At 69.1% G+C, this 115,343-nt stretch carries 93 protein-coding genes, 6 pseudogenes and 3 CRISPR repeat arrays (1 of these 102 running past the window's edge); of the genes and pseudogenes, 45 read left to right on the top strand and 54 right to left on the bottom strand.

Annotation, left to right across the window (positions count from 1 at the left end):
• Nucleotides 1-271, top strand: partial view of a caspase family protein gene (locus tag OG937_00495; GenBank protein WUD70311.1) — the end only. It extends 584 nt beyond the left edge of the window; 271 of the gene's 855 nt are visible here — the last part of the coding sequence; the start codon falls outside the window, past its left edge; the stop codon is at nucleotides 269-271.
• A 287-nt stretch (nucleotides 272-558) separates the two neighbouring features.
• Here the strand turns inward: OG937_00495 and OG937_00490 are convergent, their stop codons facing one another.
• Nucleotides 559-1,260: a peptidoglycan DD-metalloendopeptidase family protein gene (locus tag OG937_00490; protein WUD70310.1), complete on the bottom strand. Its 702-nt coding sequence runs from the start codon at nucleotides 1,258-1,260 to the stop codon at nucleotides 559-561.
• 116 nt (nucleotides 1,261-1,376) lie between these two features.
• Between OG937_00490 and OG937_00485 the strand changes: the two are divergent.
• The 3 genes and pseudogenes from OG937_00485 to OG937_00475 all read left to right on the top strand — a co-directional run bounded on the left by OG937_00485 (nucleotide 1,377) and on the right by OG937_00475 (nucleotide 4,179).
• Nucleotides 1,377-2,034 (top strand): annotated as a pseudogene (locus OG937_00485) (transposase).
• A 655-nt stretch (nucleotides 2,035-2,689) separates the two neighbouring features.
• Entirely contained in the window at nucleotides 2,690-3,268 is a 579-nt protein-coding gene (locus OG937_00480) for a hypothetical protein (GenBank protein WUD70309.1), read from the top strand.
• Nucleotides 3,269-3,963: 695 nt separating this feature from the next.
• Nucleotides 3,964-4,179, top strand: a complete 216-nt coding sequence (locus tag OG937_00475) for a hypothetical protein (protein ID WUD70308.1) — start codon at nucleotides 3,964-3,966, stop codon at nucleotides 4,177-4,179.
• Between the two features lie 15 nt (nucleotides 4,180-4,194).
• Here OG937_00475 and OG937_00470 read toward each other — a convergent pair whose 3' ends face one another.
• The gene (locus OG937_00470; protein WUD70307.1) at nucleotides 4,195-5,586 is read right to left on the bottom strand and encodes a hypothetical protein; all 1,392 of its coding nucleotides are present in this window, start codon (nucleotides 5,584-5,586) and stop codon (nucleotides 4,195-4,197) included.
• A gap of 540 nt (nucleotides 5,587-6,126) precedes the next feature.
• Nucleotides 6,127-6,477 (bottom strand): hypothetical protein, encoded by a 351-nt coding sequence (locus tag OG937_00465; GenBank protein ID WUD70306.1) that lies wholly within the window; start codon nucleotides 6,475-6,477, stop codon nucleotides 6,127-6,129.
• Nucleotides 6,478-7,151: 674 nt separating this feature from the next.
• Here OG937_00465 and OG937_00460 point away from each other — a divergent pair.
• Entirely contained in the window at nucleotides 7,152-8,465 is a 1,314-nt protein-coding gene (locus OG937_00460; protein WUD70305.1) for a hypothetical protein, read from the top strand.
• Here the strand turns inward: OG937_00460 and OG937_00455 are convergent.
• The 14 genes from OG937_00455 to OG937_00390 form a co-directional block, all read right to left on the bottom strand.
• The gene (locus OG937_00455) at nucleotides 8,449-10,269 is read right to left on the bottom strand and encodes an asparagine synthase-related protein (protein ID WUD70304.1); all 1,821 of its coding nucleotides are present in this window, start codon (nucleotides 10,267-10,269) and stop codon (nucleotides 8,449-8,451) included. The two genes, OG937_00460 and OG937_00455, sit on opposite strands and share 17 nt — an antisense overlap.
• A 1-nt stretch (nucleotide 10,270) precedes the next feature.
• Nucleotides 10,271-10,894 carry a lasso peptide biosynthesis B2 protein gene (locus OG937_00450; GenBank protein WUD70303.1) on the bottom strand — a complete coding sequence of 208 codons (624 nt, stop codon included), beginning with the start codon at nucleotides 10,892-10,894 and terminating at the stop codon, nucleotides 10,271-10,273.
• 454 nt (nucleotides 10,895-11,348) lie between these two features.
• Entirely contained in the window at nucleotides 11,349-14,813 is a 3,465-nt protein-coding gene (locus OG937_00445; protein ID WUD70302.1) for a LysM peptidoglycan-binding domain-containing protein, read from the bottom strand.
• A gap of 32 nt (nucleotides 14,814-14,845) precedes the next feature.
• The gene (locus OG937_00440; protein ID WUD70301.1) at nucleotides 14,846-15,298 is read right to left on the bottom strand and encodes a hypothetical protein; all 453 of its coding nucleotides are present in this window, start codon (nucleotides 15,296-15,298) and stop codon (nucleotides 14,846-14,848) included.
• Nucleotides 15,299-15,733, bottom strand: coding sequence for a pilus assembly protein (locus OG937_00435; protein ID WUD78587.1), 435 nt, complete (start codon nucleotides 15,731-15,733; stop codon nucleotides 15,299-15,301). It lies immediately after the preceding gene.
• Between the two features lie 26 nt (nucleotides 15,734-15,759).
• A complete protein-coding gene (locus OG937_00430; GenBank protein WUD70300.1) occupies nucleotides 15,760-16,104 on the bottom strand; it encodes a pilus assembly protein in 345 nt (114 codons plus the stop codon).
• A gap of 98 nt (nucleotides 16,105-16,202) precedes the next feature.
• Nucleotides 16,203-16,412: a hypothetical protein gene (locus OG937_00425; GenBank protein WUD70299.1), complete on the bottom strand. Its 210-nt coding sequence runs from the start codon at nucleotides 16,410-16,412 to the stop codon at nucleotides 16,203-16,205.
• Between the two features lie 49 nt (nucleotides 16,413-16,461).
• The gene (locus OG937_00420) at nucleotides 16,462-17,343 is read right to left on the bottom strand and encodes a type II secretion system F family protein (GenBank protein ID WUD70298.1); all 882 of its coding nucleotides are present in this window, start codon (nucleotides 17,341-17,343) and stop codon (nucleotides 16,462-16,464) included.
• On the bottom strand, nucleotides 17,340-18,269 hold the full coding sequence (locus tag OG937_00415) for a type II secretion system F family protein (protein WUD70297.1): 930 nt from the start codon (nucleotides 18,267-18,269) through the stop codon (nucleotides 17,340-17,342). The genes OG937_00420 and OG937_00415 overlap by 4 nt, the downstream gene beginning before the upstream one ends.
• Entirely contained in the window at nucleotides 18,269-19,666 is a 1,398-nt protein-coding gene (locus OG937_00410; GenBank protein WUD70296.1) for a CpaF/VirB11 family protein, read from the bottom strand. The genes OG937_00415 and OG937_00410 overlap by 1 nt, the downstream gene beginning before the upstream one ends.
• 127 nt (nucleotides 19,667-19,793) lie before the next feature.
• On the bottom strand, nucleotides 19,794-20,609 hold the full coding sequence (locus OG937_00405; GenBank protein ID WUD70295.1) for a hypothetical protein: 816 nt from the start codon (nucleotides 20,607-20,609) through the stop codon (nucleotides 19,794-19,796).
• On the bottom strand, nucleotides 20,609-21,310 hold the full coding sequence (locus OG937_00400; protein ID WUD70294.1) for an SAF domain-containing protein: 702 nt from the start codon (nucleotides 21,308-21,310) through the stop codon (nucleotides 20,609-20,611). The genes OG937_00405 and OG937_00400 overlap by 1 nt, the downstream gene beginning before the upstream one ends.
• A gap of 25 nt (nucleotides 21,311-21,335) precedes the next feature.
• Nucleotides 21,336-22,043 (bottom strand): ATP/GTP-binding protein, encoded by a 708-nt coding sequence (locus OG937_00395; GenBank protein WUD70293.1) that lies wholly within the window; start codon nucleotides 22,041-22,043, stop codon nucleotides 21,336-21,338.
• Nucleotides 22,044-22,249: 206 nt separating this feature from the next.
• The gene (locus OG937_00390; protein WUD70292.1) at nucleotides 22,250-22,666 is read right to left on the bottom strand and encodes a hypothetical protein; all 417 of its coding nucleotides are present in this window, start codon (nucleotides 22,664-22,666) and stop codon (nucleotides 22,250-22,252) included.
• Between the two features lie 647 nt (nucleotides 22,667-23,313).
• Between OG937_00390 and OG937_00385 the strand changes: the two genes are divergently transcribed.
• Both OG937_00385 and OG937_00380 read left to right on the top strand, forming a co-directional pair.
• The gene (locus OG937_00385) at nucleotides 23,314-24,645 is read left to right on the top strand and encodes a DUF2637 domain-containing protein (GenBank protein WUD70291.1); all 1,332 of its coding nucleotides are present in this window, start codon (nucleotides 23,314-23,316) and stop codon (nucleotides 24,643-24,645) included.
• Between the two features lie 620 nt (nucleotides 24,646-25,265).
• Nucleotides 25,266-27,083 (top strand): serine hydrolase, encoded by a 1,818-nt coding sequence (locus OG937_00380; protein ID WUD70290.1) that lies wholly within the window; start codon nucleotides 25,266-25,268, stop codon nucleotides 27,081-27,083.
• A 1,251-nt stretch (nucleotides 27,084-28,334) separates the two neighbouring features.
• On the opposite strand, the gene OG937_00375 is transcribed toward OG937_00380, so the two are convergent.
• The 11 genes from OG937_00375 to OG937_00325 form a co-directional block, all read right to left on the bottom strand.
• Nucleotides 28,335-29,420, bottom strand: coding sequence for a hypothetical protein (locus tag OG937_00375; protein ID WUD70289.1), 1,086 nt, complete (start codon nucleotides 29,418-29,420; stop codon nucleotides 28,335-28,337).
• A 39-nt stretch (nucleotides 29,421-29,459) separates the two neighbouring features.
• On the bottom strand, nucleotides 29,460-30,425 hold the full coding sequence (locus OG937_00370) for a replication-relaxation family protein (GenBank protein WUD70288.1): 966 nt from the start codon (nucleotides 30,423-30,425) through the stop codon (nucleotides 29,460-29,462).
• Nucleotides 30,422-33,088: an ATP/GTP-binding protein gene (locus tag OG937_00365; GenBank protein ID WUD70287.1), complete on the bottom strand. Its 2,667-nt coding sequence runs from the start codon at nucleotides 33,086-33,088 to the stop codon at nucleotides 30,422-30,424. The genes OG937_00370 and OG937_00365 overlap by 4 nt, the downstream gene beginning before the upstream one ends.
• Complete coding sequence (locus tag OG937_00360) at nucleotides 33,070-33,726, bottom strand: hypothetical protein (GenBank protein WUD70286.1); 657 nt, start codon at nucleotides 33,724-33,726, stop codon at nucleotides 33,070-33,072. The genes OG937_00365 and OG937_00360 overlap by 19 nt, the downstream gene beginning before the upstream one ends.
• On the bottom strand, nucleotides 33,723-34,697 hold the full coding sequence (locus OG937_00355) for an NlpC/P60 family protein (GenBank protein ID WUD70285.1): 975 nt from the start codon (nucleotides 34,695-34,697) through the stop codon (nucleotides 33,723-33,725). Before OG937_00355 ends, OG937_00360 begins: the two co-directional genes overlap by 4 nt.
• Before the next feature lie 149 nt (nucleotides 34,698-34,846).
• On the bottom strand, nucleotides 34,847-37,285 hold the full coding sequence (locus OG937_00350; GenBank protein ID WUD70284.1) for a hypothetical protein: 2,439 nt from the start codon (nucleotides 37,283-37,285) through the stop codon (nucleotides 34,847-34,849).
• A complete protein-coding gene (locus tag OG937_00345) occupies nucleotides 37,285-37,632 on the bottom strand; it encodes a hypothetical protein (protein WUD70283.1) in 348 nt (115 codons plus the stop codon). Before OG937_00345 ends, OG937_00350 begins: the two co-directional genes overlap by 1 nt.
• Nucleotides 37,629-40,250: an ATP-binding protein gene (locus OG937_00340; GenBank protein WUD70282.1), complete on the bottom strand. Its 2,622-nt coding sequence runs from the start codon at nucleotides 40,248-40,250 to the stop codon at nucleotides 37,629-37,631. Before OG937_00340 ends, OG937_00345 begins: the two co-directional genes overlap by 4 nt.
• A complete protein-coding gene (locus OG937_00335) occupies nucleotides 40,247-40,774 on the bottom strand; it encodes a hypothetical protein (GenBank protein ID WUD70281.1) in 528 nt (175 codons plus the stop codon). The genes OG937_00340 and OG937_00335 overlap by 4 nt, the downstream gene beginning before the upstream one ends.
• The gene (locus OG937_00330; GenBank protein WUD70280.1) at nucleotides 40,771-41,115 is read right to left on the bottom strand and encodes a hypothetical protein; all 345 of its coding nucleotides are present in this window, start codon (nucleotides 41,113-41,115) and stop codon (nucleotides 40,771-40,773) included. Before OG937_00330 ends, OG937_00335 begins: the two co-directional genes overlap by 4 nt.
• Complete coding sequence (locus tag OG937_00325) at nucleotides 41,112-42,056, bottom strand: conjugal transfer protein (protein ID WUD70279.1); 945 nt, start codon at nucleotides 42,054-42,056, stop codon at nucleotides 41,112-41,114. The genes OG937_00330 and OG937_00325 overlap by 4 nt, the downstream gene beginning before the upstream one ends.
• Before the next feature lie 1,339 nt (nucleotides 42,057-43,395).
• Between OG937_00325 and OG937_00320 the strand changes: the two genes are divergently transcribed.
• Both OG937_00320 and OG937_00315 read left to right on the top strand, forming a co-directional pair.
• A complete protein-coding gene (locus OG937_00320; protein WUD70278.1) occupies nucleotides 43,396-43,665 on the top strand; it encodes a prevent-host-death protein in 270 nt (89 codons plus the stop codon).
• Nucleotides 43,655-43,783, top strand: a pseudogene (locus OG937_00315) (VapC toxin family PIN domain ribonuclease). Before OG937_00320 ends, OG937_00315 begins: the two are co-directional and overlap by 11 nt.
• A 415-nt stretch (nucleotides 43,784-44,198) precedes the next feature.
• Here OG937_00315 and dnaK read toward each other — a convergent pair.
• The 5 genes and pseudogenes from dnaK to OG937_00290 all read right to left on the bottom strand — a co-directional run bounded on the left by dnaK (nucleotide 44,199) and on the right by OG937_00290 (nucleotide 49,011).
• Nucleotides 44,199-45,650, bottom strand: a pseudogene (gene dnaK / locus OG937_00310) (molecular chaperone DnaK).
• A 330-nt stretch (nucleotides 45,651-45,980) separates the two neighbouring features.
• Nucleotides 45,981-46,601, bottom strand: a pseudogene (locus tag OG937_00305) (caspase family protein).
• Nucleotides 46,588-46,980, bottom strand: a complete 393-nt coding sequence (locus OG937_00300) for a hypothetical protein (protein ID WUD70277.1) — start codon at nucleotides 46,978-46,980, stop codon at nucleotides 46,588-46,590. Before OG937_00300 ends, OG937_00305 begins: the two are co-directional and overlap by 14 nt.
• Nucleotides 46,981-47,408: 428 nt before the next feature.
• On the bottom strand, nucleotides 47,409-48,371 hold the full coding sequence (locus tag OG937_00295) for a hypothetical protein (protein ID WUD70276.1): 963 nt from the start codon (nucleotides 48,369-48,371) through the stop codon (nucleotides 47,409-47,411).
• 58 nt (nucleotides 48,372-48,429) lie between these two features.
• Nucleotides 48,430-49,011, bottom strand: coding sequence for a hypothetical protein (locus OG937_00290; protein WUD70275.1), 582 nt, complete (start codon nucleotides 49,009-49,011; stop codon nucleotides 48,430-48,432).
• Nucleotides 49,012-49,957: 946 nt separating this feature from the next.
• On the opposite strand from OG937_00290, the gene OG937_00285 reads away from it, so the two are divergent.
• From OG937_00285 to rbsK, 5 genes are all read left to right on the top strand, one after another.
• Nucleotides 49,958-50,998, top strand: coding sequence for an ABC transporter substrate-binding protein (locus OG937_00285; GenBank protein ID WUD70274.1), 1,041 nt, complete (start codon nucleotides 49,958-49,960; stop codon nucleotides 50,996-50,998).
• A gap of 49 nt (nucleotides 50,999-51,047) precedes the next feature.
• Entirely contained in the window at nucleotides 51,048-51,626 is a 579-nt protein-coding gene (locus OG937_00280) for a hypothetical protein (GenBank protein WUD70273.1), read from the top strand.
• Nucleotides 51,623-52,435 (top strand): ABC transporter ATP-binding protein, encoded by an 813-nt coding sequence (locus OG937_00275; protein ID WUD70272.1) that lies wholly within the window; start codon nucleotides 51,623-51,625, stop codon nucleotides 52,433-52,435. The genes OG937_00280 and OG937_00275 overlap by 4 nt, the downstream gene beginning before the upstream one ends.
• Nucleotides 52,432-54,030: an ABC transporter permease subunit gene (locus OG937_00270; protein WUD70271.1), complete on the top strand. Its 1,599-nt coding sequence runs from the start codon at nucleotides 52,432-52,434 to the stop codon at nucleotides 54,028-54,030. The genes OG937_00275 and OG937_00270 overlap by 4 nt, the downstream gene beginning before the upstream one ends.
• Nucleotides 54,031-54,266: 236 nt before the next feature.
• Nucleotides 54,267-55,223 carry a ribokinase gene (gene rbsK / locus OG937_00265; protein WUD70270.1) on the top strand — a complete coding sequence of 319 codons (957 nt, stop codon included), beginning with the start codon at nucleotides 54,267-54,269 and terminating at the stop codon, nucleotides 55,221-55,223.
• 18 nt (nucleotides 55,224-55,241) lie between these two features.
• Here the strand turns inward: rbsK and OG937_00260 are convergent, their stop codons facing one another.
• On the bottom strand, nucleotides 55,242-55,556 hold the full coding sequence (locus OG937_00260) for a helix-turn-helix transcriptional regulator (GenBank protein ID WUD70269.1): 315 nt from the start codon (nucleotides 55,554-55,556) through the stop codon (nucleotides 55,242-55,244).
• 282 nt (nucleotides 55,557-55,838) lie between these two features.
• Between OG937_00260 and OG937_00255 the strand changes: the two genes are divergently transcribed.
• On the top strand, nucleotides 55,839-56,906 hold the full coding sequence (locus OG937_00255; GenBank protein WUD70268.1) for a restriction endonuclease: 1,068 nt from the start codon (nucleotides 55,839-55,841) through the stop codon (nucleotides 56,904-56,906).
• 252 nt (nucleotides 56,907-57,158) lie between these two features.
• Here OG937_00255 and OG937_00250 read toward each other — a convergent pair whose 3' ends face one another.
• On the bottom strand, nucleotides 57,159-62,183 hold the full coding sequence (locus tag OG937_00250) for a caspase family protein (GenBank protein ID WUD70267.1): 5,025 nt from the start codon (nucleotides 62,181-62,183) through the stop codon (nucleotides 57,159-57,161).
• Nucleotides 62,180-62,536, bottom strand: a complete 357-nt coding sequence (locus OG937_00245; GenBank protein ID WUD70266.1) for a hypothetical protein — start codon at nucleotides 62,534-62,536, stop codon at nucleotides 62,180-62,182. Before OG937_00245 ends, OG937_00250 begins: the two co-directional genes overlap by 4 nt.
• Before the next feature lie 414 nt (nucleotides 62,537-62,950).
• Here OG937_00245 and OG937_00240 point away from each other — a divergent pair.
• Nucleotides 62,951-63,138: pseudogene (locus OG937_00240) on the top strand (MFS transporter).
• Nucleotides 63,139-63,300: 162 nt separating this feature from the next.
• Here the strand turns inward: OG937_00240 and OG937_00235 are convergent.
• A complete protein-coding gene (locus OG937_00235; protein ID WUD70265.1) occupies nucleotides 63,301-64,377 on the bottom strand; it encodes a response regulator in 1,077 nt (358 codons plus the stop codon).
• A complete protein-coding gene (locus tag OG937_00230) occupies nucleotides 64,370-64,615 on the bottom strand; it encodes a hypothetical protein (protein WUD78586.1) in 246 nt (81 codons plus the stop codon). Before OG937_00230 ends, OG937_00235 begins: the two co-directional genes overlap by 8 nt.
• Nucleotides 64,616-65,310: 695 nt before the next feature.
• Here OG937_00230 and OG937_00225 point away from each other — a divergent pair.
• From OG937_00225 to OG937_00215, 3 genes and pseudogenes are all read left to right on the top strand, one after another.
• Nucleotides 65,311-65,463, top strand: coding sequence for a thioesterase family protein (locus OG937_00225; protein WUD70264.1), 153 nt, complete (start codon nucleotides 65,311-65,313; stop codon nucleotides 65,461-65,463).
• 211 nt (nucleotides 65,464-65,674) lie between these two features.
• Complete coding sequence (locus OG937_00220) at nucleotides 65,675-65,962, top strand: hypothetical protein (GenBank protein ID WUD70263.1); 288 nt, start codon at nucleotides 65,675-65,677, stop codon at nucleotides 65,960-65,962.
• A 129-nt stretch (nucleotides 65,963-66,091) separates the two neighbouring features.
• Nucleotides 66,092-66,217 (top strand): annotated as a pseudogene (locus OG937_00215) (transposase).
• A gap of 73 nt (nucleotides 66,218-66,290) precedes the next feature.
• Here the strand turns inward: OG937_00215 and OG937_00210 are convergent.
• A complete protein-coding gene (locus tag OG937_00210; protein WUD70262.1) occupies nucleotides 66,291-67,418 on the bottom strand; it encodes a transposase in 1,128 nt (375 codons plus the stop codon).
• A 218-nt stretch (nucleotides 67,419-67,636) separates the two neighbouring features.
• Here OG937_00210 and OG937_00205 point away from each other — a divergent pair, with 218 nt between their 5' ends.
• Nucleotides 67,637-68,278, top strand: coding sequence for an IS5 family transposase (locus OG937_00205; GenBank protein WUD70261.1), 642 nt, complete (start codon nucleotides 67,637-67,639; stop codon nucleotides 68,276-68,278).
• Here OG937_00205 and OG937_00200 read toward each other — a convergent pair.
• A complete protein-coding gene (locus OG937_00200; GenBank protein ID WUD70260.1) occupies nucleotides 68,244-68,726 on the bottom strand; it encodes a hypothetical protein in 483 nt (160 codons plus the stop codon). The genes OG937_00205 and OG937_00200 overlap by 35 nt on opposite strands.
• A gap of 357 nt (nucleotides 68,727-69,083) precedes the next feature.
• Here OG937_00200 and OG937_00195 point away from each other — a divergent pair, with 357 nt between their 5' ends.
• From OG937_00195 to OG937_00185, 3 genes are read left to right on the top strand one after another with little or no spacing between them, the layout of a single operon-like run.
• Entirely contained in the window at nucleotides 69,084-69,986 is a 903-nt protein-coding gene (locus OG937_00195; GenBank protein ID WUD70259.1) for a D-3-phosphoglycerate dehydrogenase, read from the top strand.
• 27 nt (nucleotides 69,987-70,013) lie between these two features.
• Nucleotides 70,014-71,069, top strand: a complete 1,056-nt coding sequence (locus tag OG937_00190; protein ID WUD70258.1) for an aminotransferase class I/II-fold pyridoxal phosphate-dependent enzyme — start codon at nucleotides 70,014-70,016, stop codon at nucleotides 71,067-71,069.
• A 39-nt stretch (nucleotides 71,070-71,108) separates the two neighbouring features.
• On the top strand, nucleotides 71,109-73,313 hold the full coding sequence (locus OG937_00185) for a tetratricopeptide repeat protein (protein WUD70257.1): 2,205 nt from the start codon (nucleotides 71,109-71,111) through the stop codon (nucleotides 73,311-73,313).
• Here the strand turns inward: OG937_00185 and OG937_00180 are convergent.
• The gene (locus OG937_00180) at nucleotides 73,310-74,437 is read right to left on the bottom strand and encodes a glutamate--cysteine ligase (protein WUD70256.1); all 1,128 of its coding nucleotides are present in this window, start codon (nucleotides 74,435-74,437) and stop codon (nucleotides 73,310-73,312) included. The two genes, OG937_00185 and OG937_00180, sit on opposite strands and share 4 nt — an antisense overlap.
• A gap of 35 nt (nucleotides 74,438-74,472) precedes the next feature.
• Between OG937_00180 and OG937_00175 the strand changes: the two genes are divergently transcribed.
• A complete protein-coding gene (locus OG937_00175) occupies nucleotides 74,473-75,282 on the top strand; it encodes a phytanoyl-CoA dioxygenase family protein (GenBank protein WUD70255.1) in 810 nt (269 codons plus the stop codon).
• Nucleotides 75,283-75,440: 158 nt separating this feature from the next.
• Here OG937_00175 and OG937_00170 read toward each other — a convergent pair whose 3' ends face one another.
• Entirely contained in the window at nucleotides 75,441-75,728 is a 288-nt protein-coding gene (locus tag OG937_00170; protein ID WUD70254.1) for a transposase, read from the bottom strand.
• A 317-nt stretch (nucleotides 75,729-76,045) separates the two neighbouring features.
• Nucleotides 76,046-77,775: direct repeats of the CRISPR family, unit length 28 nt; unit sequence AACCACCCCCCGCGTAGGCGGGGACGAC.
• A 144-nt stretch (nucleotides 77,776-77,919) separates the two neighbouring features.
• On the opposite strand from OG937_00170, the gene OG937_00165 reads away from it, so the two are divergent.
• The 10 genes from OG937_00165 (at nucleotide 77,920) to OG937_00120 (ending at nucleotide 90,163) form a co-directional block, all read left to right on the top strand.
• Complete coding sequence (locus OG937_00165; protein WUD70253.1) at nucleotides 77,920-78,420, top strand: CRISPR-associated endonuclease Cas3''; 501 nt, start codon at nucleotides 77,920-77,922, stop codon at nucleotides 78,418-78,420.
• 68 nt (nucleotides 78,421-78,488) lie between these two features.
• Nucleotides 78,489-80,798, top strand: coding sequence for a CRISPR-associated helicase Cas3' (cas3, locus tag OG937_00160; GenBank protein ID WUD70252.1), 2,310 nt, complete (start codon nucleotides 78,489-78,491; stop codon nucleotides 80,796-80,798).
• A gap of 304 nt (nucleotides 80,799-81,102) precedes the next feature.
• A complete protein-coding gene (casA, locus tag OG937_00155; protein ID WUD70251.1) occupies nucleotides 81,103-82,791 on the top strand; it encodes a type I-E CRISPR-associated protein Cse1/CasA in 1,689 nt (562 codons plus the stop codon).
• Nucleotides 82,788-83,930, top strand: coding sequence for a type I-E CRISPR-associated protein Cse2/CasB (gene casB, locus OG937_00150; GenBank protein WUD70250.1), 1,143 nt, complete (start codon nucleotides 82,788-82,790; stop codon nucleotides 83,928-83,930). Before casA ends, casB begins: the two co-directional genes overlap by 4 nt.
• Before the next feature lie 247 nt (nucleotides 83,931-84,177).
• Nucleotides 84,178-85,353 carry a type I-E CRISPR-associated protein Cas7/Cse4/CasC gene (gene cas7e / locus OG937_00145; GenBank protein WUD70249.1) on the top strand — a complete coding sequence of 392 codons (1,176 nt, stop codon included), beginning with the start codon at nucleotides 84,178-84,180 and terminating at the stop codon, nucleotides 85,351-85,353.
• Nucleotides 85,353-86,150 (top strand): type I-E CRISPR-associated protein Cas5/CasD, encoded by a 798-nt coding sequence (gene cas5e, locus OG937_00140; protein WUD70248.1) that lies wholly within the window; start codon nucleotides 85,353-85,355, stop codon nucleotides 86,148-86,150. The genes cas7e and cas5e overlap by 1 nt, the downstream gene beginning before the upstream one ends.
• Nucleotides 86,151-86,154: 4 nt before the next feature.
• Nucleotides 86,155-86,952, top strand: coding sequence for a type I-E CRISPR-associated protein Cas6/Cse3/CasE (gene cas6e / locus OG937_00135; GenBank protein WUD70247.1), 798 nt, complete (start codon nucleotides 86,155-86,157; stop codon nucleotides 86,950-86,952).
• Complete coding sequence (gene cas1e / locus OG937_00130; protein WUD70246.1) at nucleotides 86,945-88,003, top strand: type I-E CRISPR-associated endonuclease Cas1e; 1,059 nt, start codon at nucleotides 86,945-86,947, stop codon at nucleotides 88,001-88,003. The genes cas6e and cas1e overlap by 8 nt, the downstream gene beginning before the upstream one ends.
• Nucleotides 88,000-88,314: a type I-E CRISPR-associated endoribonuclease Cas2e gene (gene cas2e, locus OG937_00125; GenBank protein WUD70245.1), complete on the top strand. Its 315-nt coding sequence runs from the start codon at nucleotides 88,000-88,002 to the stop codon at nucleotides 88,312-88,314. Before cas1e ends, cas2e begins: the two co-directional genes overlap by 4 nt.
• A 44-nt stretch (nucleotides 88,315-88,358) precedes the next feature.
• Nucleotides 88,359-89,667: direct repeats of the CRISPR family, unit length 28 nt; unit sequence GTCGTCCCCGCCTACGCGGGGGTGGTTC.
• Between the two features lie 241 nt (nucleotides 89,668-89,908).
• Entirely contained in the window at nucleotides 89,909-90,163 is a 255-nt protein-coding gene (locus OG937_00120; GenBank protein WUD70244.1) for a hypothetical protein, read from the top strand.
• Between the two features lie 22 nt (nucleotides 90,164-90,185).
• On the opposite strand, the gene OG937_00115 is transcribed toward OG937_00120, so the two are convergent.
• Nucleotides 90,186-91,319: an IS630 family transposase gene (locus OG937_00115; GenBank protein WUD70243.1), complete on the bottom strand. Its 1,134-nt coding sequence runs from the start codon at nucleotides 91,317-91,319 to the stop codon at nucleotides 90,186-90,188.
• A gap of 91 nt (nucleotides 91,320-91,410) precedes the next feature.
• A CRISPR array of direct repeats spans nucleotides 91,411-92,363; the repeat unit is 28 nt; unit sequence GTCGTCCCCGCCTACGCGGGGGTGGTTC.
• Nucleotides 92,364-92,900: 537 nt separating this feature from the next.
• Between OG937_00115 and OG937_00110 the strand changes: the two genes are divergently transcribed.
• A complete protein-coding gene (locus tag OG937_00110) occupies nucleotides 92,901-94,379 on the top strand; it encodes a restriction endonuclease (protein WUD70242.1) in 1,479 nt (492 codons plus the stop codon).
• Between the two features lie 493 nt (nucleotides 94,380-94,872).
• Here the strand turns inward: OG937_00110 and OG937_00105 are convergent, their stop codons facing one another.
• Together OG937_00105 and OG937_00100 are read right to left on the bottom strand one after the other, a co-directional pair.
• Nucleotides 94,873-95,424, bottom strand: a complete 552-nt coding sequence (locus tag OG937_00105; GenBank protein ID WUD70241.1) for an N-acetyltransferase — start codon at nucleotides 95,422-95,424, stop codon at nucleotides 94,873-94,875.
• Nucleotides 95,425-95,438: 14 nt separating this feature from the next.
• The gene (locus OG937_00100) at nucleotides 95,439-96,698 is read right to left on the bottom strand and encodes a hypothetical protein (GenBank protein WUD70240.1); all 1,260 of its coding nucleotides are present in this window, start codon (nucleotides 96,696-96,698) and stop codon (nucleotides 95,439-95,441) included.
• A 240-nt stretch (nucleotides 96,699-96,938) separates the two neighbouring features.
• Here OG937_00100 and OG937_00095 point away from each other — a divergent pair, with 240 nt between their 5' ends.
• The 7 genes from OG937_00095 to OG937_00065 all read left to right on the top strand — a co-directional run bounded on the left by OG937_00095 (nucleotide 96,939) and on the right by OG937_00065 (nucleotide 101,948).
• Nucleotides 96,939-97,373: a hypothetical protein gene (locus OG937_00095; GenBank protein WUD70239.1), complete on the top strand. Its 435-nt coding sequence runs from the start codon at nucleotides 96,939-96,941 to the stop codon at nucleotides 97,371-97,373.
• Nucleotides 97,367-97,858 (top strand): hypothetical protein, encoded by a 492-nt coding sequence (locus tag OG937_00090; protein ID WUD70238.1) that lies wholly within the window; start codon nucleotides 97,367-97,369, stop codon nucleotides 97,856-97,858. Before OG937_00095 ends, OG937_00090 begins: the two co-directional genes overlap by 7 nt.
• 188 nt (nucleotides 97,859-98,046) lie before the next feature.
• Nucleotides 98,047-99,066, top strand: coding sequence for a thymidylate synthase (locus OG937_00085; GenBank protein WUD70237.1), 1,020 nt, complete (start codon nucleotides 98,047-98,049; stop codon nucleotides 99,064-99,066).
• A gap of 5 nt (nucleotides 99,067-99,071) precedes the next feature.
• Nucleotides 99,072-99,620: a nucleoside-diphosphate kinase gene (locus OG937_00080; GenBank protein ID WUD78585.1), complete on the top strand. Its 549-nt coding sequence runs from the start codon at nucleotides 99,072-99,074 to the stop codon at nucleotides 99,618-99,620.
• A 356-nt stretch (nucleotides 99,621-99,976) separates the two neighbouring features.
• The gene (locus tag OG937_00075) at nucleotides 99,977-100,825 is read left to right on the top strand and encodes a radical SAM protein (protein WUD70236.1); all 849 of its coding nucleotides are present in this window, start codon (nucleotides 99,977-99,979) and stop codon (nucleotides 100,823-100,825) included.
• A complete protein-coding gene (locus OG937_00070; protein WUD70235.1) occupies nucleotides 100,822-101,421 on the top strand; it encodes a 3'-5' exonuclease in 600 nt (199 codons plus the stop codon). Before OG937_00075 ends, OG937_00070 begins: the two co-directional genes overlap by 4 nt.
• On the top strand, nucleotides 101,418-101,948 hold the full coding sequence (locus OG937_00065; GenBank protein ID WUD70234.1) for a hypothetical protein: 531 nt from the start codon (nucleotides 101,418-101,420) through the stop codon (nucleotides 101,946-101,948). The genes OG937_00070 and OG937_00065 overlap by 4 nt, the downstream gene beginning before the upstream one ends.
• A gap of 1,420 nt (nucleotides 101,949-103,368) precedes the next feature.
• Here the strand turns inward: OG937_00065 and OG937_00060 are convergent.
• The 3 genes from OG937_00060 to OG937_00050 all read right to left on the bottom strand — a co-directional run bounded on the left by OG937_00060 (nucleotide 103,369) and on the right by OG937_00050 (nucleotide 105,693).
• On the bottom strand, nucleotides 103,369-104,082 hold the full coding sequence (locus tag OG937_00060) for a hypothetical protein (GenBank protein WUD70233.1): 714 nt from the start codon (nucleotides 104,080-104,082) through the stop codon (nucleotides 103,369-103,371).
• A gap of 103 nt (nucleotides 104,083-104,185) precedes the next feature.
• Nucleotides 104,186-104,527, bottom strand: coding sequence for a hypothetical protein (locus OG937_00055; GenBank protein WUD70232.1), 342 nt, complete (start codon nucleotides 104,525-104,527; stop codon nucleotides 104,186-104,188).
• Nucleotides 104,528-104,547: 20 nt separating this feature from the next.
• Nucleotides 104,548-105,693 carry a hypothetical protein gene (locus OG937_00050; GenBank protein ID WUD70231.1) on the bottom strand — a complete coding sequence of 382 codons (1,146 nt, stop codon included), beginning with the start codon at nucleotides 105,691-105,693 and terminating at the stop codon, nucleotides 104,548-104,550.
• Between the two features lie 230 nt (nucleotides 105,694-105,923).
• On the opposite strand from OG937_00050, the gene OG937_00045 reads away from it, so the two are divergent.
• Together OG937_00045 and OG937_00040 are read left to right on the top strand one after the other, a co-directional pair.
• Nucleotides 105,924-106,046, top strand: coding sequence for a hypothetical protein (locus tag OG937_00045; protein ID WUD70230.1), 123 nt, complete (start codon nucleotides 105,924-105,926; stop codon nucleotides 106,044-106,046).
• Between the two features lie 385 nt (nucleotides 106,047-106,431).
• Nucleotides 106,432-106,884 (top strand): hypothetical protein, encoded by a 453-nt coding sequence (locus tag OG937_00040; protein ID WUD70229.1) that lies wholly within the window; start codon nucleotides 106,432-106,434, stop codon nucleotides 106,882-106,884.
• 692 nt (nucleotides 106,885-107,576) lie between these two features.
• On the opposite strand, the gene OG937_00035 is transcribed toward OG937_00040, so the two are convergent.
• From OG937_00035 to OG937_00025, 3 genes are all read right to left on the bottom strand, one after another.
• Nucleotides 107,577-108,272 carry a hypothetical protein gene (locus OG937_00035; protein WUD70228.1) on the bottom strand — a complete coding sequence of 232 codons (696 nt, stop codon included), beginning with the start codon at nucleotides 108,270-108,272 and terminating at the stop codon, nucleotides 107,577-107,579.
• 124 nt (nucleotides 108,273-108,396) lie between these two features.
• Nucleotides 108,397-108,849, bottom strand: a complete 453-nt coding sequence (locus OG937_00030) for a hypothetical protein (protein ID WUD70227.1) — start codon at nucleotides 108,847-108,849, stop codon at nucleotides 108,397-108,399.
• A gap of 134 nt (nucleotides 108,850-108,983) precedes the next feature.
• Nucleotides 108,984-109,376, bottom strand: a complete 393-nt coding sequence (locus tag OG937_00025; GenBank protein WUD70226.1) for a ParB/RepB/Spo0J family partition protein — start codon at nucleotides 109,374-109,376, stop codon at nucleotides 108,984-108,986.
• A 1,214-nt stretch (nucleotides 109,377-110,590) separates the two neighbouring features.
• Here OG937_00025 and OG937_00020 point away from each other — a divergent pair.
• The gene (locus tag OG937_00020) at nucleotides 110,591-111,607 is read left to right on the top strand and encodes a pentapeptide repeat-containing protein (GenBank protein ID WUD70225.1); all 1,017 of its coding nucleotides are present in this window, start codon (nucleotides 110,591-110,593) and stop codon (nucleotides 111,605-111,607) included.
• A 464-nt stretch (nucleotides 111,608-112,071) separates the two neighbouring features.
• Here the strand turns inward: OG937_00020 and OG937_00015 are convergent, their stop codons facing one another.
• The 3 genes from OG937_00015 to OG937_00005 all read right to left on the bottom strand — a co-directional run bounded on the left by OG937_00015 (nucleotide 112,072) and on the right by OG937_00005 (nucleotide 114,507).
• Complete coding sequence (locus tag OG937_00015) at nucleotides 112,072-113,235, bottom strand: DUF932 domain-containing protein (GenBank protein WUD70224.1); 1,164 nt, start codon at nucleotides 113,233-113,235, stop codon at nucleotides 112,072-112,074.
• 140 nt (nucleotides 113,236-113,375) lie between these two features.
• Nucleotides 113,376-113,900: a hypothetical protein gene (locus OG937_00010; protein ID WUD70223.1), complete on the bottom strand. Its 525-nt coding sequence runs from the start codon at nucleotides 113,898-113,900 to the stop codon at nucleotides 113,376-113,378.
• Between the two features lie 67 nt (nucleotides 113,901-113,967).
• Nucleotides 113,968-114,507, bottom strand: coding sequence for a hypothetical protein (locus OG937_00005; protein ID WUD70222.1), 540 nt, complete (start codon nucleotides 114,505-114,507; stop codon nucleotides 113,968-113,970).
• Nucleotides 114,508-115,343 lie beyond the last annotated feature (836 nt).

Raw genomic sequence — 115,343 nt, 5'->3', positions numbered from 1 at the left:
TGAGCTGGACGCACGGGACAGCCGGGAACTCGGCGCGAGCGCTGTGCTGATCTCGGCGTGCCAGGACAACCAGCTGGCCGCCGACGGGCTGCGTAACGGCCTGTTCACCGGCACCCTTCTTCAGGTGTGGAACGGCGGCAAGTTCCCGGGCGGTTACAAGGCATTCCACCGCGAGATCCTCAAGCGGATGCCGGCCACCCAGAGCCCGAACCTCTTCGTGACCGGTCGGCCCAGCAACCGATTCCTTCGACAGCGGCCGTTCACGATCTGAGGAGAGAAAGCCACACAGGCCGCGGTCACCGCGGCTGCCTTCCGGCCCCGGACGGGCGTCAGCGATGCCGGGCTCGAGCAGGAGGCGTTCGACGGTGCAGCGGGCCACCGCGTGACCCCGCCGGTTCAGCACCCGCCACACCCTGCCAGGCACCGCGGACACGACGTCGCGCATTCCACGTCAGTACCCCGGAGAATACCGGCCACCGGCAGCCCTGCCTCTGCGGCGTCGCTCGTCGGGGCCCTGCCGGCAGCTGCTGTCGGCCAGCCGCGCGCGGACGGATTGCGCTACCACTGCGGCTTGCGCACGTGGCCGTACCCGGCGTTGCGAGGCCGGTCTTCGAAGTGAAGGTGCGGGCCGGTTACGTTGCCGGTGGTGCCGACGTAGCCGATCACGTCGCCGGCCTTGACCCGGCCCGCTTTTCCATTGCGTTCCATGTGGCAGCACCAGTAGTCGCGGCCGTTGTCGGCCCGGAGTCTGGCCACCTTGCCATATGCACCTCCGTTGAAGAACTCCACGGTGCCGGGCCGGACCGCGACAAGCTTGGCTCCGGTTGGCGCGGCATAGTCGTCTCCCGTGTGGTAGCCGGCTGCGTAGCGCGCGTTCCTGACTCCGAAGGGGTGGGTCACCTTGTGCCCGGGACACGGTGAAGGCATCCTGCCGCCGGGGGCGGCGCCGAGATCGACGACCTTGAAAAGGCCGGATTCGTCGGCCAGCAGTCTGCAGGTCTCCGGTCCGGGGATGCCGTCCGCGTCGGCTCCGCTCCAGCCATGCGACCGCTGGAACTTCGTCGTTGCCGCTTTGGTCGCGGGGCCGAATATGCCGGGTCCGGACGAGTAGTCCAAGCCCACCACCTTCTTGAGCCCTTGCTGGAAGAGCAGCACATCGGGCCGGCTGTTCTCCTTCGTGCCCGCCACGCCGACTTCTCCGGTCGCGGCTCTGGCGGCACCGTTCACCTTGAGGTACGAGATGCGCGGGGACTCGGCCATCGTGGCCCTCCTCCGGCTCGCTCCAGCGCATACGGCCCAGGGCGCTGTCGGCGTGCCTGATGGGCTTGCTGGGAAGGCGTCCATCTCCACGCTACTCCGGGCACTGCACAACCTCCGAGTGCGGCCGCCGCCTGAATCCATCGTTCAACAGCGTCAAACGCTACGCACGCACCCGCGAACCCCCGGCCCTGCGTCGGGCACCGCGCTCCCGGCCCACCCTGGCGACCCCTACCGCGACCCCTACACGAACGCCGGACAGCCGACCCCGCCGTCCTCGTGCTCCAGCGCTTCGGCGAGATCAAAGAGCTGGGCTCCACCGGCAGCCGCACGCTCCTCGACCGCTGCATCACCCAGGGTCGTGCCGAGAGCGACCGACCTGTCACCACGCCCCGCCGGCTCACCCGCCTTGTCCTGACCCGTCCCGACAACCTGCGGGACAAGGACTCCGCGCTCGTGCGAGACCTCGCCGCCTGTCGTGAGATGACCGAACTCACCTAACTCGTCGCAGGGTTCGCCGCACCCCTCACCCTCAGCACCGGCAACGACGCCAGGCTCAACCAATGGGCTACAGCCGTCGGCGCCTGCGCCCTACCCCACCTGCACGCCTTCGTGAACGGCCTCGAACTTTTGACCGGTCCGCGGTCAATGCGGGCCTCACCCTGCCCCTCGCAACGGCGCACCGAGGGCGTCAACACGCGAACCAAGAGGATCACGCGGCAGAGACACGGCCGGGCCCGGTTCGCCCTACTCCGCCACCGCATCCCCCTCCAGTGATCAACGCGCTGCGCCACCACCGACTACGCGACAGAGCCGAATGCGGGACGGAGCCGTTCGGTGGACAGGGCCAGCTGGACGCGCGCGCGGACGACCGGCTCACGGTAGTCCCGCCAGGTGAAGCCCTTCGGCAGATGTGCCGGCTGATGTGGTCACCGATGCGAGCGCAAGGGGTTCCCCGGCCACCACACGCGGCTGCGAACTGGGGACAATGGCGCTGCACGAGGTGCACACGGGCGGCGGTGGAAACCGCCTGCCCATCCACGCAGCGCACCAAGCCGCGAGCACCGGTGAGCCGCAGTCCGGCCCGGTCCCGGCTGAGAGTCTCGCGGCCGCAGCGTGCTTCAGCGCCTCGCCGCCGTCGGCTGCCCCGGGGTCCTGCGGGAGTGAAGGGCTGGATGAGAGCCGGCTTGGCGGTCGACGCCGACGCCGTGGCCGCCGACTTCGCCCAGTTCAAAGGGGATGCTGAGCCGGTTCGACGGCCCGGGCAGCGGGCGAGCGCATCGACAGGCGCCGTGACAGACTGAAAACGACAGGGGCCGTTCGGGTGGAAGTTCGTGACCGGACGCACCGGCGGCCCCCAATTCCCCTTCAGCACACTCGTCTTGGCAGGGTGCGCCGCCGCGCGTCCCTGGCCACAGAGAGGAAGTCTGAGATGACGATGACCACCGACATCAAGCAGGCGCTGCTGCCTCCGCGCGTTCAGACAACGATGGCACTTGGGGACGACCACGCCATCCAGATCCTCGCGTTCCCCGACGGTACGATGGCGATCGTGGAGGGCGGTCGCGCGATCGACCAGCTTCCCGCCACTCCGGGCGAGGTTCAGGGACCGCCCGAGGCCGGAAAGCAGGCCAGTGGTGAGTGGGCCGGCTACGGCGAGCCCGCGGCGCGCGCCACGGACGAGCAGATCTGGTTCCGGAACACGTTCTGCAACGGCGCCCAGTCGTGCGTACAGGGTTGGGACTGGGCGACCTGCGGGACGAATCGGGCCGTGGGTTTCGGGACGGGGATCGCGATGGTCGGCCGCGAGGGGTCGCACAACGCCACTCTCTTCGTCGACGTGTGGCAGTGCAGCGGCCAGGAGTGCTTCTGGGTCCAGAACTGGCAGGGCAAGGTCGTTCCGGGACACTGGCTCTCGGTGAACACCAACGCGCCCGACCGCAAGTGGCTGCGGTGGCGGCTCGAAGGCGCCGGAGGCGACACTCAGGTCAGTCTGGCCGCCAAGTACTGACCGAACGACCCGGCGACGGCGCCCCAAGCCATGCCACTTGACCAACTGCGTACTGGCTCGAAGCCTCGGCGCCCAATGGATCGTCGGCCGTGACGCCGGTCCCCTCGGAAGGAGCCTGATTCGACCCGGCCGCAACGGACAGTGCCCGCCCCGGCGAGCGCGCCTGCCACGGCGTGTTGCAGAGCTTCCGGCTGCGCCCTCAGGGCGCGGGTCATCTCGGTGAGCCCGGCCTCGCCGTCCCACCTGCGCCCGCGCTGCGTCGGTATCGACCGGCATGGGGACCGGTCCCGGCGCGGAGACCGCGACAGTGGCCGTGAGGGGCGGACGCGGGGATGCCGGTGATGGAGACGCCGGTCGGGGCGCCCGTGTGTGACCCGGGTTGACCGCGGGCCGTGAACGAGACCGAGACCTTGTCGTGCAGACCGTCTCTGACCGGCTCGCGCTCGCCGCGGTGACCACGCAGGGCGCCGAAGCGCTCGAGCGCGCCGGTTTCAGCGCGGACCTGCGGCGCGATGACACGGCGGCCATTGCCGATCCGGGACGACCAGCCGGCCTCGGCAGCCGAATCGCTCGCGGACGCCCCTCACAAAGCCTCTTAAGGCAGCCGCCGGGCCCGCCGCGACCCATCGACAAACGCTGTTCCTGGAAATGAACGAATCCAGGCATCCTGCCGTCAATGAAATAAAGTGCACTATATGGGTGCAAACAGTAATGAAGGCCCGGAGGGTACCGGTGAAGGCGGACAGAGCGATGACGCCGAGCGCCGAGCGACCGAGAAATTCATCAGCGACCTGCTGGCGCGGGGCGAGGCGGTGTTCGAGGGGGAGGAGCCGACGCCCAGGACGACGCACGTCATCAAGCGCGGGGACGACGGACGGCTTACCGTCCGCCGTCTGCGCTTTGTCCGTTGAGTTCTGCTGAACTGCTCAGTCGAAGCACCGCCGGACCAAGACCAGACCCTCGCCGGTCGTGCTCCGTGTGATCTCGTGCGTCTTGAGCCGGGAGGGGTTGTCGTCGACGAACGCCGCCTCGGAGCGGTGCTCGGCGGGTACGTCGACGCGGCCGCGGCGGAAGAGGTCCTCCAAGTACGACGTGGCGACCCGCTCGGGGTCGGCGGGCCGCACCGAGCCGCCGGCGGGGTCGGAGCCTGCGATGCCGAACCGCCGTTCCTCTGCCGGGGCGAAGAGGGTGATCGGCTGAGTGACGCCGTACGTCGCCCCGTGGACCGTGACGGCCGTGAGCCCCTGGTCGTCACCACCGCCCGGCGTCGCCTCGGCGATGCCGGCGCCCCGGCGTGCCACCTCCGGCTCGGTGATGGACGCTGCGGCCTCCAGGGACAGGATGCCGTGACGGATGAACGCCGAGCGCAGGGACTGACCGTACTGGCCGCCGTACCGGCGCTGGTCCGCGGCGATCATGTGACCGGCGACCTGTGCGTAGTAGGCGGACACCACGGGCGCGGCCACAGCGGCATCCACCAGCAGCTGCCCCGCGATCTCGGCCGCCGCGGCCAGACCCGCCTGATCCTGAAGGTCCTGCTGCCGGAAGATCCCGGCGACGACCTTGAGGAACGCGCCGCTGAACACCCGGGAGAACGAGTGCGGCTCGCTGGAGAGCGTGTTCGCAGGGCCGTTCGGTGGCAGTTGCACCGGGTCGCGGTAGAAGAAGCTGTTCGACAGGTTGCGCAGGCAGTCCGGGTCGACCGCGTTCGGGTGGTTCTGGCGGATCGCCCAGCCCAGTTGCTCGGCCATCCGCGAAACCCGCGAGGACAGTTCGAGGTCGCCCTGTGTCTCGGCCAGCACCACGGTCCGCAGTGATTCCAGCCGGAGCGAGGTCAGCAGCGCGCTGATGTCACCGAACGCTTCGTGCAAGGCGGCCGCCTCTGCGCTCGCCGCGTTGAACAGTTGAGGGCGCAGAGCGTCGAGGACCGCATGCCCCGCCTCGTGCTCGACGACCTCGGAGCTCTCGCACGCAGCGACCGTGACACCCGCCACCGTTCGGCGGAAGAACCACAGGCCTTCACGGTTGTAGAAGGCGTTGAGGTCGTCCCCTGCGTTGAGGTGCGCTGTGAGAGTGCGGCCGACCGTCGGATACCACTGCGCTGCGGTGGGAACCAGCGGACCCCAGGTCTGGCTGGTCCTGCTGAGCGCATCGGCCGCCACCCAGTACCGGAAGGCCTCGGTACCCGGCCCGGCACCGTCCGGCTGCGGCATGCCTTCCGCGATCGCCGTCGGGAAGGGCAGTATGTCGAGCTGCGGAACGGGATGCGGTACGGGCATGTTGACCTGCGGGGGAAAACCGGGGTCATCCTCGTACACCAGAACCGTCGGAATCGTAGCTTGCTGTTGCTGCACCGTCATCGCGCCTTCCTGAAGGGAAGAGATTGCGGATGGTGGACTCCACCACAAGGACAAAAGTCCTCACGTCCGGTACCAGGTCTTGGCAGCCCGGTGTCACTGGGAACACAGCAGCCGTAGTCGCCTGCGGCCGGCGGTGACGGCAGATGAGCGGGCGGTCGATCCTGACCCGTGGCCGGTGCGCACGTGCCACCAGACCCGGCGACACCATGGCGGCCGGACGGAAAGCGGCCGCCGCAGCCGGTCAGGAGGACTGCAAGCAGCGTGCCGCGCTCGTGGGCGCTCACGTGGTGCTTCGAGCCCGCCTGGCCCCGGCCGGCCAGCTGTGAGGTCCGACTGACATCGAGGCAGCTGTGTTCCGCCGACCTGCAACCCCGCAGGGCTCCAGACCCTGCACAAGGAGCATCTCACCGTCAAAGAAACGCGTGACTGGCGCCAACACCATGGGATCAGGCAAAGGAGAGCCGATCACCGCGTCCGCGTGGAGATCCTCGACCGACTTCATGTGGGTTTCCTGGGCGTTTCCTGCTCGCATTTGTGCAGAGCGCTTGCCGCGGTATTTGAAACCGCTTTTATGCCGAAGTATGCCGTCGTTATGGCGGTTATAGCGGTAAACGCGCTCGTGAGCAGTGCGACTACTTGATTACTGTCTGCTGAGGCTCTGTCAATGCCCACGGCCGCCGCACCGGCGATCGCGCCGTCACTCGCCACAACCGCCAGGAGTCCAGCCATACTTCGGACTCGCTCGGTCAGGCCCCCATTGCTATCTGCGTGGCGACCAACCACTACAAAGACAACTGCTGCAAGAGCGAGCAGCAGGGCCAGTGCAGCAAGCAGGATCGCGACCCACATAGCTGTCTCCCTTGCGTCGTAGCGCTAGGCACACGCGACTGGGGTAGGGGTGCAGCCGTCCATTGCATCATCTCCCACATAGCTGCCCTCTGCACGTGGTGAACCGCACCGGGAGCGATGGAGTGGTCTGTCCTGGGCTGGTGGAGTCGGAGGGGTGGAGAATTGACCCTTCAACAACTCTCCGCCCCAACCGGCAACGCAGGCACTCTGCCCTCGGCATGCTCAGCTGGAGTGCGAGCTACGTGCAGCACGGGCAGCGTGAAATCAGCTGTCCCGACTCCACGCAACGCGGGGCAGGGCCTCGATGAGAACCGGGGCGGTTCACTGGGCCGTCCGGAGGTATCCCGGATGGTGAGCTGGATGATCAGCACCGACGATGGTGCTCGAGCCCCTGGCAGAGCGCCAGGTCTCCTGGATCCGCTTCGGGGTTTTGATGATTCGCGACGCCATCGCGAGGTTCATGCCGCCGGAAGCCGGCAGGGGGCTCGTCGGGGCGCTTCACCCGTGCAGTGCCCCCAGTGATGCTTCAAGGAGACGCACCCCATGGTTTGTGCTGGCCTGCGCCCATGCCGACTGGCCGAACTCTTTCCGGCCGGCGTGGGTGGTCCGCCCGGTCGCGGTCACCGTCGGCGCTGCCGGCACATCACGTACGGCCTGCTGCGGCAGGTGATCGCGTGAAGACTTCCCCCGGCTCCGGCGGCGGCTCGCGCTTGCAGCGGCTGTGGAGACCGGCGGAGAACGGGCGGTCGCCGGCAACGGTGATTTTGATCTTGCTGGTCCTCCTCGTGACAGCTGTGCTGCTGGGCCGGTTCGGTATCGAGAACGTCGGCGGAGCTCTGACCTACACGGGTCGGATCAGCGGTGCCCTCCTCATCGTGCTGTCGGTCACCACATTGCTGGGCGCTCTCGCGGTCGTGGACCACTGGTTCCGGAACAGCTTCCCGCCCGCCGGATTGGTCGCGCTGATCGCCACGGTCGCGGCATGCGCGGGCAACATCTTCCTTTTGGTCACGACAGCCAGGGATGGCGATTCCACGCCCTACCTGGTGCTGTGGTGCCTGCTCGTAGTGGGTTCGGCATGGGCTGCCTTGGCGGTGTACCGGACGTTGGTCGTCATCCCCGCTCCGAAGCGGGTGGCCGTGGCAGTGGTCGTCACCACGGCAGTGGCGGTTGCCAATTTCGGCTACGAGAACCTCTACAAGCCGACCCAGCGCGAGGGAAGGCCCCGTGTCGACGTTGTTGTGGGCAAGCCTGCGGTGACCAAGGACCGCAAGGCATTCGCCATACCCGTCGACATCACTCTCGAGAACCGCAGCAATGTGGGTTTCTACGTGTTCGGCGCCGAGTTCCACGCCATGGGCGAAGTAGTGCCCCTGAGCCCCAAGGACCGGCTCACCCAGCAGTGGCGTGCTGATGCCCAGCAGTGGGGCGAATATGAGCAGCGCCCACTGTCCCGCCGGGAGATCCACCAGCCTGGCGACTTGGTGGCGGCGCAGCCATTGGTGCGCGGCGGCAGCTGGATCGAGCCGGGTGACACGGTGGTCACCCAAACGGTCGTGCAACTGCCCATGAACACGCAGTACGACCAGTTGGCCTTCTACGCCAGTGTGAGCTTGGCGAGTAAGGACCGGCTTCGATTGGAGAGCTTTGGCCAGAACGGATTTTCCTGGAAAGGCGTCAAGTTGCCCCAGTGGATGGTGGACCAGAATAAGTGGAGCTCGAACCCCGTTGACTCCGTTGTCTCTCGCGGCAGGGTGCACGAGGGCAACGCGATTGCCGAGCATACGAGGGACCCCCGCTACGTCACCGTCTACTGGCAGTTCGGCAAGCATGGCGCAGGCCTGAAAGTAGCCGTCACGCGAGACGGCGAAGAAGACCGCGAGCTTCCAGACGAGGAAAATCGCGACTTGAGGAACTGGTACGGTCTCGCCGACGTCCTCACAGGCCCGATCGAACGGACGCTGTGGGACATCAAAGGCCGGCGATGACCGGCATGTCCGCGCCACCGTGCGCGCTGAGGCGCTGGTTCAACCGCTCCAGCCACACCACGAGGGCAAGAGAGCTGTTCATACGATCCCAGGAGTATGCGTCTCCTACGCCGAGCTGTGCCTCCCGCACTGCCCGGCACAGCGTCTCGACGTCGAACATCTCCGCAATGAGCGGATGACGCGCAGAGCGGCACAGGTCGATGAGCTGGTCGCCGTGTGCCCGCAGGCCGCGGGCGTAGAGCTCGTTGAAGGCGACCTTGACCGTCCGGCCGCGGATGAGGGGCGGCAGCAGATCTGCCATGGCCTCGCGCAGAACCGCCTTCGGACGGCCGGGATGGAACGTCGCCTCGGCGGGCAGGCGGCGCATCGCGGCGATGACGTGCCTGTCGAGGAAAGGGTGCGAGAGGAAGAATCCGTCCCGTGGTGCGCGGCGCCAGGACAGCGGGTCGGGAGCGGCGATGTAGGTGGCCGCGTCGTAGAAGGATTGTTCCGGCTTGCGTCCGAACATGAAGCGGCTCTCCGAGACGCTTGCCCCACGGTAGCCGTGGGCCCGCGCGAATCCGGCTCTGATCCATCGCGGGCGGGAGAAGTTGCCCAGGCCGCCGAGCACGGTTCCACGGCGGCGGACGAGCGCTGTGATCCGTTCGGCTGCCAGCGGCACAGCCGGCTGCACGACGTAGGTACAGACGACGTCCCGCACGCCCCGCTCGCTGCCCTCGGCCCAGGCACGTGCCTGCTTCGTCATCTGCCAAAGCTGTCCTGAGCGGGCCAACTGGTGCAGGTGCAGCGGGTTGGCGTCCGCAATAGGCTCGGCCCCGCAGCCCGTCATGAGGGTGTCACAGGCCAGTTCCGAGGCCGCGGCATGAAGCCTGCTCCAAAACGGGGCACGGAAGGCGTGCGCATGCGGCTCGTCCGGGTCTCCCGCGTGATGCTCGAAGTCGTCGAAGTCGGCGACGTCGTCGACATCGACGACGACCGGTCGGGCTGCGGGTGCGAGACGGCCGATCTCCTTCATCGCCTCGTCGAGATACGGCTGTTCCCCGGCCAGCTCTCCCCAGCCGAATCGCCCGGCGAGCAGGACCAGGTCTCCCGGGTCCTGTGCCGCGGCCAGCAGACGGGCCGCGAGCAACGCGATGCTGGTGGAGTCGGTGCCGCCGGAGACGTGGCACGCCGTCACCTGGCCCATACGGCGCCCGACCGCGCCCTCCAGCGCGAGGCGCAGCTCCTTCGCGGCGCCGCTGAGGCGCAGGGCGTCTGCTGCCGGTGCCGGTGGGTCGTGCGCCTGAGCGTCGCGTCGCAGCGACCGACCGCGTATCTGCCCGGTGAGCGAGAGTTCCACCACCTCGCCGCCCAGGACCCGCTGTACCCCGGCGAAGGGAGTGAGTTGCGAGCGCGGCTGCGCCAGGTTGCCGGTCAGATAGCGGCAGAAGTAGCGAGGTTCCAGATCTGCTCCACCACCCAGGCGGCGCGCCGAGGTACTCACCGCACTCACACGGCCACCAGACTCCCTGAAAAACAGGGGAATGCGTGCCTGTTCGTCCCGCATCAGCAGGATGCGGTCGCGGCACACCAGGACAGCCGCAAAGTCACCGGTCGGCAGAGGCGGTGCGGTTCCCGGCCGTCCGAAGGCGTCGAGGAGGCCGCGCGCACCGGCCACGCGGTCACGGACGGAGCCGACCCAGCCGGCGACCACCGCGGTCCCGGCCGGTGAGGAAGCCGTCGTCACCAGGCCTTGCCGCGCCATGGCCCCGGCCGCCGAGAGCTTCGGTGCGCCCCCGGCCCACTCCAGGTGGAGGGCTTCCACGTCAGTGCCCTGCGCTATTGATCGACAGGACCGGCGTGAACGCGTGCCCGCGTGGATCGGCGTCAGGGATGCACAGGCCGGCCGAAGACGTCCAGGCGTGCATGGCGAACGGGTGCTCACGCACTCCGACGTGAAGCACAGCCTGCAGACCGCGCCGCCGCAGCAGGATGTAAGCCGTCACGGCCTGGGCCTTGCAGTCGTCGTTGACGAACCAGCCTGTGCGGCCGTGGCGTTGCACTGCTCGTTTCAGGCGTGCGATGTCCTGCGGTGAGGCGGGGTCTGCACGGGCGTAATCCGGAGCGGCCAAGGACAAGAGCCGAAGGACGTGCCCGAACCCCATGGTCCGGATCAGCAGGTGTACCCCGCGCAGCCAGAGCCCGATCTGGGCGTTGGAATGTTCCTTTGGGCAGGCTGTCGCGCACCTGGCGCGGATGAGACCTGTGACGAGTTCGGCGCGTTCTTCGCGGTTTTCGCCGGCGAACTTCTGGATGTCCGCCTCCGCCATCGCAAGAAAACGCGTCCGTCTCCAGTCCGCAATCAGCGCTCCGCCGGCCATCCTTGTGACACGGCAATGCGGTGACAGGACCTGCGTCATGGCTGTCAGAGCATCGGTATCCTCCGCCACCGCATATCCTCCAAGATCAGCCCGCCGCAGCGTGCTACGGCGGGCCCGGTTCGACTTGCGGATGGTGTCAGCCCTGGTACCCGTGCCCGTCGTAGTGGCTACCGCTGAACCCCCGGATCAGGCGGCCGTTGCCGAGAAACACAATCCCGCGCGGCCTGCGACGCCGCAGCAGCCGGTGAAACATCGCCTACCTCCAAGATCAGAGAGCGTCGTTCACGCAGTTCCAGGCTACTTTGCCTTAAATATCCCGCAACTGGACTGTTGGTGTGGTCCGCATCGGTGGTCTTGATGGTCCGCTGTGGTGGCCGGGAAGCTGCCAGAGCTCCGGAAACCTCGAGCTGATGTCGTTGATGACGGCATGAGCCGCCTGTGGTCCCAGACCGTATGCGTGTCTGGGTTGGGTGTGGTCTGCCTCGGTCTGTCCCGTGCTCGGCCGGCACCTCGTCTTTCGTCGTCATGTCTTGCGGGGGGCGGCCGGGGTGGGTTGTTTGGTGGGGAGTACGAGGTCGATGGTTTGTTGGGTGAGGGGTTGTAGCGAGATGTCGTAGGTGTGGGCGATGTGCTGGGCACGCGCGACGGCTTTGCGGATCCCGGTGGTGTTGCCGGCTGCCCACTCGATCATCATCCAGTCGCGGTAGAGGACTTCGGCGGTTTCGTCGATGTCCAAGCCGCGTAGTACCGCGTGGCGGGCGGCGTCCAGGTCGGGGTTTTCCTGGTCGGTGTGCCAGGTGGCCAGTGTGTGGGCGACGTCGATGATGCGGGAGAGCATGTCCTGCTGTACGGAGTGGGCCCAGGGGTAGTTCTGGCCATCGAATGGTTTGCCGCGTACGAGGCTGAGCGCGGTTTCCAGGTCCGGGATGCCGGTGGCGGGGGCGGAGGCCAGCCCCTGGGTGGCCAGGTGTTGGAACAGGGCCCAGTCCGAGCGCACGCCGGGGTGGAAGGTGTAGCCGTTGCTGGGCCGGGGCAGGTAGGGCTGTCCGTCCGGGGCGGTGCCGAAGCGGCTGCGGAGTTCCGACAGCCGTGACTGCAGCGTGCGGGTCGACCAAGGAGAGGCCGGGTCCATCGCGGCGCACAGGGTATCGGCGGTCCGCCCGGGCCGGAGGTAGATCAGCGCGGCCAGTTCGGCGACTTTGGGGCCGTGGCCGGAGCTGGTGACTCCCGAGACCTGCAGTGCCCCCAGCACGTTGATCTCCGGCGCGCCCGGGTCGTCCCCGACGACGTTGCTGTCGCTGGGTGTCGGCTTGTGCGGGGCCTGCGGGACACCGTGACCGCCGGGTTCGGTGGAGGGGGCGCTTGCGGGCAGGAAGGCATGTCCGGTCGTGCCGGCCTGCTCGGGTTCGGGGCTCGTCCGGTTGCTGTTGCCGGCGGTGGAATCGATCAGCTGGTTGTGGGCCGGGGCTGCGGTGGCAAGGAGTGCAGGGAAGGGATCACCGGGGTCGGTGTCCTCCTCGTCGGTGCGCAGAAGCATCGTGTGCGGCTTGGGCCGCGGGGTGGCGGCGGCGATGTTGTGGTCTTCGGCGAGTTGCCAGGCGCCGGTGGCTGCTTGTGCGGGGCGGTCGGCGATTTCCAGCGCGTGGAGGTAGCTGCGGTACTGATCGTCGGTGAGGCGTTGCAGCTGTACCGGGCCGGAACCGAGGTGGGCAAGCGTGATCGGGGTGTCTGGAGCCACTGGGAGGTGCTCGGCGTCCGGGAAGGCCTGTCGGGTGGCGTCGTCGGCTGGCAGGACCGCCGCGACCGGTAGGTCCCGGGCTGCGGACAGGGCGTCGGCGAGCTGCCGGGCGTGGTCGGCGTCGATGTCGCCGGCGCAGATCAGGATCCACGGCAGTGGCGTGGGAGCATTTTTGAGGTCGCCGCCGTGCTGATGTGCCTCCACCAGCAGGGCGCCCAGGTCGGCTGCGACGGACGGCAGATGCGGCATGGCCCGGATGCGGCCCTTCGGCAGCAGTGTCGCCAGCCGCGCCCCGAGTCCGACGGTGATGATCTCGGTGTGGTCGGTCCAGTTGCTGGTGCCGGCCTCGAGGGCCAGGGCACGGGTGACCGCGAGGACGTCGTCGGCGTCACCGTCCAGGAGAAGGGTGCGGGTGTGCAGGAGGTCGGCCAGCAGGAGGGCGCCGTCCTCGGTGGCGCCGAGGGTGACCAGGCCCGGGTAGGGGGCGGGTACGTGGCGGGCGGTATCGGAGGTCAGCAGCGGGGATGCGGGGTTGAGGACCCACGTGCCCGGTGTGTCGCCGCCGGCGAAGGGAGGAAGCGGCTGGGCCTGCGGGTCATCAGGGATCAGCTGCACGCTCCGGTCGGTAATCTGAACTCCCCGGATGGGGGGCAGTTCCTGGCCGGCGGTGTCGGCGTGCTGGGCCAAGGTGCGCAGCACGGTGTCGAGCAGGGCGACCCCGGCGGGCTCGGCCGTGGCATGGAGAACCTGCTCCAGCCGAGTGGGTTCGGCGTCGATGGCGATGGTCTGTCCGGCGCGGCGACGGCGTTGCTGCAGGATCCGTTTCACTCCCAGGGCCCCGGTCAGCGAGGCCGCCAGCAGCGCGCCGATCCCTGCGGTCAGCGCCACATGCTGCGCGATGCCGTCCGAGCCCTGGTCAGTGCCTGTGGCCACTGGAGGTGTTGTGGAGGCCGAAGCGGATGTCTGGGGGCCATGGGTGGACTGGCCGGCCGGGGCAGTGGGGAGGGGTGCCGAGGGAATCGCCGAGGCGGGCTCCAGCCGGGCCGGGCGGCCGGTGCCGCTCGCGGTCGGGTCTGGGACGCGGCCGGTGTCCTTCCCGCTGCCGGTCGATGGCGCGGCATCGGACGGGGCGGCCTTCGACGGGACGGCGGTTGCATCCGGCGTGGTGGGCGAGGCCGCCCGGTGGTGCTGCTGGCCGTGGTGACGGCCAGAGCCGCTACCGGTCCCATCCCTGCTGCCGTCACTGTCCCCTTCATTGTCGTGGTTGGGGTGGGCGGCGTGCGTGGCCGGGAGCTCGAGGTGCTGCCCGGGGTAGATCAGGTCCGGATTGGTGAAGCGGCGGCCGCCGGGCTGGGCTTCGCCCTCGTTGAGACGGAAGATCTGCGGGTACCGGTCGGCGCTGCCGAGTTCGTCTCGCGCGATCTGGGAGAGGCTGTCACCGGGCTGGACGGTGTAGTCGCCGGTGTGTTCAGCGTCGATGGCCTCGGCAGCGTGGCCGCCGTCGGTGTGCAGGCCGGTGGCGGTGCTGCCGGCCGCGGTGGTGCCGGTGGCGTCGCCGGGGAGGCGCAGGGTCCAGCCGGGCCGGATCGGGGCGTCGGCGTGGAAGGTGCTGCCGTCGGCCATGATGCGGCCGGCGTTGAGGGCGGCGATTTCCTCCCACCGGTTGCCGTCACCGAGCCGTGCCTCGGCGATCGACCACAGGCTCTCGGCGGGCCGGGTGTGGCGCACCGTATAGGCGACCGTCGTGTCCGACTCGTGCCCCACAGATACAGCGGTCGTGGTCGGCTGCTCGGGGGCGCTGGTGCCGGGGTGGGGGGTGGCGGTGGCTGTGGCGGCCTGCGCTGTGGGGGCGGAGGCGGCCAGGGCCGTGCCGGTGGGCAGCGCCAGCACGATGGCGCCAACCAGAGTCGCGGCGGCCTTCTGCCCGACCAGCAACCGCAGCCTGGGTGCGGCGCGGCCGCGTGACTGCGCGGGTATCTCCAGCAGCACCGAGACTGCGAACAGTGCCCATCCGATCCAGCCGGCCACGGCCAGCGCCAGCAGGAAGACCTGCCCGGAGTCCTGCGTGGACAACAAGTGACCGAGGGCAGCGATGCCGCCGGGCGCAACGATGGCGGTGCCCCACCACAGCAGCATCGGCAGTCCGGCCAGCAGCGCGACCAGCACGACGAAGCTCACGCCGGCACGCACCACGGTGAACACCGGGCCGGTACGGGGAGCGCGGGCCGAGCCGGTGGGGGGCTGGGGCATTTGTGGGGCCCTTCTCGTGCGGGGGCGTGCCGCTACTCGGGCTGGGTCACGCCGTGCAGCAACGTTGCAGTCCCGTGGCCACTCACGCGCAGCGCGCCGATGCCGAAGACGGTCAGGAACTTCGTGTCGTACGTGCCGGTGACGACGACGGCCACCCGGGTGCCGTCACCGGAGAGGGTCACCTGACCGCTTGCGCCGGCCCGGTGCAGGTAGGACTGAGCGGCCGCCTCGGCAGCCTGCGGGTCGACGCGGATCGCGGCGCCGGTGATGGCCGCAGCCGGGTCGATGGCCTGCCCGGCGGCACGGGCGGCTTCCAGCGCGAGGGCGTCGGCACGTTCGGTGGCGCGGAGCTTGCCCCCACCGTCCAGGACCAGGCCGATGATGCCGAGCAGCACCACGGTGCAGACCGCCACGAACACCGCGATGCCCCCGCGGTCGCCGCCCTTGGGCCGCAGGCGCCGGCGCAGCCTTGCGGGAAGCGTCATCTAGTGCTCCCTCGCTCGGTAGGCGTCCACGACCGAGGTGAAGCTGCTGGTCAGCGTTTTGGCTCCGGGAGCGCCCGGCAGCAGGAGGTCGGAGAGGCCGACGGTGCAGGTGACCGTGACGGTGACGTAGCCGACCTGCCCGACCGGGACGGTCAGGCCGCTGGCATCCACGGACACGCTCGTGGACGTACACGTGATGCCCTGGTCGTTCAGGGATTGCTCGGCCGCCTTGGAGGCGGCGGACTTCGCCGCTTGGTAGGTGCGTTCGATGGAGGCGGCCCGGGCGGCATCCTCGGCGGCGGCGTCGATTTTGCTGCCGGAGGTGACCAGCCGCCCGGCGGCAACGGCCATGCACACGAAGGCGACCAGCAGCGGGGTGACGATCGCGGCCTGGATTGCCTCGCTGCCCCGGTCGCCACATAACCGGGCCGCCATCGCGGCCCGCAGTTGGCGTCGGGGCCTCACGGAGCGGTCCAGCGCTCTTTGGTGCCGGATGCGGACTGTGAAATGTGCAGCCCTGAGATGCCCGGCAGGAGCGAGGGGGCGGTGCCGGTCACCGTGACCCGCACGGTGACGGCGGTGCTCCCGGCAGTGCTGACCTGCGGGTCGCGTAAGGAGTCGCCGGCGATCCGGTCCAGGGTCTGCCGTGCCTGTGCCGCACCGTCGCCACTGGTTCCCTGGTAGACGCGGCTCGCTGACACTCCCTCGCGGGCGGCGGTGAGCGCGATGTTGCGGGCGTAGTACCACATGGAGGCCTGTACGACCGTGATCGTGAGCAGGATGACGAACGGGAAGACGATCGCCATCTGAAGGGAGGTTTCTCCCCGGTCGCCGCGGGTTCGGGCGCGTATCGCGGCCGCCGACCGTAAGCGGATCAATGCGTCTGTGTTTTTCACGCTCTGCCTCAGATGCCCGACAGTTGGCCGTTGTACTTGGAGATCACCACGGCGATGGTGCCGGCGATGATCAGGGCACCGGTGACGGCGGCGACCCAGATGATGACGGTGGTGATGGAGATATCGCCGGCGTCCGAGCCTCGCTCGATGCCCTTGGCGTGCTGTTTCCTGGCCCACAGGTAGGCGGCGGTCAGCGGACGGGCGAGCCGGGAGATCATGCATGCTCCTTGTCAGCGGGGTGCAGGGGTGCAGGGGGTGCGGCGGGTTTCAGGTCGTCAGGATGCGGATGACCGCGGGGAACGCGATGAGCAGCATGACCAGCACCGCCAGCAGCGCGCCGGGGGCGGTCATCTTCTCGGAGTCGGCGTTGGCCTCGGCGGCCTGGCGGGCGAGCAGTTCGGTGCGCAGGTTCTTCGCCCGGGAGCGGAGTGTGGCGTACACGGAAGCGCCGTCGTCGGTGGACTGCCGCATGATCGCGGCCAGGTCGTCCAGGACCGGCAGATCCAGCTCGGCGGTCAGCCGCCCCAGACTTTCCCAGTGCGGCACCTTGTCCAGGCGGGAGCTGGCCAGGGCCTGCTCAATACGGGTGAACGCCCAGCCCGATCCGACCTGGGCGGCCTGCTCCATGGCCTGCTCGGCGGAGACGTTCCCGGCCCGCCGCAGCGCCACCAGATCCAGATAGGCGGCCATGGCATGGGCGAACTCTTCCCTGGCCCGCCTGGCCTGATCCCGCAGCGCCAGATCGGGGGCGACCCACAAGAGGGCCGCGCACACCGGGCCGACGACGGCGGGCAGGAAAGCCGGCACGCCCAGCAGCAGGAACGGGATCGCCGCCAGCGGGGGCAGCAGGAGACCCGCTCCGGCCAGAGCAACCTTGGCCAGCAGGAACCGGCCGGGTGAGGTGCCGACCAGGGCAAGATTGCGGCTCGGGATCCGTACGGCGGCCAGCGAGCCAAGGTTTTCGACCAGCCACGCCCCCCAGCGTTCGTCCCGGTCCACACTGACTGATGCTGGTGCCGGGGGAGCAGGGTGATTCAGGCGCTGCAGCGCCGGTCCCAGGGCCGGCGCTGGACTGGCCAGCTCCTTGAGGAGCAGGGCCACCCCGGCGCCGACCGCTGATCCGGCGAGGATCGCACCGACGGGAATCACACGTCCTCCCCGGAGGTGGCCGGCCGGTCGGTCGGTGCCGCCGGCACCGACACGCGGCTGCGCGGATCGGCGATCAGGAACCTCGGGACCGGCTGGTGGTCGGCCAGCTGCCGCATCCACGCCAGCACACCGATGAAGGCAGCCGCCAGCAGCGCCAGGACCAGCTGCCCGAGCACGGTGCCGTACGGGGCGGTGTAGCCGGGCACCAGCATTCCGGCTCCTACCACGCCCAAGGTGATGAAGGTCATCCACCGCACCGTCGTGCGGGGCTTGGCCCGGTCCGCCTCGATCTGACGGCGTTTGGCGACCTCCTCATGGACGGAGTCCGCGAGATCCTCCAGTGCCTGGGCAAGACCTGGCCCCCGGTCGGACGCGGACAGGATCAGGGCAGCCACGACCTTGTCGGCGGTCACGTCGTCCAGCGCGTCACCGAACGCCCGCAACGCATCGACCGGCCGCCAGCCGACCGCGAGGCGGTCGACCAGGTCGGCGACCTCGCCGGCGATCGCTTCCGGAACGCCCCTGCGGGACAGCTTCAACGCCTCGTCCAGGCCGCGCCCCAAGCGCAGCACATTGGACAACCGCATCGTCCAGTCCCCGAGCGCCTCCAGCTTCCCGATTCGGCGGGCCGCGCCCTGGGTGGGGGCCAGCAGCCAGGGCACACCGACGACCGCCAGCATCACCAGCGCGCCGGCCACGAACACGCCGGTGACCAGCCACACCAGCGCCCCGGCGATGCCACCTGCGACCAGACGGTTGCGGCGCCGCAACCTCGCGTCCTGGTCGGCCTGACCGGTGCGGGCCCGCAGCCGGGCCACCACGCCAGGGCCCTTCGGCGCGCTCGTGCCGGCCACGCCCGCCACGACCCCGACCATCCCGGTGGCCACCGCGAGCCCGGCCACGACCCACAGCAGCATCCCGCTCATCACGGTGCACCCCCCACCAGCAGAGGCAGCCCGCCGCGCCACGTGCCACGCGGGGCGCTCAGCAGATCGGAGTCGAAGCCGGTCCGCCGCAGTTCGTTGATGCACCGCGGGTGCATGTGCGGCACCGCCCGCGGCTCGTCCCACTGCGGCGCCGGGCCGAAGATCTGGTTGGTGTCCGGCCGGCCGGCCTCGCCGATGCCCGTCACCTCCAGCACATGGGTGACGAACCGGTGGCGGCGGCCGCCGATCGGCCGCTCGTCGATGGAGCCGTCGACGTAGACGATGAAGTCCAGACCGTGGGCCGCCTGCCGGTAGGCCAGCTCCGGCGTCATATTGCCCTGAGCCTGCAGATACAGCTCAGCGATCCGGTCGAAGACCACGCTCGGGTGGGAGGCGTGGATGGTGCACAGGTTGCCGCCCTGACCATTGGTCATGGCCTGCATCATCGCCACGATCTCCGGCCCGCGGACCTCGCCGACCACCACCCGCGCCAAGCTCATCCGCAGCGCCCGGTACATCAGATCCATCAAGGTGATCTCGCCGGCGCTGTGCCCGTCGACACGCTCACCGTTGGACTCCCGCGCCTCCAGCGGCACCACCTGCCGGTGGTAGCCGTTGGTGTGCGCCCACAGTTCGTACTCGGTCTCCAGCGTGGCGAACCGCTCGTCGGGGTCGGTCTGCTTCAGCAGGGCGCGCAGCAGCGTCGTCTTGCCCGCCGCCTGCCCACCCGCCACCATCACGTTCTTGCGGGCCTTCACACACGCGGCCAAGAACGCCGCCAGCGTGGTGTCGATCATCCCGAGCCGCACCAGATCAGCGAGGTCGGCGTGGCGCTGTCCGTGCCGGCGGATGGTCACATAGGTGCCCGGCGTGACGTCGGTGATGGCCTGCAGCCGGGAACCGTCAGGCAACCGCAGCGCCAGGAACGGGTTCGCGGTCGACAAGGTCCGCTCGCTCTGCCCGGACTGGCGGGCCAGGTCCCGAAGCAGCTCCCGCAGCTCCTCATCGCTGTCCGCCACCGGTGCCACAGCCAAGCGCCGTCCATCGGTGAAGTCCAGCGCAACGTCGCGGTAGCCGTTGATGAGGATGTTCTCCACCTGCGGGTTGTCCAGATGCTGCTGCAGCCGCCCTGCCCGGAACTGCAAGTCGAACACCGCCTGCGCGACCGCGGCGTCCTCCACCGCGGCAGTGGCCACCCCACGTTCGATCGCCACCGCGTCCGCCCAGACCGCGACCTGCTCGTTGATCAAAGCGCGGCCCTGCTGCTCCTGCGCCCCAAGGCTCATCCCCGGCTGGGTCCGCAGCAGCGCGGTCAACCGCTCCCCGACCTCTTTCTTGATCAGCCGGACGGCCTGGTAGTCCACCACCACACCCGGCACCTGCGGCGCACCCACCATGCCCGGTGAGTGGGCTTGTGCGGGTGGCATCGGATCGGCGTAACCGTGCGGCCCCTGCTGCCATCGCCCCGTGGCGGCAGGAATCCGCTCACCAAGCGGGGCAACAGAGGGATTCTGATGGAGCGGGCTAGCGCGCACCGGCCACCGCCTTCCCACTCCCAGCCCCGGGCGGTCCCAGACGGGCCCGCCGGGTCGCCACCAGCTGCCGCAGCCGGGTCGTCGCCGACCGCACGCCCCGCATCAGCTCACACGCCTCGAACTTCCTCGGCTGCGGAGCCCCGTCCGACAGCACCGCCGCCTCGCCAGGCCGCCACGGCAGCGTCGCCACCACCTCCACCTGCAGCTGCCGCTGCACCTCCTCCTTCACAAACGGCCCGCAGTCGATCAGCACCAGGCCGATCTCCACCGCGCTGCCCAACTGCTCACGCAGCGCCAACAGCCGCACCTGCGCGCCCTGCAGACCGCGCAGCGTGTTGCGGGCCACCAGCAGCACCACGTCCGCCCGTTGCGCCAGCACCTGCGACGACCCGAACGCGCCACGCCGCCCCAGGTCAACCAGCACATCGTGCCGGTGAGCCTCGATCCCAGCGAACATCGCCGCCAGCTGCTCCCACACCGGGCCCATGGACGAGGCATGCGCCGGGTCGTACAACCCCGGCAGCACCAGCCGGTCTCTGCTGCCGGCGTCGGTGACATCCACCAACTGCCGCCAAAACGCCTCGCCCAGCTGGCCCTGCCGTCCGGCCAAGGCGAGATTGCGCAGGCCATGCGTAGCGCCGAGCGTGCCCTGGAACGCGCCGGGCAGGATCGCCCCGCCATCGGGATCACACTCCGCCAGCACCACCCGGTGCCCCGCCTCCAGCGGCCAAGCCAATAGCAACGCCATCGCGGTGGTGGTCACCCCGGGTGCACCAAGCCCCCCGGCCAGAGCAATGACAGCCATCAGCTGCCATCCCGGGCCGCAACGATCACAGCGACATCGCCGGTGGCGACACGGGAGGCCAGAGCGGGCCCGTCGGCGGCTGGGACAGCTACATCGACCACCACGACCCCGGTGGCGGTCGCCGGTCTGCCGACCGCGACCACGGTGGCGGCCAGCGTCTTGGGCGTACTGTCATCAACGGAGGCGCTACCGGGGCCGGACACCGCATCCGGATCCGGCGTGCTCACGATCAGAACCCTCTGCCCCGGCACGAGTGGTGTGGCAGGCAACTGCGACGGCTTCACACCGACCCCGACCAACTGCTCGCCCGGTCCCAGCAAAGACCTGGTGGTCACCTGAGACGGCGCAAGCAAAGACCCGGCCTTCAAGCCGATCGCCGCCCGCCGGCCGACCAGAGAGTCGGCCTTCGAAGCCTTCACAGACTGCACCGCCGGATCCAGCGCGAGCGATGCGGTACCCAGGTCATCCCTGGTGATCTGCGAACCGACAGGCACGTCCCTGGTAACGACGACCACGGCGGTGCGCTGCCCCGAAGAGGCATACAACACCGCACCGGACAGACCCCCGCCGGCGATCAACGCAACAGACAAGGCGATCAGGCCAGGGCGACGCCGACGCTGCCTGACCATCCGGGGCGCCGCCACCGGCTGCGTGGCCGGTCCGTACTGCGCCGGCACCGGGGGAGTGGTGGTGTTACTCACGCGCTGGGTCCTCCTGGAGCGCAGTTCACTGGCCGCCGACGACCTGCAGTTCGCCGATGCGGATCTGAACCTGCGAGGTGCGGGTGGTGGTCAAGTCGCCCTGCTGGCCGCCGCCGACCCAATGCACCTGCCACGTCGAGGTGGCTGTGACGGTGTACTTGCCATGCGGCTGCCAGGCCGACGTGGAACCGTAGACGTAGCCGCAGTCGGGGGACTTCCGCAGCCCATACGAGGCCTTGTACGGCGTACCACCCGCCGAGCAGACGACGGTCCCGCCGTCACCCAGCCGCCACACGATCTTGCTCACGTGTGCGGTTGCGGTGACGGTGATCGCCCCTGCGGTGGCGCTGGCCGATGACGGGCCCGCAGTGGCCTGGCCCTTGGTGTTCCACAACCACACCGGCACGCCGATCGTGCCGCCTTTGCTGTCCGGGGCCGGCGCGATCCCGATATCCGGCCCCTCGATCGGCAGCTTCCTCACTGCCTCCTGAGCCAGCCGAGCCGGGTCGACGCCGCCGCCCATCCCCGGTGGAGGGTTCTGCAGCCACTGGATCGGCGGTCCCTCATCGGGGCAGTAGGCCTCGTAGACGGCGCCATCACCTGGTTTGTGGCTCTCCCATGCAGGGTCGCCGGCGGGTGGCTGTGGGTCGGCCAACTGGTAGTAGCAGTTCGGACTCCACCAGCCAAGATCCTTGAGGTGGCAGGGCACCTCAACGTTCTGCAGCGTGTCCATGCACTTTCGCTCGCCGCCACCGGAGCCGCTGCCATCGCCCCCGCTCCCGCTACCAGGCTTTCCGTCATCGTCAACGACCTTGATGACGCACGGTCCGTTGACCCACGGCGGAGGGCACACGACTTCCTCATGGTCGGCCCAAGCCGGAGGGCTTCCAGTGAGGGCAAACAGCACGCTCAGGAGGCCAGGCACTACAGAGTGACGTCTCAGCATGCCCGATCTCGTTCCGCGTTACCGTCGATGACGAGCCATCGATCGCCAACTGTTCGCAGCGCCGCCGTCGAGATGTAGCGCCTCCTCTGATTCGGTGCGGACACGCTCCTTCTGGTCTTCTTGTCGACCGGGGTCCAGTTCGCGTTGTCGAAGCACACGGTGAGCGTGGCACGATGCGGCGTTATCCCCAGATCCACCGATGAGCTCTTGACCTGAAACTTAGGCCTGCCGGTGTAGACGATGCCGTTCTGCCGGTTGAACAGGATCGTTCCCTTGGTGCCCGAAAGCGCCTTGTCCCAGGCATACTTCTCGATCCTGCTGCCCTCCAAGGTGCCCGTGGCGAAGGCCTTGGCCTGTGCATCGATCATCCCCTGGTAGGCAGCGGTGACTTGTCGTCTGGCCTCGGTCATCGCCGGGTCATCCGGTGGGGAGGGTTCGCTGACTTGAGCCGACTCTGGCGGCGTGGAGCGGTTCGCCGAAGGGGACTGACAACCGGCTAGCAACACCGCCGCAGCACAAACAGTGACGCATGTGGAGATTCTTAGCCGTCGCTGAGTTCTGCTCGATTCGTGCCGACGGTGGTGCGTCACCTTGCCTCCCCGTGGTCCGTTGCGCGTGGACGTGAGATCCGACCCTGAGCCCGGGTCCGGTCGTTTGCGCTCTGCGATGATCTGAACTCGTTCCGTAGTGGGCACGTTACGCAAGGGGTTGGAGGGATCTCATCTGTTTCAGTCCAACTCGCCAGTAACTTGGCTTGATTTGCGTCCCCTGCGGCGCATACGCCATGGCTTACTGGTGTGGCTACGTCGGGAGCGCCGACCGTCTGTCACGGTGATCGCGGTCCTGTCGCGTTGGCCGAAGCTGTGGGATCCGCTGTGTCCGACTGGGGTGCAGGCGCAAGGAGCGCCCTCGTAGCCACTGATTGCGGTGATGGCCGGTGGCCAGCGCCGGCCAAGCGTCCCATGCAAGCCAGTTCTTCAGTGCAGGGGTGAAGTCATGGTTGGGTGCGTGAGAGCGCGGGTTGATCACATTGTGTGACAGGAGAGGGTCGTAGGTTGTGGCGGGGGCAGAGCAGGTGGCCGGACGCTGGGGAGGCACCGGGCGGATCCTGATCGGTGTGGTCGTCACGGGCGCCGTGGTCATCGCCGCGATCGGCTTCGCGGGCTCGTACGCGGCCGTGCGCGAGCTGGCGCTGAGCAAGGGCTTCGGCTGGTTCGCCAACGTGTTCCCGATCGGCATCGACGCCGGGATCGTGGTCCTGCTCGCGCTCGACCTGCTGCTGACCTGGCTGCGCATCCCGTTCCCCCTGCTGCGCCAGACGGCGTGGCTGCTGACGGCGGCGACGATCGCCTTCAACGGCGCGGCGGCCTGGCCCGACCCGCTCGGCGTCGGGATGCACGGCATCATCCCGATCCTCTTCGTCGTCTCGGTGGAGGCGGCCCGGCACGCGATCGGCCGGGTCGCCGACATCACCGCCGACAAGCACATGGAGTCGGTCCGGCTCGCGCGCTGGCTGCTGGCGCCGTTCGCGACCTTCCGCCTCTGGCGGCGCATGAAGCTGTGGGAGCTGCGCAGCTACGACGAGGTCATCCGGGTCGAGCAGGAACGTCTCGTCTACCGGGCCCGGCTGCGCGCCCGCTACGGCCGCGCCTGGCGCCGCAAGGCCCCGGTCGAGGCCCTGATGCCGCTGAAGCTCGCCCGGTACGGAGTGCCGATGAACCCTCCCGGCCTGGCCGGGTCGGCTGTCGTGGGCAGCGACCTCGTCACGTCCACTGCGGCGGTCACGGCAGATGTGCCGATGCCGGTGTTACCGGCCGCATCCGGGCCGGAGAGCCGGGCGGTCGTTGGTGACCTGCAGGGCTCCACCATCGCGGGCAGCGGTCTTGGCGCCGTGCCGGCGCACAGGGCAGCAGCCACCGAGGCCGTGGTCTGTCGCGTCACCGTTGCGGTAACCGAGGTGACGCAGGCATCCGGCGCAGAGCCGGCCCCCGAAGCGCCCGCCGGCGCGCAAGCAGCCGATCGGGAGGGGGCCACCCGGCAGCTGACGATGGTCGACCGCTACTACCGGGCTTGGGACGAATGCCTGCGCTCCGAAGGCGTCGAACCCAGTGACAAGGAACTGTCGGCCTACCTTGCCGCCCACGGTATGACCGGACGAGGCGGTGGCCCGGTCAGCCCCTCTACTTTGCGCCGCTACCTGCCGGAGTTCCGCATCTACGCCGTCTGGTGTGACCACCTGGAGCGCCGGGGTGTTGCCCCGGATGAGTACCTTTTGGCCCAGTTGCTGACCGACCGCGGCATCGTCGCCCAATACGGTGCCATCTACACGCCAGGCAAGCTGATGCCATTCGTGGAGAACTTCCCGCGCCGCCGTGCCGCATTGGCCTGAGGCCAGCTTCTGCCGCGCGCAGCCGGGCTGCGCGCCGTCGTCATCGCCCTCCTGGGCAATCTGTTCTGACCCTCCCCGCACGATGACCGCGGTGATGGTGGTGGTCGGGGCGGGCGTCTCCGGGAGGACGCGCGGATGCTGATGGCGCACACCGGACAGGTTGAGGGTGCGGCGGGCGGCGGACGCGGTCTGTGCCTCCGGCTGCGCCGCGGAAGCGGCGGGGGCGGGGTCGGCGGCGGTCGGCTCCTCGACGGCGGCCGGGTCCTCGCCGCGGGCCGGGAGCGTCCACCCGGTGACCGACGCCTGATCCTGGAGCATGCGTGTACGGCGGTAGCGCGCGCATTCCCAGGCTCCCCATGCCAGCATGGGGTGGAGGGGCGGGTTGTAAAACCCGTTACCCCGGGTGGCCTGGGGCGCTGGGAGAGACGGTCGACGAATCAGGACAGCAACCCGTCGATTGAGACTGCCCGCCGAACCGGTTCTGAGTGTCGCTCGAGAGGCCCGCGCGGAAGGCAGGAGGGGGCTACTTCCTTATCCAGCCCGGGGCGAGACGGGTGGATGCCCGCGATCCTCTGGATGGCGTCACACCCCAGGGGGGCCTAGGCAAGCGGAGTCGACCAATGATTGTTACCGACTGGCAGGCACGCCACGGCCTCACGGCGGCAGACCATCAGACCGAGTTCAACCGGCTCACTGCGCACGGTTACCGGCTGATCAAGATCTCAGGCTACGAGCTGGGTGGAAAGCCTCGGTTCGCGAGTGTGTGGGCCATGCAGGGCGGAAGTTCCTGGCAGACACGTCACGGTATCTCCGACACCGAGTACCAGGCCACGGTGGCGTCGTTGGGCGGCAATGGTTTCCGACCAGTCGACCTGTCGGTGTTCCGCTCAGGCGGCAGAGTCCTGTTCAGCGCCATCTGGGAGCAAGAACAGGGCCTGGAATGGGTCGCCCGGCACGGCCTGACCGGGGCCGAGTACCAGTCCTTGTTCGATGACCTGTCCCGCCGGGGCTTCCGCCTGCGCTGTCTGTCTCCCTACGAGGACGCGGGCGGAGCGCGGTTTGCCTGTATCTGGGACCGCTACGCTGGGCCGGCCTGGTCGGCGAGACATGGTCTGTCCGACGCGGAGTACCAGCACGAATTCGACAGCCAACATGATCGGGGCTTCCGACTCGTCCGTGCCGTGGGCTACGCGATCGGCGGCGGCATCCGCTACGCGGGCATCTGGGAGCAGTCGCCCGGGCATCCGGGGAAAGCGGCGCACGGTGTGGCGCACAGTGATTACCAGAGCCAGTTCGACGCCAACACCCGAGCCGGCCTCCGGCTGGTCGATGTCAGCGGATTCCGGGACGGCGGCTCAGCGCGCTACACCACGATCTGGGAGACCACGCCCGAGGCCGACGTCAGCCGCGACGCCGCGACAGGCCTCATCGTGCCCTTCATGCAGAAGTGGGCAGTTCCGGGTTTCTCCTTCGCTGTGGCCAGCAACGGCTCGATCAGATCCGCGCGTGCCTTCGGCTACGCGAACCGCATCACCCGGGAGATCGCCACACCGGACCACCGCTTCCGCATCGCGAGCGTCACCAAGCCGATCACTTCCACGGCCGTGCATATGTTGATCGAACAAGGCCGGCTCACTGCCACGGACCTGGTATTCGGACCGGGCGCCCTACTCGGCACCACCTACGGGACGCAGCCCTACAGCGCACGTGTGCGCGCCGTGACACTGCAACACCTGCTGGAGCACACGGCGGGTGGCTGGGTCAACGACAACAACGACCCCATGTTCCAGCAGATGGCTCTGAGTCAGGACGCTTTGATCACCTGGACTCTCGACAACCTGCCGCTCGTCAACAACCCGGGTACGACGTACGGCTACTCGAACTTCGGCTACTGCCTGCTCGGGCGGATCATCGAACGTGTCACCGGGATGTCGTACGGCGAGTTCCTGCGTCGCACCGTGCTGGGCCCCAGTGGTGCCGGGCAGGCGTTCCTGGCCGGCGCCACGGCCCGGGACCGAGCTGCTGCGGAGGCCATGTATGTCGGCCTTGACCGCGCCGCGCCCTACGAAATTCGTGTCGACCGCATGGACGCCCACGGCGGCTGGACCGCGACACCAGCTGACGTGCTGCGGTTCTGCTTCGTAGTCGACGGTTTGCCGTCGCCCCCCGACCTGCTGCAGCCGTCGACACGCATTGCGATGACGACCGCGTCCGCGGCCCGCCCGGTCTCGGCGACGACCCCGGGCTATGCCCGGGGCTGGGCGGTCAACAACGTCGGCACCATCTGGCACGACGGTACGCTGCCCGGCACACAGTCCATTCTCGTGCGCCCATCCGACGGCCGCGCCTGGAGTGCCGTTTGCAATGCCGGACGCCCGGGCACTGCCCTCGACGATGAATTCGACACCCTCATGTGGAAGGTGCAGCAGACGGTCTGACGGTCTGGGAGAGCAGCACACAGCAGCGAGCCGTGTCTCGGTCCCCGAGCAGCCCGGGCAGGGTGAGCAAGACGAGCGCGGTCAGCGCCGCCGCCACCGGCCAGGCGCCGGTGACCGTGCCGACGTCACCCCGACCGCTCGTCACCGCCCTGGTCCGAAACCTGGTGGAGCACGGTCACTGGCCGCCGAGTACCGGCCCATCTCCGTACAGGGCCGCGAGGTCGATCAGGAGAGCCCCAGCAACCCGCCTTGCTCCGCCGCTTGGGCTTGTAAGAAGAACGGGTCTGTTTCCCATGTGGTGGTGACGGAGCGTCATCACTGATGTGCCTGGTCCGGGCTGCGAGGAGAGCAGTCACAGACGTGCCGCCGAGCGGGCGGAGCGCGGTGTCGACGGTCGCGTCACCCGTGCTGGTCTGGAAGGGTTACTGCCAGTCGCCGCAGCTACTTACCGTTACCACCACATGTGAGACAGGGCCGTTCCATGGACAGACCCTGAGCACACGCAGGGCGGGCCTGAACGGGGACGACCTTGAGCGGCCTTCCGCGGACTTCTCCCCTTCGTTTCGGATGGCCGCGGGTAGCTACCGCGAGCAGTGTGCCCAGTTCGTAAGACCTTGATATCAGGGCGTCAGGCATCCGTAGTCGATCACCCCGTCGAGGACCGTGTGGATAGCCCGTCTCGAGCGGCGTGCAGTACACCGGCTCTGGCGCTTGTTTCGTCGGCTGGCGGCGTGTGGTCTGCCATGCGCAGAGCACTCGCTTCACGGCGGCGCATACGGGGGAGCTGCTCCGTCAGATCGTTGTCGAGCGCCCGAGCACTGCCGTCTGGCCGATTCGGGCCGGTGATGACGGCGGTCCCGTATATCCCATGCGGGAGCTCGGCTCTGGACCAGAGGCCGGCGAGCGCCCAGGCGGCAGCGTTGAGGAGCCGGTCGGGTCCGAAGGCGCCAGCATGGTGTGCGTGGATGAGCGCCCGGCGGTGGTAGACCGCGCCATCGACAGCGCCGCTGAGGATGGAGCGCAGGGTTCGGCGTTGTCTGACGTAGTGCTCGGGCAGGTCGAATGTCTCGACTGCGCCGGTTGGTTCGAGTCGTACCGCGGTGACCATGCGTTCCCTCTTTTCGGTGTCCTTGTGAACAGTGGAAGCTGCCGGCCGCGCCCCTCGGCGTGGTTCGGAGACGGAGCCGCCCTGTGCGCCGCTCAGGTCCTGGCGGCACAGGAGCCCTGGGAGCTGGGCCTTTTGGCGCAGGGTCATGGCGTCGTGCCGGTGCGGCAGGGGCATTTGCGGGCGCGCCCGTCTTCTTCGGTGAGCCAGCCGTAGTCGCAGGCTCCGCAGTAACTGGCCGGCCCGGCGGCCGGTGGTGGTGTGGCTGCGGGTGGTGACCAGTGTTCGAGGTGCCGTTCGAGGTCGAGCCAGGTGGGTTCCCGTGCCATGTCAACCGCCGCCTGAGTCAGGACCTCCTCCGCCGTGCCGGCGGCTGCCAGCGCGGCGGCGGTCCGGGCGAGGCGTTTGTGCCCGAGTACCGGAACCGGGTGCCCTCGGCGGTGCCGGGCCTCCGCCCACGCCTCGGCGACCCGGGCGCCGGCAGCCGGCGGGTTCACCAGAACCTGCCCTGCCGTTACGGCTCCGTCCCGGCCACCTGCGTCCCTCCGGGGCTGGACTGGCGATCGCGACAGGTCGGGTACAGCGGGGAGCAAGCGTTGTTCCGGGCGCCTGCTGGTCTCTGTCTCCGGAACCGATACGGCCGGGCCGTGATCCGGGGGAGAGGAGAGAGAGAAGTCCTTTCCGTCTTGTACGTGAAGTCTTGGTTCTTTAGCCGACGGGTCACCGACGATCGGGTCACCGACCGCCGGAAACCCGTCACTCGGTCCCACCTGCGATTCAGCGGCATCTTGGCTGGTCACCACCGAGTGACGGGATCCCGTTACTCGGTTCCGCCGTGGCGTGGCCGGCTCACCTTCCCCCGGACCTCCTGCAGCGCGCGTCGGGAAAGAGCGGGGGTCGAGCCACACCGGCTCCACCCGAACGGCTCGCGCATCGCGGACTTCGGCGAGCATGCCCTTGACGTCTTGCGTGGTGAAGGGGAGGTCGGTCACGGAGAACTGGGTGCGCCAGGTCCCGTTGGTGGCGTCCTGGATTTTCAGTTTCACGATGTAGCCGCAGGCCACCAGATTCCGCATGGCTTTGGTCAGCGCTTCCCTGCCGGGCCTGCGCTTGCGCGCCAGCGACGCGACGGTGAAGTCCGCGCCGTCCGGGCAGCGCAGCGCCATCGCGAGCAGCCCGACGTCCAGCACGCTCAGGCGCGCATCGTCGACGGCCCGGTTGTCCAGGGCCACGAATCGTGGTGGCCGGCTGCGCAGTTTCCTCATCGGCGCCTACAGGTCCATCCACGAGCGGCGCTCGTCCGTGCCGGACAGGGGTGTCCATACCGGGCCCGAGGCTCCGTGCTGCTCGAGGTCCTCAAGGACTGCCGCGCCCAGCTGTACCTGTCCGGCCAGTTGGGTGACCAGCGGGTGCCCGGCGGTCATGGCGCGCAGGTCGCCGATGCGGCGTTGCAGAGCCTGCAGGCCGGCGCCAGTGAGGATGAACAGCACCCGGGGGAACTTCGGGTAGAAGCGTTGCCAGGCCAGCATGGCGTTCTGGGCCGCGACGGTGCCTCGACGCCCTGGCGACTGCGGGAGATAGTCGTGGAATCGGGCGTAGGAGATGAGCTTTCGCGACAGGCGCTCGCTGCTCATGGTGGTGCGGTCGACCTCGACGAACGCCCGGTACTGCAGCCGGCGGGGTGTGGTGGCGGTGTAGTGCAGGACGGCATCGGCGATCAGTTTGTCCTCGCCGCCGGTGTCCGGCAGCCGGTGGGCGATCTCCGGCATCCAGTCCAGCGGCCCGTATTCGTCCCCGCGCGCCCGAGCGTCACGCAGGAAGGCCAGGTGGGCGCGCAGGACGGTGAGGGTGTGGGCGGCCCGCAGGTTCGCCTCGGTGCCACCGGACGGTGGCTGTACGGGGCGGCCGCGTAGTTCGGGCCAGCCGGTCACGATGCGGGTCCCTTTCGGGGTGAGGTACCAGGCACGGGTGCCGTTGCTGCGAGCCAGGACGGTGTGGGAGATCAGGGTGTCTTTCCGCAGTGTGTTCAGGACGGCGGAGGTGGTCTGGCGGTGCCCGTCGGGGGAGAGGAGTTCGTGTAGTTGGGGTGTGGTGGCCAGTCGGTGCTGTGCGAGGAGCGCGAGCGCCTGATGCGCGCTGGATTCTTCGGTGCGGGGCTGCCATGTGGGGTGCCCGTCGGTGTCGGTGTCGCGGGCCGCCGGTGTGGCCGGCCGATCGATGCCGGGCTTGGTGTTCATGCGAACAGCTCCTGCTCGGTGTGGGCGGTCGGCGGCTGGGAGGGTGCGGGCCCGGGATCGGTGGGACCGGGTCCTTGTCCTGTGGAGTGCGGGCCGGGCTCGGGACCGGGGCCGGGACGGGTGAGGAAGTCCCGGACGGCGGTTTCGTGGGTGGCGGCGATGGCGGTCAGTTCCGCCAGGGTCTGGGCGCCGGTATGGGTGTGGGCGGCACGGTGCAGGGCGCGGGTCTTGTCGGGCCGGGCCAGGTGGCGGAACACCTCGTGCAGTTCGGGGCCGCGGATCTGTAAAGGGCCGACGCGTGTGCCGGCGACGGTGAAGGACGCGAAGTGCTGGTAGCGGCCGAGTTCGGCGGCATCTGCAGGGCTGACCTGGTCGCCCCACTCATCGGTGATGTAGCGGACGGCCTCCACCGATCCGGCCGTGGTGGACAGGCAGGACGCGTTTTGCAGCAGCGCGGTCCGCACGTCCGGGTTGATGCGGTGCAGCAGTTGCGTCATGCCGTGCATCCGCACGCCGAACTTGCGGAGCTGTTCGGTGATGTCCGCCAGTGAGCTTGAGGCGGCCCCGTCCAGGGAGATCAGCTCGTCTAGATACAGCCGGAATGGGGTGCGGTGGCGTTCGGGGGTGTCGCGGCGGGACAGCCCGGCGCGCAGCATGTCCCGGACGATCATGGAGGTGAGTAGGCGGTCGGTGGGGCCGGTGCCGGCTGGGCAGATCCACACTATTTGTGAGGTGTCCATGGCGTGTCGCATGTCGTAGCTGCCGGTGGGGGAGCCGAGGAAGGCCTTGATGACCGGGGATGCGGCGAGCCGGTCGATGGGGTTGAGGACGGTGGGCAGGGCGTCGGCGGGGATGGCCGGGAAGGAGGTGGCCCACCACCGCTTGGCATCGTCGTCGAGCCGGGCCACGGCCAGGGTGCGGAAGAGCGGGTCGGTGAGCAGCGCACGGATTTGGAAGATCGTGGCCTGGCAGCCTTCCTTGCCGGCTGCCACCGCCTGGGCGTTGATTTCGGCCAGCGCTTCGACGGCCTTGGTCAGGATCGTGATGGCCCGTGGGGCGTTGGCATCTGCCCACCCCAGACTGGTGGCGAAGGCGTCGACGACGGCGGCGGTGACCTCGTGCGGGGCTGCTGCTGTGGTCATGCTGAGCGGGTTCCAGCATGCGAGGTGGTCGGTGGGCTTGCGGACGGTGAGGTCGAACAGCCGTGCCCGGTTCATGATCTGGTGGTGGGCCAGGTAGGGGGCGACGGTGGTCCAGGAGTCGCGGTGCGGGTCGACGAACGCCAGGCCGCCGTGGTGGTGGGCGACGGCGACGGCCTGGACCAGGGCGCGGGTGGTCTTGCCCCAGCCGGCCTTGCCGACCTGCACCTCGAACAGGGTGTCGGCCTCCCAGGTGGCGAGCAGCCGTTCGGTGCCGTCCGGCCCGCGGTGCCAGCCCTGCGGCAGCAGCTTCTTCTTCGGCTGGTAGGTGGGGATGTCTGCGGCCAGCAGCGGCAGCCGCGCATGCATGGTGGGCGGCTTGAGCAGTCCTGCCAGCTCGTCGATCCGCGCCCAGGAGTCCCGGCCCGGCTTGATGCGACCGCTGGCCCAGCGCTGGTCGAACCGCGGCCGCCACGGCCAGAAGTCCGGGCCGAACCGCAACGGTCCCCACGACCAGCCCACCGACGACCAGCGGGTGCGCGCTGCGTATATGTCCAGTGCGGCCTCGACGTGGCGCAGTCGCCGCTCGGCCCGCCCCACCTGGTGGGAGGAACATCGCACCAGTAGCTGCACGCGGACCAGGCCGGTGTCCTCCAGGAGCTTGCCCAGCGCCTTGTCCCGGTTGATCCGCGGCGGCCGCGGCGGCATCATCAGCCGCCGGGTTGCCGTGCGCTGTGAGGGCGGGAGCAGTAGCTGGCTCAGCTGCCGGCCCAACGAGTCCTCCAAGGTCGCGGCGTCCTGACGCATCCACCGTGCCTCGCGTTGCGCTTCACGGCGAGCCTGGCGGCGGGAGGCGTCCAAGACCTGCCGCCTGCGAGCCGCAAGGCGCCACTTCGACGCCGGCGACAGGTCGATGCAGACCTCGGCGAGGTCTCCAAGGTCGGCGCGCAGGTCGGCGACGGCGTCGATCAGCGGCTGCAGCGGGTCCGGCTCGAGCGGAACCTCCCGCAGCCGGGAGCCGGCGGTGCCGTGCAGCGCGAACACCGCGCGCATGGTGCGCCGGTGCTGCTTGTCGGCGATCGGCCGGGCCGGGGCGACTCGCACCCGGGTATAGGGGGTCTGCTGCAGCAGATGCGCCGCCGATGCGGGTGCCTCTACCCGGTACGTCAGCGGCCGGGTGCCGTCCGCGCGGAGCCGGATCCGCACCGTGCGGGCATCGCGTGGTGCCCACCACGGGCCGGCCGAGGCGGCGCGCATGAGCTGGGCGCCGAACCGCAGGATCTCTTCCTCGGACGCCTCGAACTGCCGGGAGGGCACTAGCTCGACGAACATGCGCCGCTTGAGAGCGACGGTGGCCAGGTGATGCCGCGTAGCCTCCCAGCCGGCCCAGCAGACGATAGCGGTCAGGCTCAGCCACCACGCATTGGCCGCCAGCCATACGCCGGCGTACCAAGCCCATGCCAGCAGATCGGTCGCCGCGTTCAACGACGGGCTGTCGGCGGAGGTCACCGGGCGGGGGTCCATGAGTCTCCCTTGGGCGCGAAGCGGATGGTGGCGGTGCGGCCGTCGAGGAAGGTGCCGGCCGGGTCGGCGCCGGCCCACACCAGCCGCACGACGGCCCCACCGGGGTGGTGGGGGTCGCGGCGGGTGGCGGCGGCCTGGATCCGGAACCGGGTGTAGGTGGCCTGCGGGGCGGGATCGGTGAAGTAGCCGGGCCAGCGGTTACGGCCGGTGCCGGTGGCATCCGCGGTCCACACCGCCTTGGCCAGGGCGGTCAGGCGGCGGGCGGAGGCCTTGGGCAGGTCCGGCGCCGTGGCCCGGTCAAGAGCGTGCTGCACCCACGGGTCGGCACCTTCGCCGGCGCCCGGTGGCGGGAGGGGTGCGCCGGCGGCGGGATCCGGCGTGGAACCGTCCGCCGTCGCGGGTGACGCAGGTGCCGGCGCGTGCGGGGCCGGGGAGGGGCCGGCCGCTGCTGCCGGGTGGGGCTCGACGCCGTGGGCGGTGGGGGAGAGCGCGGCCCGCTCCGCCGGCGCGACGCCCGCCGGATGCGGCGGACCAGACGGTGCGGACAGGGCGACCAGCCCGGTGCCGGTGATGGCCAGGACGGTAGTGACGGCGAGCATGGCGGGCCCGGAAAGCCGGGGTGTCGTGCGGGTGTTCATAGGATGCGGGCTCCTCCGGCGTAGTCGGGCAGGGCGGTCAGCGCATCGATGCGCACGCTGGTGCCGGGCTTGGGGGCGTTGATCATCTGGCCGCTGCCGAGGTAGATCCCGACGTGATGGATGCCGGCGTTGCTGTTCGGGTCGGGGCCGTAGAAGACCAGGTCGCCCGGCCGTAGCGCGCCGTATCCGGCGGAGGCGGGGATGCGGCGGCCGGCCGAGGCCTGGTTCTCCGCGAGGCGTGGCAGGCTGATTCCGACCTGCGCGTACGCGTACAAGGTCAGGCCGGAGCAGTCGAAGCCCACGACCTGGCGGCCGTCCTGGCGCTGCCCGGGGGAGCAGCAGATTCCTGGCGAACGACCGCGGGCGGTGCCGCCGCCCCACGAGTACGGCACCCCCTGCTGGGCCAGCGCCGCAGTGATCACGGTGCGGGCGTCGCCGGTCGCCGCCGCGCCGCCACCGGTGGTGGCGTGGGTGGTGTCGTAGCGGTGGATCGCGTTGACGACGTCGGTGACGTAGGCGGTGGAGTGGTTGTAGGAGTACACCGCGGCCCGCAGCTGATCCTCGTCGGTGAGGTCGCGGCCGTCGCCGCACAGGTAGGTTGCGGCCGCGAGGGCGGCGTCGTCGGCGTTGTGCGGGTCGATACGGCCGTCGCCGTTGCCGTCCCGCCCGACGGCGGTGAAGGTGGCGGGCAGGAACTGGAACGGGCCCACGGCCCGGTCGAACTGACCGTCGCCGTCCCAGCGGCCGTTGTCGGTGTCGCCGATCGCCGTGGTGTTGCCGCCTGCGCCGGAGCCGTCCAGGCGCGGCCCCAGGATGCGCGGGGTGATGTCCCCGCCCGGGCTGATCGTGCGGCCGGTCGCGCTGTTCGACTCGATGGCGGCGATGCCGGCCAGGACCTGCCACCGCATCCCCCGGCACCCGGGCGACACCTCGTGCACCGCCTGGGCGCCGTGGACGATGGCAGTGAGCATCCGGGCCGGAATCCCCGTCACCGCGGCGATGCCGCTGCCCACCGCAGTGCTGCTGATCCCGGCAGCGAAGATCGCAGTCAGTGGGCCAGCGCAGCACACCGCGGCGATTAGCATCAGCGTCACCAATAGGCAGGCTCTGCGTATGGCCTTCACTGCTGGTTACCGCCCTGGTCCCAGTCCCACAAGGACCGCTGAGCCTCCATCAGCGCCTCGAACACCCTGCGCCGGTCGGATGCCGGCCCGCTATCCGGCAACGACCGGGCCGGGTGCGGATCGCGGGGCTCGGACTCACCACCGGCGCTGCTCGCCCCCAGCAGCCAGCCGCCCACGGCGGCGTCCCGGACGAACGCGCGGGCGTGCATCGCCGGGTCGTGGACGTCGATCGCGGTGGCCAGACGCTGCCCGGCATGGGCGGTGACGCGCTGGATCCCGCGCCCGGCCTGGCCCCAGGCGTGGGCGTCATCGCGTACCCGTACCGCGGACACCTGCAACTGGTGGAGAGCGTCCTGGGTGAAGTCGGTGACGTGCTGCCGGCCGACCGCAGCCCGGCGGGGCAAGCCGAGCGTCGACCCGTACGCGAAGCGGGCGCCCTGCCGGGCGATGCGGTAGCTGCGGAACCGGACGGCCCGGTTGTGGAAGCGGGTGCTCAGCAGCGTGCGCTGGGTGTCCGGGTCGTGGAGCAGGACGCCGTGTCGGTCGACGACCGGTGCCTCGCCCGGGGCGATGGTGTTGCCCTGACCGTCCTGTTCACCCGGGCCGACGGGACGCCGCATCAGGGCCAGCGCTTCGTCGTCGGGGCGGCGCCCGATCAGCGTGGCGTAGGCGCCGCGCAGGCCGAGGGTGGCCGCGGCGGTGGCCACGCCGAGCGGGGCCAGGCCGCGGCGGGCTTCTGCCAGGGCGTCGCCGGCGAGACGGCCGGTGTCGGCGGGCATGCCCGTCCCGTCGGTCATCGCCAGCGCGTGGGACAGGAACCGGTGCCGCAGCAGCAGTGCGCCGTGCGGTGCGGACAGTCCTCCCAGCCCCAGGCCGCGCCCGCCGAGGCCGGAGATGTGGGCGCCGATCGCGGCGCCGAGCTCGCTGTTGTCGCCGGGCAGGTGGGTGCCACCGACCGGGGAGTACCGCATCCGCAGCGCGAGGCGCTGCCCGAACTGGGCGGTGGCGGCCATCAGCCGCCGGTGGAAAGCGAGCGCGGCGATGGCGAAGGCGTCCAGCAGCAGCAACCGCTCCACCATCAGGCCCCCGCCGGAGGTGGTGAGGAGCGCGTCGACGCCGATGCCGAACATGGGGATGGTCATGGCGGTGGTGAACATGACCATCACCGAGGCCAGGAAGACCCCGATCCACCGCCACACGGCCATGCGGGACGGGCCGGGCAGCATGCCCCAGATGAAGGTGACCGACCCCATGGCGGCCGCGGCGACGTCGGCGGCCTGGGTGCCCAGCAGGATCAGCGCCAGCGAGACGGCCATGGCCGTGACGACCACGGCGGCGACGCCGAGCAGCAGGACCCCGCCGATCCGGTCCCACGACGGTGCCCGGGCGTAGTCGGCGGCCTGCTTCCCGGCGTTGCCGGCGTGGTCCAGGTCGTCCAGCAGGGCGCTGAACTCCGCATCACTGGGGCCGTCGTCCAGTGGCGAGGTGGCGGTGCCGTTGCAGTAGTCCTTCGCCGGCCCAGGGATTCGGTCGCACGTGCTGGAGTCGCCGTGCTCGACCGCGTCGTCGCCCCTGACCATCTTCAGGTGCGCGGCGTAGGCGGCCCGGTTTTCGGGCTTGCCGTCGTCCAGCAGCCGTCCGTACTGCAGTAGTTGGAACGGCTTGACGACCAGCGCGTTGGTCAGGGCGTCCTGTACCGACTTCGCCACGTCGGCCTCGCTGCCCACCGTCGGGCCGGTGCAGCCGGCCGGTGCGGGGCGGTCCACGCGGTCACAGGCCGCACTGCCAGGCCTGCTGGTCGGAGTGGCGCCGAAGTAGGAGTTGCTGGTGATCGCGGCGAGCTCGACGGCAGCCTGGTGGGTTTGGTCCAGCGGCCCGTCCTTGGCGAGCAGGTAGTCCGGCCGTACGAACACCGACGCCGCCAGCGCCGCGATCAGCAGCGTCAGGAAGATCTCTCCCAGGCCCCGGCCGATTTTTCCGCGGGCGACCAGGATCAGCCCGAACACGAACGCCCACGACAGCAGCACGCCTTCCAGCCCGATCGCGCCGACCACGTGGGTGGTGTAGGCGTCGGAGACGGCCTGGGCGGGGCGGAGCATCGCGGTCAGCAGCGGGAAGGTGAAAGCGAACCTGATCAGCCAGCACGCCAAGCCGACCAGGAGTCGCACCATCGAGAACAGTCCGCCCAGGATGAGCGTCTGGAACTGGCGGGTGACGTCGGTGATGGAGCCGCCTTCTGCCCGCAGCTCGTACCCGCTCAAGGGGGCCCCTTCGCTGGTGGTGACGTCCAGCGGGGCCAGCAGGCCCCCGCCGCCCGCGGCGGTGGCCGCGTGGTCGGCGGCAGCGGCCACGCAGGTGTTCACCGTCACGAACACCACCACGAGCAGGGCGACGAATCCGGCCGAGCGGAGCGTGCCGCGATCCAGGCGCCTCATCACCGCCCCCTCCTGCGCCCTGCTGTGACGGTCAGGGCGACGGCGGCCGCGATGGCCGCGGTGGAGAACCCCACCAGCCACAGGCCCTGACCGGACGCGCCCCCGGACACGGCGACCGACGTACCGGCCTGGGGCCCGCAGTAGGCGCGGGCCGGACCGGCGATCAGGTCACAGGGCCCCTGGCCGGTTGCAGACGAAGCGACGACGCTGACGGTCTGCCCCGACGGGCCGGTCGTGGCGGCCGCCGTGGGACGGGGCAGCGCCCAGGCCGCTGCCAGGCACGCCACCAAGACCAGGACCGTCACGGCCACGAGCAGCAGCCGCCCGCGGCTGCAGCCGCGGCTCATCGGGAGCCCCCGGGGGCCGCCGGTGCGGGGTCCGAGCCGGGGGTGGTGAAGATGGCCTGCTGGATGCGGGGGACGGGCGGCACGTGCACCTTGATCCGGCCGACCTGCATGCGCGGGTCGCGCAGCAGCATCTCGCCCTCCCGGCCTACCTGGCCGACCGGCGACAGGCCGGTGGTGACCAGCCGGATCAGGTCCTCGGATGCGCTGTCCAGGCCCAGGAACGCGAGGCCCTTGGCGGCGCGGGCGTGGTCGCTGGTGCGGGCCAGCAGCTTGTAGGCCAGCAGACCGGCATCCGGGCCGAGTTCGTCGACGTCGTGCGCGCCGAGGATGACGCCCGCGGCGTGCTTGCGGCCGTCGTGGAGGATTTCGGCGACCAGCGCCGAGCCTTCCGCGCTCGAGGTCAGCCAGTAGCACTCGTCCAGCGCGATCGCGCAGAACCGGCTGGTGTCGGTGAAGGCGGCCTGCCGGGCCAGGGCGGCGATCAGATACAGCACTGCCCGGCCGATCAGGGCCTCCAAGGGCTGCTGGCGCAGCACGTCGGGGGCGGCGAACGCTTCCTTCGGGGGCAGGGTGAGGCCTGCGGTGGTCACGATGACCATGTCCGAGCCGAGGTCGCCCTCGAGACGGACCGGCGGCAGGCCGGGGTCGAACACCATTGCGGCCAGCGGGTTCGCGGCGACGATGCCGGTCAGGTCGGCCATGGTGGCTGCCGCGTCCCGCCGCATGCCGGGCATCTGGTCGTCGGCGGCGAGCGCGGTCAGGGCGTGAAGGACGTGGACCATGGACGGGGCCGGCTGGGCGGCGGCCTGTTCGACGGCGTGGTGGAGCACGGCGCCGGCGGCGCTCATGGGTCCGACACCGAGCTGTAGCGTTAGGTAGGACAGGGCGTAGTGGGCGCCGGTCCGGCCGCCGAAGACCCGCAGCGGGTCGATCGACAGCGTCGCATGTGCGGCGTCGATGACCTGGCAGCCCTTCCCGGTCGCCGAGCGGCCGAAGGCCGCCCACTCCTTGACCGGTGTGCGGTCGATGACGATGGCCCGCCCGCCGCGGTCGACCACCGAGCAGGTCAGCAGCTTCTCCACGACGCTCTTGCCGGCGCCGAGGTCGCCGACGACGCCCACCGACGCGGAGGCGTTGCGGTGCGGGGCGTCGGCGATGTCCAGCAGGACCGGGCGGATGGTGCCGCAGTCCAGATCCACCCCGACCATCAGCCCTGTCGGATCACCCACCGCCATGGCGGTGAAGGCCCCGGAAGCGGCCCAGTCCGGGGAGAGTTGGTGCTGGGTGAACTCCCGCACGACGCCCGGCCGTACCGCGCCGGGCAGGCCGAGCGTGAACAGGTGCTCCTGCATGCCGTGCGGGCGGATCGCCCGGTAGTCCGCCCCGGACAGCACCGCGGCCAAAGCCCGGGCGCGGGCGTCGCAGGTGTGCGGGTCCTGACCCCAGACGGTGAGCACCGTCACCGACTGGACCTCGACCTCCACGCTGCTGCGCGACAGCCGTGCGTCCTGCTCGGCCAGGTCGCCTGCGGCGTGTGGCAGCGAGTGCGGCATGCCGGTGGGCTGCGCGCCGTACTGCTCGGCCTGGTCCAGCAGCTCCCGCTTCTTGCGCTGCACCTGCTCCTTGGCCTTGTCCGCGGGCACGATCTGCAGGTCGACGGTGAAGTCCACGGGGAAGTCCAGGCCCTCCAGCTGCGCCAGCACGTCGGAGGCCTCCACGGCCCGGGCGGCGGGCAGTTCAGCGAGCGCCAGGTGGGCCTGGTAGGCGGTGCCGGCCTCGCACTCGACCTGCAGCCAGCGCCGCACCAGCGGCGAAGCACCGTCCTCGCGACGCCACCACGGCCGCCGGTCCTCGCGCGCCCGCATCCTCTTGCCTGTGGTCTGGGCGCCGTCCTCGGCCGGTTCGGCTTCGCCGAAGGCGGCGGAGCGGCCGCCTTCGGCGAGCCGGACCTGCCCCAGATCCGCGTAGGAGGGGGAGCGCAGCCGCCCGTCACGCACCGCGCCCCCGTACAGCACCGAGGCCTCGGCGTCGGCCAGCAGCGGCTCGTCCAGTCCCCGGTGCAGGGCGTGCTGGACCATCCACACGATCTCCGCCGGGGACGCCGGCTGCACCGTCAGACCGCCTCCGAGCGCCGCCTGCACACGCTGCGCGCGCTCGGCGTACTCGGTGACCTCCGCCTCGGGCACCGGGGCTGGCGGCAGCCCGGTCGCGGCCGCAAGCTCCGACCACATCGAACCGAGCGTGGCCGACAGCTCGTACCGGCCGCCCGGCACGGTCAGCGGCACCGCCAGCCACAGCGTGCGGCGGTGCATCTCCTGCCCGGCCAGCAGCTCCAGCGACGCCGCGGCGGTCTGCGTCCACGCCGGCAGCCGCCGCCAGTCCAGCCCGGTCACCATCTGCTCGGCGATCTCACCCGGATCCACCCGCGCCGCCAGCCCGAACAACCGCGGCGCACCGGGCAGCGACCGCACCAGCCCCGTCACCCGGCCCAGCAGCTCATCACGCACCCGGGCGGGCACGTAGCGGCCGCCCATCGGCGCCACCCGCCACACCGCCCACACCGCGCCCGAGACAGACCACACCAGATGCCCGGCGATGTGCCGGAACGGAAGCCTCATCCCACACCCCCCGCAGTACCGGCCCGCTGCAGCAGCCCCTCCAAGCCGGTGACCGGCCGCGCCGGACGTGAAGGGCGGCCGGTGCCGCCGCCGTGCGAGGACCTCGCCCCATGGCGGGCCGCGCCCACCGCGGCGGGCGGGGCGGCTTCGATGACGAACACGCCCGTCAGGCGGGTGGGCCGGCGGTCGCGTGCGGCGCGGGCGCCGATCCGCCCACCCTGGGGGAGGGCGGCCAGCGTCAGCCACCCCTCCGCCGCCGCCCACGGGGACCGCCCCCCGATCTTCGCCCCGCGCACCGCCCAGACCGCCAGCCCCCACACCACCACCGGGACCGGCCCCAGCCACGACCACCACGCGAACGTCTTGATCAGCACCATCGCGCCACCGGCCATGACCACCAGCTGCGCCGGGGTGTAGGGGCCGAACGGCAGCGTCCAGTCCCCGACCTTCCCCAGCACCCACGGATGCCGGCGGGCCGCGGTGTAGACACGGGCGACCCGGGCCCGCTCCACTGCGGCGCTCACAGTGCACCTGCCGCGTTGCCGGGAGCCCGGTACGGCGGCGGACCGGGCAGATCGGTGACCGTCCGCACGACCGGCGCGGCGCCGTGCGCAGGATGGTTGATCTCGTCGCTGAACGCGTCGGACAGGCTGTCGCGGGATGCGTAGATGCCCATGCACAGCGCCAGGCCGATCAGCGCGCCCAGCCCGGCCTTCAAACTGAACTTCCGGGCCGCGGTGACGACTGCGATGGTCAACAGGACGATGGGCAGCGACTTCTCCGCCCAGTCCCCGGCCAAAGAGAGCAGGCTGTTGCCGACGTCGGCGAACTTCCCGGCCAACTGCACGGGTGCGGTGACGATCACCGGGCGCCACCTCCGGCCGCGGCGGGCGGGGCGGGGGAGACCCGGCCCGTCGTGGTGGTGGGGGCACCGGCATCCAGGGCGGTGACCTCCCAGCGCCCGTCCCGGGCCGTCAGCGACAGGTCGTAGGCCAGCGGCCACTGGTCGCCGGCGGCATCCGTCGCGCTCACCTGCGTCCGGACCTTCGCTCGTCGGCCGTCCTTGGGCACCGGGCCGTCAGCGGTATCGGTGTCGGTCGCGACCTGATCGACGACCACTGCCGTGTAGCCGGAACCCCGCACCGCAGCCAGGGACGTGCCCGGCGACAAATACCGGTCGACCTCGCCGACCCCGGTGAGGTAGGCCGCGAAGAACTCCTGCAGCGACCTCGCCACCACCCCGCTGCCCGGCAGCAGTCGACCGATCGACGACTGGGGAACCGACGCCGCAGCCGGACCGGTGACCTGAGCCGGCGCCGCGGGCACCGTGAACGCACCCGCCCCACCTGTCCCGTCGCGTGACAGCACCGGAACGGCGAAATATCGCACCACCGAGCCCGCCCCGCCCAGCAGGGTCGACGAAGCGCCAGCCGCAGGGCCGGGCGCGTACTGCGCAGCGACGATCACCGACCAGCGCCCATGGGCCAGCCGCACGCTGCGCACCGCAACCGTCCGCTGCAACACCTGCGCCGTCGGCCGCCCGGACCGCTGCGGCAGCGCCACCGCCGGAGCCAGTGCTCGTACCGCCTGCGCAACACTGCTGCTCTCCTGCGCACTGTCGCTGCGCAACCACAAATCGGTGAACAGCTCGGCCACACCGGCCGGGTCCACGCTGCGCACCGCCGCGCCGCTGGAGGGCTGCGGCTGCGCAACCGCCCCCGGACTCCCCGGCATTGCGCACTGCGCAGCAAGTGCCAGCGGGCCCGCCGCCAGTGCCGCCCACACCACGGTCCGGGTCAGCAGCACACCCCGGCGGGTCGCCCTGACTGTGCGCAGGGCAGGGCGCGGCGTGTCCAGCGGCGGCGACGCAGAGGCCGCCCTCGATGAGGGGCGTTGGCGGCGGAGAACGGAGACGGCCATAAAAGGGCTCCCAAGCGGATAGGTGCAGGTGACGCCACCCATGAAGCCCCGCACCGCTCACCGATCCGCTCACCGATGTGAGGGGTCTGACATCACGGTTCGGCCTCAATAACGCCGGTGAGTTCCCTGGTGAGAACGGTGAGTTGAACCACGGCACTCACCATCTGAGGTCACAGCACGCCGCTGTCACAGGCACAGATCAGCCGACCTGTCAGGCGCTTGCAGGCGGAGGGACCCGGTAGGGCACTGGACCTTGAACTCGAAACGGCCCGCGACCCGATGTTCACGGGCGTTGTGACGGTGGTGGTGACTACCGAGGCGCCAGGAACTCGCGCCGTGGAGCGGTTCCTGTACGCCCCTGCGCAGTGGCAGGGGTAGTGGGGCGAGGTGGCTGCGCAGACTCGTCGGGCAGTGGATGCGCAGTGCGCATCTGCGCCGGTGAGTTGGTTGCGCATCCCTGGTCAGAGGAAGGCGGGGACGGCATCGCTGTCCTGCGAACACCACTGTGGATCTGGTCACCGGCCCGCCCGAAACGTGAAGAGGGCCTCGGTGACTGCGGCAGTCTCCTGTCGATCCCGGCCCTGCCCAGACGACGGCTATCGCCCTGGTCACCGGCCGGCACATCGAGCGGCAGAAATGGGTCCGGGCGTAGTGGCGGATGCCGCATCTCAGGCCGTGACCGGTGCACCCGACCCCGCCTGCTGTGTCGGCTGGCCCGGTGAGGCCTGCCGCGAGCAGGAACGGAAGGCTTCCGGCCCTGCCCGGCGGGCCCCTTGCTCCCCGGTCTCCCGCTTGCCCATCCGTCCGCCGTCTAGCGCAACTCCCGCCACCGCCTGCCCACGGCACAGGCCGAAAGCCGGCAGCGCGGGACCCCGGCAGATGGCGGCCGGGGTCCCGTGCTGGGGGTGTGCATCACGCAAAGGGATTCAACGACCGGCAGCAGAAGGTGTCACGCCCCATGCACCGCCGGGTCCACCGAGGGCTGCGCGCTGGTCGGCGCCGGCGCCGAGCCTGTCCACACGGCTTGTGGCGTTGCTGCACCGCGCATCCAGCCGCTGTCCGTGCTGCTCGCCGTCGGGCATGAAGGTTTCGACCGGGACGCGGGCGTGGTGTCGATGGACCCCAGGCGGGCTCTTTCGCAGACACCGCTCCCCGCAGTGCTGCCGTCACCGACACCAGGTGCTACCTGGTAGCACCTGGTGCCACCTGACGTATGGTGCAAGGTATGGCAGCGCAGCCGGAGATCACCCAGCGCGATTTGCGTACCAGGTCGAAAGAGATCATGGACGCTGTTCAAGGCGGTCAGACCTTTATCATCACCCGGGACGGCCACCGCATCGGTGAGCTGGTTCCGCTGCGGCGGCGTCGGCGTTTCGTTCCCCGCGGCGAGTTCGCCGCCGTGTCCAAGGCTGCCCCGGATGTTTCGCTGGACGCGTTCCGGGCCGACCAGGAGGCCACTGCCGATCAGGAGCCGGGTGATCCCTATGCCCGCTGAGTATCAACAGGGCCTGCTGGACGCGAACGTCATGATCCTGCGCAAGTGGGTGGGCCCGGAAGAACTGCCCGCCGAGGTCGCGATCAGCGCCATCACCCCGGCCGAGCCTGCGCCGGGTGGCCGGATGCGCGACGCCGAGCGCGCCGAGCTGGAGCGGCTGCGGCGGGAGATGGGCGAGAAGAACAAGCGGATACGCGAGCTGGAGATGGAGCGTGATGTCCTCAAGCGATGCATGGTCCTCTGGGTGAAGTGACCGAGACGGACCCGGCCGCTCTGGCCGCGTTCATCGGTAATCAGAGGACCGAGCACCGCGTCCCGCACCGTCTGGCCTGCCAGGTGGTGGGGGTGTCGGAGTTCCTGGTTCTACAAGTGGCGCGACAAGCCCACAACCGCGTGTGAGGTCCGGCGCGGGCAGCTGGCCGACGCGATCCGGCAGATCTTCGAGGGTTCCGGCGGCTCCTACGGTTCCCCGAAGGTCTGGCTCGTCCTGGTCCGCGCGGGCTTCGCCCCTTCGGGTCGTGGGGAACTGTTCAGCTGCGTGTGATTCGCTGCTCTCTGCCCGTCGCCAGATCCTTCGCCGTAACGCGCAGCGCGTTGTCCACGTCTATCTCGAACGTGACCTCGATCTGGGGGACGCCTTTCGGGGCCAGGGTCAGGTCCGTCAGTTCGAAGGTGCCTACCTTCTCGTTGTCGGCGGTTCGTTCGCGTTCGCCGCGGAAGACCTGGATCATGATGGACGTCTGGTTGTTCTCAGCCGTCGTGAAGATCTCCGAGCGCTTCGTCGGAATAGGGGTGTCCTTCTCGATGATCTTTGTCATGACGCCACCCGTGGTCTCGATGCCGAGGGACTGGGGGGCTACGGCGAGCACGAGGACGTCGGAGACCTCCCCGTGGAGGACGGCGGCCTGAAGCGCGGCGCCGACGGCTACGACCTCCTCCGGGTTCACGCCCTCCTTCAGCCGTTTGCCGCCGGTCAGTTGCTGGACGAGGTCACGGACGGCGGGCATCCGGGTGGCGCCACCGACGAGCACGACGTGGTCGATGCGGCGGACGTCGAGTCCCGTGTCCTGGAGGACGGCGCGGAACGGTGCACGGCAGCGGTCCAGCAGGTCGGCCGTGAGCCGCTGGAACTGAGCGCGGGTGAGGGTCTCGTCGAGGTGTAGCGGGCCCTCGGGGGAGGCGATGATGTAGGGCAGATTGATCGCTGTCTCCCTGGAGGAGGACAGCTCGATCTTCGCCTTCTCGGCGGCCTCGCGCAGCCGTTGCATGGCCATCCTGTCCTTGCCGAGGTTCACGCCGTGGCCGGACCGGAACCGTTGGACCAGGTGGTCGATGATGCGCTGGTCCCAGTCCTCTCCCCCGAGGTGGGTGTCCCCGTTGGTGCCCTTCACCTCGACGACGCCGTCGCCGATCTCTAGTACCGATACGTCGAAGGTGCCGCCGCCGAGGCTGAAGACGAGGACCATCCGCTGGTCCGCGTCCTCCTCCAGCCCGTAGGCGAGGGCGGCCGCCGTGGGCTCGTTGACGATCCGAAGGACGTTCAGCCCGGCCATCTCGCCGGCTTCCTTGACCGCCTGGCGCTGGGCGTCGCCGTAGTGGGCGGGGACGGTGAGGACGGCCTCGGCCACCTCCTCGCCCAGGTAGGCCTCCGCGTCCCGCTTCAGCTTCTGGAGGACGAGGGCGGCGATCTGCGGGGCGTCGTACTCCCGCCCGCCCACCGTGTACTTCCAGTCGCTGCCCAGGTGTTGCTTGACGGCGCGGACGGTCAGGTCCGGGTTGGTGATCGCCTGGCGCTTGGCGACCTCGCCGACCAGCACTTGGCCGTTCTTGGCAAAGACGACGACGGACGGCGTGGTCCTGGCGCCTTCGGCATTGGCGATGACGCTGGGCTCGCCGTACTCCAGCGCGCAGACGACCGAGTTGGTGGTGCCGAAGTCGATGCCCACGGCACGTCCGACAGGGGTGGGTGGCCCGCCGGTGTTCAGCGGGGCCTGCGATCCCCAGTAGGTCACGCTCGCCCATGCGCTGCGCACGTTCGACGAGTCGGCCCCGTAGAGCTTCGTGAGCAGCCGGTGGATCTCCGCGTAACGGCTGGCGGCCCCCGCCGGGTCCCCGTGGTGCCCGAGCTGCTCCGCGTCGTCGACGAGCAGTCGGCCCCCGCGATCGGCAGCCTCGTCGTGGCCCCCGCCGGCCGGCGGTCGGTACCCCAGATTCCGGGCCAGCACCAGGTCTTCGACCGTGTCCGTACCCTGCCGCCGCGGCTCGGGCAGCCCCCGGCCGCGCAGCCCCCGGTACAGGGACCGGTACACGTGATCCAGCGTCAGGTCCTCCGGCGCCCGCGGATCGCCCTCCTTGAGCAGCCGCAGCAACTGGCCGGTGAAGGCGGTGTTCCGCTCCCCGCTCGGCGCTAGCGCCGTGACCCCGCTTGCGGTCGCGGTGAGGGTGTACGAGCCGGTGATCTGCGTCTGGTCCATCACGACGTCGTCGGAGGCCAGCACGTCGATGGCGCGTCCCGAGTAGCAGCAGTCGAGGATGACGACGCGGTTGCGGGCGGGGCTGTCGGCGATGAGTTCGCGCACCCCGTCGAACGGCATGGCCGTGTACCGCAGCAGGTCACGGCGGGTCTCGGAGAGCCCCAGGTACAGATTGCCGCGGCTGTCGAGGAGCCCGTGCCCGGCGAAGTAGACGAGCAGAAGGTCCTCGGCCTGCGGCGTGATCTCCGCGAGCCGCCTGTGGACCTGCTCCGCCCGTGTGGGGTCTCGTACGACCGTGCAGTTCTCCTCGGTGAACCAGCCGTGCGCGGGCTGGCTGAACGCGCTCACCAGGTCGTCGAGGTTGTTCCGTACGGAGGGCAGGTCCTGCAGGGAGGGATCGGCGGGGTAGGTGGAGGTACCGACGAGCACGACACGCGATCTGGCGCTGTCAGGCCGTCTCATCGGAGTCCGTGCTCTGCTCGTCCGGCCCCAGGAAGTCGAGGAGTCGGGTGACCAGCGCGTCGTCCGAGGTGGCCCGTTGCACGCTGACCTCGAAGCTCTCCCCGCTCGAACGGACCACCTTCAGGGTCACGTCCCGCGTGCGGTGCTTGACCCACTCGACGGCCGCCCGCGCGAGCACGGTGGCAGCCCCGCCGGTGGAGAGCGCGACCACGAGCGCCTCGGGCAGCCCGCCGCTCATCTCGTCGGGCGCTGGCACGCCGTGCTCCAGCCGGACCCTTCCCCTCAGCTCCCGCTCGTGCCGGAGCCACTCCGCCAGCTCCCCGAGCTCTACGGCCGCCGCCCCCGCGTCGGCGTCTTCGATGAGCAGCCTGGACTCCAACGTCGCCCCCGGGACAAGAGTTACTATTGCGCCACTGTACGAGGGGATCATCCGCCGGGACGGGAAATGCGTAAAGACCCGCAGCTCACAGGGAGGGCTCAGGGGGTGCGCAAGGGCCTCTCAGGGCGGGGCGCCGCCCTGGCTCAACTGGCGTCGGGCCACTCCCCGGCCGAGTACCCGCTGGTGAGACAGACGGCCGTGGAGGGGCTGTACTACGTTCGTGCGGCGCGGGCCCCGCGCTGGGGCCGGAGGGGTGCGCCGAACCCGATGGGTGGGGTACAGCACGCCGTGGCGGAAGAGCCGGGTTGGACACGTCTTCCGTCCCGCCGTGGGAAGCCCACGACCAGCCGCGCTGGACTTGGCTGGCACGTGCATATGCGGGCTTTTGCCAGCCGTCCATGGCTGCGATGGTTCGTTGGCGGCAGGAGTCAGTCCCAGCTGTAGAGCTCGATGTCGAAGTAGGCCTTGTATGCGCCGCCTTGCCCGGAGAGGAGCGGAGTTGCAAGGTCGTACTCGACATCGCGCTCGTACTGCAGTGGCTGCTGCCAGGTGGTGAGGAGCTGCCTGGCCGAGATCGCCAACACGGCCTGGTCGATGAAGTCCTCGGCTGAACCGATGGCGCCGTCGAGTGCCTCGATAAGGAAAGGGACAGCCGCGGTCACGAGCGGGGCTGCCACCGCGCCGGCGCCGACGCTCACGATCAGTGCAACCGCTGCCACAGTGAGCCCTGCTGCTGTACCCACAGCCGTTGCCACCAGGGTGTGGTAATGGGCGGGGTCTCCCTCATCGTGTTCCATCAGGACGGCAGGTAGAAGAAGGCCCTTCCCTGGGTTGCCGCTGTAGACCTCCGCGATGGGGTAGGGAAACGACCCGCCGGCGTCGACGTCGTCGTACTGGATGGGGTTGAGCGTCCCGGATCCGGTGTCGCCTTGGTAGCCGAGGATGAAGTACGGCTCGTCGCTCCCGCTGAAGCGGTTCGTCTCGTGGAAGCAGTTCATGCCGCGATACCGCACGACTACCTTCGAGACCGTTTGCGGGCCGATGTCAGGCCACCAGTAGATAGAGCCGCCCTCGTAGGCACTGGCCCGGCCACCCTCGTTGTCAAGGACCAGGAGCTGGGCGCCGTTTGTCGGGTTGCCCAGCGGTCCGTCCGCACCCCCATGCGCCAGCCAGTGACCTTCAATCGCCTTGCGTGCCGTGTCCCCTTCACCGGGCGTCCTCGGCGTGATGGCACGCGATATGGCCCCCGTTTCGTTTCCGGGGGGCAGGTAGCTCGTTCCAGCATTTTGGTGGATCCTGGCTGCGGCCGCTGCCCTCTCCGCCGCCGCAATGCTCTCCGGGCTCGGGTCCATTTTCCGGGCCATGGCGTGGCCCCAACGATCTACGGACATCGTGGCCTCTCCTCTCGTTGCCACACACGGCTCGTACTCACGGTTGCGTGGGCGCGGCTCATTCGATCCCAGCCGCCGCCGCCCAGAAGTCGAGTGACTCGTTGGGGGTGGTCAGCACCCGCCACAGCTCATTGGCGCGGACGGGCCCCTGAGCGGTCATGCCCATGAGAGATGCCGGACCGTCGAGGAAGTCAGTCCAGGGGTGGTAGGTCAGGCGATCGAGGAAGGATTCATTCGTGAGGCCGAAGCTTCCATCAGCCAGCTCGACCATGGGTGCCGGCTGAGCGCTGTAGATCTGCTGCGACTTCTCGTAGATGTCGAACGACATCTGGACGAACGCTCCCAGCCCGCTTCCGGAGTTGGCCAGGCCGAAGTGCACGACGTAGTCGTGGAACGGATCGCCTAGCCAGGAAGGCAAGCCATCGCTGGGGATGTTCACGGGACGCATGGACTTCGCGTGCACCACAGCTTCACCAGTGGTGAACCCCACCCATGAGTACAGGCCGACGTCCCCAGCCGCGTTGCCCGCCGGATCATCCGCTGCCGCGGGTCCCTGATCGTAGCGATCCCACGCTATGAGGACGCCCATCGCGCCCAGCCCCAAGGACAGCTTCTTCACGTACCAGCCGATGCTTGCCATACGCGGCCCCCTCACGCGACGAATCAGCCAGACACGACATCACGTCATAGACCGATTCTCGGCACTAATTCGGCGCAATAGTGACAGGAGGGTGACCCGCGGACAAGAGGCCCGACACGCCCAGAGCCCTGGCTGCCGCCGCCACCTGCCCTCGGCGAGCGCCGGTCCTGCTGCCAGTGCGTTTAATCCACCGTCGACCTTGGGGTCGGTCGCCACTGCTGTGCGGCAGCCCAACGGGCAGCTGTGCCGCTTGGTTCCCTTGATGCGGAACCTGATCACGTCGCCGGGGGCGATGTCAGCGAGGGCGCGCACTTTCGTCCCGATCGCGTCGTCCAATGACAGCACCGGCCCGTAGTGCGTACTGCTCGCGCAGCATCTCGAATGCGCCCAGCGTGGAGGACACGGACATGTCTGCCAGAACGGTCGCCCGGATCTCGCTTCACCTGCTCCACCGCTTCCCGCTCTTGCCGTCGGACCCAGGCGGCGGTCGGTGCCGCCGGCGTCAGGGGATGGCGTCGCAAAGGTGCGCCCGCCGGGCGGGCGTTGTTCATTTCTCCAAATTGGTGCCCGGCAGGGGATGGCGCACAGCAAGCGGAATGCTTACTGTTTCCCCTGGCAGCGCGGCCGGCGCTGTTGCCGAGCAACGAATCAAGGAGGCCTGTGATGCTGAGCATCAGCCCTTGGTTCCTCGGTGTGTGGCGGCGTTCCAACTCACGCGCCCCCGCAGGTCTGATCTGAATCAGTAGCCGCACCGTCCTCGCGCCGACCCGGCCTTCGAGGCGGTTTCAGCACACCTTTTGGGGCCTGTTTCTTCAGGCTTCCGTGTGCCCGCGCTCGACGTCACTGCTGCGCTCATGCGCCCGTCCGTGACCGGACGGCAGTGGGGTCGGCATGGATTCGTCACCGGCGTCTGTACGACGCCGACTTGCCACCATGAGGACATACCATGCTTTCACGTCACCTTTCCCGCCATGCCCGTATTCGGGGTATCCGTGTTCTTGCTTCGGTGGTTGCCGTCGCCTCGGTCGGTCTGCTGTCCGGCTGCGGGGGTGGCTCGTCTGCTGCTGCCGGTTCCAAGGGCGGGACGCTGCAGTTGGGGTGGATTGCCAACGTGGAGAACATGGGGCCGTACACGGCCCTGGATTCCGGTTTCTTCAAGGACAAGGGTGTTGACGTTACTGTCGCGCCGGGCGGGCCGAGCGTCACCGTGGAGCCGCTGGTCGTCAGCGGCAAGGCCCTGGTGGGTCTGACATCGGCCGACATTGCGGCCAAGGCGATCCTGGCGGGGGCGCCGCTGAAGATCGTGGCGGCCACCTTGCAGACCAACCCGACCAGCGTCATGTCGCTTGCAAGCGCCCCCGTCAACACCCTCAAGGACCTCGAGGGCAAGCGGCTGTGCATTCAGACCAGCGGCCTGGAGACGATGAAGACGGTCCTGAAGGCCAACAAGATCGATATGGCCAAGGTCAAGTTCGTCACTGCGGACTTCGACCCGTCACCGCTGGTGACGGGCCAGTGCGACGCCTTCACCTCGTTCCTGAACAACCAGCCGATCACGCTGGCCGCCCAGGGCGTGAAGACCAAGGTCTTCCCGCTCAGCGACTACGGCTACAACGTCGTCGCCGACGCCCTCGTCGTGAGCGACCAGACCCTGGCCGACCCCGCCAAGAGGGCCGCCGTCGTCAAGATCATCTCCGCTCTTGCCGAGGGCTGGCGCAAGGCCCTGGACAACACCGACGCCGCCACACAACTCATCGTGAACAAGTACGGCAAGAACCAGCACCTGGACCTCAAGCAGCAGACACTCGGCGCCAAGACCTACCTCGACCTGGTTCAGACCGACGAGACCAAGCAAAACGGCCTCCTGTCGCTCAGCGACGCCACCGTGAAGGCCAATATCGCCACCTTGAACCTGCTGGGCACCGGCATCACCGCGGACCAGCTCTTCGACACCTCGCTCATCGCGGACGCCAAGCCGGTCCGCTGACGCCGGCCGCGCTCGCCAACCGCACCATCAAGACAACGAAAGCCGAGTCATGCCTGCTCACCACTCGAAAGACCCCTGGACCCGCGTCACCAGCGTGCACGGGTTCCCGGCCGATGAACTGATCGCCGCGCTGCAGAAGTCGATCCGGCGCGGGCTGCTCGACAACGCGCTGCTGGTCGCGCGGGAGATGTACGAGACCAGTGCCGAGCTCGAAGAACACCTGTGGATGCGGTTGTCGGTGATCAGCTGCGAGGACACCGGCGACGGCAGCTTCCAGGAGCCGATCGTGATCAACACCCTCTACCAGATGCACCAGCGCCTGGACCGCAGCTTCGGCGACCGATGGCTGTTCGCCGTCCACGCCGTCCGCTTCCTCACCACGCGCACCAAGGACCGCACCACCGACGAGCTGGCCAACCTCACCGTTCACGACATCAACACGGGCAAGCGCCCCGATGTCCCCGACTGGGCCCTGGACGTCCACACACGGCGGGGCCAGGAGATGGGCCGCACGGTCCACGACTTCTGGACCACCCACTCACACGTCGAGAACGAACTCCCCAACCGCGATCACCAGTACCTGGACCGCATCAAGGAGCTGCTGGCCTCCGGGGAGTGGCAGGCATGACCACCGCCATCCCGAGCCAGGGCACCACCGGCACCCGGCGCGGCCTCACCGCCGAGGGCCTGGGCCGGACGTTCGCCACCAAACAGGGCGAAGTGGTCGCCCTGTCCAATGTCGACCTCGCCACCCGGCACGGCGAGTTCACCGCACTCCTGGGGCCCTCGGGGTGCGGGAAGTCGACCCTGCTCAAGATATTCGCCGGACTCGACCAGCCCACCAGCGGCGCCGCAACCCTGGACGGGAGCGCTCCGGACGCGGTGCGCAGGCAGCACCGCATCGGGGTCGCGTTCCAGGACGCCGCCCTGCTGCCCTGGCGCACCGTGAGCGCGAACATCGCCATGGCCTACGAGGTCGCGGGCCGGCCCACCGACAAGGCGGCCATCGCCGACCTGGTCTCACTGGTCGGCCTGAAGGGTTTTGAGAAGGCCCGCCCGGCTCAGCTGTCCGGCGGGATGCGGCAGCGCGTGGCACTGGCACGGGCACTGGCCCTCGAACCGGACGTCCTGATGCTCGACGAGCCGTTCGGTGCCCTCGACGAGGTCACCCGGCACCGGCTCAACCTGGAGCTTCAGCGGATCTGGCAGGAGCGGGCCATCACCACGCTGCTGGTCACCCACTCCATCAACGAGGCCGTCTTCCTCGCCGACCGGGTCGTCCTGATGGCAGCCCGGCCCGGTCGCATCGTCGAGGTGCTCGACATCGAACTCGAGCGCCCGCGCACCGCGGACATCATGCGGTCGCCGCGCTTCCACGAACTGTGCGACCACCTGTCGGCCGGCCTGTACGGCGAGTCCACGCGGGAGCCACGATGAGCACCGCTCCCCAACCCGTGATGGTTGCAGGGCTCAGGTCCGCACTGCTGCGACTGGCGCCCGCCGCCGTGATCGTGGCGCTGTGGACGCTGCTGGCCCTCTCCTTCACCGGCCTGCGGGTGGTGCCCACACCGCTGGCCGTCATCCATGCCTTCCTGGACGACCTGCCGGTCTACGGCCCGAACCTCACCTCGACGCTGTCGGTCGCCGGCGTCGGGTTCCTGGCCGGCAACGGTGTTGCACTCGCGCTGGGTGTCGTGTTCGTCCAGGTGCCCTGGGTCGAGCGTCTGCTGCTGCGGATCGCGGTGGCCAGTTTCTGCGTCCCGCTGGTCGCCATCGCCCCGATCCTGGTCGTCGTGCTCCCAGGGGACGCGCCCAAGCAGACATTGTCCGCGCTGTCGGTGTTCTTCACCACCTTGATCGCGGTGGTACTGGGACTGCGTTCCGCAGACCCCGCCTCACTGCAGGTCGTGCGGTCCCTGGGTGGCAGCCAGTGGCAGGCGATGTTCAAGATCCGCTTCTTCGCCATGCTGCCGAGCCTGTTCGGAGCGCTTCGGATCGCGGCGCCCGCGGCACTGCTCGGCGCGATCATCGGCGAGTACCTCGGGGCGAGCCAGGGGCTGGGCGTCATGCTCGTCCAGGCCCAGTCCTCCTTCCAGGTGCCGCGGACCTGGGCAGTAGCGCTGGTCATGTCAGCCCTCGCCGGCCTGGCGTACGTGGTCTTCGGCATCATCGGACGCCTCCTGACACCGTGGGCCGCCCACGACGTCACCCTCGTGACCGCCTCCCAGCCGCCCCCACCCCCTCGCCGGACGTGGGCGGCGATAACGATCCCGGTACTCGGCGTCGCCGGCTCCATCGCGATCGTGATCGCCTGCTGGTACGCGCTGATCGCGGCGTTTGACCTCAACGCCTACTTCGCCAAGACGCCACTGGATGTGCTGCGATTCATCACCTCCAGCCCCGAGGCGCCGGAGAATCGGTCGGCGCTGTGGAGCGGACTGAAGATCACCCTGACCGACGCCGGAGCGGGATACCTGTTCGGGACCCTGGCAGCCACCGCCACCGCCCTGCTGATCGTCACCTCCCACACCTTCGAACGTGCCGTCATGCCGGTCGCCATCGCGCTGCGATCCGTTCCCCTGGTCGCCATGACACCCCTGCTGGCGCTCGTCTTCGGACGGGGCCTGACCGGGGTCACCGTCATCGTCTCCATCGTGACGTTCTTCCCCACCCTCATCAACGTGGTCGTCGGGCTCCGCTCCGCCCCCGCCCTGGCCACCGACGTCGTCCGCTCGCTGGGCGGCTCGGACACCCTGGCCACCCGCAAGGTGCGCGTCCCCTACGCCCTCCCGGCGTTCTTCGCCGCCGCCCGCACCGGCGTCCCCGGCGCCCTCGCCGGGGCAACCCTGGCCGAATGGCTGGCAACCGGGCAGGGCATCGGCTCCATGATCGTCCAGGACTACGCAGGATCACGTTTCGATGCACTGTGGACGGAATCCGTCATGATCGTGGTGGTGTCCGTGCTCTTCTACACGGCCATCAGCGCGCTCGAACGACCTGTCACCAGACGATTCGCCGTCGCCGGCACATAGCTCGAAACCACCAAGGAAACCGCCCCCCTTATCGGCCCTTCCCGCCGCGGAATGCCGGGCCCGAACCCGCCGCCACGAACCCCAAGAGGCGCCCGCGGCAGCAGGTTCGGGTCCGGCACCCGCCCGGGATCCGACCAGACCCCGGGCACACCAAGACACAAACACCACTGCGCAGGGCACAGCCACATGGCCGTGCCACTGCCCCCGCCCATGTCACAAATAGGAAGAGGACCGCGATGACCCGCAACGGTGTTCTCGTCGTCGGCAGCATCACCGCGGACGTCACCGCCTTCAGCCGGCGGCTGCCACAACCCGGCGAAACAGTCCTGGGCGACGACTTCACCCTCGTCCTCGGCGGCAAAGGCGCCAACCAAGCGGTCGCCGCCGCCCGGGCCGGCGCGCCCACCTGGATGGTCGGCTGCGTCGGACAGGACCTCTTCCGCGACATAGCGCTGGACGGCCTGCGCACACACGGCGTACAGACCACCGAGATCCGTACAGTCCCAGGCCGCACCGGCGTCGCGCACATCCGCGTCGACGCCTCCGGCGAGAACGACATCGTCATCACACCGCTGGCCAACACCGCCCTCACGCCCGACATGGTCGACGCGAGCATCGCCAAGACCCGCGACCACACGCGCGTCATGCTGCTTCAGTTGGAGGTCCCGGCCGAGGTCACCCGCCACGCCGCGCGGGCGGGCGCCGAAGCCGGGTTCACCGTCGTGCTCGATCCGGCTCCCGCACAGGTGCTGCCGGACGACATCTGGGCGCACGTGGACATCGTCACCCCCAACGAGAGCGAGGCCACCGCCCTGACCGGCATCGCCGTGGACAGCCCCGAGGCCGCCGAACAGGCCGCCCGCTGGTTCCTCGACCGGGGCGTGGGGCACGCGCTGATCACTCTCGGCGGGGCCGGGGCGGTCTCGGTCACCGCCGGGGCAGTCCGGCACGTCCCGGCCTTCCCGGTCACCCCCGTCGACACCACGGCGGCCGGTGACGCTTTCACCGGCGCGCTCGGCGCAGCGCTGGCCGCCGGCCTGGACACCGACACCGCCGTACGACGCGGCATGGCCGCCGGAGCCCTGGCCATCACCCGTCCCGGGGCGAGCCCCTCGCTCCCGGACCTGGCCGCAGTCTGCGCCCTGCTCGCCACTGCCGATTCCGCAACCGACCTGGAAGGAGCCGCCTCGTAAGCCGCAACAACAAAACGCTCAACGGGCAACTCGCCCGGGGTCGGTGATGAGCTTCTGGATCTCCGGCGTCGGGCGGCCCGCTGCTTTGAAAAGGGCGTCGCCGCAAGCGAGTGCCTCACTCAGCTTGGCGATGGCGCATTCACTGAGCCGGTGACGGTACTGCCCGCGCTCCAGGCGCGAGAGCACGCTGCGGTCAAGACCGACGGCCTGCGCCAGCTGCTGCCGTGAGAGCCCTGCTTTGCCGCGGTACTCGCACAGCGCGGCAGCAAAAGCCGCGGCTGGCCACCCTTCGGAGCCTGATTCCCGAGTTCTGTCGCCGGTCACATCGAACACGGTGTCAGGTGGCGGGTGCATGCTTCAACCGACCGGTGTGTCTTGTGTGCACAAGACACACCGGGCAGTCGGCGAGACGGGCAAGCCCGACACTGAGGCGTGCAGGAGGCCGCAGCCGCCGCGGGACTGATGAGCTGACCGTCCACGGGCAAGCCCTACCGCGGAGGGCGCATGGCGGCCTCTGACCTGTGCCCGGCAAAGAGCCAGCCGGCTCCAGCGCACCCTGGTCTGCAATCCCCCGGAACCGTGGTGAACGGGCGCGCGGTTGGCTAGGGTCCCGGCATGATCAGACAGGCCGCGCTGCGCGGCTACCTTCTCGAAGAAGTCCTGGCCTGGCTGCTGAGGTCCAGCGGGTACGAGGTGCTCACCGCGCAGGACGACCAGGGGAGTGCGCCGTGGAAGGTGTTGGAGGTGCGCAACCACGGCTTGGTGGTGCGCGGCCGGGGAGCGTGGCATCAGGCTGACGCGCTGGGACAGTTCCGGTATGTGCCGCCGTTCTCGCTGCCGGTCCGCCTGTTCGTCGAGGCGAAGTTCACGGGCACCAAGGTGGGGCTCCCCACGGTCCGCAACGGCCACGGCGTCGTGCACGACGTCAACGAGAACGTGATCACAACCGTGGCCGCAGGCACTGGCGGCCCGCGCCGGCCAAGGACGCGCTACCACTACAGCTACGCCATCTTCTCCACCTCCGGATTCAGCCAGGACGCCCAGGAGTTCGCTCTCGCCCATCAAATCTCCCTCGTCGACCTGTCGTTGCCGGACTTCAAGAAGCTGCGCAGTCTGGTGCGCACGGCGGCACAGGATGTCTGGGCCGCGATGAACGCGATGCCCGCTGCTGAGCGTCCGATGGTGTACCAGATACGCAACTACCTGCGTCGGCCGCTACTGGACTTGTGGGAGGGACCGGTTGTTACCGACCCCTCGGTGACCGCTCCTCTTGACGCCCTGGCAGAGGGCCTGCGAAGCCGGTCCACCCTGGGACTGATGCTGGCGTTTCCCGCGGCGCCGTTCGTCCTCGGACTGGCCTCCGACGACCTGTACGCTTTCGTGCGCTACGCGCGCCAGCGGCCTACGCACTCCGTCCACCTGCGCCGACTCCGCCACGCGTCACCGCACCCGGTATGGCAGATCCGGCCGGTGGAGGAACCGGACGCCTATGCGCTGACGTTCGGCCTGCCGGAACAGGTCGAGGCATGGATCCTTGACCAGGACGAAGGCGGCCGGTCCCGCACGCGCTGGGTGAAACAGAGCATGCTCTCCGCTATGACCCTGTACTGGATGGACGGCGACCATGCCCACACCTTCCAGCTGCGCTACGAGCCTGCCGAACTGCGTGAGCATCTCGCCTGACGCTGCCCGCACCTGTCCCGCCTGGTCCAGTCCCGCGAACCTGTGCAGCTGAGGAAGCCGGGGACTCCGACCATCCCGCGTTCCACCGCTGGGCGGCTGACTGCCCAGCGGCCGGTGCCACGATGCGCCGGTCCAGTCGCCACGGTCGGGTGATCTCGGTGAGCTCCGAGAAGGCGTCCAGGGGCTGCGACGGCCCCCGGCAAGGCGTGTCCGTGCATTCGGGGCTCGGTGAGGTGGGACAATCGCTCGGGGCTATCTCAGCCCGACGTGCTCTTGCACCTCGAAGTTCTCCCCAACCGCACGGGAGCACACCGAGTTGAATCCACTCACACTGTGTTCCCGGGCCGTCAGCAGGAGGCGTACGGCTTGTTGGAGCTGTGGCCCCCGCCCCTGAAGGAGGGGGCGCGGGAACGGATCCGGACTGTGTAGGAACTTCGCGGCTAGAGTAACGGCACGGCCGCGTTCGAACTTTGTCACGATGGATTCGTTGCCGTGCGCCTCCTGCAGGACACGGCAGGCGTCGAAGCAGTCATAAGCTCGTCGGGCGTGGCCTGCTGCGTCCAGTGCAGTGCTGGAGTCGGGTGCCGGTTCGGACCCGTGAAGCGTCTGGTAGCGGGCAACCAGATCGGCGGCCCGATCGAGATAGAGCTTTCCGAGCCCGCCCAGCAGCTGCATGCTGGTGAATTCGGTGAGCAGTAGTTCGCCGAGAAGCTCGGAGGTGAACTCTCCCAAGTCCCCGTCGCCTGTGAGAGTGTCAGCGGTGCTGGGGTGGGGAGGGGTGTCGTGCGCACTGTCCGAGACGGTTCCGGGGGCGCCGTCGCGGTCAACGTGACTGTCGAGGAAGTCGTCCAGTAGATCCCGGAGCGGGTTGTGTCCCACTCGTTCACTACCACCCTTGGTAGTGATGCGAACCCTGTCGCCGACACGATCGGGGCTCCGGTCCTGGCCGTAGTGGCGGCGTTCCAGGAAGCGCCCGATCGCGCCCGCATAGTCGCCGCCGACGACGGTCTCGAAAGCGGCGTCGATAGGTTCCCAGTTCACCGGCTCGCCCAGTCGGATGGCGACCCGTTCCCGGAGGACCACGGCCAGCCCGATGCGGCTGCTATCGCTCAGGACGGCGTTCAGGTGCTCCCGTGCATCGACAAGCCGTGCGTGCCAGTCAGTCCGGTGATCGGGGTTGGAGAATTCCACGTCGGCGAGCATTGCCTCTGCGGCGGACAGTCGGGCAACGCGTCGGATCTCGCCGTTCGGCGCCGTGCGGGCGAGGTACTCGTAGAGAGCGATGGCCTTGCTGTAATTCCAGATGTAGCGGCGGAAGCCGGCCTCGGCGGCGATCAACCGAGCGTCCCCCGGCCAGAGGGCTGCGGCCGCGCGAAAGACCTCGAAGACTGAGGCGTTGTCGACCTGCGGTGTCGGGGTGTTGGGGCCGGGGCCGATGCCCTTCTTCCTTTCGTCCTTGGCCACCTTAAAGTCGAGGACGCCCTTCCAACGACGGTATTCGCGTTCCAACCGCATCTCCAAAGCACACAGTTCGATCGAAGGGCCGTAACGGTGACGGTGTGCCTTCAGCTTCTGCTGGCGTTCGCGGTAGATCGCCTCGATACGGCGCCGCTGGATTACCGGGTGCAGCCGCAAAAAGTCTTCGCCAGTCCTCTGGGCGGCACCGCGCAAACTACCCTCCTCGAACCAGTCCGAATCGAGACAGGTGAGGTCGAGCAGAGCGTGGGCGTGCGAGCGGACGTCTCTCCGCGCCAACCAGCTGCGGACCGCCTTGACACAGACCCGACGGCGTTTCTCCGCCGCCTCACCAGATACCCCGGTGCGTGGAGCGGACCGCCGGATGTCAAGGACCTGCCTGAGCCAAACCGAGTACGAGAAGGCAGTCGGGGCGAGCTCCACTGCGGCACGGGCATATTCCTCTGCTTTCGCCAGCCGGGTGCGTGCCGCACCGAAACGCTGGTTCTCACGGAGAGCGCGGGCGAGGAACCCGTACGCCTGTGCCAGGGAGCTCAGGACCTTGGCAGCGTCCCGGTCGTTTAGCGACGGGATGCGTCTTCCGGCTTCGGAGGGGGGCTGGAAAGTGGTTCCGGCCCTTGCCACCTCTTCGTGACTCGCGGCAGGAAGGTGCGCTAGCAGCTCCACTGCCTCCTGGGCCCCGTTCTGTTTCAGGGCGGGATCGGTGCACCGTACGTGGACCTTCCGCAGAAAACCTGCCGCAGGGATGCAGATACTCGGTGGCCAGGAGCGCCTGTCGCCCCAGGATCGCTCCAGCGACTCCATAACGAGGGTCCGGGTCTCGACTAGTTCCTCATCGGTAGAACTCTGCTGAAGCAGTAGAATGGCCGCTTCGAAGAGGCGCATGGACCAAAGTGGCAGCTGTTCACCTTGCTCATGCGCAAGTTCCACGCCTGAGACGACGCTTCGCACCACGTCGAGCAGTTCCCGGCGGCTCTGCGCAGGGTCCAGGTGGAGACGGCTGCGCACCCGGGCGATACGGCTGTTGAGCTGAAGCCGCGAGTGGATGCTGCGAGGTGTGCCGTCCTCCTGGGGAAGCTCCTCGGCCACCAGGTCCTCGGACTTCCCTACGAGTTCCCGGGCTTCGCTCAGCCGGTCCGCGTCGATTAGTGAGTCGGCCGTGTTGAGCAGCCAGGAAACGGCCAGGGTGATACGACTGGCCTGCCCGGGACCGCGTTGGCGGGCTCCGAGGAGCAGCACGTCGATAGCGGCCAACCTGACATCGAGGAGACGGGCTCTGAGCCTCAGCTTGTTGCCTGTGAGAGCCAGTGAAGCGTCTGCAGAGCGCAGCAGGGTGTGAGGGACCTGCTCGGGTTCGCAGTTGGCGAGCGCTGCAGAGAATTCCGTGGCGGCGGCCACGAATTGCGCACCGGTCTCTGCGGCAGCGCCTTCGGCGCGGGCGGCAAAGGTGAGAGAGGCCACCCCGTGGTAGAGGCGGTAGAGCGCGGCCAGCGGGGCGATGCTCTCATCACTGATTGGCGTGCTGGTCGGACGCTCGGATGCGGCGGGCTCGGTGGCGGTTTGCTCTTCTCGGGGAGCCGGCTGCACCAGGCCCTCCGCGGACGCCGGAAGGTAGGGGGCGTCGCCAGCAGGCGCCACGACGAGGGAGCAGATGACGTCATGCAGCGCTGGGAGCCGCTTTCCGCCTTCGTCCTCAATCCATCCGAGAGCCGAGCGGAGCCTCATCTGGAAGGCGTTGTTGACCTTACTGTCGTCGGCGTCCAGCGCCCCGGCGGCGGTGACCAGCAGCGAGCTTGCCGCTACGGCGAGGCGACGGTCCACATCGGCGGTATCCAGCTCGGGAGGAAAGAGGCTATCGAGGAGCCCGGAGTCCAAGATAGGTGGAGCGAGCGGGTCGTCCACAGCCTCGCCGCGGGTCATCGCGGCAATGACCAGAGAGCGCAACGCCTGCTCGCTCGCTTGCCCCAACAACAGGTGCCCAGAGGCAGCGGAAGAGAGGACGCGTGCGTCTTCCAGTAGCACCAGCGTGCGGCGCGGGAACCCGACGGAGGGGCTCTCCAAGACGTGCCGAGGCAGGGCAAGCTGATCCGAGAGAGCCCAGACGGCGAGGATCGCGAGCGGTTCCGGGCCTTCGGGCTTGTCAGTCCCGGTGATGAGGCGGCAATCGAGTTCAAGCAGGGTCTTGGCCACACTGGGGATGGTTCCCTCCAGCAAGGCGGTGGCCACGGCGGCCGGGTCGGGCGTGGTGGTGCCGCGCTCGGCGCTACCGAGATAGCCTTTCGCGCTGTGGTTCAGGACACCCGGTAGCCTCAGCCGGCGGTCCTGGATGCGGGCCAGGACGTCGTCACCGTCGACTGTCACACGTTCGTGGGCCATGAGAGCAGTAAGGAAATCTGCGGCCTCTTGCTGCTGAAGCTCCTCCAGCCGGACGGGAACCTGAAGATCTAGTTGGTCGTCTCCGTGGACGGTGAGGCGGACACGGGAGATGACGATGTTGGCCGTATCCCGGAAATAGGGGTGCGCGAGCAGTCGATCGAGCTCGCCGCTGATCTGGCGGGGTTCGTATCCCAGGCGCCCGCAGTCGATGACGAGGAGCAGAGTGCGCCCACGGGCATGTTCCCGGAGCCCGTCGATGACCAGTTCGCGACGGGGGTCGCCGTCGGTCTCGATGTCTTGGGAGACGTCCTGGAGGCGGACCTCCAGCGCGGAGGCGAGGGCCTCCAGGACCGGAGACTCGGCACTGGCATTCAGGATTGTGATCTCCAGTAGCAGCCAGGGTTGTTCTGCTGGCGCGGATTCTTTAACACCGGGGGTGGCCAGCAGTTGGCGGACGAACGCCTTCTTGCCGGCATAGCGGGGTCCGTGCACTGGGAGTACGGTGCGTTGCCGGAAGCGGCCCAGGGCGGCTTCCAGTTCCTGGGTGCGGCCGGTGAAGGTGGCCTCCGGAGCAGGCCAGGCCCGAAAGCCGTTCGGCAGAGACCGCTGGAGGCTGGCGGTCTCGGCGGTGATCGACGGGTAGGTGTGCGGGATACGGGGAGGTGCGATGTGCAGACGGTTACGCAGCCATGGCCGTTCCGCCCAGTTGGCCGTTGACTGGTGTGGCACGAGATTGGTCGTATCTGTGTCGTCAGAGCCAGCAATCATCTCGTCCACCGCATCGAACGCCCACTGTGCGGACAGGCTGGCCCGTGTCTCCTTTACGCCCTCGAACGCCTTGAGCAGGGCTCCGGTGAAGAAGGTGGTCTCGCGTCCGGAGTCGCCAAGCGCAGTGTGCTCCTCCGACGCGGCGGCCATGACGAACCACCCGCGCTCACTACCGGCGGGCGTGGGCTCCCCCGGCACGGAACGGATGGCGCGGCCGGCGTAGCAGCAATCGAGGATGAGCAGTTTACGCTCGGCCCTCTTGCCTTCCCGGTCGACGGTCTGGAAGACCTCGCTCATCGACACCATCGAGGCCGAAGGGTTGGCGAGGTTTCCGGTGTCGTGTGGTGCCAGGTAGAGCATGCCGTCGTGGAGCTGGGCGTGGCCCACGAAGTAGAGCACGAAGATCCCGCCGCGCTCGGAACTCCGGTAGCTCGTTGCGACGGCGTCAAGCATGTCGGACCGCGTCAGGTCGACCTCGTGCTTCAGCCGCCCGCGCGGCACTCCCCACAGCTCAGGATCCAGGAAGGCGGCCCTGAGCTTGTGGAGATTATTCTCGGCAGCGGGGACGGGGGCCAGATGGGACCTCGGGTATGTGCTGCCGCCAATCAGTAGGACACTGGCGCAGGAGGGGTCGCTCTTCTCCTCGTCCGGGTTCATCGCAGTTCCTTGAGAACCGTGGCTATTTCCTTTGCTTCCCCTTCTAGCGTGAGCTCGGAGCGCCGGGTGCCGTCGGGAAAGTCGGTGCGGATGACATGGACCTTGAGGGCGGCTCCATCCGGTTCGCGCAGCCGCTGTACGACGTGGTCATAGAGCATCTGCACGAGCACCGGAAGCATCGCGTTCTCTCCGAAGAACTGGAGTACCTCCATGGCGCCGAGCGCGCCCTTCTCGACCTCGGTGACGGAGCGGTCGACCTGAACGCCCTGCTCTTCCAGCTCCTCGCGCACAGCCGTCTCAATCCTGCGTAGCTCGTCCGCCCGGCCACCCTCGATCTTCACCACAACGTCCATGTGTCCCCCTGGGTGTCACCATCTGACGAACATCAGGCATCAAGGAGCCCTACTGTAGCGAGAGTTCAGAGTTATGGTCGCCGCTCGCCCTCGTCAAACCCAGTCCCTTCCGGCTGCCTTCCGCACCCGCAGAGATGGGCTCTGCTGCGGAGCCGCCATTCCTGTCCCTGCACACCACCGTCGTGCTGCCCCAGTAGCCAGCGCCATACTGGTCGGCATGACCGCGGCCGGCTTGAGCGTGCCGCTGCTGCGCTCCCTCATCGGCCGGTCCCGTTGAGCGCTGCGCGGTACAACACACAACAGATCTTGGTGCTGGCCCGCGGGGAGGCACAAGTGGGATCGGCTCCTTCTTCGGGCGGGACGCTCCCGTCGGGTGGATCCTGCACGTCGCCCCGGCGTGGCCGGAGCCTGCCCCTCGCGCTGATCGCCGTCGCTGCCGCTCCCAACGCCGCGGTCTTCGGAGCCGGATGGCTGCTCGCAGGGGTCGCCATGGTTGCGACCTTCTACCAGCCAGCTTTCGCGCCTTCGCCCGATGCTGGGGCGACCAGCGCGTCCGTGCCCTGACCATCGTCACCCTGGCCGACGGTCTCGCCTCCACCGTCTTACGCCGGGCTCATCAACTTCCTGATGCGGGAGTCCTCCCCGCCGACGGGGGCCGCTGCGAACAAGCCCCTGCTCGCCGCCGCAGAGACGGCGAGGTCTCGAAGCTGCCCGAGTCCATTGAGCAAATGCACTGGAGCATGTTCCCGTTGTTCTCGGTGGCGTTATGAGACGTGTCGCTCCAGGTGGATGGTGGTGAAGACGGCGACCTTGGCGCGCAGGACCCAAGGGTCAAACGGTTTGCCGATGTAGTCGACGGCGCCGGCCGCGTACCCACGGGCTGAGTGCTCCGCGTCCACTCCCATGGCAGTCAGGAAGATGATGGGGACGTCCCGGGTCCGGGGGCGGCGCTTAATATGAGCACAGGTCTCGTATCCGTCCATTCCCGGCATCTGTACGTCCATGATGATGACCGCGAAATCGTCGTAGTCCAAGAGCGCCTTGAGCGCTTCTTGCCCGGACGACACGGTGACCATCTCTTGGTCGAGCGTGGACAAAACAGCAGTCATCGCGAGCAGATTGTCCGGCTGATCGTCGACGATCAGGATCCTGGGCATACCCCGCGGTGTGGCCGGCAGTTTCGCAGTCGCTGCCTCCTGCACTGCGTCCAGTTGGCGTTCGAGCAGATTGCAGCGGTCCTCCGCGGCAGCACGCTGGGCTCGTGCCTCCCTGAGGTCCGCTCCGAGCCGCTCGACTTCCCGCTGCAGCACGTTGCGCTCGGCAATAAGACCGCACACATCGGGATGAGCTGCCGCGAGTTCGTCCGCTCGCTTCCGCTCCTCGTTGCGTTCGGCCTCCAGCTGGTTCAGACGCGTCTGCAGGTCGGCGATCCGCTGCTTCCTGTCCAGCAGCGCATCGCCCAGAACGTCGCCACGAACGCTGGACCGCCGGGAGACCCTGTCGGCGTCGGCCAGTTGCTGCTCCAGGATCTCGGCAGCGTGCTTGGGGGAGGAGGCGGCATCCACGGCCGACCCGTACAACTCGCGGACGAACTCGATGGCCTCGATGGTGACCGCGGTTCCACGGTGCTCGGCGACATCCGCGAAGAGGTCGTTGATGACCTGCCATGGCGGTAACCGGGTGCCGTTCAGGTAGCGCGAGAACGTTCCCGGGTCGCGCTGGCGCCGCGCCGCGTACCGCCGCACGGATACCTCCAGGCCTTCAAACAGCTCCCGCAGAGCCTGAGCAAGAGCACGTGAAGCGTCATTGAGGTCATCTCCCAGAGGCCGCAGCTCACCCATGGCGCTCCCCCTCTGCGACACCGGTGCCCGCAGGCGCCGACGGCTGCACCGCGCTGCTGTCGGAATCAATGAGGCGGTTGAAGAACGGGACAGCCACGCCCGCCACGGTCAGACCCGCGAGCACGCTGCGCGGCGCCCCTTCCCCGGCCAGGGCCGTCAGCCCACCGGCTGCCGCGCCTGCAAGCAAGGCGAGCAGGAACACCAGCGTCGCTCTCAATGACAGCAACGGACGGTCCACCACGTACTCCATTCATGCAACCCACCCCCACAAGAGCGGAACGTGACCCCCATCCAGCCCAGTGCGGATGGGGAGTCCAGAATGAAGCAAGCCCCAGGTGTTGCATCCCGGGATCGGGCAATAGCGGCGGCCAAGTATTCGGCTGCAACGCCCCCTACCCGACTGTGGCGAAACGTCTGCGCTGGTCTACAGACGGGCGCTACCGAACGTTGCCATCGTGTTGCTCTGCAACGGTGCCAACTCCCGCAACGCCGCGAGCCGAGCCGTCACTGCACGCCAGCGCCTTGGCAGCAGGCGCCGTGCAGCCGACCCCAAACGCGCTCAGCGCCGCCGTCCGCGGACCGGCTGGCCCGGCCCGCGGGTAGTGCATGTGTCCGTGCGCTCGCAGGGCATGGTGCGTAGGGCCAGAACAGCCAATCGCTAAACGATTCGCTAAACGATCAACCCCGTTCACCGCCTGAGCGAAGCTCCGTGCCGCCGCCGGGTCGGTGTTGATCAGCGAGTGAGGCGTGCGCAGCCCGTATGCGCCGGCCGTGGGAGCTGCCGCGGGTTGTGGGAGGTGATGCCGTCCAGCTCGGGCCGGTTCGCCATCGTCAGGAGTGCGCAGCCGGACCCGCTGCGCAGCCCGCGGGAGGGTGCAGTAGCGACGTGTGGCGGGGCAGGCGAAGGACAAGGTCGTCCGTTTCTGTCGCCGTATGGAGAACGCTGCCACCGGCGAGGTGGCGGCCGTGATGGTGCTGACCGGAGTCCACATCGACACGGCCGCCCGGCGCTCGTGCCCGATGCCGCCCGAGATCGTCTCGGCGGCGCAGAAGATGGTCGTGCCCGGCTTCGGGCCGGGTGTCTGAACCGCTGCGTCGTGGTGCCGCTCGGGCGGGCACCGGTGCGCCGCTCCTGCCTGAACCGGTCGGTAGCGGTTGGCCGCGTCGGCAGGGGTCCCCGCGCACGTGACCGTGTCGGCTGACTGGTGGGCCGAGTTTCCTCCTTGATCGCTACGATCTTGACCTGATTCGGCCTGACCTGAAGAACGACATTGCGGAAGGAGCGCCCCAGGCTGTCATGGTCTACCGCATACATTTCACGGTTCAGGATCTGGCCCGTACACGTGTGGCCGAGGCGCCGATGCCGCTGCATGAGCTGGAACTTGCAGCGCGAGCCCTGCAGAGCCGCAGCCAGCCTGCCCGGCTCGATGCCTGGCGGCACCGTGCTCGCGCACAGATGTCTGCCCAAGCTCGCGTGGCCCTGGCCCTCATGCCTGCTGTGGGATATTCGCCTGGCTTTCTCAGAAGCCGTTTCCCTATCGATCATGGTGAGCATCGGTTCGAGTGTGGCGACTCGGTCGGGTGATCTTCCGGATGTCCGGGCATGAGGGTAGGGCCTCCTGCACAGCTCATGGGTGTCGAATCCAAGTGAGCAACAGGAGGCCCTGTGCCGCAGTCTTGCGTTCCGGTAGCGGCGGAGTCCAACTCGCTTCCTCTGTCGTGTGCCTGTCTCGCGCACCGGTTCGGGAACGCCGCGGATCGCCCGCACAGGAGGCCGAGGTATCCCTCCGACATGACGGACACGGAGTGGGCCGCGGTGCGCGATCTACTGCCGGTGCCGGGGTGGATGGAGGGCAGGGGCGGGCAGCCGGAGGGCTACTGCCATCGGCAGATGCTCGACCAATGCCACGAAGTTAAGAGCCCCGCGGTGGTGTCAAGGCATCAGGGAGAGTGATCTTGTAGGTGTTCGGCGCGGTGCGGATGAGTCGGCCGTTGCGAGCCCAGTAGCAGAGTTGCGCGGTGAGGCTGCTGAGGGGACGCCCCGAGGTGGGGAGCGCGAGATGCCGCGCGATGTCCCGGGTGTGCATGGCTTGGTTGGAGTTCGCGGCCAAGAGCTGGCAGACCTGGCCCCAGCGTCCTGAGAGGGCTCGGCTTGGGTCCTGCGCGCTGGGCAGGGGTGGTGGGTGCACGGTGATCTCGATGGCGGTGATCGGGGTGCTGTCGCGTGGACGCCCGTCGCGGTTCCAGATGTTGTAGCGGGAGGTTCCGCATTTGACGATGCGGGCGGACAGTCGCATCCGGCGCCTGGGAAGCAGCGCGTGCAGGACGCGGGCGCCGATGTGTTCCACCAGGTCGGAACGGCTGCTCGGCCCTGAGGCTACGGTCGTTCCGACCAGGCTGGCCACCGTGTCGCGGGCGGCTTCCAGAGCGACGGTGAAGCCGGCTCGGTCGGGATCGCAGCCGGGCATTGTCTCCACCGCGGTCACCATGACCGAGCGCAGGGCCTGGTAGAGGGCGAGCAGTCCCCACATCTCCTGGTTGAGACCCACCGGGTCCTTCGAACGTAGAACTCGGCCTTTGAGCAGGGTGTGGCGGAGCGCCAGGTAGGTGATCTCGATCTCCCAGCGCTCGTGGTAGAGACGCACCAGGTGGTCGGCGGGATCGGTGTGGTGGTCGTTGAGCGTGGTCAGCAGGCGGTAGGTCCCGCCGAAGTCGCTGCCGTCGGCGGTGCGGGAGTGGATCTCGGCCTCGATCACCCGCAGCGGGAGGCCCCCGATCCGGGTCAGGTAGGAGCCGTCGGGCAGCAGCGCCAGCACCGGCGGTCGTCGGGTGCTGGTGGCGCGTATCAGGAACTGAGTGCCCTGAGCTGCGATGTCTGCAAGCAGTTCGTTGCTGTCGAAGGCGCGGTCCGCCAGGAGGAGCATGTCCGGGGTCAGGTGACCGACCAGTTCGTGGGCGTAGTCGGTCTCGCCCTTGGATGCGGGGCCGAAGACCGCTGCGATCAGGCCGCGGGTGCCTGTTTCGCACAGGGTCATGAGCATCAGCCGGGGGTAGCCGGTCGGGCCGTAGCGGCGTTCGGTGCGGCCGAGCCAGGACCGGTTGCGCTCGTGGTCGGGGACGGACAGGCTCCCGCAGCCGTCCCCTGGATAGCAGAGGAGGCCCCTCGCATCCCGCCCACGCTTGACACCGCCGCTGGGCTCTTAACTTCGTGGCATTGGATGCTCGACGCGGTCCGCTACCTGGTAGCGGGCGGTATCACGTGGCGGTCGATGCCCGCGGACTTTCCCGCATGGGAAGCGTCTACGCGTTCTGGCGACGGTGGCGGGACCAGGGCCTGATTGGTGAACTGCACGACCGGCTGCGCGACCGCGTCCGCCAGGTCGAGGGCCGCGATCCGGAGCCGACCGCGGGCATCATCGACGCGCAGTCGGTCAAAGGGGCGGCGTCGGTTCCGGCCGCCACGCGGGGCTTCGACGCGGGGAAAAGGATCAACGGACGCAAGCGCCATATCGTGGTCGACACCCTCGGACTGCTACTGGTCGTGATGGTCACGGCCGCTTCGGTGACCGACCGTGAGGCCGCTGGCGGTCTGCTGGCCCGGCTGCGCGAGCGGCACTGGCGCATCTCGTGCGTATGGGCGGACGGCGGTTACACCGGGCATCTGGTCGACGTCGCCCGCGCTGTCTGGCGGATCGCGCTGACCGTGGTCAAGCGCACCGACGACACCCGCGGGTTCACCGTGCTGCCCAAAAGGTGGCTGGTGGAGCGGACGTTCGCGTGGCTGATGCGCTCTCGCCGCCTGGCCCGCGACTACGAGACCCGCACCGACAGCGCCGAAGCGCTGATCCACTGGTCGATGAGCATGGTCATGAGCCGCCGGCTCGCCCGGCGGGGACGCTGAACATCCCCGGATTCTCTTCGACCAGCCAGCCCCGCACGACCAGGCGCTTGGCTTTCGACCGCACGCCCTCGACCTTCGCCGGCACCGGCGCGAGCCCAAGCGCCGCGGCGAGCTGCCGGCAGTCCATCGCCTCCCCGTCCCGGCCGGCCAGGATGTCCATGAGCCGCCGGTAGTCCGGCGCCAGCACCGCCGGGTCGAGGCCTGCCTGCCATGCCGGCACCACCGAACCGGGCACCGCACCCGCCACCGGTACGGGCCGTTCGTCGGACGCGGCAGCGGCCACATTCTCGCGTCCGCGCGGTTCCGCCAGGACCTGGCCGACCGTCTCGCGGGCGGTCACGAACCGCTGCCACGTGGCCTCGGCGTCCCGCAGTTCGGCCTGCTGGATCTCCACCCTTTGACGGGCAGCACGCTCCCGCTCCTCCAACAGCCCCAACACCGACGGCATCTGACACCCCACGCGAAGAAATGACACGACGCGTCATCCCTGCCGCCGAGCCACCGAAATCATGCCTGACCAGCGGAAACGCAGCTACCGCCTTCGGAAAGACAACACCTTCTTAGACCAGGCGTTTCTGTGCTGGTGCCGGTCGGTGGCGGCCGTCTTCATGGTGGCTGCCCATTCGTCGGGGGTGTCGCCGGCGTTTGCATTGCCTCGGCGACGAGGGCCAGGGCCGCGGAGCCATGCGCGTACCTGCCCGGGTGGGCCGTCTATGTCCTCGAACCGCAACAGGGTCAGTCAGGGCTGACACAGTCCAACGTGTCTGTAAGGCTATGGGCACCTGCCACGAGACGGGGAGTCACGTTGACGAAGCCCACTGCCCTGGTGCTCATGGAACGGAGTGGTATCCCCGGCTCTCTGCTTGCCCGGCTGGAGTCCGCAGTGTCGGTGCTCTGGCTGGCGGCCGGGCAGGAGGACACTGCTGACGTGCGGCTGCTTGTCACCGCTAATGCTGAGCTGAACAGTGCATACCTGCGGCGCTTCCCCGTGCTGGGCGGCATTGTCCTCACCGGGACCGCGGCCGACTACGTCGACCTCGACCATTGTCGCGAGCATGGGATCGTAGTCTCCAACACTCCCAGCTACACCGGATCGTCGGTGGCCGAGCACGCACTGGCGCTCGCCCTGGCATCGAACCGGTACCTGCTCCCGCTCGACGCGGCTACCCGTACCGATGCGCGGCCGCCCTCTCCGCTCGCCCGCGAGCTGGCCGGAAAGGTGGCCGGCATCATCGGACTGGGTGAGATCGGCGGCCGGCTGGCCACCCTGCTGCGTGGTCTGGACCTGCGCGTCCTCTTCGTCAACCGTAGCCGCCGCGAGCACCCCGGCGCCGAACAGGTTGAGCTGGACCGACTCCTGATGGAGGCGGATTTCGTCTTCCTAACCCTGCCGCTCACCCCGCAGACCTTCCATCTCCTCGATGCCCAGGCTTTCGCCCTCATGCGCCCGACCGCCCGCGTGGTCAATGTCTCGGCCGACGAACTCATCGACCCGGCACCATTGGCGGCGGCGCTGCGCAACGGCCGGATCGCGGGCGCCGCTCTGGACGTGATCGGTTCGCCGGCGCCGTTCCTCGACCTGCCCAACACCATCCTGACGCCGACGTGCGGCTGGTACACCCAGGAAGCCGTGTATCGGCGAGCCGAGACATGGGTAGAGACGGTGCAGGCTTTCGTGGCGGGCAGCCCGCGGTACGTCGTCAGCTGATCGCCACTCTGGGGGGAGGAGAACGCCGTGGAACGGCAACGGGAGTTGCTGCGGTTACACCGGGAACTGGATTTGCTATCGCGGAACGCGGGCGACGCGGAATTTCTGTCCGGATGGCAGACCAGCCATCCCTTCGCAGAGCACTATCTGCTGCGCGTCCAAGATGGTTCGCCCCGGTCGGTCGAAGAGTACTCGTTTCTGTCGGACTCCGCGGCTCTCACCGAAAGCATCAGGAAGTTCCATCGGACGAGGGATGGTATCGACTACCCGCCCGAGGCCGTATACGCCGCCAGCGGATCGAGCCCCTTGCTGATGGCTTTCTTCCTGCGCCTGCGCGAGCAAGGTGTCAGCGAGGCGTGGTACGTGCCACCCATCTACTACACCTGCTACTACTTCGCACAGAGTGTTGGGATCACCCTGCACCGCCTCGACACGAGCCCACTGCACCATCCCGAAACGCGGCTTCGGCTGCCGCAGCGACCCGCCGTCCTGATTTTTGCCGACCCGATTTGGGTCTTTGGCACGCCCGTGCATCCAGTGCACATCAAGGAGATCGCGGAGTGGCAGCGCCGCTTCGGTTCCGAGGTGCTCGTCGACGGCACGTTCCAGTACACCGCCTGGAACCCGCCGGACCAGGCGGAGGCCACCAGTGAGCTTGACCTGGAGCATACGTTCCGCATCGTATGCCCCACCAAGAGCACGGCGGTCCACGGCTCCCGCTTCGCGTATCTGCTCATGCCCCCGGGGCAGCGCGAGTCGATACGGTATCCCGCCGCAAACCTCACTGGCGCGAGCGGCGCACAGGCTCAGTCCGATGCCTTGCGCCTGATGGAGGTGCTCAATTCCCCGCAGTCTAATCGTGAACTGCGTGAGCACATCGCCACAGTGCACGGAATCCTCTGGGACAAAGGCGTGATCCGGGCTGAGGCCGCCCCACCGTCAGTTACCTACTACACCTTTGCTCACATTGATGAACGACGAGCACGCAGCGCGATCTTGATGGACCAGCGATTCTTCGACCTGACCGGCTTCAACGGTTTCGCCCGTATCAACTTGCTGCACCCGAGCTGGCTTGAGCTGTAAAGATTCGCCTTGCCTCAGCGAAAGGCTACGGTCGCCAACGTGGACATCGCCGCATTCATGGGCACGCTTGTCGGCGTCGGGGGACTGGTGGTTGCCATGCTGCAACTGCGCGTGTCGCAGCGATCACCGACATCGAGCAGTGCCGAGATAGGAAGATCGGTGGCGGGCGCTTCGGTGAGCCCGCCGACAGGACTGTTGCCCGCAGAGGTCCTCGGGAGAGAGGACATTCTCGGTGTCCTGCAGCGCGCTGTGGCACGCCCCAGCGGTTTCGTCGTCCTAGCGGGCATGGGCGGAGTCGGTAAGTCAACGGTGGCGATGGAACTTGCCTGCCGCATCGGCCAGCAGCGCCCGTTTTGGCACCGCACCCGCGAGTGGGTGGTGTGGTGGGTGTCAGCGTCCGATCCAGCGAGCCTCAGCATGGGCGCGGTGTCCATCGCCAAGCAGGCCGGGGGTACTGAGGCCGACATCGAAGCAGTGGCGACGGGTGCCCCGGACGGACCGGATCGGCTCTGGAAACTGTTACGGAACACCCGGTTTCGCTGGCTGCTCGTCTTTGACAACGCCGACGATCCCACGGTGCTGTGCGCGCCGCAGCCCTGGAGACCAGTAGAGGCGAACTGCGTCGCCGGGGGCACCGGATGGGTTCGTGCCAATGGCCGAGGTCTGACCATTGTCACCAGCCGCCTCACGGATCCGGCCACCTGGGGGAACCACGCCGAGATCGAACTAATCCAGCCGTTGCAGGCTGACGCGGCGGCCCGGGTCCTCACACACCTGGCACCCAGTGCAGGCGACATTGCGGCAGCCCGTCGGCTGTCCCAGCAGCTCGGCGGGCTACCGCTGGCACTGCACGTCGCTGGCAGCTACTTGTCCCAGCCGCTGGCAAGATGGAAGACCTTCACCGCATATAGTGACGCGCTCAACGACGGAGAGCCACATTCAGCATTGGCTTTCGCCGGCAGGGCGGCTGAGGCCCGAGGAATGATCATGCGAACCTGGGAACTATCGCTCGACCACCTGGCAGACCACGGGCTGGCGCAAGCCAGGCCGGTACTCCGGATGCTCTCCTGCTTCGCGGCGGTCACGCCGATCCCTGTTGCCCTTCTTGACCCCCAGCTGATGGCCCCGCTCTTCGCCGGCGTCCGCGACGTTGAGGGACAACTCGACCGGGTGCTCGCGGGGCTGATCCAGTTGGGACTGGTCAGTACAACCGAGGCTGACGCCGTGACCATCCACCCCGTGATCGCGAGCTCCTGCCGAACGCACATGGCCGCACCCGGCCCCGATGAACTGGACTCTGCCGTTGTGCGTGCCACCGCCGTTGAGCTGGTCGCGGCCAAGTGCACGGCACTGGATTTCAGCAGTCCGCAGGACTGGCCATGGTTCGCATCGCTAACACCGCACCTGCATGCACTGTTGTCCCTGCCGCTCGAACCGCAAGCGCTGGGCAAGGTGTGTCGCGCTGCCGCGAAGACGTCTCTCTCATACGACTGGAGCGGTGGCCTGCACACGGCAGTCGCCCTCACGACGGCAGCGCTCACGGCTTCGGCCTCGCTCGGCCCCGAGCACGAATCCGTGCTGCGGTTGCAGCAGCAAGCGATCCTGCAACGGGGCCGGAGCGGGTTCTGGGCCGAGGCCGAAGCCGACTTCAACGTACTGGTGGAAATCGAACGGAGGGTGTTGGGCGACAACCATCCAGTGACCCTGTCCACGCTGCATGATCTCGGCCGTTCATACGCGCACGGGGGACGCTGGCAGGAGGCCGAGGCAATGGCCATGGACGTGGTCACGCGGCGCACACAAGTGTTCGGCCACGATCATCCCGCCACCCTCGCCAGCCGGCACCACCTGGCCCGAGCATACGCCGCGCAACACCGTTGGCCCGAGGCGGATGCCACCTTTACCGAGCTGCTCGCCGACGAACGCCGAGTGCTCGGCGAGGAACATCCGACGACCCTGGCAACCCGGGACGGCCAGGCAAGGTCACTGACCGACCAGGAACGCTGGCCCGACGCAGAGGCCGCCTATCAGGAGTTGCTGGAAAGCCGACGCCGCGTGCTTGGCGAGGAGCATCCGACAACATTGACCAACCTCTTCAACCTCGCGCGCGCGATCGAGCGCCAGGGGAGGCGACGGGAGGCGGAGCAGATCTACGGCGAGGTACTGACTTTGCGTCAGCGGGCGCTGGGCGAGCAACACCCAGAGACGGTGGAAACAGAACAAGCGCTGGTGCGGTTGCGCTAGAGGCAGGTCTGTTCCACCACCCAGTGTGCGAGTCGGGGAAGATTGGCCATGGCCCCGCTTGTCGCAGCGCAAGTAGATGGCGCCGCAGCGATCGAGCGCTGCCGGGCAGCGGCCGAGCCGGTCACCCGCAGTCGGTCCAGCGCAGCGAGCACCAAAGTGTAGTCGCCAGCGGCGACGAGTGCCTGCTCTGTGTGTTTGACAAGCCGGTCAACCAGGTGCCAGATCGGGACCCGGACGCGATCCGTGAAGCAGAAGCCACTGCCCTCCAGACCGTCGCGCGCAGCCAGCCAGTGCGCCGCGACAAGCGAGCCGTGATCGGCGCAGGGTGCGGCAACGCCGACCCGGACGTCCCGTACGGCCGTAGCCACGAGCGCACGCGAGAGCGCGGCAAGCAGGACTGTCTCGTCCACGGTCAGGCACACATCGCCAGGTCGGACCTCAATCGTCGGGTAGCTGGCAGAGAGCCTCGCATACCAATAGACCATCCGGTCGTCAAGGGCCGCGCCGGTCGCGATGAGATCGGCAACCAGCTCGTCGTGGTGCGCCAGTGAGCGTATATCCGGCGTCGGCCCGACCGTGGGCCAAGCGCAGATCGTCATCGCCCGCGAGCTGGCATAGCCACTGTCGTGACCATTGATGAAGGGCGAGTTGCTGCACAGAGACTGCAGTACAGGCAGCCATACCCGCAGATGGTTGAGGGCCTCGGCAGCCAATCGACGGTCAGGCACCCCCACGTGGACATGGCAGGCGGACAACCCGCGTGGATCCTCCAACAGACCGAAACTCCGCACGATCTCCCCGTATCGCAGCCCGTCGGCGACCGGAAAGGTCTCGTCCTCCTTGAGGATGCACGCTCCCGCAGCCATGATCCGGCAACCCACCGACTGGGCAGCAGCGTCTAATGCGGATCTCAACTCGCCAAGGCCTTCCCGCAGTTCGTCGAGTCCGGTGCACACTTGCGTCGCGAGCTCGATCTGCGTGGCCCGGGTCTCCATCCTCACACAGGGCCGCAACGTGGTCGGCAGTGCCGCGATCACCTGTCGAGCCACGGGCGCCAGCCGGCACGACTCGGCATCGACGAGGAGAAATTCTTCTTCAACGCCGAACGTGACCGGATTCTCCATGCGGCGGATTCTAATCGGATGTCAGACTGTTTGGCATGTCTGCGCTTCACGGGTACCGGACGGATCACTTCTTCGGCGCGACGATGGCCATGCGCTTTCTGCCCCGGCACTGGCGCGATCGCCGCAGCCGGCGCACTTTACCCTCCTCGCCCGAAGTGCTGCCGCATCTGGAGACGCTGCGACGTGACGGAATCGTCGTGATCCCCGACTTCCTGTCGGGGCAGACGATCAAACGGATGCGTGCCGCCATCCCTCCTCAGGAGCAATTCGACGAGTCACCTGAGGGCGACCGGGCGCTGCTCTACAGTGATGCGGACCGGATCCCTGAGCTGTCCCCGTTCTTCGACTCGGATGTGGTCCGCGGTCTCGCCCGCTCGTATATCTCCGGCCGTGCTGTCGCACACCGGCGCACGATCGGTCTAAAGGTTGTCACCGGTGATTTCATGACCTTCGAGTTCTTCTATCACATGGACACCTGGCGGGCCCGAATGAAGGCCTTCCTCTATCTGGAGGACGTCGGTCCAAGCAGTGCCCCGATGACCTACCTGCGCGGCAGCCATCAGGGGGGTTGGCGGCGGTGGGCCGAGGCGCAGATCGCCCGGGACTATGTAGTCGACAAGCGCGGCTTCGGTGGTGATACGGACATCTGGTACCTGGGCTGCTTCTGGCCCCATGAAGTGGCGCAACTGAAACACGACTACGGCTACATCGACGTATCGTGCACCGGCCCGGCAGGCACTCTGGTGATTTTCGACGGGCGTGGCCTGCACAGGGCTACCCCGCTGGAGTCGGGGCGCAGGCTTATCCTGACCAGCTACTGGATACACGAGGGAGCGCATATTTAGCCCCGATCTTGAGAGACGGGCCGTCGGCTCTTCCGGCGGGGCCGTTTTGACTTCTCAAGAGTGGTGGGCATGCTGGTGGCCCGACTGTCGCGGAGGGCGCCGGGTTTCACGGCTACGGGGTTGTACCAGGTGCTGGACGGGACAGGTGTTGTCGCTGGTCAGCTGGCTTGCAGACACGCGAACGCGGCGTTGATCAGGAGGTAGCGGAGTCGGCCGGTCATGGCGAGGTGGGCCGCAACGGAGAACAGCCGAAGCTGCAGGCGATTGAGCCCCCAGCGTCGGGCGTCGCCGGTGAGAGCGAGCATCGGCGTTCTGGCCAGCGAGTGGAGCGAGACCCGGAGTCTTCGTCGGCGGGGAAGACCCTCTCTCAGCGCCCATCGTTTCCAGCTCCAGTGGATCATCCGCACGATGGCGAGGAGGACAAGCTGGAGCTCGACACCCAGCATAATGAAACGGATCACTCCGCGGCGGGGAGAACCCGAACAGCTTCCGCAGTAGCTCGTCTTCGTTCGGATTACCCCCCGCCTCGGCGGGAAGGGCAGCGAGGAGCAGCCGCGCCGAATTTTGCGGATTACCCCCCGCGGCCGCTGGGAGAAACCCGTACACGAGTTTGAACAGGGCAGCGGGCGGCCCAACCCGGGTCACCCCCACGTCGGCGGGGAGAACAAGGCACCTACCCTGCGCAGAGTTTGAGGATTGGTGTGCCCCTGTGTTCGCGAGGAGAACGGCTGGCACTGCTGACGTGGGCTGCCGGCGACGCTCATCCCCGTGTTGGCCGGGAGAACGCGGGTCAAGTCACTTCCAGGCGGGTGCGTACGGATCACCCCCGCGTCGGCGGGGAGAACGCCCGCCGTATGAGCGTGCGCGGCGGCCGCGACGGATCACTCCCGCGTCGGCGGGAAGGACACGTTCGACGCAACCATAGGCGTCGGCAACAACGGATTACCCCCGCGTCGGCGGGGAGAACCACCCCGGTATCCAAGACGGGACGCAGAACAACGGATCACCCCCGCGTCGGCGGAGAGGACGAGGTTCGAAGGCCACGTGGCCCCACTCTCGACGATCACCCCCACATCGGCGGGGAGAACGGTCAACACATGGCCAGTGGCGTCAACTATGCCTGATCACCCCCCGCGTTGGCGGGCAGAACCAACCGCCCTTGCTGGGGGGAGCTGCACGACGGATCACCCTCGCGTCGGCGGGGAGGACATCAGGTACGTGGCGATCAGGCCCGCCGCGTACGGATCACCCCCGCGTCGGCGGGGAGAACCACCGCGCTGGGGCCACCAGCGCCATCCGCAGTCGGATTACCCCCGCGTCGGCGGGGAGGGACCTGCCGTCGTTGCCGCCCGTGCCTTGCATGACCGGATCACCCCCGCGTTGGCGGGGAGGACAAACGGACGTTCCTGGCCAGGCCGTAGGGCCACGGATCACCCCCGCGTCGGCGGGGAGGACACGTGGTACCCGCAGCCTTGTACTCCTCGGCCGGATCACCCCCGCGTCGGCGGGGAGGACCTGGCCGCGACCCTCGATGTTTCCCCCGGGTTCGGATCACCCCCGCGTCGGCGGGGAGAACACCGCCGCACTGTCGCATGACGATGGCGCGCACGGATCACCCCCACGCTGGCGGGGAGAACCCGAACGCCACCCCGCTCGCGCCGGTCACCTTCGGACCACCCCCCGCGTAGGCGGGGACGACGGAGTGCTGAGCATGATCCCGCAGCGCCAGCAGGAACCACCCCCGCGTGGGCGGGGACGACTACGACAGCGGCCCGTATGACATGTGGGACCAGGAACCACCCCCGCGTAGGCGGGGACGACCGGGTCAAGGGCGGCCGGACGATCTGGGTGTACGAACCACCCCCGCGTAGGCGGGGGACGACCCGCAGGTGATCGTGTTCGACAACATGATGGACGAACCACCCCCGCGTACGCAGGGACGACCATTCGGCGAGCGGGTCGCCCTGCACGGCCAGGGAACCACCCCCGCGTAGGCGGGGACGACTCGCTCGATGAGTCGCCGGACCCCGGCGGCTCCGAACCACTCCTGCGTGGGCGGGGACGACCTGAAAACGGACCGGGCCATGCGCGCAACCCGCAACCACCCCCCGCGTAGGCGGGGACGACACAACGAGATCGCCAAGGCCATGGCCGAGGTGAAACCACCCCCCGCGTAGGCGGGGACGACGACCTCCGCCCCGAGATCACGATCGACCTGCAGAACCACCCCCCGCGTAGGCGGGGACGACTCGCGCTCGGAGTGCGCGAACGGTCCCGGCAGGAACCACCCCCCGCGTAGGCGGGGACGACTGGGCCAGCGCGTCGATGTAGCCCTGCCGGTACAACCACCCCCCGCGTAGGCGGGGACGACAACACCTCGCGCACATCGGTGACCGAGTCGACCAACCACCCCCCGCGTAGGCGGGGACGACGCCTGGCCCGCTACTGCGGCGACGACCCGATGCAACCACCCCCCGCGTAGGCGGGGACGACACTTCATGACCTGCGTCGATGCTAGCAAGGGGGCTGTTTTTCTTTACTTGCATAACGTGTGTTGCCCTCACTCCGGGCCGTTGTCAGTGGTGCCGTCTAGGGTGCAGCGCATCTGCAGGGTGCGATCGCTGGGGGCTTGGTTTCGTGGATGACGAGCGGTCGCTGATCGCGCTGATGCGGTCGATGGGTCTGTCTGATGCGGCGGTGGTGCGGCTGTCTACACTGTGGGGCAAGTCTGCCGCGCGTAACGGCGGGAAGACGCATCTGCTGCTTGGCCACCTTTTGGACACTGCCGCAGTGGCCGGGGTGATGTGGGACCGGTACCTGGCGGAGTCGCTGCGCCGTCGCCTGGACGAAATCGCCAGGGGGCAGGGGCGTTCCTGGTTCATGTGGGTGTGCGGGATCCACGACTGCGGCAAGGCATGCCCGGCGTTCCAGGCCCTGGATGGGGCAGAGGCGGCACCTGTGGTTGCTGCGGGTCTGACGTGGCGTCGGCTGCCGAAGGCGAAGAAGTGGCGCCATGATGTCGCGGGCGGGGCGATCCTCGCGCCGTGGTTGCGTCAGGTCTGGGGTGTGGAGGCGGCTGGGTGGGTGTGGCCGCTGGTGGCCGGCCACCACGGGAAGTTTCCCCGGCCGGGAGCCTGACGCCGCCGCACCCCGAATTCCGGGGAGTGGGACATGCCTGGTCAGAGGCTCAACGTGCGGTCGTCGAGGTGTTCACCCGCGCGGTGGGATTCGAGGACCTGGCCGCGGCGCGTCCGGGGGCCCCACTGCGGAAGGCCGAGCAAATGGCGCTGTCGGGCCTGATCGTGATGGCCGACTGGATTGCCAGCGACCACTCGTGCTTCCCAGGTTTGGCCAACGCCGAGGAGATATCCCCGGCCGGAGCGACGGCACGGGCGGAGACGGCCTGGCAGCGCTTGGGGCTGCGCGGCGGCTGGGGACCACTGCCGTATCCCGAGTCCCCGATGGCGCCACTCGCCGAACGTCTAGGAGTGCAGCCGCGGGCGTCGCAGGTAGAGCTGGTGGAGCGGGCGTGGTCGATGCCCGCGCCCGGGCTGCTGGTGGCGGAGGCTCCGATGGGCGAGGGCAAGACGAAGGCCGCCTTGGCTGCGGCGGAGGTGCTGGCGGCTCGCTTCGGTCTCGACGGCGTGTTCGTGGCGATGCCGACCCAGGCGACAAGCGATCCGATGTACGCGCAGGTGCTGGACTGGGTCCGGACGTTCGATCCGCAGCTTGAGGCGCAGGTGGCGTTGCTGCACGGGAAGCGGCGCTTCAACCGGCGGTGGCGCGAGATGTGGGAGGCAGCACCGACTGCGGACGGGGGCGACCCGTGGGAGGCCTACGGGGCGATCGACGAGGACGACGAGTTCGGCATGCCGGGCGCTGCGCCGCAGGAGGCTGAGCGTCATGGGCCGGCCCAGTGGTTCCTGGGGAACAAGCGTGGCCTGCTGACGGCGTTTGCGGTCGGGACCGTTGACCATCTGCTGTATGCGGCGACGCGTACGCGGCATGTGATGCTGCGGTTCGCCGGCTTGGCGGGCAAGGTCGTGGTGGTGGACGAGGTGCACGCGGCCGATGTCTATATGCGGCAGTTCCTGCTGGAGGCGTTGCGGTGGCTTGGGCAGGCGGGGGTGCCGGTGGTGCTGTTGTCGGCGACCTTGCCTCCGGCGCAGCGGCAGGCGTTCGTGGACGCTTACCTTTCGGGTGTTCTGGGGCGGGCGGATGTGTCGCAGCCGGTGCCGGAGCCGGCGGGTTATCCGTGTGTCACCTCGGCGTATGCGGTGGCCGGGTGTCCTGAGGTGGAGAGCTCGAGGAGTGTCGTGGGGTCCTGGCGGGAGTCGGTGCCGACGCGGATCGAGTGGCTCCCGGATGCCCAGGTGGGCGGGGATGCGGTTGCTGCGGCTGCGCGGGCGGCGGTCGCCGAGGGTGGCGTGGCGTTGGTCGTGGTCAATCAGGTGGATCGTGCCCAGCAGATTCACGCTGCCCTGCAGCGGGACGGTTTCGACGGTGAGCTGATGTTGTTGCACGGACGGCTGTGCGCGGGCCATCGGGCGCATCGCACGGAGAAGTGCCTGCATCAGTTGGGCTCGAAGGCCGGCGGCGCACGGCCGCCGCGGATGGTGGTCGTCGCCACCCAGCTCGCCGAGCAATCGTTCGACGTCGACGCGGACATCTTGATCACGGACCTGGCCCCGGCCGACCTGCTGCTCCAGCGCATCGGCCGCCTGCACCGGCACAAGGGAACCTATCGTCCCAAGGGGCTGGCGGTGCCCCGGGTGCTGGTGACCGGCGTGACAGCCGGTCCCTCTGGCCGTCCGCAGTTCCTGCCGGCCTCCCAGGCGATCTATGGCGAGTGGCCGCTGCTGCGGGCCGCGGCCCTGGTGTCCGAGGCGGCCGGCCCGCTCCTGGCCACCGGGGCGCAGGAGGAATCCGGCGGGTCCGCCGGCCGAGGCTGGAGCATTCCCGAAGATGTTCCCGGTCTGGTGGCGCGGGCCTATGGGGAGCCCGTGGTGTGCCCGCAGGAGTGGGGTGAGGAGAAGGCCCGCGAGGTCTGGTGGGCGAGGGAGGCAGAGCGGGCGAGGAACGCCGAAGCCTTCCTGCTGACCCGGCCCCGCGAATGGGCCGCGCCGACGTTGCAGGGGCTGCACTACGGCAGCAACCGTGCACACACGGAGGAAGAACTCGACGCTGTGGTGCGGGACGGGGAATCGTCGGTCGAGGTCGTGATCGTCCGCCGGGATCCGGCCGGCTACGCCGCACTGGACGGTACCCGGCTGGGACCCCATGGCGAGGCCCTGGACGACGCGGTGGTCGAGCGCGCATTGGGCGGCACGGTCCGCCTGCCGGCCCGGCTCACCGAAGCGGCCGTGAAGGAGTTGTCGGCGCTGCCCGGATGGTCGGGACACCCGTGGCTGCGGTACGCGCGTGCTCTGGTGCTCGAGGAGGGGACCGCGGTGCTCGGCGGTGACCGCGTGTCCTACGACGAGGTGGCGGGCCTGGTGGTGCAGTGCGTCGGCTGAAGGGCGGCGCCCGTGCCCTGAGACCGGGGGACCCCCGCGGGGGCGGGGACGGCTCTCAGCACTGCAAGGGAACACCCCCGCAGGGGCGGGGAGGGCGGGGCGCCGCCCGTGTGTAGAGCGTACCGGGGTACCGAAGGGCGCCTCGGTTGAGTGCCATCGATCCGTAGAGCTTGACCAGCACTGCAACTTCATGAAAGTCTGCCTGCCGTTGATGATATGACGTCAATTTCCTTATAAATCGGGCGACATGATCAACGGCAGATGCGTCTGGGGAGACGCGTCTCATCCAGGGAGGGGGGCTTCCATGGGACCTGAAGATGATCTTGTTCGCGGCAGATGGCTGCCGGTGGTCCGCACGGACGGCGCAGTAAGCGATGTCGGGGTGTTGGAGGCGTTGACGGCCTCGCACTCGGTGCGACGGCTGGATGTGCCCGTGCCGACGATGCTGCCCGCGCTGCTGCGGCAGTTGCTGCTGCCGGTCGTGCTGGACGTGCTGGGCGCGCCTCGCACGGTGGGGGAGTGGCAGGAGCGGTTCGAGCGGGGGCGGTTTACCGAGGACGAGGCCGAGCAACTGGTCCGCTATCTCGGTCCGTCCGGCTATGGCGGCCGGTTCCGGCTTTTCGATCCGGTGCGGCCTTTCGCGCAGGCCGGCGGGCTGACCGCGCTGACCGGGGAGACGAAGCCGTCCACGCTGCTGGTCCCCTCGATCGCGACGGGCAATAACGTGCCGCTGTTCAGCGCGGTTACCGAGGCCGACGACTTGGACCTGACGCCTGCTCAGGCAGCGTTGTGGCTCCTGCATGCGCAGTGCTGGGACACCGCCGCGATCAAGACCGGCGCGGTCGGTGACCCGCAGGCGGCGAAGGGCAACAAGACCACGGGTAATCCGACCGGCCCGCTCGGTCAGCTCGGTGTCATCGTGCCGACCGGGCGGACGCTGTACGAGACGCTGCTGCTGAACACCCCGGTCCTGGCCGACGGTCTCGACCCGGCCGACCGTCCCCAGTGGGCGTGGCCGGAGCGCCCGCACACCGCGGGGGAGAAGGACCCGGCCGGCCCTGAGTGGTCCGCGCGTTCGGCCCGCGATCTGCTGGACCTGCTGACGTTCCAGTCCCGGCGGATCCGGCTGATCCCGTGCGAGACACACGACGGGCTGCGGGTGCGGCAGGTGGTGGTCTGCGCGGGCGACCGGCTGACCTCCACCCCGCAGATCGATCCGCACACCGCGTGGAATCACGCGGCCAAGCCCAAAGCGGGCCAGCCGCCGCTGCGGCCGCGGCGCCACATCTCCGGGCGGGCGGCCTGGCGGGGCCTTGGCGCCCTGCTGGCGCTGACCATGCCGACCGATTCCGACGGGCCCTACACCTCGGTGCTCCTGCGTCAGATCGGCGAGCTGCGTGCGGAGGACCGGCTGCCGGCCGGCTACCCGCTGGGCGTGGAGATCTGCGGCCTGGAGTACGGCAATCAAAGCGCGGTGGTCGAGAACGCCATCGCCGACGGGATCCCGCTGCCGGTGACCGCGCTGGTCGGTGAGGATGCCCTGCTACGGCAGGCGATCTTGGAATGTGTCGAGCAAGCCGACCAGGTCGCCCGGGCCTTGGACCGTCTCCACGCCGACCTGCGGCGGGCCGCCGGCGGTGACCCACTGCCGCGGGACAAGGGGGAAGCCGCCTCGGCGCGGTTCCTGCACTCGGTGGACCGCAGCATGCGCCGCGTGCTGGCCGGCCTGCGCACCGCCGGTGACGACGGCGAGCTGGTCGAGCGCGGGCAGGAAGCCTGGGAACAGGCCCTGCGCCTGACCGCGGTTGATCAGGCGCGCGCGTTGCTGGCCGCCGCTCCGCCCCGGGCCGTGATCGGACGGAAGATCAAAGTGAACGGCAAAGAGGTCGTCTTCCGCAGCGGCAGCGCTGAGGGGCGCTTCCACAAGGCGCTCGGGGAGATTTTGTGGCGGGCCGCCGAGGCACGCTCGGCGAACGAGGAGGCCGTCGCATGACCACCAGCGTCCGCGCCCCGCGCCGCCCCCACTTCTGGGAGACCTACGCCCCCGGCACGCCGTATGCCGCACGGGACCTGCGCGCACTGCGCGACGGTCTGGGCCGCGAGCCCGGCAGCGTGCCGGCCATGAGGCCCCTGCACCGGACGCCGTTGCCGGACATTGCCCGGCCCGGCGAACCGGTGCCGGCCGCCTACGCGGCCGAGCACGCCACGCTGACCCTGTTCGGTTTTCACCAGCCACCGTCCAGGCCATCGGTGCACCAGGCCGGAGCAGGCCTCGGCACGGCCTGCCGCAGGCTGCACCGCACCGGGGCCATGTCGGGCAAGGCCCTGGACCGGCGCGTGACCGCCGCCGCGACCGCCCAGGACCTCGACGAACTCCTCTGGCACTTGCGCGGACTGGTCCCCCTGCTCCGCGATGCGGGCATCGGCCTGGACTACACCCGGCTCCTGCACGACCTGCGGTCCTGGCTGGGAACCGGGCACGGCAGGACCATCCGCGCCTGGGGCCTGCAGTACACCGACCGCGCCGGCACCCAGACCAGCAGTCCCAACGGCGGTCCCGCCACGGCCATCCCCGACGGCGAAGGCTCCCCGTACTGGGTCACCTTCGACCCGCAGCGCGCCGAAACCGGTGCGGAACTGGCGGCACTGCGCTCCGGCCTGGGCCGTGAGGCGGGCACGGTGCCCGCGATGTGGCCCTTCCACCGGGCCCGGGTCAGCCCGGCTGCCCAGGAAGCCGGCTTCTTGGGCCGGGGCCTTGCGGCTGAGCACGCGGTGCTCACCCTGTTCGGCCTGCACCAGCAGGCCCGGCGCGAGCCGATGCATGCCGCGGGCACCAGTCCCGGGGCCGCCTGCCGACGGTTGCTGCACCTGGTCGGCGCCGACAAGGCGGGGGAGGAGGCCATGACACGGCGCGTAGGCCAGCTGCTGACCTCCGCGGACGGCGAGGAGCTCTGCTGGCATCTGCGGGGACTGGTCCCGTTGCTGAGGGGGGCGGCCATCGGCCTGGACTACACCCGGCTCCGCGACGACCTGCTGCGCTGGGACGACGCACGGCACCCCGAACAGCAGGCACGCATCCGCAGCCGCTGGGACCGCGACTTCCGCATTGGCGCACCCACCGGCCAGGGCTGACACGGGGAGCCCGGCCCCTGCGGCCACCGGCAACACGCCCCCACGCAGCACCGGCACCCCGCCCCTGCATCCGTCCTGCGCGCACACGGGATCACCGCACGCGCCCTGCCCCCGGTGACGCGTCCCCCGCCACCTCACCGGCGCCTCGTACCAGCCCGCCGTGCCCCGCACCCGGCACCAGACACCGTGTTTTCCCCTCGGCGCTGCCCCAAGGCGCGGCGCACGACCACACCAAAGGAGTCCGCTCATGGACCAGCCCACCCTCTTCGTCGAGGTCCACATCCTCCAGAGCGTCCCCCCGTCCAACATCAACCGCGACGACTCGGGCACCCCCAAGCAGGCCGTCTACGGCGGAGCCCGCCGCGCCCGCGTCTCCTCCCAGGCGTGGAAGCGCGCCACCCGCATCCACTTCGCCCAAGGCGTGCCCACAGCCGACCGTGCCACCCGCACCAAGCGGATCGCCAGCCTCCTGGCCGAGCGGCTCACCCGGCCCACGGCCGAAGGCGGAGCCGGGCTGACCGCCGAGCAGGCCGACCGGCTGGCCGGCGCGCTGCTGGAGCCGCTGGGCATCACCAAGTCCGCCAAGAAGGAAGACCAGTCCGCCTACCTGCTCTTCTTCGGCAAGCGGCAGCTCGACTCGCTCGTCGCGCTCCTGGACGGCCGGGCCGCCGAGCTGGCCGCCCTGCCCGACAAGGACCTGAAGGACGAGGTGAGCAAGCTCCCCGTGGTGGCCACCTTGTCCACCGGTCACCCCGCCGAGGTCGCCCTCTTCGGCCGGATGGTCGCCGACCTGAAGGACCTCAACGTGGACGCCGCCGTGCAGGTCGCCCACGCCCTGTCCACCCACGCCGTGCGCACCGAGTTCGACTACTACACCGCCGTGGATGACGAGAACGTCGAGGACTCCGGCGCCGGCATGATCGGCACCGTGGAGTTCAACTCCTCCACCCTCTACCGCTACGCCGTCCTCGGCGTCCACCAGCTCAAGGACAACCTCAGCTCCGCGGACGCCACCTGTGACGCCACCGTCCGGTTCGTGGACTCCTTCACCCGCTCCATGCCGACCGGACACCAGAACACCTTCGCCCACCGCACCCTGCCCCACCTGGTCCTGATCACCGTGCGCACCGACCAGCCCGTCAACCTGGTCTCCGCCTTCGAGGAACCCGTCACCGGCCACAACGGCCTGGCCGCCGAATCCGCCACCCGCCTGGCCGGCGAACTGACCGCGGTGACCGCCGCATGGGGCACGACACCGCAGCGCACCCTGGCCACCTACGCCCTGGAAGGCGACAAGCTCACCGAGGCCTTCGGCCCCTCCGTGGCCTTCCCCGCCCTGCTGGAATCCCTTCAGGACCTGGTCGGACAGTGGCTCGCCGACGGCACCATCCCCACGACCGGCACCGAGCAGGCGGAGGTGTGATGACCGACTCCGCCGTCCTCGTCCTGCGACTGGCCGCCCCCTTGCAAGCCTGGGGCGCACCCTCCCGCTACAACCGGCGCGACACCCACCCCCAGCCCACCAAGTCCGGCGTCCTCGGCCTGCTCGCCGCCGCCGGCGGCCGCCCCCGCGACGCCTCGCTCACCGACCTCCTCGGACTGCAACTCGGTGTCCGCGTCGACCAGCCCGGAAGCCTCCTGCGCGACTACCACACCGTCAGCGACCACCGCGGACTGCCACTCCCAGCCGGCAAGGTCGACGCCAAGGGCGTCCAGAAGAAGACCAGCCCCGCCAAATACACCCACGTCACGCAGCGCTACTACCTCCAGGACGCGGTGTTCATCGCCGCCCTTCGCGGTCCCGCACCCCTGCTGGAAAGCCTCGATCACGCCGTAAAGCACCCGCACTTCCCGCTGTCGCTCGGACGCCGCTCCTGCCCGCCCACCGGGCCGGTCACCCTCGGACTTCGTCCCGACGCCGAACTCACCGACATCCTGGCCGCGGTGCCCTGGCAGGCCTCCGCCCACCACCGCCGCCGGACCCGCGACGTGCAGGTCACGCTTGAGGCCACCGTCGAGGACCCCGCCGGTGAGGACCTCGTCGCCGACGTGCCCGACACCTACGACCTGCGTGAGGGTACTACCTTCACCCAGCGGGCCGTGCGGCACCTGTGGGTCACCGTGCCCACCGGGCACGAGCAGCCCACCGGCGACGCACCCACCCCCTCCACTGGTCCGGGCCACACCGGCCACGACCCCTTCGCCCTCCTGGGCTGGTGACCCCATGCCGTACCTGTCGAAGATTCCTCTCAACCCGCGCCGCCGCGAAGCCACCGCCCTGCTCGGCAACCCGCACCGGATGCACGCTGCCATCCTGGCCGGGCTCGCCGTCCAGCCGGTCACCGAACGCGTCCTGTGGCGGCTGGAAACCCACGCCGCCCACCGTGCCGAGGTCCTGGTCCTGACCGAGAGCCGACCGTCCTGGTACCACCTCATCGAACAGGCTGGCTGGCCCGACGCCGACGGCGGTCAGGCCCTCATCGCCGACTACACCCCCGTTCTCGACCGGCTCGTGATCGGACGGGAATTCGCGTTCCGCCTTACCGCCAACCCGGTCCAGTCCGTACGCCGCCCGATCAAGCCCAGCGACGAGCAGACCGCCCGGCTGGAGAAACAGAACAGCATCCCTGGCACCGCCGCCGAACGCGGCGCACGAGGCTTCCGCGTCCCCCAGCGCACCGCGGCACAACAACTCCACTGGCTCCTGACCCGCGCCGACCGCCACGGCTTCACCATCCCCACCGTGCCCGCCCCCGACCCGGCCCCCGGCCTCACCCACGACGCGCCAGACCCACAGCCCGCTCCCGCGGTGTCGCTGCTCACCCGCGACGTCCTGCGATTCCGCAAACACAGCCAAGGCCCACGCGTCACCCTGGCCACCGCCACCTTCCAAGGCCGGCTCCGCGTCACCAACCCCACCGCACTACGCGCCGCCCTCCTCGGCGGCATCGGCCCAGCCAAGGGCTACGGACAAGGACTCCTCACCCTTGCCCCGCTCCCCGCCGAGGCACCCGGTGCCTGAACCCTGGTGGCGCACCGGGCCACAGGACGTGCACCGGCTCGAAGACCGCATCACCAGCCTCTACGCCGAACGCTGCCACATTGACCGGGACGACAACGCCATCGTTTTGGTCACCAAAGCACGAACCGTTCACGTCCCGTCCGCCTACCTCGCCGTGCTCCTCATCGGACCCGGCACCCGCATCACCCACGCCGCCATCACCCTGCTCGCCGACTCCGCCACCGCCGTGTGCTGGGTCGGCGAGCACGGCGTCCGCCTTTATGCCGCAGGGCTCAGCACCGCCCGCGGCTCCCAACTCCAACTCCGCCAGGCATGGCTGGTCACCCGGCCCAAAGAACGCGTCGCCGTCGCCCGGCGCATGTACGAACTCCGATTCCCCGGAGAGGACACCACCGCACTGACCCTCCAGCAACTCCGCGGTCGCGAGGGCACCCGCATCCGCCGGCTCTACGCCCACCATGCCGAACGCACCGGCGTCCCATGGGTCAAACGCGACTACCGGCCAGGAGACGCGTTCGCCGCCGGCGACGACGTCAACCGGCTGCTGTCCGCTGCCAACTCCGCCCTCTACGGCATCTGCCACGCCGTCATCACCGGCATCGGCGCCAGCCCAGCACTCGGCTTCGTCCACACTGGTTCCGCACTGTCCTTCGTCCTGGACATCGCCGACCTCTACAAGGCCGAATTCACCATTCCCCTGGCCTTCGATCTCGCAGCAAAGGGCCTGACAACCGAGCGCGACGCACGCACAGCGCTACGCGACGCCGTCGTCCGAGGCAAACTCATGCCTCGCATCGTCACCGACATCAAACACCTTCTCGCTCCCAACCCAGACACTCCACTCGACGAGGAACTGAGCGGGCTGTGGGACGAGAGCAACACCATCATCGCCAGCGGCCGCAACTGGGGCGACGCCTTTGCACCCAACCGGCACCTCGATGTCCTGCTCCCTCGCCCTGGCGCGGACAGCGATACGACCACCAGATCCGCAGCACCTGACACACCGCATGGAGCGACACAGGATGCGGCGAACCCGGGGGCGGCCACATGACAGTCGTCGTGCTCATCGCCGCACCACCAGGACTACGCGGTCACCTCACCCGATGGTTCCTCGAAACAGCCCCAGGCGTCTTCGTCGGAACGCCTAACCCCCGTATCCGCGATCGCCTGTGGAACGTGCTCGCCGAGCGAATCAGCGACGGACAAGCCGTCATGATCGAGCCAGCAGCTACAGAGCAGGGATGGTCCGTACGCACAGCTGGCCGTGACCGCTGGACCCCCGCTGACTTCGACGGCATCACCCTCATGGCCCGCCCACGCGGCAACGGAACGGAACCATGGCGCCCCACGCAAATTACGTAAAGGAAAACAGCGTGATCGCGTAACAACGCCGCAGGTCAGGAAGTGTCGTCCCCGCCTACGCGGGGGTGGTTCCCCTGGCGGCGTGTCCGGTGTGACCACACAGGCGTCGTCCCCGCCTACGCGGGGGTGGTTCTGCGCTGCTCGCGGGCCTGTCCGGGGACGCGGTGTCGTCCCCGCCTACGCGGGGGTGGTTCGCCTCCCCCGCCCAAGGCACCCCCGAAGCCGCCGTCGTCCCCGCCTACGCGGGGGTGGTTCCCCTGCACAGCGGTGGTAGGCGCCATGACGTCCGTCGTCCCCGCCTACGCGGGGGTGGTTCCGAGACCCCGGACGAGTACCTCACCGGCGGTGTGTCGTCCCCGCCTACGCGGGGGTGGTTCGAAAGAGATGCCCGCCTCTTCGTATGCGGGTGTGTCGTCCCCGCCTACGCGGGGGTGGTTCGGCGTCGGGCTCCGTCCAGGCCGACCTGGAGGCGTCGTCCCCGCCTACGCGGGGGTGGTTCGGCAGCCAAGGAGAACGGCCGCGTTCTGGACTAGTCGTCCCCGCCTACGCGGGGGTGGTTCATGTGCATCATCCTGGACCAGACGGGGCGCATCGTCGTCCCCGCCTACGCGGGGGTGGTTCTCCCGAGCTTCCTGATAGGCCCGCCACAGGCCCGTCGTCCCCGCCTACGCGGGGGTGGTTCCCCTGGCACGGCGGCGGGCACTTGCACGTCTGTGTCGTCCCCGCCTACGCGGGGGTGGTTCGTACTGGGGCGAGCTGGCGGCCCCGGAGTACTCGTCGTCCCCGCCTACGCGGGGGTGGTTCGCTCGGCGTCAAGCTTCCGCGCACGTCGCAGGAGTCGTCCCCGCCTACGCGGGGGTGGTTCGTACGCCAACGACCAGGGATACGGGCTCGGTCCGTCGTCCCCGCCTACGCGGGGGTGGTTCGGTGGGACCCCTCCCCATGGGCGTGTGGGTGCTGTCGTCCCCGCCTACGCGGGGGTGGTTCGGCCGACCGCATGCAGCGCGTTGCCGAGGACGCGTCGTCCCCGCCTACGCGGGGGTGGTTCCCAGGCCGGCGGCACCCCCTGGGGTGGCCCCCGGTCGTCCCCGCCTACGCGGGGGTGGTTCCCCACACCATGACGGCCCCGCCGCCGAGTACGAGTCGTCCCCGCCTACGCGGGGGTGGTTCGTTCACCCCGCCGAAGATCGGCGGCCGGAAGGAGTCGTCCCCGCCTACGCGGGGGTGGTTCGCCCCGCATCACCGGATGGGGAGCCATCGGTCTGTCGTCCCCGCCTACGCGGGGGTGGTTCCCGCGCCCCCGGCCGCACCGCCGCCGACGCCCTGTCGTCCCCGCCTACGCGGGGGTGGTTCTACCGGAACGTATCGGGGACGTCATGGCGCCTAGTGCCGCATCAGGCAACGTTCGCCCCGTTGGGTGCAGCCTGACAGATGTATGTGTTGCGGGTCTGCGTAGTCTCGCGGGGTGCATACACATCGGAGCTTCCGGAACCCTCCCGCGCTGCCTCACGAGGTTGTAGTCGAGACGTTGGAGCGGGCTCTGGGTGACCGCTCGCACGAGATCGAGGCAGCGAGTGTCCTGGTCGGGAGTGCGTTGAACGACGACGACCGAGAGTTCGTCGAGCACTGGTGCATGGAGGTCGGGACGCGGGCTGTGTCGGGGAGTCCGTTGCTCGGGCTGGCCGGCCTGTGCCTGGGCCATACCGCTCGACGCTTCGGTCGACTCAGCGATGAGGCCCTCGCACTGGCAGCGTCGCTGGCGGCGCGGGCCGAGGTGGACCCGTCGGACGTGGACGGTCGGGCCCAGGACGGTTATGACGACGTGCGGAGCTTCCTGCACCTGTGGTGACGATGCCTGTTGCCGTTGCAGGTCAGGCTGCGTTGGCCCTGCTCACGAGGGCTGTGAGGTGCTTGTCGGTGGCGTTCTTGTTCCGCCAGATGATGTAGCGGCGGATCATGCTGCCCTGGGCCTTGTGAGTGGGGTGGTCGGTGCCGTCGAGGGCGAAGTAGCGCAGGGCGGTGAACTGGGCTTCGATGCGGTTGAGCCAGGAGCTGTTGGTCGGGGTGTAGGCGATCTCGACGTTGTTCGCCTCGGCCCAGTCCGCGACCCGGCGGCAGCGCTTGGTGGTCAGGTGCGGGGAGAAGTTGTCGCAGACGATGGCGATGCGCACGTTGGTCGGGTAGAGGCCGCGCAGGTAGCGGCAGAACTCCAGGAACTTCGAGCGGTTCTTGGTCTTCTTGATGTGCCCGTAGAGCTTGTTCTTGCTCAGGTCATACGCGGCGAACAGGTGACGCACGCCGTGCGGGCGGGTGTATGTCGCTCGCCTCCTCGGTCTGGGTTCCCGGTCGGGATCCTTGTGCTTGCCGCCGAGTTCGGCCCACTGCCGTCCCGGGTGCGGTTGGAGGTTAAGCGGGCCGAACTCGTCCATGCAGAACACGACTTCGGGTTCTCCGCCATCGGGTGTGACCTCGTCGTCGGCAATCGCGTAGAGGTGCTCGACCCGGGCCTTCTTGGCGGCGTAGTCGGGGTCACGGGAGGTCTTCCAGGTCTTCACGCGTTGAAAGGAGACGCCCTCCTCGCGGAGCAGGACCCGCAGGCCCTCGTGGCTGATGTCGTCGACCACCCCCTCGGCGACCAGGAAGCCGGCCAGTTTGGCCAGGCTCCAGGTCGAGCAGGGCAGGCCGTGCTCGACCGGCTTGGACTTGGCGATCTTCTTGATCTCTCTGCGCTCGGGCAGGGTGAAGGTCCTGGGGCGTCCACCCTTGTACTTGGGGTAGAGCGCCTCAAAGCCGTCGGCGTTGAAGTCGTGGATCACATCACGAACCCGGTCCGGGCTCGTGAACGTCACTTCGGCGATCTTCGCCACGGCCATGCCTTGCGCGGACAGCAAGACCATCTGCGCGCGCCGCCAGGTCACCACCGATCCGGTCCCCCTGCGGACGATCCGCAGCAGCCGCCGGCCCTCGTCGTCATCGATCTCGCGAACCCGTACTCGCTCTGCCACCCGCGTAGTTTGGCGGCCCGCGGCCCTCCGAGCGATCACCCGGGCGGCGCGTCACCTCACAAGAGGGCGAACGTTGCCTGACGCGGCACTAGTCGTCCCCGCCTACGCGGGGGTGGTTCGCCGTGCGCGAGTTCTTCGCCCGCCTGCACCACGTCGTCCCCGCCTACGCGGGAGTGGTTCTCGCTCGCCGGGCACGGCAAGTCCATCAACAACGTCGTCCCCGCCTACGCGGGGGTGGTTCACGGGACGATCACAGCGTCGACGCGCTGCGCTAGTCGTCCCCGCCTACGCGGGGGTGGTTCGTCGATCGTCATCAAGACCACGCACTACAACAAGTCGTCCCCGCCTACGCGGGGGTGGTTCCGGCTGATGCCCGCAGTCACCGCCACCACCGGCGTCGTCCCCGCCTACGCGGGGGTGGTTCGCTCGGCAACGCCGGGTGGAAGCTCGCCCAGAAGTCGTCCCCGCCTACGCGGGAGTGGTTCGTTCGCGTGGACTGTCCCCTCGGGCGCCACCATGTCGTCCCCGCCTACGCGGGGGTGGTTCGTCCGTGCCCGGCCTGGCGCTGTTCGTCGGCGGGTCGTCCCCGCCTACGCGGGGGTGGTTCGCCCCCGTACCGGCGAGGTACGGGGGCTTCGTCGTCGTCCCCGCCTACGCGGGGGTGGTTCACGGATCGCGGTACCGCTGGAGACGTAGAGGTAGTCGTCCCCGCCTACGCGGGGGTGGTTCGCCCGAATGGGTGGCCTGCCTGGACGAGGACGAGTCGTCCCGCCTACGCGGGGGTGGTTCGGGGTCCCACAGGATGTGAGGCCGCGCGCCTGCGTCGTCCCCGCCCACGCGGGGATGGTTCGTACCTGATCCGTCAGGTGAAGAACCTTCGGGTGTCGTGCCGTCCCCGCCTACGCGGGGGTGGTTCCAGAGCCGTCACGACCGCCCCGCCGAAAACCACGTCGTCCCCGCCCACGCCCGGGTGGTTCTGCCGAGGTCGGGACGGCCCCCAGCCCCGCCATCGGCACGTCGTCGCCGCCTACGCGGGGGTGGTTCGAGCAGATCCTGAACCGGCACGCCGTATTCCGGGTCGTCCCCGACTACGTGCCAGCCGGGTATCTCCTCGCGCCGGCCGCCATCCAAGACGCTGTCCGCGCCGCCGAACAGTCGGGCTTCGAGCAGGAGACTCGAGCACGGGCCGCGCAGCATGATGCCGCGCTACGCAGCAGCCGGGAGCCGGAGGAGGCCTTCGCTGACGGCCAGGCCGCTATCGAGGCCGCGTGCCCCCGCGCTGCGAGCAGCGACCACGCGCGGCTATGCGCTCTGGCCTACAAGCGGGCTCAGCGCGACGGCCAGATCCCCGCCGTACCAGCGGCCCGGATGGATCGAACGGCATGAGCGAACGCCCGTCGATGGGCGAGGTCGGCAGCGCAACTCCTGTGACCTGCTGGGAAACCGACCAAGCTCGTCATTGCCCGTCCTAGAATCCGATCATCTTGAGCTCGAGGGGGAGCCATGTCGAGTGTCGGAGCGGACAGTACGTCTGAGAACGGTCAGGATCAGTCGACAACGGCAGGTGTGCCCTTAGAGACAGTGATCGCCAGCGTTCGGCGTAGCTATCCGATCAAGGGCTCTGCATCGGAGGGTGCTTGCCTGCCGGATCGGCCGGATGCCGTACGTCTGATCAGGCTCAGCCACCTGAGCCGGGACGGGGAGATTGCCGAACCGGACGAAGATGCCGACATCTGGCGGAACGATGTACCGGAGCAATTCCACCTCCGCGCCGGAGATCTTCTGCTATCTGAAGTGATCACCGGACACCCCAAGGCAGCTCGTGTCGAGGAGTCCGACCTGCCCGCGGCAGCTGTGGGCAGCCTCCTCGTCCTACGCCCCGTCACCTCCTTGCCGCTGGACCACGCTCGCCTGATCCTCGCCTTCCTGCGCTCAGACAGCGTCGGACGCTTGGCCTACGGCACGGCCGGGCTCCGGCGGCTTTCGCCCAGAGACCTCCGTACCCTGACGTTGCCGATAGTCGATCAGGCACTCTCGGCAGCGCTGGAGGAACTGAGCACAGCTGGCCAACGGATGAGTTGCTGGAGCGCAGAAGCAGCGAACCTGGCCAACTCCGTATACGACACCGGGTCCAACCCCGAGAACGCGCGACGCTCCATCATCGAGGCTGGCCAGCTCACCCGCCTCCGAGCGGAAGCCGCAGCCCAACTTGACCAACCGGGCTACATCTTCCGCACCCGACTTCCATACCCCATCGCGTTGCGCTGGCGAGAAGTCGAGGCCCGGACCAGTGCAAACGACACTGCGCCCGCCTACGACGCCGTTCTTGAGACAGCGGAGGCGCTTCTCGCGTACGGCGCTCTGGTCGCGGCGGCCCTTGCCCATGAAGCCGGGATAAGTCTCTCCTCCGTATCGGATCTACAACGCAAACTGTCCGGGGGCGCAGGCGGCCCAGGGCTGGGGGACTGGACGGCGATCCTGCAGCAAATCGGCGGGGCGAAGACCCGGCGCGGCTTGACTCCGGACCACCCCCTCCACGAGCTGGGAACCCTTCTCAGCAGTGATGACGTCCAGCAGGCACGGAGTCGGCTGGCAGACCGCCGCCATGCCAGAGCGCACGGGCGTGCGCTCGACGCAGTCACCCTCCCCGCGGCGCTGCAGGAGGCACGCGGCGACCTAGAGCTGGTGCTGGGACATGCCCGGTTCCTCGCTGATCTGCCTCTTGTCCACGTGACGTCCGTGTCGTGGGACGCCTACCAGGCCGAGGCTTCGATCATGTTCCGGCGCCTGATGGGCGACCATCCCGTGGTGCCCACCTCGACGATGAAGCATCCGAGCAACACGATCGAGAGCGGCAGCCTGTACCTGGTCGACCGCGACCGTGGCCTGCACCTCCTGCGACCCTTCCTCACGATCGAGGTGTGCGAGACGTGCCACAACTGGTCGACCTTCCACGCGGACAAGGAGAGGGGTCAGCTCGTCCAGAAGAGCCTTGAGCACGGCCATCACTACCCGTACAACACCGACGCCCGGGTCCTCCAGCAGGTCGGGTTGCTCTGATCCAGGGCTGAAGGCAGGGGCTGGGAGCTATTCTGCGTTGACGTGACTTGTCGCCTCGGCAAGGCTGATCAGGCACGATGTGCACGGAGGCAGGCCATGGCAGTCTACGAGCGGAGCCGCGCGAGGGTAGTGCGCGCCGGTCCGACGACCACGCACGTGGCTCTGGATGCGTGGGCTCATGGACAGATCACCGTGCGGATCGACACCGAGGTCATGACCACGGTCACCGGCATGCCTCGAAATCGGCACAGTCTCTATCCCTTCTCTCGCGCGCGCGTGCCGGGCGGGGCCGAGGTCGATGACGGGCCGGCTGAGGAGTCGTGTTGCTTCGGCTTGCTTGGTTTCGCAGCACCTCGCTGTGGAGCGCGCCCGCGTCGAGCTCCGCGGGCAGCTTGCAGCTCTCCTCATGGGGAGGTGACCCAGGTCAGATAGGCAGAAATGATGGAGGCCGTGCCGGACCGGGCAGGGCCTCCATCGCCCATTGCTTGGCTGTCTACGCGGTCGTGGGGGTTCGGAGTTGGCGGACCATGGTGGCGTAGAGCGGGGAGTCCGGGAACGGCTTCTGCTCGCCGACGCTTGCGTAGCCCCAGCGCTCGTACATGGCCTTGACATCGACCTTGCGGGGGTCCACCAGCAGAGTCACGCGCTCCTCGGCGCGGCTGGCGAGCAGCTCCTCGTGGATGCGATGGGCGACGCCGGTACCACGCCACTGTTCGCGGGTCATGATCTCGAACAGAGCGAGAGTGCGGGCGCCTGTCTCCTCGGTGTAGTCCTCTGGCAGGGGGTCGAGCTGGTGCATCCACCAGCGGGCGCCGGGCTGCAGGGCGGCGCCGTAGGCGTAGCCGACGGGCTCTGCGTTCACATAGCCGATGACGGCCTCCCAGGAGTTGCGGCCGGCGTGCCCTGTAAGTCGCTCATCGAAGCGCTCTATGGAGAAGAACGGGTCCTCCATGCGGTGCGCGTAGACCTCGGCGTACACGCTTAGGAGGGTGTGCCGTACCTCGTCGAGCTGTTCCCGTCCGATGCGCTGAAGCTCCAGGTCCATGGTGCGGTCCTTTCTCAAAGGGTGGTGGTGGCAGTGTCATGCAGCCACGCGCGTGCGCGTTTCGATCCGGTAGCGGCGGCCTCAGTGCGGAAGATACGCAGCAGTTCGCGGACACGCCCGGAGTTGGGAAGACCATGGGTGTAGAGGACGTCAGCGGTGCGGCAGGCCTGCTCAAGGTCTCCTTGCTTGACCTGGGCGATGGCGAGCTGCGCCGTGTAGTAGGCGCGATTTCTCTCGAAGCCGGGGCGGATGCGGGCGAGGGTCTGGTGGACGTGGAACTCGGCTTCATCGGGCCGGCCAATACGAAGGTGCACGAGTGAGGACAGGCCGTGCCACTCGGCGACATCGTAGAAGCTGAACCATGCCGGGCGGGGAGCGTTGGCGTCTGCTCTGTGCAGGGCGTCTTCGGACAGGCGGATGGCGCGTAGGGCCCCGCGTACGTCCTGCTGTTGCGACAGGGCCAGCGCATATCTGGCGTGTCCAAGGGAGGCGTACATCGGATCACGCCGGGTTGTGGCGTTGCGGCGTACGCGTTCCGCGGCGGCCTGGGCGTCACCGGGCTTGTTGCGCTGGCTGGACAGCAACGCCATGTAGTTCCAGGCGCGGAGGGTGACCACTGAGTCTCCGCTATAGCCGGCCAGCATGAGGGCTCGTTCGAGATGACGCTGGGCGCGTTCCATGGCGTGGGCGTCGAGCGCGGCCCACGCAGCGGCCATGGTGGCGTTGGCGGCGAGGCTGTAGATCGCGCAACGGATGGTGGTGGTGGTCTGGCCATGGTTCATAAGGTCCACGGCCATCTGTGCCTTGGTAAGAGCTTCGGTTTCCACCGCAGCGGAGCCGCCGGATCGCTGTTCTTGGACGGAGAGCGCGTCGAGGGCCGCCTGCATGCGTTCGAGGTCGGCGCGTCCGATGCGTCGGGGTGCGGTGATGGGTGTGGGAATCACGGCGGCGACTGCGCCGGCAGCGAAAGTTCGGCGTTGCATGGGGTCCTCTTGCGTGGGCTTCCGCTTGGCGCGGGTTGGCTTGGTGAAGCCCAGCGCCTCACCGGTACAGCCGAATACTGCCTCCAGCGCCAGAAGCTGTCGCGTCTGCGGCCATCGAGTTTGTCCGCTCAGGAGGCGTCGGATCGTGCGGTCTGTCAAGTCGCCCATGCGTCCGGTGAGGGCGAGTAAAGCTTCGTTGAGCGCCTTGGCAAGGTCAGCTGCGCTCATACCGGCGGCGCGCATCTGCGCTTCCAGGACCGTGTTCCTGTGCCCATCACGGGAGCTGACCATGTGTCAACGGTAGTAGGGGCGCCAGACCCGAAGGTAATGGAATCGCAAATTCGCCCTAGGGCGTGCATGCACGTTGGTGCCCGTTCGCCCTACTGCGGAGAGTGATTGCGCGGTTACCTCGTCACAAGACAGCGCATGATCTCGGCCTTGGGAGACAAGGTGAGCAGCACACGACCCCACACACCCGCAACCGACTCGACCGGCGCGTCTGGCTTTCCGGTTGCCGTGGTTGAGACGCCCATGCCCGTCCGCGACGACGCCGTTTGGCACTGGCGGAGGGACTTCGAGGCGAACGGGTCCGCGAGCGGAAACGCCAGGGTCCACACCCGCACGCAGCTCACGATGGGTCACTGGCACGGCGACATCAAGAATGCCGCGCAGATTGCCGCGCGGGTGATGGACAACGCCGCCCGGCACTCGTCGCCGCCGCCGCGGGGCCGCCTGGACTTGCGCCTGGCCGTCATCGCCACGGGCGAACTCCTCATCGAGGTGACCGACCCGTTCCCGGACTTCCCTGGCTTCATCGAGGCCGTCACCTGGAAGCCCACCGAGGGCCAGTCGGCCCGCGGCCTGTGGGTCGCACAACACCTCGGCGCCCGCCTCTCCTTCGCTGTCGCCGAGGACGGCCGCTCCAAGACCGTGCAGGCCCTGGTGCCGGGGACGCCGGCATGCTGACCACTGAGGCGCCGGTGCCCCCTCGAGACGACATGCAGGACCTGGCCGCCCGCATCCGCGCCTACCTCGACATCGGCGATCAGCGCGCGGTCCGGATGCCTCTCGGCGGCGGCCTCTTCGACGTGGTGATCAGCGGCAGCGGGACTGACTCCGCCGACATAGTGGCCGCCATGGACGAGGTCCAGCTCGGCGTCTGCGGCCCGGTCATCGCCGACCCGGAGAACGCGTGGCTGTACTGGCTCGTGCCTCCCGGGACGACCGCCCGGTGGGAGCCGCACACCTACGGTCTGTGCGTCGGTGCCCCGCACATCCTGACCCTGCCTCCGCTCGCCCGTGATGTGCCCCCGGGCCCGTACTGGCTGCGGCCCTGCGTGAGCGACCGGCTTGTGCCACCGAATCCGCTCCGCGACCTCCTCGAGCGTTTCCGCCCGATGCCGACTCCGCACGAGTCGTTCGCTGCTGCGATGGGCTTTCACGCCCCCTGAGTCCCGCGGCACTCCCAGTCTCCTTCCCATCCCGGGGAGGAAACCCCGCCCCTTCCCTCCGGGGGGTGGGTGGCCCGCCAGTGAAGAAGGACCGGGCCGAGCACCATTCGCCGTGCGCGCCGTGCCCATTCGGATCACCCGGCGTGCACGGCGGACCAAGCCACGCACCCCGAGCACTGAGGAGAGCCATGCTCACTCCACCGATGAGCCGCAGCATCGAGGGCGCATACGTGTCCCTGCTGGAACTGGCGACTGAACAGACCGAGCACCACATTGGCCCGCGCGGCAACGACGCACGCGAGGTGATCGGCGTGGGCTTCCGCCTGCCCGACCCCCGTCAGCGCCTTCCCTACCTCGCGGAACGGAAGGTCAACCCGGTCTTCCACTTCGCCGAAGCGCTCTGGTACCTGGCCGGGCGGCGCGACCTGGCGATGATGGTCCACTACGCGCCGACGATGGCCTCGGACTCCCGCGACGGCGTCAACCTCGACGGAAGCGCCTACGGGCACGTCCTGTTCTACCCGGCCGCCGGCGACACCGTCTCCCCCTTCGACCGTGTCCTCGAGGTCCTGCAGCAGGAGAAGGACAGCAAACGCGGCTACCTGCCCGTGTTCTCCTCCGCGGAGCTCGCCGACCGCGACAACCCGAGCGTGTCGTGCCTGGCCGGCCTGCACCTGCTTCCCCGCGGCGGGCGCCTGCACATGGTGGTCAACATGCGGGCCAACGATCTGGACTGCGGCCTGCTGAGCGACGTGTTCTCCTTCACGATGATCCAGGAGTACGCGGCCGTGCGACTGGGCCTGATGCTCGGCTCCTACACCCACTACATCGGCTCCGCGCACGTCAACGACCGCAACGTCGACCGGGTCAAGCGCGTACTGCACGAGGCCCGCACCCGGCCCGCACCACAGACGTACGCGTTCCCGGCCATGCCCGCCGACACCGACGCGGACAGCATCACCCGCGTCCTGCAGCACGAGGAACTGCTCCGCACCAACCGCGCCCAGTACACCGCCGACGATGTGGCAGCCCTCGACCTGGACCCGTACTGGCAGCAAGTCGTGTTGCTGTTCGAGCTGTATCGGCAAATCAAGCACGACCACACCGACGCGGTCACCCACGACGTCCTCACGGCGCTGCGGCCGGGCCTGCGCTGGCTGTGCGGCCACCGCTGGGAGGCCTGCGCCCAGAACAGGGGCGAGCTGTGACCCGCATGCCGCCGAGCGGCACCGTCGTGGAAGGCGTCGACTTCTCCCAGTGGGTCGTCGCGCTGTGCAAGCCCGACGCCGTGGACCGCGGCCTCGTCGACCAGGTACTCGAACGCATCTCCGGCTCCTACGCCACCGTCGTCGCCCGCCGTCACCTCACCGCGCAGGCCTGGCAGGCGCACGTGCACTACTGGGACCTGCTCGTCAACGCCGACTGGTTCACCGACCGCGACATCCCCGCCTGCCTCGACGCCGAGTACGCCGCCCGCCCGGTCACCGTCGCCCTCATCCATGGCGCGCCCGGCGTCCACGCGCGGCTGCGCGACCTACTCGGGCACTACGACCCCACCGTGGCCGCCCCCGGCACGATCCGCGGCGACCTGGGCAACGACAGCCTTGCCGCGGCGGTCGCCGAGAAGCGCCTCGTGCGGAACCTCGCGCACACCTCGGACGATCCGGCCGCGGCCCGCCGGGACTTCGGCACATGGTTCGGCGCCGCGCGCCGCGCTCTGCTGACCGAACCGGCCGCCCCGGCCCAGTACCTGCCCGTCTGACCCTGGAGGCTTCATGACCACGTCTGCGATTCCGCGCGCCACCCGCCGCCCGCTGCCGATCCTTACGGCCGAGCAGAGCGCTGGCATGGACCCCGAGCTCCTGGACCCGGTCGCCTACCGCAAGAGCGGCATCTCCCTGAACCACATAGTCGGGTGCCCGCTCGACTGCGGGTACTGCGTGAGACACCTCTTCCAGAACTTCGAAATGAAGGTCCCGAGGGCCCTCATGAGCGACGCGGAGGCCGTGCAGCGCCTCGTCGACCACCCGCTGTTCCGGCCGCACGCCACGCCCATCCAGGTCTTCAACCGTGCCACCGACCCCATGCTGCCCACGGTCAAGCCCCCACACCTTCCGCGTGCTGCAGCTCCTCAACGCCCGCGGCCTGACGAACCACGTCCTGATCATCACCCGGTGGCGCGTCGAGCCCGAGGACTGCGCGGTCCTCAACAGCTTCACGCACCTGCGTCTGACGATCCTGGTCACCCACTCCGGCATCGACGACCCGCGCATCGAACCGGTGGACTCCAACATCGCCGCCACCAGCCTCCGCACCCTGTACGAGCACGCCGAGAACTACCGCACCCTGCTGTACTGGCGGCCGATCGTACCCGGCCTCAACGACACCGACGCCCACCTGGCGCGCGCCCGCGAGCTGTCCCGCCACGCCCACGCGACCGTCTTCACCGGCCTGTTCTTCAAGGACGAGATCGCCGCCTACTACGAGGGCCACGGCCTGCCGATCCCCTACGACGACACCGCCCGCCGCAAGGTCATGCCCGAGATCGGCGAACACCGGATCTTGGCCGCCTTCCACGACCCCGGCAACAGCGAAGCCCCCTGGGGCCCGCTGTTCCGCAAGACCTCATGCGGCGTGGCCTACGTCCACGGCGAGGCCGACTACAACGGGCACTACGGCATCAGGGAACTGTGCGACATCTGCCCCCTGGAACAGCTCCAGCTCTGCAAGGACGCATGGGCCAAGCCCGACCTGACCGCCGTCACCGCACGGGCACAGGAACTCGGCGCGACCGGCCCCGTTGAGATTGGAGAGCGCGCCATCATCGTGGAAGGCCTCGACGGGCCCACCCGGAACTACCTGCAGCAGTTGTTCGGCTACCAGTGCCACGACCGGCACAGCCCCCACCTGTACCGCCAGCACGGCCGAGCCCCAATCGGCTGGCCCGCGGAGAACGGAACGGCATGAACTTCTCCTCCTGGCCCCGGCTGCTCGTCGTCGACGTCGAGGGCAACGGCCAGACCCCGCCCGACCTGGTCGAGGTCGCCGCGCTGCCCATCACGGACGGCCGGCCCGACAAGACCAGGGCCAGCGCGTGGCTGACCAAACCCCGACGCCCGATCACGGGCTTCGCCACCCGCGTGCACGGCCTGACCAACCAGGCCCTCGCGAGCGCGCCGGGCTGGGAGGAGATCGCCGACCACGTCCACACGCTGCTGGGCACGGCATGGATCGTCGCCCACAACGCGCACGTGGACTACAAGGTGCTCAAAGCGCACCTTCCGCGGTGGGAACCCGCCGGGGTCCTCGACACGCTACGCCTCGCCAAGGCGACGTACGACCTGACGAAGTACAGCCTCGACGCCGTGCTCGAGCACGTCCAGCCGGACATGAGCGAGGCCCCGGCACACCGCCACCGCGCCACCTATGACACCTGGGCCACCGCGCAACTCCTCGTCGCCATGGCACGCCACTACGGCACCTGGGACGAGCTCGTGGCCGCGGCCGTACCGCCCGGCCTGCCCGGTGCCCCCGAACCCGAAAGGGACCCGACGCTGTGGTGACCACGACCGCGCCCACCGGCGCGCCACCACCCGCACGCCCCCGCTACGAGAACTGGCGACCCCCCATCGTGGGCGTCTCCCTCCTAGCGCCCGTCGGCGCGAACGGCCTAGTCCTCGCCGACGTGACCGGCCACGGCTACTACGTCCTCCCGCACGGCACCGTCGACGACGGCCAGACCCCCGAGGACGCCGCCCGCGCCGTACTGGCCGGCCAGGCGACCATCCGACGCCAGGTCGCTGTCATCAACACTCAAGGCCGCCGCCGCAGGATCACCACGCACCTCGTCGTCACCGATCCTCTCAACCCGCACGACATTGCACGCCTGGACTACCAGGACCCGCGGGCCGTACTGCGCGTGCTGCCCACCCCGCAGGCCATCGCTGCTCTTCCGCCCCGCGCCAGCGAGTGGGCCCTGCTGGGACTGCAGGCCCTCGCCATCGGCGTGCTGCCGCATCTCGAGAACGGCGCGGTTAAGCGCCTTGAAGCTGTAGCTGTGACGCACGGATGCAACAGATCACTGGAGTAGGCATTCGGGGAGTGTTGGTGTCTTATCCGAACCCGATGTAATGCCCCGGAAGAACCGTGACCACCGCCACATGCTGCGATAACTCGCAGTCAGACGGCTCCACTCCTGTTCTAAATGCCGCTTTCCATGAAAGTGCCACTTCTCCTGGGTTCAAGCGTGTAAGCAGGTCGCCCAGTGCGCTCCCCGCGCCCGCGAGGATGGTCCCATCGTGGTCAGGGTCGTATCCACGATGGCCTTCTGCTCCCCGCGCCCGCGGGGATGGTCCCAGCGACAGGTCGGGGACGACGATCTGACCGTCCCGCTCCCCGCGCCCGCGGTGATGGTGATGGTCCCAACCTCCTCGCCATCTGCGACAATCACCCGGCCTGCTCCCCGCGCCCGCGGTGATGGTCCCAAGTACGACTCGGGACGGGGCCTGATCCTCCCCTGCTCCCCGTGCCCGCGGGGATGGTCCCCGGCACGGCCCGCCCGTCGTAGCCCTCGCCGTCTGGCTGTTCCCCGTGCCCGCGGAGAGGACCCCTACGATTCGGTGAAGTACCACTGGATGTTCCAGTTGCTTCCTGCACGTGCAGGAGTGGTTGCGGAGGTCGCGGCGTCCAGCGGTTCCTACTCTGCTCTCCTCGCGCTGGCGGGGATGGCCCCCGGGACGCCTTCATGGCCCTGCGGTCCATGTTCTGCTCCTCGCACTGGCAGGGATGGTCCCGACGCCAAGGTCCAGCAGACCGCCGCCCGGTCTGCTCCTCGCGTCCGCGGGGATGGTCCCACGATGGACATCGCCACCGGCAACGTGGACCACTGCTCCCCGCGCCCGCGGGGATGGTCTCGGCAAGGTGATCGAGGCGGCCCGGCCCGGGACCTGCTCCCCGTGCCTGTGGGGATGGTTCCGATAACGCCCGGTCGCTGGAGACGCTCTGGCGCTGCTCCTTGCGCCCCGCGAGGATGGTCGCGGGTCCGGCTCCTCGGTGACGAGGTCTTCGAGCTGCTCGCCGCGCCCGCGGGGATGGTCCCGCCGACACCATCCGCGCCAAGCTCCGAAAGGGCTGCTTCCCGCGCGTGCGGGGGTGGTCCCTGCATCACGGCACGGTCGTTCCCGTCGGACAGTTGGTCCTCGCGGCCGGGGGGATGGCTTCGACGTGAACTGTTACCGGCTGAACGTCGGTTGCTCCCGGTGCCGGGGGTGTGGTTCCCGGGGATCTGCTGGTCGTGCCCGTTGGGATGGACCCTGGGGTTGGTAGGTGACGGCGTGCGGGGGTGGTTATCGCGGCGGCCGGTTCCCCGCAGGGGTGTCCCTGCGGGGGAGGAGGTTGGCAGCCCTCTCATGCCGGCCGTCGGGCGGCTCCTGGTCCGAACCATCGTCAAGAAAAACCAGGTCCGCGTCTTGAGGGTAGCCGGGCGCCGGTCCGCGGCTGGTGGTGCTGGTCTATCGGGTGCGTGCGTTGAGGATGGTGCTGCGTTTCCACATGCGCCGGGGGCCGCCGCGGGCGCCGGCCTGCAGTGCGTCCGGCGTTGCGAGGCCTGGGAGGTTGCCTTGGGCCAGGGCGCTGGAGAAGCTGTTGAGGCTTTTGTAGCCGAGCATGGAGGCTGCCTGGGTGGAGGAGAGCAGCTCGTCCGGGTCACCGTCGACGGGGACCTGCGGCAGTTCGGGTGCCTGGCGGGTCGCGCCGATCCGTTTGCCCTTGCCGGGGCGGGTGGCTTTCCAGTCGATGATGGTGCCGCGGCGCCAGTGCATCTCGTGCGGCCGGCCGGGCCCGGAGGGGATCGGCTCGATCACGTCCGGCTTCGGGAAATAGCCGGGGTGTTGCCTCAGGTAGGACACGATGGTCGTTCTCCGCTTGAAGCCGAGCATCGCGGCGACCTGGGTGGTGTTGAGCAGTTCGTCGCGGTCGCCGTCGAGCACGGATGCGGGGAGCTTGCGGGCTTGCTCGGTGTCCTTGGCGCGCTGGGTGAACCAGGCGTCGACTTCCTGCTCGAGCCACTGCAGCGGGTTTCCGCGGCGGCCCGTGCCGTGATGGGCCGCGGGGAATCCGGTGTCGGCGCGGTCCCGGTTCCACTCGCTCAGCCGCGAGCGGCTCACGCCGTGCTTCTCGCAGATCTGTGCGGCGTCCACGAACGTGGGGTTCGCGGGCTTGGACATGGCGACCTCACCGACTCGGTTGGAGTGACGCCGGCACCCGACGTCGCTTCGATAATGCCGTATAAGTCTGGCCGGGTCCAGTCCGTGGAGGAAACCGGCGCGGTCAGCCGGGCGCCAGGCACACCCCGAGTTCGGCCGCACGGGTCGCGAGCTCGGTGTACGCGATCGCGGCGGGACTTCGGTCCCACTCGGCGAACGCCAGGTACGCCACTGTCTCCTCCCGAGTCGCACCCGGCTCCCACGGCGCACCGGCGTGCACGCACGCTTCAGCCACCTCCTGGTCGGACATCGCGGCGCAGCGCTCGGCGATGTGGGCGCGGAGCTCGGCCACGCCCGCGCACCAGTGTGTGTGGCCGGCCTGCAGCATCTCGAGCAGGGCGCCCGGGTCGGTGGTGCCCGCGGCGCGTGCGGTGAGGTCCAGCAGCTGTGCGGTGGAGGTGCTCATGGTCGGCACTCCTTCCTTCCTCAGTCGATGATGACGGTAGTGCTCACCGGTGAGCGGTGAGTTCGGCCCAGCGGTCGGCGAAGCGGGGCCGCTCCTTGCTTCGCACGGATGCGGGCGCAGCGACCAGCAGCTCCTCCACGGCGGGGAAGCTCTCCCCGCGCGTGCGGAGCCACACCCGCACCGACCCGTAGGGGTCGTCGTTCTCCACCAGTAGTTGGCGCTTGTCCGCCATGTCCCGCAGCGGGCGATCCGACCCGGCTCCTCGTGGCGGAGCAGCTGGACCGACCGCATCGCGGGGCCGCGCTTGTCCGGGGGCCGGCCTTGGCGGGCAGGATGCGGCGCACCCGGTACACCGCCCAGGGGCAGGCCTGCAGTTCCTCGGCGAAGGCCTTGAGCACCGCGGTGTCTCCGCTGCGGTCGTGACGGAACTGCTCGAGCAGGCTGCGCCGGCCGAACAGCCGGCTGTTGGGTTTTAGCCGCATGGAGGTGTACTCCAGCCGCAGGGTGAGGGCTGCGATCTGCGGATAGCGGCACATGCGGTCCAGGTGCGCCGGCAGCGCACCCAGGCTCACCGGAAAGCAGCAGAAGGTGCAGTACGACTTTTTCCATCGCACGCCGAACAGGTCGTACAGGAAGTTTTCGCATTCCCGGTCGCCCCAGCCCCAGTCGATCAGCGGGAACCACGCGGTGCGCAGCGGGTTGGTGTCCGCGGCCCGGTCGTGCTCGGCGCGGCACTGCTCACCGGCGTGGTAGCCCGGGACTTGGGTGAACGGCGTCCGGGAACGCACCGGCGATCCAGTCGTCTCCTGGCTCGCCCTCGGCGCGGATGCTGCAGATCCGCCGGCCTGCTGCGGGACGGTGCTGTTGGTCTCCAGTTCGGCCTTGAGGGCCCATCGGCCGCGGCCTGTGATGATCCAGGGTGTGCGGGAGTCGTCCAGGACGTCGATCCCGGCGAGTCGGGACTGCCCGGCACGGGTGACCTGCACGTACCGCACGCCGCGGCGGCGCAGCAGGGCCAGGATGTGCTTCTCCGCGTCGGCGAGGGTGTCGGGCCACGCGCTGCCCGGCATGCGGGAAAGGTCGATGCCGCAGGCGTCCGGGTCGGTCAGGACCCGGGCGAGGAAAGCGCTGGAGTCCTTGCCCAGCCCTCTCTCACTGGCTCGCACGTGTTGCAAGGCTGATGCGTGCCGCCGTCCGTGACCTGTCTCACCGGAGTTGGGTCGTGTCTCTGAAGATGGACAGATGTTGGTCCGTCTCATCGAAGGTGGGCAGCAGGCGCGCGACCAGCTCGAAAGTGGAAGGGCAAGGTGCCCTCGATCTGAGGAAAACGCCGTCCGTGCGGTACGTGTCGCGCTACTGTCCCCACCTTGCGGCACTGACATGTTGGGAGATAACGATGGACCGGACAGAGCTACAGGCCAAGATCGACGAGCTGATGCGTCAGTACCACGACGAGGAGATTGACGGCGCGACCTACGCCGAGGCGATGATGAAGTTGACCGCCTCCGCCCAGGAGTGATGCCCGGTTCGCAGTTGATCCTCTCGGCATAGGCGCGCAGCCGACCCGTCGCACCGAAGGTGTACCGATGCGCAGTAGCGCTGGTCACACCCGATCTATCGAGTACTTGGCCAGGGCCTCGGCGTCAGCGCGAGGCTACGGTCGTCTCACCGGCAAGCGCCTCTCCGGCGTCGGAGGCGGCGCACCATCGACGGTGAGTTCCGACTCCTGCTCCACTTTCGAGCTGGTCGCGCGCTTGCCGCCCACCTTCGATGAGACGGACCAACATCTGTCCGCCTTCAGTGAGACACGACCCAACTCGGTGAGACGAACACCAAGCCCACTTGCGGAGTCGTATACGAGTCCATACTCTCTTGTAGAGTCGTATACGACACCGGAGGAAGTCATGAATCGGGATGCCTTGAGGGCAGCGGTCGTCGATGCCCTCGCTGACGTCGCTGCTGCACAGGAGAAGCTCACCGGTCTCCTTGCCGACATTGATGGCACGGAGGCTGCGGTGAACGTCCCGCGGCAGGGTCGCTGGACGGGTGAGCAAGTCGAACTGCTGTGGGGAAAGGTCAAGCACCTGGCCGGAGTTCGCGCGTTGTTCGAGGCCACCGCCGCGAAGCCGGGCGACACGGTCACGTTCGCGGAGCTCCTTAATCGCTCGGGGCTCGACGAGCAGCAGCAGCGGAATGAACACGCACGTCTCAGCCGGATTGCTGCCGACCTGTTCGGGGAGAAGCGTTGGCCGATCGAGAACTGGCAGGGCGGCTATGACGGAGACACCGGCAAGGCCCAGATGATCTATCGGATCGATGCCCAAGTCGCGGAGTGGTGGCTCGGGTTGGCTCAATGAACGGTCGCCGGGGGAGGTAGCCGGGTCGCCGTGGTTCGGGCGGTTGGCAGACGCCGGACCATGGCACCTTCGCCCTGCCGGGCGACGGACAGGTGCATCAGCGCCTCGACGTGGTGGCCGGCGGATCCGAGGAGCACGTACTCGCTGCCCCGGGACCGGTACGGCGTCGGGGGAGATCCGGACCCTGGCCGGGGTCGTCCGGTCTGTTGGGGCGAGCTTGGGAGGTGGCGGGTGAGAGGGGTCCGGCTTTCTTTCCGCCTCCGCATGGTGGAAGGGGTACCAGGCGGGGCCGTGGACGACGCCGTCGTCGATGACGTAGGACCAGGAACCGAGAGCGAGCTCGACGGGGTACGAGGAGAACTTGTCGGCGGGCGCGACGTAGGGGGCAAGTAGGCGGGGCACGTCGTGTCCTCCGGGTCGTCACTGCGGGGCTGCGGGGTCATGTGCCGGCTGGTCGGTGATCTGCCGGTTTTCCACCCGTCGGCCCACTGCTCGATCTCGCTCACGACGTTCGAGCCGGGGAGCTCACCGCAGCGGCTGTGGATCCCGCGGAGGCGGGTGAGCAGGTCGATCAGGGCGCGGCCTTCAGGGGGAGTGGTTGAGGGCTGCCACAGGGCCATGGCGCAGCCTCCTTCGGAAGTAGCGGGTGGTGGCCCGCCGCCGGCGCGGCGGGCCACTCGGGGGTCAGGACGTCAGGTCGCGCAGTAGCGCCCGGAACGCGGCTTCGCTGGTGCACTGCACGTACAGAAAGGCCAACTGGGCCTCCAGGCCATCCGCGTTGATCTGTCCGGCTCGCGTCTCGGCGTCGACATGGGAGGCCAGGTACGCCCCGTTCCGTCCACCTCGGGGTGCGCACCGGTGTTGTAGGCGTCGGCGGCCCGGTCGTGCGCTGCCTCAGGACGGCCTCGTCCAGCTGTCCGGCCTGGATGCCCTCCTCGGCGGCGATGGCCAGCAGCCGCACGGGAGCGCCGGCCCGGCGCGGCGGCAAGGTCGTCGGCGTCCCGTACCGGCTCGGGCACCAGAGCCGTGGCCGGGCCGTCGGGGCGGCGGAACGCAGTGCCGGTCAGCGTGGTGCCGAAAGCTGTCCAGCCCGCACCGGTCATCGCTTCGGCCAGGTGGTGTGCGGCCTCGCTCCACCTGTGCCGGTGCTCCTGGTTCTGCCATTCGACGCCACCGGCGCCGGGGGAGACGTCGTTACCGCCGACGATCGGGGCGAGAAAGACCTCATCGGCTCGGACGCTGGTCGGCCGCATGCGGAACGTCTCGCCGTTGATCCAGCCGCGCGCGGTGAGGACCGCGGCGGCCGCGGCGAACGTGTCCTCGCTCGTCTTCGGGGTCAGGTCGTAGGGGAACGCGTCGGCCGCACGGGGCCGGCGGATGCGGGGCATGCGGATTCCTCCTCTGGTGGTGGGCGCGGTCGGGTGGAGCCGGTGAGGGCGGGGTTCACGCGGGCTGGCCGCGTAGTGCGGCAGTCATGGCGGATCCCTCCCGGATCGCGGGGGCGGCGGCAGATCAGGGGTAGATGCCGGGAGGCTCGGGGTCGTAGACGGCTCCGAACTCGGCGGGCGGTAGCAGCCATGGCGTCCGGTCCGGGTACAGCAGGCGGGCATTGAAGCTGGGGAACCATGTCGTGCCCTGGTCGGCGCTCGACATGGTCGGACCGAGGTAGGTGACGGCTTCCCCGTAGACGTCGGGGACGGTGTCGCCTGGGTGGATCTCGGCGCCGGTGGCGGCATACCGCAGCCTGCGGATGGGCTCGCTCGGGTCGTGGAACTCACCGCCCAGCGGATTGCGCGTCACCCCGTAGGGCTGGGCGGCAAGCTCCGCGCAGCGTCGGTCGTACTCCGTCAGCGCGCGGTGTCCGGCCTCGGTGAGTGCCACCTGCTCGCCTTGGTAGACCAGCCACCCGCGATCGAGCAGTCGTGCCGGCACGCCTGCGGCCTGGGTGAGTTCGGCGTCGCTCATTGCGAGCGCGATCTGTTCGACGGCGGGCCTTGTCGCGCTCGGTCATGCCCTCGCGCTGGTCGTTCTCCAGCAGCGACAGCAGCCGGGTGGCGGCGTCGCGGCCGACCAGGTCGGCGTGCACCGCGCAGGCGACGCTATGCAGGGGGCCGGTTCTCGGCCTCCGCGCTGTCGTTGGCGAGCTGGGCGGCCTGGGAGCGACGCCAGCCCTTGAAGACGCCGAAGGTGCCGTCCGGGCGGGGCCGCACGCCGACGACCTCCTGAACCCCGATGGCCTTGATCGAGGCGATCAGGGCCGCGTCCGGCGGCGTGTCGGGCCGCGCGCTGGCCTCGTCTCGAACGAGGTGGGACGGGTCGATGTCCTGGAGCGTCCACGTGGTGCCGAACGCCTCGGCGGGGGCTGTGGCGGCGTCGGGCTTCTCGGTCACGTCGTCGGCCGGGGGCGCGGCCTTCGGGCCTTGGTCGCAGTGGCCATGATGGCTCTCCTCTTCTGTGACGGTGGTTCGGACGCCGGGTGCCTCTCCCGACATCTTCGATAATACGCATTTACCGGGGTGGGGTCGAATGATTTTCTGTCCGTCCCCACCCCCGTAACGGGCCTGGTCAGATGCGGTGCCGGGCCGCGTGGGGCCGGGAGGCGAACACCGGCCGGGGCGCGCCGTGGACGCGGGGGAGCGTGGCCACCTGTTCGGTGCCGGGTCTGCCGCAGTCCAGGCAGCGGCGGTCGACCGGAGCAGCCGGGGCGGGTGTGACAGGCGCGGGTCGCAGGAGCCGGGGCAGGCGGAATCTTCGCATGGGGGACCTCTCCGGGAATTCGTCAAGGGAATTACGGAATATCGAAAAGCGAATTCGGTGAAATGCGTGCGGTCAGGGGGTGCGGGGCCGGGCCGGGTGGGCCGGCGGGCTACAGCGGCCGTCCTCGTTCCACCGAACTCTGGCGCTGTCGGCCGCCGCATGAGGTCGTCGAAGGTGTCGTTCTCGTGGCCCAGCGGCAGGCCGTGCTTGCGGCGCTGGATGTTGGCGCGGCGCGCGCAGAAGTGGCAGACCGGGTACAGCGTGCGGTGGGGCCATCTCTCGGGCACCGGGTAGGTGCCAGTGGCCGGGTCGATCGCGATGGACGCCACCCGCTGGGGGTCGAACCGGAACAGTCGGGTGCAGCCGGAACAGGGGGCCAGGGCCGTCGGGTTCCCGTCCGCTGCTCCTCCTCCAGTGCCGGAACGGCGGGCGGGGCGGGTCCCGGCGGGGCTGCTTGCCGCCACGGCGGGGTGTCCTGTGGCCTGGTGCCGGGCGCGTAGTAGGGCCGCATGGACAAGGCGGTGGCCTCGCCCTTTCCGCGCTTGCCGTTCGGGGGCGGGGCGAACTCCAGGTACTCGGACCAAATAAGTGAGGCGGATTCACGGCGGGAGACGGGTTCGCACCAGCGGTATGGGCGTCCGCTTTGTTGCGGGACGGCGTCAGGAGTGGGGCTGGTCGTGGAGTGGGCGGTAGTGGCCGTGTAGTTCGGGATGCGGTGCACTTGTGGTTTTGCAAGGGTTCCGGAGACGGTGGGGATTGTTCTGGGTGGGTGTTTGGGGACAGCTCCTACGGCGCATCTCCTTGCTGTGCGGCGAGCGTGGGCGGGGAGTGATGGGGGATGGCGAGGGCGTCGGAGCGGTACAGGGTTCTGCCTGGGCATCCCGTACGGGAGGTGCTGCGTCCTGGGTCGCAGCGTGTTGCCCGGCCTTGGCTGACAGGGCTGGCCGTGGTGAGCGGCAGCGTGCTGTTGGTCGTCTTCGTCACGGTGGTGGCACCGCGGTATCTGCTGAGCTGGGACGCTCCCGCGACGCCCGCTGCAGACCGGGCGAAGGCGGTCAATGACATCCGGGCCACGCTGTTGCAGGGGCTGGCGGGTGTGGCCCTGCTGATCGGCGCTTTCTTCACCTGGCGCCAGCTTGATGTCAGCCGGCAAGGGCATCTCACTCAGCGTTTCACGGCGGCCGTGGAGCAGCTGGGCAGCGCCAGCCCGGAGGTACGGATCGGTGCGGTCTATGCCCTTGAGCGCATCGCCCGGGATTCTGTTGCCGACCGCGGGCCGATCGCGGAGGTGTTGTGCTCCTTTGTGAAACGCACCGGGCCGGCCGCCCCGCTTGGCGAGCGGCCGACTCCCCGCGATGCGGCACGCAAAGGCGAGCTGGCCCGCACGTACGGCGGGGAAGAACCGCTGTCCCTGCGATCCCCGGACCGCCAGGCGGCGATGACCGTGCTCGGCCGTAGGGCGCGCACGCCGTACTTCCAGGAACTGCGCCTGGACCGAACCGACCTTCGCCGGGCCCGGCTGGTCTTCGCCGACCTTGTCGACGCCGACCTGCACTACAGCGACCTCACCGACGCGGGCCTGAACGGGGCCGACCTGCGACGTGCTGATCTGACCGGCATTTTCCTGGCCGGTGCCGTGCTCATCAACGCCGACCTCCGCCAGGCCGACCTGCGGACGGCGGTGTTGTGGCACGCGCGGCTGGAGGGAGCGGACCTGCGTGCTGCGGACCTGTCCGGAGCCGACCTGACGGGTGCAGTGGTCAAAGGCGCACGGTTCGAGCTGGCCGATCTACGGGGCGCGGACCTCGCGGGCACCGACCCGAGCGTTGCCGGCCTGACCGGGGCGGTGGCTGACGCGACCACGATCTGGCCGTCAGGGTTCGACCCCACAGCCACGGACGTGGTCACTGCCGGGGCCGACGCCCCGCCGCTGACTCCGCAGTCAACCCACGACCTGCCCCGGTGAACCAGGGCAACGGGCGGCGTAGCGAAGTGCTGCCTGGCGACGACAGCTCGGCTGGGAGCGACCAACTGCTTCCCAGGGTTGTCCCCGCGTGTGCGGGGAGTCAGTCAGACCGGCGACGCTTCCACCGGTGGCCTCCCGGACGGTGCGCTGTAACAGCGGGTTGAGGTGGCGGCCCTCGGCATGGGGGGTGTGCCCCTCCACGGGGCGGGGGAGCGCGGGGAACTCGCCCGGTGGGCGGGGGGACTCGGACCGAACGGCTCGGTGGGCGGGGAACTCGCCGTCAGCGCGGGGAACTCGCATCCCCTCCGGCCCCGGGGAGCTCCCCCGGCCGGGCCGTGCCCGGCCGCCGCCCGCGGGCTCCCCGGGGGCGGCCGTCGCACCGCCCCGGGGGCCTGGGGGCACCGGCCCCGGGAGGGGGTAGGGCCGGGTGCGCCGCCGGGGGGTGGCGGCGCACCGGGGGTCTGTCAGGCGGTGGGGACCATCGCCATGGCGGTGAGCGCGGTTCCTTCCAGTTCGTGGGCGGCGTCGGCGTCGGTCAGCGTCTGGGCGGTGGCGGTGATGGCCTGCATCACGCCGCTGGCGGTGACCTGTCCGCCGTGGATGAAGTGGGCGAACACCGACTCACGCACGCTGTCGGTGTACCGCAGCTTCTTCGCGACGAACTCGATCGCGGCGGCGGGGTCCTTGACCGGGGCCCCGGCCTGCTCCTCGAGTTCGCGGAGCTTGGCCTCCAGGTATGCGCGGTCCATGAAGGTGGCCACTGCGTCGCGGGCGCGGGCGGTGATCAGGTCCAGCGTTTTGGACTCGGTGTCGGCACTCCAGCGGATGACACCGGCTTCCAGCTTGGTGCCCAGGTGCACGGCCTTGAGCGCGTCGTGCCCCATCTGCATGCCGTTGCGGCAGATCTGGACCACGATGCGCGGGGTGATGGTGAACGCCCCGGAACCGACTTCGCTGTTGGAGATCACGAACCCTGCCGACACGATCGGCAGTTCGTCCCCGGTCTGGCCGGTGAACGGGGAGCGGTATCCCTTGAGCAGCTGGGGGGCGTGCACGTGGACGTGCTCGGACTCCACGCGCACCAGCATGCGGCGGTCGGTCAGGTCACAGCCGGTGATGTTCACCTCGTGCCCGGACTGCTGCACGCCGTTGAGTGCGGCCGTGAGAATGTCGAAGTTGTCGATCACGCGGTAGCTGTCCGACAGCAGCGCGCGCAGCACGCCCGGCGTGCCCTCCTCGGCGCTGCGGAACGTGCGCAGCAGGAATCGGCGGGACGGGTCGGCCTCCAGCCAGCCGGACACGTTCAGATCGAACAGCGGCAGGTTCTCGGCGCGCATGCGTCGCAGGTAGGCGAGCGGGATGCGCAGCTTGTCGGCGATCCCCTCGTCGGCCACCTGGGTGGGCCGGTAGGTGCCGTCGGCGAGCGTGACGCCGCCTGTGGACAGAACGGGGGCCACGCCCTGCACCACGATCTGTCCGCCGTGGGCGGTGAGCGCGGCGGCGGGGGCCACGACGTCGACCTTGTCGGCCTGCTGCGACTTGAGCAGGCCCGCGAGGTCCGCGAGCGACGCGTTACGCGCGGCGGTGGTGGCGGCGGGGGACTGGGGCTGGTTCTGCTGGTGGGTCATGAGGTGGGTTCCTCTCGTGCGTTGACGTTGGTTCGGTGTCCGGCGGTGCCACCCGTCGAACGTCTTCGATAATACGCTCTTTATGGGGCGGGGTCACCGGTTTTTTTCTGGTGGCCCCGCACCCTTGCTGACCTGGGCTGTTACCGGTCGAACTCCAGCGTTCCGAACACTCCGAGCGGGGTGATGCTCACCCGGCGCACGTTGCTAACGACGGTCACGTATCGGTCTTCGCGCATCTCGGACAGCCGGTAACCGAGATAGGCCGCGCCGGCATGGGAGATGGTGCCCCGAATGTCGGTGATCCAGTAGCGGCCGTGACGGCTGGTGAGTGAGCCGTGGTACTCGACCAGTTCGCCCAGGTCTGGCGCGCGGCCGTCGCCAACACGCTTCGCCATCGGGGTGAGCGCTACGGCGGCTTCCTCGTCGGTCACCGGCATGTGAGCCAGAGCGGGGCCGGTGTGGCCGTAGCGGACGCCGAGTGCCCAACCGAGGGTGAAGACCTCGCGTGCGCGCCGCGCCCATAGGGGCAGCCTTCCGCCGAGTGCGGCGGCGTGCTCGGTCTGGGCCAGCAGCCGGCCAAACCCGGCTTCGGCCTGCTCCCGCTCGTTGTCGGTGACCGGCTTGGTCTCGATGCGGGCGGGGTGGATGGTGGTGAGCTCCGACATGGTGCCTCCTTCTGGAAAGGCTGGGTGGGGGCGGCGGGCCGCCCGGTCCGCACGGCCCGCCGGGTGATCACTGGCCGAACTGCTGGCGCATGTACTCCGCGAGCCGGAACGCCACTGCCTGCGGCCGAAGCGCGCCCGGGTAGCTGCGCAGGATGTTCGGGCCCTCGTCGGTCTCGTGAACCACGTGGTACTCGAACCCGGCTTCGACCGGCATCATCAGGACAACCGGCCCGGCGCTCGTGTCGAACCGAATGCCGGTGTAACCCTCGTCCTCGTGGTGCACGACGCGGGCCTTGACCAGCAGGGCCGGAGTCGGCAGGAGGTTGACGATGACTCGCGCCTGCCGCGCCTCGGGGGTGTCCGGAGCCTGCTCAGCCTGCCGGACGACTCCCGCAGAGATCACGATTTCCACTGCATGCCCTTCGCTTGACGACGGTTCGGGCTCCTCCGTGCCACCGGAGTTACCTTCGATAAGAACATACAGACTCGGTGGTCTGCCCTCCAGCCGATTTGGCGATCTCGTGGACACTTCTTTTTGACGGTCCGTCAGTACGAGCCGGACCTGCGCCATCACCTGCGCCATCACCTGCGCCAATACGTGCGCCATCACCTGCGGCGGACGCCAACGTCCGTCCGCGTATGGCCTGGTCAAGCGGCTATGCGGCCCGGTGACGGGTTCTGACTTCTCCTAATTCCCTGGCGTTTTGTGGTGGGTATGGTTGGCCTGGGGTGTGGGCTTGCCCTTTCCCGGTCTGGGCGGGCCGGCGGGGCGCTGTGCTGGGTGGTGGGTGCGTGGGGTTGCCGGGCTGTTGGGCCCGGTGTGGGGCGGTGGTGGGGGCGGGGCGGGCCGTGGCTTGTGAGCGTCTGTGTGGGGCTGCGAGCGGCTGGGGTGGGGTGTTGGGCGTCTGTGGGGCCGCGTGGGGGTTTCCTGAGGGGAGGGGCTGTGCGGGTGTGGCTCCGTCAGGAGCCGCTGTGGGGTGTGTGAGGTGATGTCAGCGGCCGCTATGTGGTGCAAGCATGCCGGTCACTCCGGCCGGGGGAGCGGGCCTGTCCTCTGAGGGGGGTGGCCCGTTTTCCCATCTCTACATGCTGCATCACTCAAAGGCGCCCACCACCTCACACCCCTCGTAGCCAGCCGGGCCCGCGTCAGCGGGCCCCAAGGCTTGAGGCGAAGCCGAGAGCCAGTCAGGCAAGCGCAGCGCGCCTGACCCTGAGCACGAGTCAGGGCCAGGAAGTGGGCTGGAGCGAAGCGGAAGCCCACCAGGGCCCGCAAAGGGGCAGGCTGAACGAAGTGAGGCCAGCCCCGCAAGCGCGGGGCCCAACCCCGAAACGAAGTGGAGGGGTTGGCGGTCCGCGAAGCGGACCGCACCCGCCGAGCGCAGCGAGCGGTCCAGCCCACCGCGAAGCGGTGGGCTTCCCTTGCACAGCGCGCAGCGCTGTGGT

The organism is Streptomyces sp. NBC_00510 (genome assembly GCA_036013505.1).
Lineage (GTDB): Bacteria > Actinomycetota > Actinomycetes > Streptomycetales > Streptomycetaceae > Actinacidiphila.
Note: the sequence above shows the minus strand (reverse complement) of the source record. Positions and strands in the feature narration are given on the sequence as shown.

Bases quoted from the DNA above. Each gene is read 5' to 3' on its own strand.
- cas2e (WUD70245.1), top strand. From the start codon at position 88,000: ATGACAGTCGTCGTGCTCATCGCCGCACCACCAGGACTACGCGGTCAC.
- OG937_00290 (WUD70275.1), bottom strand. From the start codon at position 49,011: ATGGCAAGCATCGGCTGGTACGTGAAGAAGCTGTCCTTGGGGCTGGGC.
- OG937_00010 (WUD70223.1), bottom strand. From the start codon at position 113,900: ATGTCGGAGCTCACCACCATCCACCCCGCCCGCATCGAGACCAAGCCG.
- OG937_00435 (WUD78587.1), bottom strand. From the start codon at position 15,733: ATGGCGGCCCGGTTATGTGGCGACCGGGGCAGCGAGGCAATCCAGGCC.
- OG937_00030 (WUD70227.1), bottom strand. From the start codon at position 108,849: ATGAGCGACGCCGAACTCACCCAGGCCGCAGGCGTGCCGGCACGACTG.
- OG937_00005 (WUD70222.1), bottom strand. From the start codon at position 114,507: ATGGCGCACGTATTGGCGCAGGTGATGGCGCAGGTGATGGCGCAGGTC.
- OG937_00360 (WUD70286.1), bottom strand. From the start codon at position 33,726: ATGAACACCCGCACGACACCCCGGCTTTCCGGGCCCGCCATGCTCGCC.
- OG937_00220 (WUD70263.1), top strand. From the start codon at position 65,675: ATGGTCTACCGCATACATTTCACGGTTCAGGATCTGGCCCGTACACGT.
- OG937_00210 (WUD70262.1), bottom strand. From the start codon at position 67,418: ATGCTCATGACCCTGTGCGAAACAGGCACCCGCGGCCTGATCGCAGCG.
- OG937_00445 (WUD70302.1), bottom strand. From the start codon at position 14,813: ATGCCCCAGCCCCCCACCGGCTCGGCCCGCGCTCCCCGTACCGGCCCG.
- OG937_00060 (WUD70233.1), bottom strand. From the start codon at position 104,082: ATGTCCAAGCCCGCGAACCCCACGTTCGTGGACGCCGCACAGATCTGC.
- OG937_00370 (WUD70288.1), bottom strand. From the start codon at position 30,425: ATGAACACCAAGCCCGGCATCGATCGGCCGGCCACACCGGCGGCCCGC.
- OG937_00040 (WUD70229.1), top strand. From the start codon at position 106,432: ATGAATCGGGATGCCTTGAGGGCAGCGGTCGTCGATGCCCTCGCTGAC.
- OG937_00410 (WUD70296.1), bottom strand. From the start codon at position 19,666: ATGGTGGGTGCGCCGCAGGTGCCGGGTGTGGTGGTGGACTACCAGGCC.
- cas7e (WUD70249.1), top strand. From the start codon at position 84,178: ATGGACCAGCCCACCCTCTTCGTCGAGGTCCACATCCTCCAGAGCGTC.
- OG937_00200 (WUD70260.1), bottom strand. From the start codon at position 68,726: ATGCCGTCGGTGTTGGGGCTGTTGGAGGAGCGGGAGCGTGCTGCCCGT.
- OG937_00345 (WUD70283.1), bottom strand. From the start codon at position 37,632: ATGAGCCGCGGCTGCAGCCGCGGGCGGCTGCTGCTCGTGGCCGTGACG.
- OG937_00350 (WUD70284.1), bottom strand. From the start codon at position 37,285: ATGAGGCGCCTGGATCGCGGCACGCTCCGCTCGGCCGGATTCGTCGCC.
- OG937_00225 (WUD70264.1), top strand. From the start codon at position 65,311: ATGGAGAACGCTGCCACCGGCGAGGTGGCGGCCGTGATGGTGCTGACC.
- OG937_00390 (WUD70292.1), bottom strand. From the start codon at position 22,666: ATGACCGAGGCCAGACGACAAGTCACCGCTGCCTACCAGGGGATGATC.
- OG937_00480 (WUD70309.1), top strand. From the start codon at position 2,690: ATGACGATGACCACCGACATCAAGCAGGCGCTGCTGCCTCCGCGCGTT.
- OG937_00295 (WUD70276.1), bottom strand. From the start codon at position 48,371: ATGTCCGTAGATCGTTGGGGCCACGCCATGGCCCGGAAAATGGACCCG.
- OG937_00080 (WUD78585.1), top strand. From the start codon at position 99,072: ATGCCGCCGAGCGGCACCGTCGTGGAAGGCGTCGACTTCTCCCAGTGG.
- cas6e (WUD70247.1), top strand. From the start codon at position 86,155: ATGCCGTACCTGTCGAAGATTCCTCTCAACCCGCGCCGCCGCGAAGCC.
- OG937_00180 (WUD70256.1), bottom strand. From the start codon at position 74,437: ATGGAGAATCCGGTCACGTTCGGCGTTGAAGAAGAATTTCTCCTCGTC.
- OG937_00250 (WUD70267.1), bottom strand. From the start codon at position 62,183: ATGAACCCGGACGAGGAGAAGAGCGACCCCTCCTGCGCCAGTGTCCTA.
- casB (WUD70250.1), top strand. From the start codon at position 82,788: ATGACCACCAGCGTCCGCGCCCCGCGCCGCCCCCACTTCTGGGAGACC.
- OG937_00055 (WUD70232.1), bottom strand. From the start codon at position 104,527: ATGAGCACCTCCACCGCACAGCTGCTGGACCTCACCGCACGCGCCGCG.
- OG937_00045 (WUD70230.1), top strand. From the start codon at position 105,924: ATGGACCGGACAGAGCTACAGGCCAAGATCGACGAGCTGATGCGTCAG.
- OG937_00365 (WUD70287.1), bottom strand. From the start codon at position 33,088: ATGGACCCCCGCCCGGTGACCTCCGCCGACAGCCCGTCGTTGAACGCG.
- OG937_00340 (WUD70282.1), bottom strand. From the start codon at position 40,250: ATGAGGCTTCCGTTCCGGCACATCGCCGGGCATCTGGTGTGGTCTGTC.
- OG937_00235 (WUD70265.1), bottom strand. From the start codon at position 64,377: ATGGGTGAGCTGCGGCCTCTGGGAGATGACCTCAATGACGCTTCACGT.
- cas5e (WUD70248.1), top strand. From the start codon at position 85,353: ATGACCGACTCCGCCGTCCTCGTCCTGCGACTGGCCGCCCCCTTGCAA.
- OG937_00085 (WUD70237.1), top strand. From the start codon at position 98,047: ATGCTCACTCCACCGATGAGCCGCAGCATCGAGGGCGCATACGTGTCC.
- OG937_00070 (WUD70235.1), top strand. From the start codon at position 100,822: ATGAACTTCTCCTCCTGGCCCCGGCTGCTCGTCGTCGACGTCGAGGGC.
- OG937_00395 (WUD70293.1), bottom strand. From the start codon at position 22,043: ATGGACACGCTGCAGAACGTTGAGGTGCCCTGCCACCTCAAGGATCTT.
- OG937_00475 (WUD70308.1), top strand. From the start codon at position 3,964: ATGGGTGCAAACAGTAATGAAGGCCCGGAGGGTACCGGTGAAGGCGGA.
- OG937_00015 (WUD70224.1), bottom strand. From the start codon at position 113,235: ATGACCCACCAGCAGAACCAGCCCCAGTCCCCCGCCGCCACCACCGCC.
- OG937_00245 (WUD70266.1), bottom strand. From the start codon at position 62,536: ATGGACGTTGTGGTGAAGATCGAGGGTGGCCGGGCGGACGAGCTACGC.
- OG937_00405 (WUD70295.1), bottom strand. From the start codon at position 20,609: ATGGCTGTCATTGCTCTGGCCGGGGGGCTTGGTGCACCCGGGGTGACC.
- OG937_00380 (WUD70290.1), top strand. From the start codon at position 25,266: ATGATTGTTACCGACTGGCAGGCACGCCACGGCCTCACGGCGGCAGAC.
- OG937_00320 (WUD70278.1), top strand. From the start codon at position 43,396: ATGGCAGCGCAGCCGGAGATCACCCAGCGCGATTTGCGTACCAGGTCG.
- OG937_00465 (WUD70306.1), bottom strand. From the start codon at position 6,477: ATGTGGGTCGCGATCCTGCTTGCTGCACTGGCCCTGCTGCTCGCTCTT.
- OG937_00415 (WUD70297.1), bottom strand. From the start codon at position 18,269: ATGAGCGGGATGCTGCTGTGGGTCGTGGCCGGGCTCGCGGTGGCCACC.
- OG937_00090 (WUD70238.1), top strand. From the start codon at position 97,367: ATGCTGACCACTGAGGCGCCGGTGCCCCCTCGAGACGACATGCAGGAC.
- OG937_00440 (WUD70301.1), bottom strand. From the start codon at position 15,298: ATGACGCTTCCCGCAAGGCTGCGCCGGCGCCTGCGGCCCAAGGGCGGC.
- OG937_00280 (WUD70273.1), top strand. From the start codon at position 51,048: ATGCCTGCTCACCACTCGAAAGACCCCTGGACCCGCGTCACCAGCGTG.
- OG937_00275 (WUD70272.1), top strand. From the start codon at position 51,623: ATGACCACCGCCATCCCGAGCCAGGGCACCACCGGCACCCGGCGCGGC.
- OG937_00100 (WUD70240.1), bottom strand. From the start codon at position 96,698: ATGGTCAGCTCCCGTGATGGGCACAGGAACACGGTCCTGGAAGCGCAG.
- OG937_00095 (WUD70239.1), top strand. From the start codon at position 96,939: ATGCCCGTCCGCGACGACGCCGTTTGGCACTGGCGGAGGGACTTCGAG.
- OG937_00430 (WUD70300.1), bottom strand. From the start codon at position 16,104: ATGGCGATCGTCTTCCCGTTCGTCATCCTGCTCACGATCACGGTCGTA.
- OG937_00425 (WUD70299.1), bottom strand. From the start codon at position 16,412: ATGATCTCCCGGCTCGCCCGTCCGCTGACCGCCGCCTACCTGTGGGCC.
- OG937_00105 (WUD70241.1), bottom strand. From the start codon at position 95,424: ATGGACCTGGAGCTTCAGCGCATCGGACGGGAACAGCTCGACGAGGTA.
- OG937_00035 (WUD70228.1), bottom strand. From the start codon at position 108,272: ATGCCCCGCATCCGCCGGCCCCGTGCGGCCGACGCGTTCCCCTACGAC.
- OG937_00285 (WUD70274.1), top strand. From the start codon at position 49,958: ATGCTTTCACGTCACCTTTCCCGCCATGCCCGTATTCGGGGTATCCGT.
- rbsK (WUD70270.1), top strand. From the start codon at position 54,267: ATGACCCGCAACGGTGTTCTCGTCGTCGGCAGCATCACCGCGGACGTC.
- casA (WUD70251.1), top strand. From the start codon at position 81,103: ATGGGACCTGAAGATGATCTTGTTCGCGGCAGATGGCTGCCGGTGGTC.
- OG937_00355 (WUD70285.1), bottom strand. From the start codon at position 34,697: ATGCTCACTGCCATCGTCCACGGCGCCCAGGCGGTGCACGAGGTGTCG.
- OG937_00175 (WUD70255.1), top strand. From the start codon at position 74,473: ATGTCTGCGCTTCACGGGTACCGGACGGATCACTTCTTCGGCGCGACG.
- OG937_00490 (WUD70310.1), bottom strand. From the start codon at position 1,260: ATGGCCGAGTCCCCGCGCATCTCGTACCTCAAGGTGAACGGTGCCGCC.
- OG937_00025 (WUD70226.1), bottom strand. From the start codon at position 109,376: ATGTCGGGAGAGGCACCCGGCGTCCGAACCACCGTCACAGAAGAGGAG.
- OG937_00255 (WUD70268.1), top strand. From the start codon at position 55,839: ATGATCAGACAGGCCGCGCTGCGCGGCTACCTTCTCGAAGAAGTCCTG.
- OG937_00270 (WUD70271.1), top strand. From the start codon at position 52,432: ATGAGCACCGCTCCCCAACCCGTGATGGTTGCAGGGCTCAGGTCCGCA.
- OG937_00170 (WUD70254.1), bottom strand. From the start codon at position 75,728: ATGCTGGGTGTCGAGCTCCAGCTTGTCCTCCTCGCCATCGTGCGGATG.